Origin of the sequence: Lacrimispora algidixylanolytica (genome assembly GCF_003609635.1) — a bacterium.
Lineage (GTDB): Bacteria > Bacillota > Clostridia > Lachnospirales > Lachnospiraceae > Lacrimispora > Lacrimispora algidixylanolytica.
Map to the genome: position 1 here is coordinate 57672 of NZ_MCIA01000006.1, position 115343 is coordinate 173014.

Genomic DNA, 115343 nt, shown 5'->3' on the forward strand with positions numbered 1-115343 from the left:
ATGTTTCTCTTGTATTTGTGGTGTTTACAACCTTAATCATGCTTTCAGGGGGAGATATCTTATTAGCAATCTTTGCTCTGACTCTTGGTTCCGTGTTTTTTGTACTGGGCGGTTACGCCTCTAACTCTCCGTATAATACCATTGGTTCTGAGCGAGAGCTTTTGCAGATTATGTCCTATGAGCCTATGGTGCTTCTTACCTGCATCGGGTTATATTATGCGCAGAAAAGTTTCTTTATCAAGGACATCATTTCGGCGACGAAACCTTCTATTATTTATCTTCCGGGAGTGTTTCTAGGGCTTGTGTTTGTCCTTACCTTTAAACTAAGGAAATCACCTTTTGATCTAAGCATGTCTCATCACGGGCATCAAGAGATTGTAAAAGGAATTACCACGGAATATTCCGGTAAGGATCTAGCTGTGATTGAAGTGACTCATTGGTACGAAGTGATTATTTCTCTGACTTTGGTATATGTGTTTTTTGCAACCGTATCACCGATTAGTCATGTGTTTGCAGTGATTGCCTGTCTTTTGGTTTACCTTTTTGAGATTATAATAGATAACAGTTCTGCCAGAGTAAAGTGGCAGCACGCCTTAAGATCTGCTTGGGTAGTTACCGGCGTCATGGGGACTGTCAATCTTTTGATTCTTTCCTTCTTTTAATGAAACCTCATAAAAGAAGCCAAATTCTTACGGTATGGAGGATATTATGGATGGAATAAAGAAATCACCTTGGATTTTGCATTATGACGGCACCAGTTGCAATGGATGTGACATTGAAGTACTGGCTTGCCTGACTCCCTTATATGATGTGGAACGTTTTGGCATAATTAACACAGGTAATCCCAAACACGCCGATGTTTTTCTTATCACAGGAAGTGTGAATGAACAAAACATACCAGTTGTAAAACAGCTTTACGAGCAGATGCCAGAGCCTAAAGTGGTCGTAGCCGTAGGGATCTGTGCAACCTCAGGAGGAATCTTTGCAGAATGCTATAATGTGGCAGGCGGAGTGGATAAGGTAATTCCTGTGGATGTTTATGTACCGGGCTGTGCAGCTAGGCCGGAGGCCATCATAGACGGAGTGGTAAAAGGTCTTGAGATTCTTGGGGAAAAGAAAAAGAACGTCGGAAAGAGGAAGTAATAACTGGCGGAGGAGGGAAATATGGCAAGCGAAATATTAAGAGAGATTTCCGCAAGTGATCTTCTGGCGGAGACCTTGAAGCTGAAACATGCAGGTTACCGGATGGTTGCCATTAGTTGTACCTATAAAGAAGTAATGGAATTGACTTATTCTTTTGATTTGAATTACGATTTGGTGAACCTAAGAATCTTAACAGATACGAAAACGGAGCTTCCAAGCATTGGAATTATTTATGCGTATTCCTTTTTATATGAAAATGAGATTAAAGAATTGTTTGGAGTCAATATCACAGGCATTTCACCGGATTATAACGATTCTCTTTATAAGATACCGGTCAAGACACCATTTGGAATACAGGAGTAAAAAAGATGTCCTTAGGCATCGGATTGGAGGTTACTTATGGGAAATAGGACGATAGTTCCTTTTGGTCCCCAGCATCCCGTACTCCCGGAGCCCATCCATTTGGATTTGGTTTTGGAAGATGAGACGGTGGTAGAGGCGGTTCCTAGAATCGGATATGTTCATAGAGGATTAGAGAAGCTGGTAGAAAAAAGAGATTTTCAGCAGTATACATATGTCGCAGAACGAATTTGCGGGATATGTTCCTTCATGCACGGCATGGGATATTGTATGTCAATAGAGAGTATTATGGGGGCAGAAATCCCGGACCGGGCTAAATTCCTAAGGACAATCTGGGCGGAATTTTCCAGACTCCACAGCCATCTTATGTGGCTGGGACTGTTAGCGGATGCCTTTGGATTTGAAAGTCTTTTTATGCAATCATGGAAATTAAGAGAAGAGGTTCTAGATGTATTTGAAGAGACCACCGGAGGCAGAGTTATATTCTCTGTTTGTGATATCGGCGGCGTGAGAAAGGATATAAAGAAAGAAACCCTGGAAAAGATTCTTGGAGTGCTTGATCGCATGGAAAAGGAATTGACGGAAATTGCAGGAGTATTCTTAAATGATTCCACCGTTAAACTTCGGACACGAGGCGTTGGTAAATTGTCAAAGGAAGCGGCATTTGAACTGGGAGCATTAGGTCCTATGGCCAGAGCCAGCGGAATTGAGATGGATATGAGAACCCAAGGGTATGCTGCATACAGCCAGTTGGACTTTAAACCCATCATAGACCTGGAAGGGGATTCTTATGCAAGAACAAAGGTCCGTCTTGGGGAGATGTTCCAGGCGATGGATTTAATCCGCCAATGCATCGGGAAGATGCCAGAGGGCGATATTAAAGTAAAAATCACTGGTAGTCCAAAGGGAGAATATTTTACCAGACTGGAGCAACCAAGAGGAGAAGTTCTTTATTATGTAAAAGCCAACGGAACAAAATTTCTTGACCGTGTCAGAGTAAGAACGCCCACCTTTGCCAATGTTCCTGCTCTACTTGAGACCTTAAAGAATTGTTCCCTTGCCGATGTGCCAATACTGATACTTACCATTGATCCCTGCATCAGTTGTACCGAACGGTAATATGGGATCTGTTAAAAGCCAGAGCTGCCATAAACAGCGGAATTGAGGGAGCTATGTCAATATTAAGGATGTCAAAAACACTGATTAAAAACTTACTCCACGGTCCATTTACTATAGCTTATCCATTAAAGAAAAAGGAGACCTATGAACGGACCAGAGGAAGCATTGGTATTTCCATCGATGACTGCATTTTCTGCGGCATGTGTGAGAGGCGATGCCCTACCAATGCCATTCGCGTGGATAAGGCAAGGGTATCATGGAGTATTGAACGACTTCAATGCATTCAATGCGGCTATTGTACGGAAGTCTGTCCGAAAAAATGTCTGGATATGGAAAATCAATACACGGAACCGTCGTTTGGAACTGTAAGGGATGTACACATAAAATGCACGAATACCCAATCACCCAGCGAATCATAGAGATTGCCTGGGAATATGCAAAAGAGAATCAGGCAGAAGAAATTAAAGTCATCAATCTGGTGGTGGGAGATTACTGCGGTTATGTGTCAAGCTCCATCGAACTATATTTTGGCCTGATCGCAGAAGGAACACCATGTGAACACGCAGAGCTTCATATAGAAAGGGTCATCCCAAAACTTCGTTGTAAAAGCTGCGGGGAGTTATTTGTTAGAAAGCCTTTTCACTTTGAATGTCCCATTTGTAGCGGTGATGGGGAGCCAACTCAGATTGGACAGGAATTTTTCATTAAGTCCATAGAGATATGACAGAAAGACAAAAGGAAATACTTGGGACGGAGGTACATATGTCTGAGAATAAAGAGATTGAGATCATGCAGTCCGTATACGATAAAAATGATGAGACTGCATCAAAGATCAACGGGTTATTAACCGAAAAAGGAATTTTTGCAGTCAACGTCATGGGAGCACCTGGTGCTGGTAAGACCACATCACTCATTCAAATCATTAAACGGTTAGAAGGCGTTGAATCATATGTAATAGAAGGTGACATAGAGGCAGACTTCGATACGAAGAAGCTCTTATCACTGGGGGTAAAGGCAATTCAGATCAATACCGGAGGGGCCTGCCATTTGGATTCCCCTGTAATTGGCGAAGCCATAGAAAAACTGGAGCTTCAAAAAGGAGTCCTTTTCATAGAGAACATAGGTAACCTTGTTTGCCCAGCGGAGTTCATGATAGGCGAACACGTAAAGATGCTAATTTCCACCGTCACCGAAGGAAGCGATAAGCCGTATAAATATCCACTCGCCTTTGAAAAAGCGGATATCATACTTATTAATAAATGCGACCTTATCCCGTATCTCGATTTTGATGAGGACTTCTTTATGAAAGGTGTCCGTGCGCTAAATCAGACCGCCCCGGTCATTAAAGTATCTGGAAAGACAGAAGATGGATACGATCAGGTGGCAGCATGGATTAGGGAAAAGATAAATCTATGACTCTAAAAATAAATGTTTATGGAATTGTTCAAGGGGTTGGTTTCCGACCCCTTGTTTATCATATGGCAAAAAAAGAAGGGGTAAGGGGAACGGTCCGCAACGTAGGCGGATACGTGGAGATTATTGCTCAGGGAGAGAAGGGCGCCGTGGGACGGTTCCTTACGGTTCTTTCCGACTCAAAAGATTTGGGATACGAGATCATTAAGCTGGAGAAGGAGGAACTGTCTCTCTTAGAGCTTAATGATTTTCTTATCTTAAAAAGCGGAGATTTTGGAGAAGCATCTGTCATTCCTCCGGATCTTCCCGTTTGCACCACTTGCCAGAAGGAACTTTTAAATCTCAGTGACAGGCGGTATCATAATCCATTCATTAGCTGTATGTCCTGCGGTCCCAGATTCACCATTATGGAACGACTCCCTTACGACCGGGACCAGACCACCATGGTAGATTTCACAATGTGCAGTCAATGCAATGAGGAGTATACCTCTCCTGAGAGCAGACGTTTTCATGCCCAGACCATTTCCTGCAACGACTGCGGGCCTAGTCTTTTTTACCGTGACAAGCTGGATGGAGAAAAAGAGCTTTTCGAGGAAGAGGCATTTGATAAAGCGGTGTCCGTGCTTTTAGAAGGCAAAATCGTGGCGGTAAAGGGGATTGGTGGTTACCACCTTGTGTGTTCTCCTTTTAGGGAAGATACGGTAAATAAGCTTAGAAACTTAAAGGGCAGAGAAGAGAAACCGTTTGCCGTTATGTTTCCCTCCATATCGGAGATAAAAAAGTACTGTCGTGTCACAAAAGAAGAAATCTCTCTTTTGGAATCCAGACCAAGACCCATTGTCCTGTTGCAAAGGGAGGGAGATTATATGGCATACTCAACCAATCGGGGAAGCATGTACTGCGGTGCCTTTCTTCCTTACACTCCCCTTCAGATTATGCTTACCAGAAGGCTTGGACCCCTCATCATGACAAGTGCTAACCGTTCTAGCCAGCCCATTATCCGGGAGGAGGAACCCATGATGTCCCTGTTATCCAAGGAGTTACAGGGAGTGCTCTACAATAAGAGACGGATTCACCGTTCTGTGGATGATTCGGTAGCTAAAATCATGGATGGAAAACCACAGCTCATTCGAAGGAGCAGAGGATACGTGCCTTACCCAGTTTTCCTTTCCACAAAAGCAGAGGGGGAAAAGAGAGCAGAAGAACCGTGTATATTTGGGGCAGGAGGAGATTTAAAGGCTGCATTTTGCTTCTATGAAAAAGGAAGTGCGGTGGTGTCCCAGTATTTTGGTGATTTGGAGGAAAGTCAGGTGATGGAAGATTACGAAAACTCCTTTGTGGATATCAAAGAACTTTTTCGGTTTCAGCCAGAGCTGGCGGTTTGCGATCTTCATCCCAATTATCATTCCGCAAGGTATGCCAGGTCTCTTAACCTTCCTTTCTTAGAGGTGCAGCATCACCATGCCCACATTGCTTCTGTCATGGCGGAGCATCACTTAGAGGGTCCCGTGATAGGCGTTGCCATGGACGGCACCGGTTATGGAACGGATGGAACCATATGGGGAGGCGAATTTTTAATTTGCCAGGACAGCGAGTTTATAAGAGCTGGACATATCACTCCCTTTCCCATTCTAGGGGGAGATCAATCCATGCGGGAAGCATGGAAAACTGCAATTTGTTGTCTTGCTCATTGGGAGTTACAGGAGTATATTACAGACGATAGAAGCAACCTAATTTTGTCGGCTCTTAAGCATCATATAAACGTAATAAATTCCTCCAGTGCCGGGCGTCTCTTTGATGCGGCATCTTCAGTTCTTTCAATCGCCCAGGAAAACAGCTATGAGGGGGAATGTGCGTCTTTGTTTGAAAAAAGCGGACTGTCCGCGATACAAAAACAAATAAAACCAGTCTCAGTCCCGTTTTCAATATCAAAGGTAGGAAACGTGTGGGAGCTTAATCCAAAGACCGCTTTTGCTGTTCTTTGTGAGGGAAGAGGAAAGGTAGATGTCAGGGCCTTATCCCTTGGTTTTCACATTGGGTTTGCAAACGGGATCGTATCCGTATGTGAAAAACTAAGAGCCCAGCATGGGATTTCAACGGTCTGCTTAAGTGGAGGTGTGTTTCAAAACACGGTGCTTACGGAACATGCGGTAAGATTTTTAAGAGAAAAGGGATTTCAAGTTTATATGAATTTATCCGTGCCTCCCAATGACGGCGGTATTAGTCTTGGACAGGTATACCTTGGACGAAAATATCTAGAAACATTTCATCAGACGAGATAGAAAGGCGGGAGAACATGTGTGTTGCGGTACCAGGAAAGATTGTTAAAATAAACGGTGATTATGCAAAGGTAAATGTAATGGAAAATTTAACCGATGTAAATATCAAGCTGGTGAAAGCGGACATTGGAGATTATGTTTTAATCCATGCCGGATGCGCCATTGAAGTGTTAAAGGAAGAGGTAGCAAAGGAAATTATGGATTTATTCCTGGAACTCCAGGAGGTTCTTGAAGATGAAACTTGAACAGGTCATAAAGGCGCTGAAAGAATATGATGGAGAGCCGGTGAAGATTATGGAGGTATGCGGAACTCATACAAAAAGCATATTTCAAAGTGGAATCCGTACGATTATTTCTCCAAAGATTCAGCTTATATCAGGCCCAGGCTGTCCGGTCTGTGTCACTTCTCCAGCTTATATTGATCATCTGACAGACCTATCGCTAAAGGAGAAGTATTGCGTACTCACCTTTGGAGATATGATGAAGGTGAAAGGAACCAAATTATCCTTGACTGAGGCAAAGGCAATGGGAGCACAAGTTAAAGTGCTTTATTCCCCTCTTGCGGCAATTGCAGAGGCGGAACGTAACCTTGATACCCAGTATGTGTTTGCTGCAGTGGGATTTGAGACAACAACTCCTATTTACGCTCTTTTGCTGGATGAAATCCGTAAGCGGAAGATAAAGAACCTTAAGCTGGCGACCTCCATTAAAACCATTCTTCCAGCTCTTTCCTTTATTTGTGAGAATGAAACCAGCATTGACGCCTTCTTAAGTCCTGGGCATGTAAGCGTTATTACTGGAAGCAAAATTTACAAGGGGTTAGCAAGCACCTATCATAAGCCCTTTGTGGTAGCAGGGTTTGAAGGAGAACATATACTGGCTGCCATCTATGAAATTATGTCTCAGTTAAAGGGGAAACGGTATGAGGTAAGAAACCTTTATTCCAATGCGGTGACAGAAGAAGGGAATCAAAAAGCAGAACGGTTGATCAATCAGTATTTTGAAGAAGCGAACGGTATTTGGAGAGGGATTGGCATGATAGAGCAATCCGCTCTTAAGCTAAAAGAGGAATACAAAGAATACGATGCAGGAAGCAGGGAAGAAGAAATCATCGAAGAGCTTCCCAAAGGTTGCAGGTGTGCGGATGTGATTCTTGGCCGGATTCAGCCGGTGGAGTGCCCGCTGTTTCAGAAAGTGTGCACGCCTCTTCATGCGGTGGGGCCTTGTATGGTATCCGCCGAAGGAGCCTGTGGAATCTGGTATCAGAATTCCTAAGAGAAAGGGGTTATCATATAATATGAAGATTGATATGACATATGGAAGTGGAGGAAAACAGACGGGAGATCTTATTAACCAGGTGTTTTTGAAGCATTTTAACAATCCAATCCTAAATAAATTAGAGGATTCTGCAGTTCTATCTGTTTCTGGAACCATTGCTTATACAACGGATTCCTTTGTGGTTACCCCTTTATTCTTTAAAGGAGGTAACATAGGAAAACTGGCTGTGTGCGGAACGGTCAATGATTTGTCCATGATGGGTGCGATTCCAAAGTATCTTACTGCCGGTTTTATCATTGAGGAAGGTGCTGACCTTGAAATGGTGGAATCCATTGCAAAGACTATGGCACTTACTGCAAAAGAGGCAGGCGTTTTCATTGTGGCTGGTGATACAAAAGTTGTTGAAGGAAATGGGGGTATTTTCATCAACACTTCTGGCATTGGGGAAATCATAAAGGGCGACATCTCCATATCCGGTTGCAAGCAAGGAGATGTTATCATCTTGTCCGGCAATTTGGGAGATCATCATGCCGCAATCTTGTCTGAACGCATGGGAATTGAAAATGAGATTGCAAGTGACTGCGCTCCTCTTCACACCATAGCAAAAAATCTCTTAGATGATGGCATTGAGGTGCATTGCATGAGAGATGTGACAAGAGGCGGCCTTGCTACGGTTCTCAATGAAGCAGCGGATCAGTCTGGTGTCAGCGTGGAGATATGGGAGGACGCCATACCAGTTAGCAGGGAAGTAAAGGGCTTTTGTGACATTCTTGGTCTTGATCCACTTTATATGGCAAATGAAGGGAAGATGATTGCAATTGTAAAGGAAACCGACGCAAATGAGGCATTGGAGGCTGTGAAACGGAGTCCCTACGGAGCCAATGCAAGAATCATCGGAACCATTCAAGAAGGAAAGGGAGTCCGCATGAAAACAAAGCTGATGGGTAGCAGAACCATTGATGTTTTATATGGGGAGGGGCTTCCAAGAATTTGCTGAAAAAGAAGGATAAATCTAAATAATATGTAGCATCCGCCTAATTAATGAATATATTTATTATAGTTGAGTAGGAAAGGAAATGCTTACATGGCTATTAAAATATTTATTGATCAGGGGCATAATCCAAGTGGGTCCTTTAACAGCGGCGCAGAAGCCAATGGGCTTTACGAGTCAGAAATCAATTATCAGGTGGGAATCTATCTTCAAAATTTATTAAATAGTGACCCTAGATTTGACGCCCGCGTATCAAGACCGGAGCCTGACACGGCTTTAGGAACCAACAATACCACCAGTCTGGCCGCAAGGGTTGCTTTGGCCAACAACTGGCCGGCAGATTATTTTATCAGCATCCATTGTAATTCGAACCCTAACCCTGCCATTAATGGCACCGAGGTTTATATTTATCAGTATAATACCCAGGCACAATGGCTGGCGGAGCAGATTATGACAGGAATCACCCAGACCGTAGGAACCAGAAACAATGGAATCAGGGAAAACCCCTCCCTGTATGTTCTTAGGAATGCAAACATGCCGGCGAATCTGATAGAACTTGGATATCTAACCAATCCAACGGATGCGAATAAATTTAGAGAAGATTTGTACGGATTTGCTTATGGAATTTATCTTGGACTCTTAAGGTACTTTGGTTTTGTTTAAAACGGACTGACTGGACTTTTAAAATGCTTCCGTGATATACTAAGAGAGCATGAATCAATCATGCGAAACCATCGTACGACAATAGATAAAAGATTGAGGGATAAGAAGATGGCTTTGTTTTCCAATGAGGTACTAAGCCAGTTTAGTGAACTGGATTATGAAGTGTATAATTTTATAATAAAAAACAGCGATAAGATTCCTTATATGACCATAAGGGAGGTAGCAAAGGAGGCCCATGTCTCCACTACCACCATAACCCGTTTTTGCAGGAAAGCAGGATGCACCGGATATTCGGAATTTAAGGTGCGTTTTAAGATGGAAAAAGAGAAAAAAACAGCTGCCAATCTAAAGTATGACCATAGTTCTGTCTTTGATTTCTTTCAAAGGGTGGAAACAGAAAGCTTTCAAAAACAGTTAGAGGCCATTGCAGACGTGATTGCCGGTAAAAAACAGATCATATTTCTTGGAACCGGAAACTCCGGTATTATTGCAGAGTATGCAAGCCGTTATTTCTGTGACATTGGAATTTTTTCCACGGGAATCAATTCACCTATGTTTCCCATTAATCTGGAGTTTCCGGAAGAAAGTATCATTATTATACTCTCTGTAGAAGGGGAGACGAACATACTGATTGAAAATTCATCTAGTCTAAAGGAAGGCAGCAGCACGGTTGTCTCCATAACCAATAGCAAAAACAGCACGCTTGCAAAGATTTCAGATTATAACATATCGTATTATATTCAGCGGGAATTAAACGCCGTGGAAATGATGAAGGTAGATATCACCTCTCAGATTCCGGCTGTATACATTGTGGAATCTTTAGCCAGGCTCACCGTTCAAAAAAAACAGGGATAATACACCCTGTTTTTTTTGTGGTACAAATGCCTAGAATACATGGTTTGTCACCAAATAGGCCTCTGGTATATCTATAATCCTTATTTTTTAGTATGATCGTATCATAGATCAAAAGGAGGAAGGCTTATGAGAGGGAATATTAAAATTGTAACCATTGGGGGAGGTTCCAGTTACACACCAGAACTCATTGAAGGTTTCATCAAAAGAAAAGATCAGCTTCCAATTGGTGAAATCTGGCTTGTGGATATTGAGGAAGGGAAGGAAAAGCTGGAAATCGTAGGAAATCTGGCAAAGCGCATGATCAAAGCCGCTGGCCTGGACTGGAAGGTTCATTTAACCTTAGACCGGAGAGCCGCTTTAGTGGATGCGGATTTTGTTTCTACCCAGTTTCGGGTTGGCCTTTTAGATGCCAGAATAAAAGACGAGAGAATTCCCCTGTCTCATGGGGTGATTGGACAGGAGACAAACGGAGCAGGAGGGATGCTTAAGGCATTTAGAACCATTCCAGTCATTCTTGATATCGTAGAAGATATGAAAGAACTATGTCCGCAAGCCTGGCTTGTGAACTTCACCAATCCATCTGGCATGGTTACAGAAGCTGTAATCCGCTATGGGAAATGGGATAAGGTGGTAGGCTTATGTAATGTACCGATTATGTGTCGTAAGATTGCGGCAGGGTCACTGGGTACGGAGGAAGAGGATTTATTCTTTCGTTTTGGCGGGCTGAATCATTTTCACTGGCACAGGGTATGGAACAAAGACGGGGAAGAAAAGACAGCAGAGGTCATTGAGAAAGTTTATGCCACAGAAGGTGGCCTTAAAAAGGCCATGCAGGGACTTAAGAGCTCTGGTGTTCAAAACATTCCAAACATTTCCTTTTTGGCAGGCCAGATTAGAAATTTAGGAATCATCCCATGCATGTACCATCGATATTACTACATCACAGACGATATGTTAAAAGAGGAATTGGAGTCTTATGCAAAGGGAGAGACAAGAGCTGAGTTAGTAAAGCAGACGGAAGCGGAATTATTTGAGCTTTATAAGGATCCAGAGCTTAAGGTAAAACCGACTCAGCTTGAGAAGCGAGGAGGAGCGTTTTATTCTGACGCCGCCTGCGAACTTATTGCTTCCATATATAATGACAAAAAGACTCATATGGTAGTGAGCACGAGAAATAATGGTGCCATATCAGATTTGCCAAATGATGTTGTGGTAGAGGTTAGCAGCATTATTACAGCCCATGGTCCGGTTCCGATTTCATGGGGAAGCTTTGATCCTTCCAGCAGAGGTCTTCTCCAGTTGATGAAGGATATGGAGCTTACAACCATAAAGGCAGCAGTAGATGGAGATTACGATGCTGCACTTCAGGCATTTACTCTAAATCCATTGGTCCCAAGTGGCAAGATCGCACAGACCATACTTGATGAGCTTTTGGTGGCTCATAAAAAGCATCTGCCACAGTTTAAGAATAAGATAGAAGCACTGGAAGCTAAATAAACCTGGTTTTACAGACGATTATCTTTCATGGGAGAGAACAAAGGAGCGTTTTAACATAATAAGGCGCTCCAACTGTTTTAAGATGTAAAACAAGATGGCTCTTGCCTCGAATTCTTCTCGGCTGACAGGAAGCTCGTGGTGTTTTAAATCAGAAAGCAGGCGATTTAAGTCCTCTAAAAGACTTTCTCCTGTGTTGTATCTGTGGTAATTCTGTTCAATGTTATCAAGCAAGTTTGATACCTCTTCTGCCTGAGGGGGGAGAATTGAGATGTTTATAATGTTCTCATAGATTCCTTCTAAAACGTTACTTTGTTGCTGGCGCATCTCAACGTAATCAATCTCGTAGGTGTCTTTTTTCCATAAAGCATTATTGTAATTGGTAAAAGCGCAGACCCTAGCTAGATCGATTTTTTCTCTTAACTGGTTAATGCAGCTTAAGTCAAACCCGCTTTTATCTTCTTTTAAAAGCAGGTGAGCCATCTGGTTTAAGATCGCTTTTGCCTTTCTATCAACATCATCGGAAAGTTTGTGAAACTCATCTCCTCGTTTTCTTAGGTGCATGTTTACTAAAACACCCACGGTTGTGCCAATGATGAACAAAGCAGTTTCGTTTCCGATTAGACTAAGAGACATGGACTTTTCCGACAGAAAATGGGTGATAAGGACGGAATCCATGGCAATTGCCTCTCCCCAGCCAGCATATAAGCAAAGGAGAGAGAATAAGAGAAGGTATAGGGCAAAGCTAGGCAGAGTAAAACCAAGTAAGTGAAATGCAATCCCTGATAAAATTAATGCGCCAAGGAATGCAAAAGTCCTGTTTCCGGCACTTTTAAAGGTTTCTCGTTTGGTGTTTTGGATGCTTAACACAGTAATAATTCCTGCGGTTGCAGAAAATTTGAGACCAATCTCTGCGGCGATGGTAATGGCAAGAACAGCAGCCAAAGCGATTTTTATGCTCTTTATAATTTTTTCGTGTTTCATGGTACATGCCTCTTTTTATAATTTTTTCCTATCATATCATATTTATATTGTGTTTAACAGCCTGATTTAAGCCTTTTTAAAGAGAGAATATATTGACAAGCTGGCGAAAAATGTGTATGTTATCCGTGATAAGGTAAAGCAGAAGGCTCATGAAAAGGAGATAGTGATGGAGAGAATGATTACAGGGAAAACAGGATTAATGGGACTCATCGGCTCGCCGGTTGGACACTCTGGTTCACCCGCAATGTACAATTATAGTTTTGAGAAATTAGGTCTTGATTATGCCTATCTTGCTTTTGATATTAAGGTAGATGGAGTAGAAAAAGCAATCGAAGCAGTAAAAACCTTCCAAATGAGAGGTTGTAATGTGACGATGCCCTGTAAGAATGAAGCTCTTAAATACATGGATGAGTTGTCTCCGGCTGCCAGAATCATTGGGGCTGTAAACACCATTGTAAATGAAGACGGAAAGCTGTTTGGATATATAACCGATGGTCAGGGATTTGTGGACAGCCTTAAGGATGAAGGAATTGATATAGTAGGAAAGAAGATTACCGTCTGCGGAGGCGGTGGTGCTGCAACCGCAATTCAGGTACAGTGCGCATTGGAAGGTGCAAGAGAAATCTCTATTTTTAATATAAAGGATGAATTTTTTGAAAGAACTGTAATGACCGCAGAAAAAATCAAGGAAGAGAAACCAGGTTGTGTGGTCAATGTCTTTGATATTGCAGATCAAACAAGGATGAAAGAAGAAATGGATTCCAGTGATATTTTTACAAACGCCACGATAGTTGGTATGAAGCCAATGGATCAGGAAAGCGTGGTAAAGGATCCTGCCATGTTCCATCAGGGGCTTGTGGTAGTGGATGCAGTTTATAATCCAAAGGAGACCAAGATGCTAAGAGAAGCCAAAGAAGCCGGCTGTATCTGCATCAATGGCCAGGGAATGTTATTATGGCAGGGAGCAGCCGCTTTTAAGCTATATACCGGTCAGGAGATGCCTGTGCAAGAAGTAAAGACTTTGTTTTTTAGCTAACCAATTAGAACTTCTTATATGAAATTCTGAGAGGTAGCTCTCAATAAATATAGTGAAGGAAAGGATGGAACATGATGAGAGAAGATTTTTTATGGGGAGGAGCCACAGCTGCAAACCAATGCGAGGGAGGATTTGACCAGGGAGGCAGAGGCCTTGGAACTGTAGATGTAATTCCATGGGGAGAAAACCGTTTCCCAGTAATGCTTGGTGACATGGATTATAAAGATCTGAATGAGGATTCTTATTTCCCAGGCAGAGATGCCATTGATATGTTTCATACTTATAAGGAAGATATTGCTCTTTTTGCTGAAATGGGATTTAAGTGTTATCGTTTTTCCTTCTCCTGGTCCAGAATTTTTCCAACTGGAGAAGAAGAGAAGCCAAACGAAGAAGGGCTTAAGTTTTATGAAGATTTCATTGACGAGCTGTTAAAGTATAACATTGAGCCTGTGATAACAATCTGTCATTTTGATGTGCCTCTGGCTTTAGTGGAAAAATACGGCTCCTGGAAAAGCAGAAAGCTGATTGACTGCTACGTAGCATACTGTGATGCTATTTTCCGTCGCTTTAAAGATAAGGTTAAATACTGGATTACATTTAACGAGATTAACATTCTTCTCCATCTACCATTTATGGGAGCTGGAATTCAGTTTAAAGAAGGAGAGAATAAAACTCAGGTAAAATATCAGGCAGCCCACAATGAGTTAGTGGCATCTGCTAAGGCAACCAAACTTGCCCATGAAATCAACCCTGATTTTAAAGTCGGCTGTATGTTAGCTGCAGGAAATTTCTATCCTTATAGCTGCAATCCAGAGGATGTCTTTGAAGCTATGAACAGAGACCGTGATAATTATTTCTTTATTGATGTTCAGGCAAGAGGCGAGTACCCTGCTTATGCAAAAAAGATGTTTGAGCGAGAAGGAATCGTTTTAGAGACAGAGGAAGAGGATTTTATCGTATTAAAAGAGAATACCGTAGATTACATCACCTTTAGTTATTATGCTTCACGTTGCGCAAGCACAGACCAGGAGATTATTCAAAAATCCACAGCCGGAAACGTGATGGCAAGTATAAAGAATCCGTATCTTAAGGCATCGGAATGGGGCTGGCAGATTGATCCACTTGGCATCCGCATTACTCTAAATTCCCTTTTTGACCGATATCAAAAACCTCTGTTCATTGTTGAAAACGGCCTTGGAGCCATTGACAAAGAAGAGGCAGATGGAAGTGTGATCGATGATTATCGGATTGAATATTTAAAAGAGCACATAAAGGCAATGATAGACGCTGTGGATGAAGATGGCGTGGACTTATTAGGATATACCCCTTGGGGCTGTATCGACTTAGTCAGTGCGTCTACCGGTGAAATGAGCAAACGATACGGTTTTATCTATGTAGATAAAGACGATGCCGGAAAAGGAACCTTAAAGCGTAGCCGAAAAAAATCCTTCGACTGGTATAAGAATGTGATTGCCACCAATGGGAAAGCATTAAAGAATCAGGAATAAAAACTATTTTATAAAACTGCCACCCGGTTACGTCCATCGTTTTTTGCTTGATACAAGGCGATATCAGAACGATGCATTAAGGTTTCCAGGGTGTCTTCTCCAGGACGGTACACCGAAAGGCCGATGCTGATGCGAAGGGGGATGGTTTCTTCCGCCTCACAGCTTAAATTGATGTTTTCCACGCTATAGCGGATTGCATCAGCGGTCTTGCGGTATTCGTCCTGGTTTTTTGCAAATATAAGGGCTCCGAATTCTTCGCCGCCAATACGGCCGAAGAGATCCCTATTTTTAATCATATTTTGACATTGTCTTGCTACAGTCTGAATAGCTTTATCCCCCATAATATGGCCGAAGGAATCATTGATATCCTTAAATCGATCGATATCAATCATTAAAAAGGCAGCCATCTCATGAATAGAGTTCATCTCAGAAAGTCTTTTTTCTGCATTTTCTATAAAGTATCTCCGGTTCATCACCCCGGTAAGCATATCGGTTCTGGCCTGAATTTTTAGTTCATCCTCCAACAGTTTTCGGCTGGAGATATCCTCCTGGACCCCAAGATACCGAATGATCTTACCCTCCCTGTCCAAAATAGGAGTAAGGCTTATGTACCCCCACATGATTTCTCCGTTTTTCTTCCGATTGCGGATTTCACCCTTCCACTGTAATCCGGAGGTTATGGTTTTCCAAAGATTTCCATAAAATTTCTTGGATTGATAGCCTGATTTTAATATTCTTGGATTCTTTCCAATTACTTCTTCCTCAAGAAAGCCAGTAAGCTCCAAAAACTGCTTGTTTACATATTCAATGTCACCGTTTGTGTTAGTAAGCATAAAAGAGACTGGACTTTGCTCCATAATCGCTTTAAAGGTATCTTCACTCGTATTAAGTTTTTTCGCCAGTTCCTTGTTATGGGATATGTTGCGTATCACGCTGATGATAAACATCTTATGATCCATTTTCATTAAATTAGAAGAAATAAGGACAGATATTTTCTTTCTGTTTTTTGTAAATAGATGTATTTCTACATTTTTACAGAAACCTTGTTCTTTCATCTTCTCAATAAACGCATCTCGCTCATCGGTATTTTGCCAAAGATTTAGATTCATCGGTGTTTTACCAATGGCTTCTTCTCTGCTATAACCAGTCTCTTCGGTAAATGTCTCATTGGTCTCATGGATCTCACCAGTCTCCAGACTGGTAATCAAAACGGTATCTGGTATGGTCTCAAAAATCAATCGAAACTGTTCGTCGGCCTGCTTTTTTTCTGAATGATCTCTTTGTATTGCCATGATGATGAAGCAATAGGAACATATAATAATGGTTGCAATGGAGATGAAAAATGCCAGAAGCTGAAAGGGGGTAGGTGAAAAAATGTTTACAGTTCTATGAAAGAAGGTAAAAATACCCCTTACAATGAAAAATATTCCAAACATAATCTGGACAGTAGCAGCCAAACGTGTTGTTTGACGAACCGAGTCTAATTGATGGCGGAGTAGAATAAAAGCATTGGAAAAGGAAATCCCTGAGATAAGCAGGGAAAATAATATGATACGCCAGCTTACATCATCGATGACCAGAGTGAATGTAAAAAAAGTGATAAAAAACAGAACCAAGATGGTGAGCAACCATTTTTTTGCAATGTCTCGCTTAAGAAACTTTGAAAAACCAATGTTTAAAGCAAATACAGCAAGAAATGTAGATAAATTGGATATTAATATGGCTGGAATATCAGGGATCACGCCACTTCGGAGCGCAAAAACCAATCCGCTGAGCGCAGTGAAAAAGCAACTGACCAATAGATAATTCATGCCTGGATAATTATGTACGATACGGAATATGAACAGCATAACGATTGCCTGGATTGTACTAATGAAAAAAAGTACAATCGACAGTGTAGCCAGATCAAGAGCCATGAAATCCCTCCAACCATAGATTTATGGAATTATATTAATATGATTTGAAGTAAATTGCAACAACTACCCATTGATAAATGAGGTTTTATTCTCAATTGACTGGTTTTTGCTTCTTTCGTGCTTCAATCATAGGGAAAAAGAAATCTATAGTTGATAAATTAAGGGTTAACGTGTATGATTATTAAAAATTTGCAACTATCGTATACGGAAAGGATAAGCCTAATCCTAATTCAAAGAAAAGATAGGAGAAACCATATGATTCATGAAATGAGAAGAAAAGATAGAGAAATCGGTGGAGAAAGAATATTAGATATATTAAGGAAGTTACCCTACGGGATTTTATCCACAGTGGATTCTCATGGACAACCTTACGGCGTGCCAATCAGCTATGTTTATAAAAATGAAGCAATCTACATGCACTGTGGGAAAGAAGGACATAAGCTTGACAATCTTTCACAAAACCCCAATGTATCATTTTGCGTAGTAGGTGAAACCAATATAATTCCAGATAAGTTTACAACAGACTATGAAAGTGTAATTGTCTTTGGGAAGGCATCTGAATTGACGGGAGAAGAAAAGGAAGAGGCCCTCCTTAGTATCCTATATAAATATTCCCCGGAATTTCTGGAAAAAGGAAGACTTTATATTAAGAATGCGGCTGATAAAACAACCGTTATTAAGATTGATATTAGACACATGACTGGCAAAGCAAGAGGTTAGGGATCCATTCCTCTCAAATTTTATGTATCTTTAAAACAGGCCAATAGATAACTGTTTTTGAATTGTTAAATTATTGACATTTCCAAAATGAAAGTGTATATTTGTCTTAGTTATAAATTTCACATAAGAAAAGAGGAGTCTATTATGTTAAAGCTAATGAGGTCACCCTTAAAATATGTCCAGGGTCAGGGCGCACTTCTTCATGTTTATGAGGAAACTAAAAATCTGGGAAAATCATTCCTTTTTATCTGCAGCAACAGCGGTTTTAAGAGCTGCCATGAGAAAATTGAAAAAAGCTTTGAAGGAACCGATGCTACCATCCATTTTGAAATTTTTGGAGGCATCAGCTCCATCGGTGAAGTAGAACGAATGCGGGCCATTGTAAAAGAAAAAAACATTGAGTGTGTGGCAGCCATAGGCGGAGGTTCTGCCATTGATACCGCAAAGGCGACGGCACATTATGAGAATCTTCCGGTATTAGTAATTCCCACTGTAGTAGCTACGGATGCTCCTTGCACAGGATTGTCGGTAATTTATCATAATGACGGAAGCTTTTCCAATTATATCTTTTATCCAAAGAATCCAGATGCGGTCATTGTAGACTCAGATATTATTGCAAACGCACCAGCTAAATTCCTGGTAGCAGGTATGGGAGATGCTCTAGGCACTTATTTTGAGGCAAGAGCTTGTGAAAAGGCAAAGGCACCTAGTCTTGAGAATGGTGGTATTACAAAGTCTGCGATGGCACTTTGCAAGTTATGTTATGATACTCTTTTAGAAGACGGCTACAAAGCGCTTAAGGCTTGTGAGAACAAAGTGGTGACTCCAGCACTGGAAGCTATCATTGAGGCAAATACTTATTTAAGCGGAGTCGGCGCGGATAATGGAGGACTTGCAGTCTCTCATTCCGTGTATAATGGGTTCACAGCCTTAAAAGAGTGCGAAAGCACCATGCATGGTTCTGTGGTAGCTTTTGGTACCTTAGCTCAGCTTGTAATAGAAGATGCACCTGAGGAAGAATTTTATGAAGTTATGGAGTTTTGTACCAGTGTAGGTCTTCCAGTAACTTTAGAAGAGCTTGGTGTAACGGATAAGGATAGAGTTCGCATCGCAGCGGAAAATGCTTGTGCTGAGGGAGAAAGCATACATAACATGATTGGAGATGTGACTCCGGAGCAATTATACAATGCACTTATTGTTGCGGATGCTCTGGGACGGGAGTTCTTAAATCAGTAATAAAGGTAAGATGAGGGAAAAGATCCTATGTTTCCTGGATCATCAGGGCAGGAAACATAACAGCAGATATTTTACCATCGCCATGGGGAGAGTGGAGCTGTCGGAGTATCTTTGTGCAGACAGAAGTGCTCTTACTAGAGAACCCAATCTAATGTAATCAGAGGATATTATTGATTTCGATAAAAACACCTTCAAGATATTGAGATTATTTTAATAAAAAGCGGTCTTTTCGTTGTTGTTGCAACGTAATGAGGCCGTTTTTTGTTGTATAATGAAGATGGATTGAAGTTTATATTTTATTCTTGTATAATTTATAATATCAGGAATAATTTGTAAATTAATTACCAACAATAGTTAGGTATCTTGGTCCGGGCAGTTTGAGTCTGCTCCCTGGCCCCGAAAAGAGAAAGGAGTTTGTTATGAAGGCAGAGGTTGACAGAGAAGGATGTATTGAGTGCGGATTATGTGCTTCCACTTGTCCGGAAGTGTTCCGTATGGGAGACGATGGACCAGCAGAAGTAATTGTTGATGAAGTACCTGATTCCGTGGAGGAATCAGCCATAGAAGCTCAGGACGGTTGTCCAGTAGCAGTAATCAAAGTAGAATAAAACATAAACGCCTCTTTCTGAATGAACTTATAAAGTATAGTCAGATTGGGGCGTTTTCTAAAAAAGGAGGAAATCATGTGAGCGAATATATCAACAACCGTGAGATGAGGCAAAAAGCCATCAAGGATATTATTAAAAAGCTGCATGAAGGGAAAACCGTAGAAGAAGTAAAAGCTTTGTTTGATGAGGCGTTTCACGGTGTTTCAGCTTCTGAAATTTCTGTTGCAGAATCAGCCTTGATCGCAGAGGGGCTTCCCGTAGAAGAGGTACAAAAACTATGTGATGTCCATGCTGCTGTTTTTAAAGGCTCTATAGAGGAAATCCATCAAGAAACCGACCCGGCTCTTATTCCAGGACATCCAGTAAGCATTCTGGTGAGGGAAAATAAAAAAATATCTCATATTATAGAGCAAGAGATCCGGCCTTATTTGACCATAGAAAAACTTGATAATATGGAAGAATTTAAAAAACTGACTGAGGGAATGGAACAACTAAAAGTCTTGACTATTCACTATCAGAAAAAAGAAAATCTTCTTTTTCCCTATATGGAAAAGTACGGAATTACGGCTCCTCCAAAGGTTATGTGGGGGGTAGACGATGAGATCAAAGCCCAGGTAAAGGAAGTAACGGAAATGCTTCTTACAAGGGCGGGGAAGAATGACGTTCTGTTAGAGAAGACAGAGGAAGTTCTAACTAAGATCACAGAAATGATCTTTAAGGAAGAAAATATCATGGTTCCCATGCTTATGGAACAGCTTACCGAAGAAGAGTGGAAGCTGATTGCAGATGAAAGCAGGGAAATCGGGTATATCATCGACCATGTGCCAACCTTTGAGCCAGACCAGGTGGCTCAAAAGAAAGCAGAAGAAATAAAAGAGATTAAAACGGAGCCAGAGGTATCCGGGCTGATTAAACTTCCTTCTGGGGAATGGACTCCAGAAGAACTTACTGCAACCTTAAACACCCTTCCCTTTGACATTACCTTTGTCAATAAAGATGATGTGGTAAAATATTTCTCCGAAGCAAAGGACCGTGCTTTTCCAAGAACCAGAACCATTCTTGGAAGAAATGTTTCAAACTGTCATCCTCCAGCAAGTGTTCACATCGTGGAACAGATTGTAGAGGATTTTAAAAGCGGAAAAAAGGATCATGAGGACTTTTGGATTAAGATGGCTGGTAAGTACGTGTTGATCCGTTATTATGCAATAAGAAATGAACAAGGCGAATACCTTGGGGTATTGGAACTGACTCAGGACATAAAACCCATTCAAGAGATTGAAGGGGAAAAGCGTCTGATGGATGAATAAAGTAATTACAGGTAATAGGGTGACATTTGTCATAGGCTCATGACAAATGTCACCCTATTTTTTTGTAAACCCATGACAATAGACAGTTATCCGTACGCTTCACTGTTGGTACAATAGATTTGTCAAGTAAGGAATTAGGAGGAAATGGATATGAAGTATGTGATACTGGTCAGTCACGGCACCTTCGCTCCGGGGCTACACAGCGTTTTAAAGATGCTGGCCGGAGGGGACAGAAGTGATATCATAAGTGCCAGCATGGAAGACGGCATGGGAGCGGATGAGTTTGTTCGCAGGTTTGAAGAAGTCACAAAGTCCATAACAAAAAGCGATGAAATCATTTTATTGGCGGATATTATCGGAGGCTCGCCGCTGACCAATGCACTGGATTTTCTATCACAGAAAGGTCTTCTATCTAAGACCATAGCGTTTGGAGGAATGAATCTCCCCATGGCTCTCACGGCAGCTATGATGAAAGACGGGATGGACCAGGAGAACCTTAGAAGCAGTCTTCTAATAGAAGCAAAAAATGCCATGATGGAAATGGAACTGAGAATAAAAGAAGATGAAGATGAGATTTAATTTGTCTTTTGAAATTTAGTAAAAATGTGAGGAGGAAATCTTATGTCAATATCATTTGTACGTGTGGATGACAGAATGATACATGGGCAGACCTGCACCAGATGGGCTTTGGAATACCCTTGTGACGGTCTGATTGCAGTCAATGATCTGGCTGCAGCAAACCCAGTATTAAAAGCAGCGTATAAAAGCGCATCAGGAAAAAAGACCTTTGTATGGACAATGGAGGAATGGAAAGAGAAATGCCAGAAGGTAATAGAGAGCAAAGATCGTTATTTTCTCATAACCAAGAATCCTGTGGATATGAAGAAAATTCTGGTGGACCAGGGGTTTGAACCGGGAATTAAAACGGTAATCATTGGTCCTTGCAACGATAGACCCGGGGCAATAAAGCTTGGGAACAATCAATCTATTATAAAAGAAGAGGCTCAGGCATTGGAGGACATCATGAATGCCGGATACCGGGTGGAATTTGCTCTGCTAAAGGAGGAGGCCATTGGTAACTGGTCTAAGTTTCGGGGGCAATTTGGTTTTCAATAATTATATAAATTAAGGGGAAAGGTGGAAATTTAATATGCAAATCAGTTTGTTTCAGGCAGTTTTATTGGGGCTATGCGCTTGCCTCGCCAGTATGCCAGGCCTTGGCGGCACGACCTTTGGTAACTATACCTTAGGGCGGCCTTTGGTAGCAGGACTTATAGTGGGCTTAATTCTTGGGGATATGCGTTCCGGCATTATCGTAGGAGCAGCCATACAGATCATCTACATAGCACTGGTAACACCAGGCGGTACCGTATCTGCCGATGTACGGGCAATCAGCTATATCGGTATTCCGCTGGCTGTTGTGGCAATCAAAGGTATGGGACTGGATCCAGCAAGCAAGGCGGCTCAGGATATGGCAGCAACCTTGGGAGCGGCGGTAGGTACTTTGGGAACCGTATTGTTCTACGGAACAGCAACTATAAATCTCTTATGGCAGCATATCGGCTGGAAAGCAGTTGAAAAAGGAGATTTTAAGAAGCTGTACCTGGTAGATATGGGACTTCCCTGGATTTCTCATTTGATTTGTTCCTTCCTGCCAACCGTAATTATCACCATGGCAGGTGCTGGAATGGTGGACTTAATGAAACTCTACCTTCCCATGGACGGAATCGCTATGAAGACTTTATTTACGGTAGGAAGCCTTCTGCCAGCAGTTGGAGTTGCCATTCTTTTAAAGCAGGTTATCAATAAAGCGACGGATTTCCTGACTTTCTTCTTCGGATTTATCCTGGCGTCTACTATGGGTGTGAACTTGATCGGAGCAGCTCTTCTTGGAGGTTTCTTTGCGGTCATCAATTACAAGATCCAAATGCTTAAAGTGAGACCGGCATCTGGGGCAGCTTATGAAGAGGAGGAGGATATCTAAGATGAAAAAATTATCAAAGAAAACTCTAAATAAATCGTTCTTAACCTGGTTTTACGGCCATTTGACTTGCTTTTCTCAGGAACATATGCAGACCTTTGGTTATCTGTGTGCCATGTTGCCTGTTGTAGAAGAATTGTATGACACAAAAGAAGAGCAGAAGGAAGCCATGCAAACCTATACCGCTTTTTTCAACACAGAGCCACAGATTGGTACCCTGGTTGTTGGAATAACAGCAGGTTTGGAAGAGGCTAAGGCCAACGGAGAACCAGTAGATGGAGAGACCATCAACGGCATACGTGCAGGTCTAATGGGACCTTTGGCAGGAATCGGAGATTCTTTAATCGTTGGAACCTTAATTCCCATACTGCTGGGGATTGGACTAGGACTTTCCGGTAATGGTTCTCCTATGGGCGCGATTTTCTACATCATAGTATGGAACTTCCTCATGTTTTTTGGTATGAAATTTGCTTATTCCAAAGGCTATGAAATGGGCGGAAAAGCCGTAGAGCTTTTGGTAGGGGAACAGGCTCAGGCCATTCGTGATTCCATTATCCTGGTAGGTACTGTGGTAATTGGATCTGTGGCTGCAAGCTGGATTAACATTACAACAGCGTTACCCCTTCCTGGTGGACAGACGCTGCAGCAGGCATTAGATGGAGTTCATCCCAAGCTATTGTCCGCACTTACGGTGGTATTTTGCTGGTGGCTCATGACGAAAAAGAAAATGTCACCTTCCCTGGTAATGTTACTGTTAGTGGGAGTTGCATTTGTTGGTGTATTGGTTGGATTCTTTAACCCTGGATTGTCCTATTAAGGCTTCCTGAGAGGATTGGAATTATGAGTGAGAAATTGTTAAAAAAACAAATGATTTCGTCTGACAACAGGAGTGTTTTGATGGAAGAGGCCAGATTGCAGACTCAGGCACTGTTTTGGCTGGGAGTCTGGAAAAGAGCCGCCTTATCCCTAATGGTAGTCGGACTGGTGCTGGCATGGTGGGGAATTTTTCTTTCCACTGGAGTAATAAGGGGAGTATTAGGAATAGCAATTGCTCTCGCAGGAGGAGCTGCAGCCATCATCATAAGGCGGGGGTTGGTTCATGGGAAAAAGAATGTGGAGAAAATCCTTAAGGCTGCCGGTCTCCAACATGGGGAGATGAGGAGTCAGGCGGATAACAAATAACAGGATGTAGGGAGACACTTAACTGGTGTCTCCCTTAAGGGCATCAAAGACAAAAACAACTTTGCAAATCTTAAGACAGATGATAAGATTACAGATAAGAAGGGGGGCGAAAAAGGTGAAAAAGCAGACAATAACGATCTTCTTGCTGTTACTATTTGTAGTTTTTGCAGGAGTCTTATTCTTTTTAATGTCTAGAAATGGTTTTGTGACTGTTAAAAAAGAAGGTGGTCGCAGATTTGGAGCTACCTATATGACCATGAATAATCCCTTTTATGAGATCATAGATGATGAAATCCGCAGTGTCTTAGAGTCCAGAGGGGATATTTTAATAACCAGAGACCCGGCACTTAGCGTTGACAAACAGATTGACCAGATTCAGGAATTTATTGACGCTAAGGTGGAAGCAATATTTATCAATCCGGTTGATTGGAAAGCGGTAGGTCCGGTTTTGTCCCAGGCGGTGGAAAAAGGGATCCCCATTATAGCGGTAGATAGTGATATCTATGATAAAGATAAGGTGGCCTGTACCGTGGTATCTGATAATTATCAGGCAGGTGTTTTATGTGCACAAAATCTTATGTCTCAGATGGAGGGCGGTAATATTTTACTTCTAACCCACAAAGAAGCAAAGTCTGGTCTGGATCGGATTCGTGGATTTCGGGAGACAGTAGCTGCCACAGATACCTTTCAAATTCTGGCTGAAGGAGAATGCTTAGGACAGCTTGAGCGGGCGATGCCTGTGACGGAAGCACTCTTAAAGAAATATCCTCAAACAAATGTTGTGATGTGCTTAAACGATCCTGCGGCCATGGGGGCTATGGCAGCCCTGGAAGACGCAGGCATGACAGGAAAGGTGGCAGTCTACGGTGTGGATGGTTCTCCTGACGGCAAATCCATGATTGAAGAAGGGATTATGACCGCCACAGCGGCTCAGTTTCCAAGAAGGCTTGGAAGAGAGGCGGCAGAAGCGGTATACCGGATTTTAAATGGGGAAACGATTGAGCCGGTGATAAAGATCCCTACAGAACTCATTACTGTTTCGAACTTGAAAAATTATGGAAGCAATGGCTGGCAGTGATAATAAGAATGGGGGCGTGTACTTATTGAGTAGGGAAAATGTTATTACAAAACTTCAAATCGGAATATACCTTCTTAATTTTGTAGCCGTATGCCTTGTGGCAGGTATAATGACTTACAGCCTAAGAGAGATTGTAGAGGTTATGGATGCCAGAAACTTTTTAAAGGCAGTACAAGTAAGACCATGGAGACCGGGTACGATCTTATTCACGTCTGTGACCTGTTATCTTATGCTGATGGTATTAAGCGGAATCAGCCAGTTGTGGGAAGGCAGAGGCAAGTGGGTCCGGTCTATGATTATGGTGGGGGAAATCGGTTTTTGTATTGGAACTACCTTCGCCTTGAATATGAACTATGATGGTCTAGTACTGCTTGTAGTGGCTGATATGATTCGGGGGCAAAAAGGGGGCAAGCAAAAGCTGATCCTTCTTTTGGCAGTTACGGGCCTTTATACCATTACAGACTACAATCTTTTGGGCCGGTATTTTGGAATGGTGCCATGGGATTCCTTTATTTCTTATTTCAGTGTCAGCACTCAGGCGCTTTTAAGAGGCACCAGAAGCATTTTCGTATCCATGAATCTGGTTCTTTTTATTCTATATATGGTCCTTTTGATACAAGGGGAGCACAGGGAAAAGGAGCGGATCCGGTTTTTAAATGCCCAGCTTGAGTCAGCCAATTTAAAGCTGAAAGCCTATGCGGCAGAGGCAGAGAAAAATGCAGAGACCAGGGAGAGAAATCGCCTTGCCAGGGAAATTCATGATACCTTGGGACATGTTCTAACTGGAATCATAGCAGGGATTGACGCTTGCATTACCCTTATTGATATATCGCCAGAGGAAACCAGGAAACGTCTGGTCAAAATTGGAGATGTGACCAGACAGGGAATTACTGATGTGCGTCGCTCAGTCAGTAAGTTACGTCCTGATGTGCTTGAAAAGATGGAACTAGAAAAGGCGCTGACTCAGATGCTTGATGACCTAAGCCATAATGCAAAGGCGGAAATTGGATTTGACAATCAGGTTCATCCTCTTAAATTTCATGAGGATGAAGAAGATGTGGTATACCGGGTGATACAAGAGGCAACGACCAACTCCATTCGCCACGGTCATGCAGAGAAAATCCACATATCCATTCATAAAAAGGACCAATGGCTGACCATAACCGTAAAGGATTACGGCAAGGGCTGCGAAATCATTGAAAAGGGGTTTGGACTAAGGCATATGGAAGAAAGGCTAAAGATTCTAGGTGGAAGTTTAGAATACGAAGGACATGACGGTTTTCTCATTACAGCAAAGATACCAATCAGGTGGGGAGAGGAGTATGATTCTTAAATGAGTGGAAAAATTAAGATAGTCATAGCAGATGATCAGGAGCTGATTAGGGATAGCTTGAAAATCGTGCTTTCCGCCAATCCGGATATGGAAGTGATTGATACGGTAGCAGACGGCAGAGAAGTTATCTGTTCTGTCCGGAAGGAAAAGCCTGATGTTATTTTGATGGATGTCCGGATGCCTGGAATGGATGGGGTGTCCTGTTCTCAGATCATCAAAGAAAATTATCCTCAGATTAAACTCATTATCCTTACGACCTTTGATGATGATGAATACGTTTATAATGCTCTTAAGTATGGAGCCAGTGGATACCTGTTAAAAGGTGTTTCCATGGCGGAGTTATCCGCTGCCATCCGAACCGTTTATAGTGGAAAAGCCATGATTAATCCTGATATTGCAGCCAAGGTGGTACGCTTGTTTTCTCAGATGGCAAAAAGTAATTATGCCATCAATGTGTCCAAAGGTCATGTGGATGAAATCAGCCGCTCGGAATGGAAGATTATCCAGCAAGTTGGATACGGAAAGTCAAATAAAGAGATTGCGTTCAACCTAAGTCTGTCGGAGGGCACGGTGCGCAATGGCTTAAGTTCTATTTTGAGCAAGCTGGATTTAAGGGATAGGACTCAGTTAGCCATATGGGCGGTTCAGACCGGCGTGACCACGCGGAATCTGGAGGAAATGTAAGGAGGCAAAGATGAAGAAAGAGGGTAAAATTGGAAGAAAGCCTTTTGCTGCTCGCCTTGTACTAGGAGCCGCGGTGTCTGTTTTGCTTTTGCTAGGAGTGGCAATTAATTGTAGAACAAAGCAGGCTGGTGAAGATCAGGTGCTGCGCTTTGGAATGTTTGCTGGTAGTTATTGGGACGTACCAAATGGGAACTGCTATCAGATTATTGACGATGCCATTATGCGCTTTGAAGCGGCTCATCCAGGCGTTAAGGTAGAGTATGTCAGTGGGATCTTAAAAGAGGACTATTCCGAATGGCTGTCAGAACAAGTGCTTCTTGGGAAGGAACCAGATGTGTTTATGATTCCAGCAGGAGAACTTGATATGCTTGCCTCATCCCGTATTATTAAAAATTTGAACTCATTGATTGAGAGGGATAAAAATTTTTCAAAGGAGTCCTATTACCAGGCAGCTTACCACTATGGAAACATAAAGCAAAAACAATTTGCCCTACCTTATGAGAGTGTTACCACATTGATGTTTGTAAATAAGACCTTACTTCAAAAAGAGGGGATTGCCATGCCAGGGAGTGGCTGGAACTGGGATGATTTCCTCTCCATATGCCGCCAGGTGACAAAGGATATTGATCATAACGGAATCACAGACCAATTTGGCTACTATGGTTATAGCTGGCAGGATGCGGCATATTCTAATGGGCTCTCTCTTTTTAGTGAAGATGGGACCACTTCTTTTTTTGGTGATGAGCGAATGGAAGCGGCACTGAAATACGTAAAAGAGCTAGAAGAGATCAATCAGGGTTATACCGTGACCTCTAAAGATTTTGATAAAGGGAAAGTAGCATTTCGCCCTCTGGCATTTTCAGAATATAGAACTTATAAGCCATACCCATGGAGAATTAAAAAGTATTCGGACTTTGAGTGGGATTGCGTAAAGATGCCATCCGGCCCTGCGGGAGGAAGTCGAACCGAGTTAAATACTCTTCTTATGGGAATTAGCAGCCGAACAGGTCAAGGGGATCTGGCATGGGAATTTATGAAAACGTTGTGTTATGAAGAAGATACTCAGCGAGAATTACTGGAGCAGTCTCAAGGGATGCCAGTAATACGCAAGGTAACGGAGTCTCCTCAGCTTCAGGCGTTGTTAAATAACGATACTCCAGGAAGGAGCGGCACGGTTGATATGAACATCATCGGTCAGGTTATGGATGAGGCGGTGGAGACACCAAATTTCAGGCTTTATCCAGCCGCTATGGTCATGGCAGATGGGGAGATTAGCCGAATCTTAAAAGGAGAGGCGTCTATGGATAGCGGATTATTAAAACTACAGCGTGAAATAAATGGGTTATTAAAACAATAAAAAGAAGCAAAAAAGGATAGGGCGCTCATTCTATGAGCTGAGGTAAATCAGGAGGCTGTCATGAAAGAAAACAAGGATAATAAAAGGGAAAATGAGACACCAGACTTAAACTTTAAGGCTATATTTAGTGATATCGATGGCACCCTTTTAGATAGCAACCATCAGGTTCCTCCTAATACAGGAAGGGAAATCAGAAGACTGGAAACATTACATGTGCCTTTCGTACTGGTATCAGCACGAATGCCGGAGGCAATGACAACGATTAAAGCTGATATTGGCATCTGCAGTCCCATGGTATGCTATAGCGGAGCCTTGGTAGTAGGAGAAAACGGAGAACATCTTTATAGTTGTCAGGTTGGACTTTTGGAAGCATTGGAAATCAAAGCGATGCTTGATAAAGAGTATCCTTTCATTTGCTGCAATACATACGGTGGAAGTAAATGGGTGGTTGATAATGATGAGAATGCATGGGTGAAAAGAGAAGAAGAGATCACCTCATTAAAAGCCAAAGTGGGATCCATAGAACATGAGTTTAAAGTAGAACAGGGCATCCACAAATTTCTTCTTATGGGACAGAAAGAGGAGATTCTAAAAGTACAAAAAAGGATTGAAAAGGATTATCCTCACTTATCAGTGTCAAGATCCAACGAATACTATCTAGAAGTTATGAATGGAGCAGTAATGAAATCAAAGGGAGTGGAGTTTCTTTGCAATCATTATGGAATTTCCATGGATGATGCCATTGCATTTGGAGATGGACATAACGATATCGATATGTTAAAAGCTGTGAAGACCAGCTATGCCATGGGGAATGCCCCAAGAGTGGTTCGGGAAAGTGCTGCAAGGGTGACGCTTGACAATGACCATGAAGGACTTCTCGCCGCCTTAAAGGAGTGCTTTGGGTATTCTGAAAGTGAGATGAGATTAGAAGAGGGTTCTTTAAGCTAAGGGGTTCCTATAACAATGAAAGTCCAGGTAGCTGACCTGGACTTTTTGAATTACCAAAGTAATAATTAGAATTTAATTACTTTTGGCTCCCCAGAGAAAGAACAGATGGTTGCAGTAGCGTTTTTAAGATATAAAACCTCAAAGATGCCGTCATCTATGGAGTAGAGATTGCTAAGAGATGCTTGGTTGCTTTCCATCATGGCAACGCGGGCTTCTCTACGATCGTCGTGTATGGCCTCTGCTTCCAGTCTAATCCAGGTGCCTTTGTTCATGCCGGAGATTTCAATCTTAGGGTTCTTTTTCATCTGAGCAAAAACAGCTTTCTTGTTGTTCGTAGTAATGTAAAGATTGCCTTCAAATTCACAGACAGCTCCAAACGGACGGACTCTTGGCTGGTCGTCCTCATTTGTTGCTAAATAAAATGTACCACATGCTTTTAAGTAATCCATAACTTCTTTCATCGTTATTGCTCCTCTCGGTTTTTTATGATATAATGTGTTCACCAGTTTATTATATAGCATACTTCGTAATTGTAAACTACGATATTTTATGATACCTGGTATCAAGGAGGATACTACGATGGTAAAAAGAGATTTAACTGGATTATGCCCTTATGTCACCTCTCAAAAGGTTCTTTCCGGCAAATGGTCCATTTATTTATTGTACTTATTACAGGAAGGTCCTGTCAGATTTAATGAATTGCAAAGAAAGATGCCAGAGGACATTACCCACACAACCCTTTCAAGACAGCTTAAGGCGCTGGAATGGGAAGGTCTGATCGTAAGACAGGAATTCTCCCAGATACCGCCCAGAGTGGAATACTCATTAAGTGAGATCGGCATGAAGTTTGAGACTGTTTTAGAGGCTTTAGGCGATTGGGGAAGTGAATATATCGAGTTTGTGAAAAACAAAGATACTATAAAAAAATAAAGATACTATAAAAATAAGATGGAGAAGCCATATGAGAGAACTTAACGAGATAAATCAAGATCTGGATCTCTGCAATCAAAAGATTCTGGAACTTTTAAACCAGCATCTAAGCCTTAAGGCTGAGGCCATGAATACAAAGAAAGCAAGAAACCTCTCCCTTCTTTTACCAGAGCAGAAGATATCTGTACCAAAGGACATCCCTTATGACGAGGAAGTTCAGGATGTTTTAACAGCGCTTGAATCAGCCGGCAAACGGGTGGGGAGCAAATGTCTTTTTGATACAAACATTGCCTTAATCGGTTTTATGGGAACTGGGAAAAGCACCATATCTGGATACTTAAAAGATATGCTTGCGTTGAAAGAGGTAGATGTTGACGCAATGATCGTTAAGAATGAGAATATGGCAATCAAAGATATCTTTGCCAAACACGGAGAAGAGTATTTTCGAACATGTGAAAGTGAGGCCATCCTATCGTTAAAAGACTGCAAGCAGTCTGTGATTTCCTGCGGTGGTGGCGCAGTGATCCGTGAAGAGAATGTAACAAACTTAAAGAAAACAAGCCAAATCGTATTACTGACTGCTTCTCCAGAGACGATTTTAAGCCGGGTAAAAGAAAGTGAAGAACGCCCTATCTTAAATGGCAATATGAATGTGGATTTCATAAAAGAGTTGATGGCAAAAAGGGCGGATTATTACTACAAGGCGGCCGATGTGATTATTGAAACCGATCACAAAGACGTAAGTCAGATATGCGAGGAATTACTGGCTGCCCTTACGGGTCTGAAAGATGAAGTATAGATATTATGTTTTTTTACATAAAGGCATGTATTTGTCATGATTGTCATGATGGATATATGTCTTTTTATTTTGAAAACAAGTAATCTAGAGAAATGAATTCAATTAAATGAAAAAAAATCCCATCTACACAAGTTCTACAAATGGTCCTGTTATTCTTTTTATCAGAAACAATAAAGGAGGCTGTCCATGGGATCGATTATAAAGACCAGAGTGCTGCATATAGGCGGCATGACTTGTGTGAGCTGTCAAAATAAGATTGAAAAGAAACTGCAAAACACAGCCGGGATTTTAAATGCAGAAGTAAGCTACAACGCAGGAACTGCAAACGTAACTTATGATACTGATATCATTTCATACAAAAGCATTGTGGGGATCATAGAAAATCTTGATTATGAGGTTCTTATTGATTCCAATAAAAAGGGTATGGATGCCACCCGGATAACAGGAATTTTGCTTATCATTGCAGCACTTTACATGGTAATAGAACAAACTGGACTATTAAACCTTCTCTCACCTGGACAGCTTGCAGATCAGACCATGAGTTATGGAATGTTATTTGTCATTGGTCTTGTGACATCGGTTCATTGTGTGGCAATGTGTGGAGGGATAAACTTATCCCAGTGTATTCCAAAAACAGCCTTGGAGAGTACTGGTGATAGTCGCTTTTTGGCTCTGCGTCCCACATTTCTCTATAACCTTGGAAGAGTTGTATCTTACACCATAGTAGGCTTTGCCGTGGGTGCATTGGGATCTGCAGTCACATTTTCCACTACCTTACAAGGTGTACTTAAGTTGGCGGCTGGCTTTTTTATGGTAGTCATGGGAATTAACATGCTTGGCATGTTTCCTTGGCTTCGTAAGTTGAACCCCAGAATGCCTGCATTCTTGGCTAAAAGGGTACAAAAGGAAAAGGCGAAGAGCGGTAACCCCTTTATGGTAGGTATCTTAAATGGTTTTATGCCATGCGGCCCTTTGCAGGCAATGCAAATCTACGCATTATCCACTGGAAATCCATTTGCTGGTGCACTTTCCATGTTTATATTTAGCCTTGGAACGGTACCTCTCATGTTCGGATTGGGAGCACTCTCTACGGTACTGGGAAAAAAATACTCAGGTAAGATTATGACAGGCGGGGCGGTCCTAGTGGTAGTACTGGGATTGTCCATGGTTACCCAGGGACTCAGCCTTTCTGGGGTTTCTGTACCAGATCTGGCCTTTGCCCAGGAAAAAGAAGGTGGAGACAGCCAGGAAAACCAACCGGCACAAAAGATAGAAGATGGAGTACAGGTGGTAAATAGCACCCTTTCTTCTGGAAAATATCCCAATATTAAAGTCCAGGCTGGAATTCCAGTAAAATGGATTATAGATGCACCCAAAGGAAGCATCAATGGCTGTAATAACCGAATGATTATCAGAGATTTTGGTGTTGAACATACCTTTCAGACCGGAGAAAATGTAATAGAATTCACCCCTGAAAAGACAGGAAAGGTTTCCTATAGCTGCTGGATGGGGATGATCCGTGGGACCATCTCAATTACGGAAGAGGCAGCCAGTGCGGGAGATTTGGCGAGTAAAGATGAGAACGTTTCTGACAAGCCGGTACCAGCATCTTATACCATTCCAACGGATGATATCGCAATAGGAGAAGAATCAGTAGATGAGTCTGGAAATCCAGTTCAAAAGATTACCATGGAGTTGACCAATGATGGCTTTAAACCAGCGGCAGCCGTTGTAAAATCAGGTCTTGATGTGGAATGGAACATCATTAACAGCACCACTGACAATAATTATGGAACGAATTTGCTTGTGCCTAATTTTGCTTCCCAGGTTCCTCTTGAACAGGGAGAAAATAAGTTGTACTTTACACCGGCGGGAAGCTTTGATTTTTCAACTGGAGACAATGCCAATTATGGATATATCAAGGAAGTGGATGATATTAGCAAGATAGATTTAGATGGGATTAAAAAAGAGATTCAAAGCTTTAAGACTCAGATTTGGCCCGATGAAACATTCCAGGGGGCAGGCGGCTCCTGCTGCCAGTAGATGGCGAAATACCATAAATGAGTGAAAGGAGATTCCACCATGAATTTTATCTTAAGCCATTGGCATTGCATTCTTCCAGCAATCTTTATAGTTGCTGCTGCATTTTTAATGCAGAAAAAATCCCAAGACGATAAGTAAATGATATTCAGGAGGTTTTAAATGAATCAGAGATTAAAAAAGAAGACGAAAACATTAATTGGTTCTTTCATTATCATGCTCTTAGCATTCACGGCACTGACAGCCTGTGCTTCAAAAGAAAAAGAATCCGGATCAACCGCTAAGGCAGGTAAGTATCAAAATGATGCAGGAGACTTGGTGATCCCAGTCAATGAAATCAGCAATACCGCAAGCTTTTATCCGGTGATCGCAGATGGAACGAAGATGGAAGTTTTAGCGGTGAAAGCGCCAGATGGAACTCTTCGAACTGCATTTAATACCTGCCAGGTTTGTTACGGATCTGGAAAAGGATATTATAAGCAGGATGGGGATTTGCTGGTTTGTCAAAACTGCGGAAACCGTTTTTCTATGGACCTGGTGGAAGTGGAAGCTGGCGGTTGCAACCCATGGCCTATCTTTGATAAAGATAAGACTGTGACCGACGAATCCATTACCATACCATCGAATTTCTTAAAAGAATCCGAACAAATATTTGCCAACTGGAAGACTTCCTAATTAAGTTTTAATTATCCTGTGATGTATATTTTTGCTATTCTATGTGGAATAGAGCTTCATCTTGAAAGAAGAAAGGGTGCTATGATATACTGTCTAAATGCACTTGCTACATCACAGGAGAAGGAAGACACATAATATGGACAATGAATTAGTCGCAATCAGCGAAATGGCAAAGCTGCATCATCTCACCCGCCAGACACTTATCTACTATGATCATATAGGCTTATTAAAGCCTATATATATCAATGAACACGGATACCGCTATTACAGCGTATACCAGATTCCGGTGTTAAGGGAGATCTGTCTTTTAAAAAAGCTGGGGGTAAAGCTTGATGATATTAAAAAAAACATGGAATCCAGGAATCTGGAGTCTGTGACCAATTTGTTGGAATTTCAAAAGAATATCATCGACGAACAGATACAGGAGTTGAACAAGACAAGAATGTATCTGCAGCAAAGGATCAATTTTTATGAAGACTCCCATAAATCATATCCTGCCAATACTCCCGTTCTCAAGCAGATTCCTCCAAGACAAGTATTGTTTGTACCATTTGAGGAACGACCAGGGAAAGATGTTTTGCACCTAACGCTAATGAAGGCATGGAATATGCTCTTTGATTCTGATACCATTCCCTCCTGCGGTTTTGGTACCCTGATTCGCGGCGAGCAATTTCATAGTGAGGAACTTTATAAGAACTCTGGAATTTTTGTAGTATTGCCGTATCCGCAGCCGGATTTACCAGGAGTAGAAGAGATTCCTGGAGGATCGTATATGTGCATGTACAAATATTCTTACCCCTATGAAGAAAAAGATTTCCATTATCTAAAGGAATGGGTGGAAAATAAGAATTATAAGATCACCGGGGATGCCTTGGACTTGTGCTTATTAGATACTACCTTTTACAATTCAGAGCACAATGTGGATTACTGTTGTCTTCAGATTCCGGTTATAAAAAAATAAAACACGAAATTAAAAGAATCCTCTTGACTGTATAGTTACAATATAGCGCATAGTATCACTAACGGCCGATCATTGAAATGATACAAGGAGGATTTTTTTATGTCTAAAATTAAAGTGAATGATTTGCGTTCCGCCTTAGAACTTTTAGAAACAATTCCAGGGCAGCTCATTGATACTGATGTGGAGGTTCATCCTCATGCACAATTATCAGGTGTTTATCGTCATGTAGGAGCAGGCGGAACGGTTATGCGTCCCACCAAGGAAGGTCCTGCCATGATATTTAATCATGTTACAGGGCATGAAGATGCCAGAGTAGCCATCGGTGTTCTGGCAAGCCGCAAACGAGTGGGATATTTACTTGATGAAGCTCCGGACCGATTAGGCCATTTGCTTAACGATGCGGTTAAAAATCCGATTAAGCCAGTTGTTATTGATCAGAAGGAGGCAAAGTGCCAGGAAGTGGTTCATTATGCCACAGATCCGGACTTTGATATCCGTAAACTGGTTCCAGCACCAACCAATACAGAAGAGGATGCAGGTCCTTACATAACTCTTGGTATGTGTTATGCATCGGATCCAGAAACAAAGGTATCTGACGTGACAATCCACCGTCTCTGTCTTCAGAGCAAGGATGAAATTTCTATGTATTTTGTACCAGGTGCCAGACATCTTGGCGTATTCCGGGAAAAAGCAGAAGCAGCTGGGAAACCCCTTCCCATCTCAATCAGTATTGGTGTGGACCCTGCGATCGAGATTGCTTCCTGTTTTGAACCGCCTACAACTCCTCTTGGATTTAATGAACTGGAAATCGCTGGAGCCATCCGTAAAGAACCAGTTCAGCTTACTCAGTGTCTTACCATTGATGAAAGATGCATTGCAAATGCGGAATATGTAATTGAAGGCGAGCTGCTTCCAGGCGTACGTGTGAGAGAAGATCAAAACACCAATACCGGAAAAGCGATGCCAGAGTTCCCAGGATATACAGGTCCAGCGAATCCAGAGATCCCAATCATCAAGGTAAAATCAGTGACTCATAGAAAAAATCCAATTATGCAGACCTGCATCGGACCAAGCGAAGAGCATGTAAGTATGGCTGGTATCCCAACAGAAGCCAGCATTTTACTGATGGTTGAGAAGGCTATGCCAGGAAAGCTTTTAAATGTTTACTGCGCCTCCAGCGGCGGCGGTAAATATATGGCTGTGCTTCAGTTTTGCAAAAAGATTCCAAGTGATGAAGGAAGACAGCGTCAAGCAGCTCTTTTGGCATTCTCCGCATTCAGCGAGTTAAAGCTGGTGTATCTCGTAGATGAGGATGTAGACCCATTTGATATCAACGATGTAATTTGGGCTATGAATACACGTATGCAGGGAGATTCTGGCATTGTATGCATCCCAGGCGTGCGCTGTCACCCATTGGATCCATCCAATGATCCATCGATCTCTTCATCCATCCGTGACCACGGAATCGCCTGCAAGACAATATTTGATTGCACGGTACCATTTGATCAAAAGCACCGGTTCCAGCGGGCAAAATTTATGGATGTAGATCCGTCCCTTTGGGTTCCAGATATGTTCTAATCGTTTTATCTCAACAAAACATGAAAGGCGAAATGGGTAATATTATAACTCGTTTCGCCGCAAATAAAAAATACAACAAAAGAGGTATAAAAATATGCCCATCGGAGTAATCGTTAACAGTTTGGCAGTACTCACCGGGGGTGCCGCAGGTGCCTTATTAGGAAACAAAATACCAGAGAATTTACGCAATAATCTAACCCTGATCTTTGGTGTGGCTTCCATGTCTATGGGAATCACTTCCATTGTAAAATTATCTTATTTACCAGCAGTGGTATTTGCCGTTATTATAGGAACTGCTATCGGTGAGCTTGCTCATCTGGAATATGGAATTACGGTAGTGGCAAAAAAAGTCCAGTCCCCCATCTCCAGAATTTTTTCTAATAAAGAATCTGGCATGAGCCAGGAAGAATTCATGCAGAAGCTTGTCAGCATCGTGGTACTGTTTTGCGCAAGCGGAACTGGTATTTTCGGAGCGTTACAGGCAGGCATGACAGGAGATCATACCATCCTGTTTTCAAAGTCCATCCTTGACTTTTTTACCGCAGCCATTTTTGCAGCTAGCCTTGGATATATCACCTGTACGGTATGTATTCCTCAGTTCGTTGTTCTGATTCTCTTGTTTTTCAGTGCTTCCATTATCATGCCCCTTACCAATAAGGAAATGCTTAGTGATTTTACGGCTTGCGGAGGCATTTTAATGCTTGCGACCGGACTTCGTATTTCTGGAATAAAATCCTTCCCTATTGCCAACATGCTTCCTGCCATGGTACTTGTTATGCCATTTTCTTACTTTTGGTCTCATGTTATCATGAATCTTTTATAAGCGTATGGAGAGAAAAAGAATTGTAGTTGCAGTCAGCGGGGCAAGTGGTGCCCCTCTGGCAGTAGCCTGTATGAAGCAACTTCAAAAGCATACGGACTATGAGATCCACTTAGTAATCAGTAGAGGCGGTGAGGAAACCATCCGTCATGAAACCGATTTGACTCTGGAAGAATTTAAGAGCTTGGCTCATGTTTCTTATGACAACAAAAATATTGGTGCCAGCATAGCAAGCGGAACTTATGAGACAGAAGGAATGATTGTCGTCCCTTGCAGCATGAAAACCGTAGCCGGAATCTGTAGCGGATACTCCGATAACCTGCTTCTTCGAGCAGCAGATGTGACCGTAAAGGAAAGACGGAAGCTTATTTTGGTGGCAAGAGAAACGCCCTTAAGCCCCATTCACTTACGGAATATGGAGTATTTATCCAGATTGCAGAACGTGGTGATTCTGCCTCCCGTCATTTCTTATTACAGTAAACCAAAATCCCTTGAGGATATCAATCATCATATCGCCGGAAAAATACTTGATGCAGCAGGAATAAAAATCGAAGGCTTTAAGCGGTGGGAATAGGCGGTTTATTAGAAGGGATTACGATGAAAACATTTAAAACGGTAATTGGCAGCGTTCATATTAGTTGTGATGTAAATACCATGGGAGATGATTTCTGTGTCCTTTTATACGGAGGGGATCTTCCTCATATAGGCAGTACTGCGCTTTCCGTTCCCCGGCCAAGTCTGACGGGGCAGGGGATCAGTGCGACGACGTCAATATTAAACTGTATCGGGCATAAAGATGATGTGCTGGCTAAACTGTTTGCGGAACAAATAGCAGCAAAAACCAATCATGTCACTGTATGTGTCTGTGGCATTCATGTGGATGGATTGTCCTTTGAGGATATTCAGATTCTATATGAGGGGTGCTGCCAGTTACTGGAGGAGATTTTTCTCTCAATATAATTAATCATAGGCAATGACATGTTTCCTGGTGTCATTGCCTTATTTCTTTGATCTCTATCTAGAAATATATCCAAACTTATAATAGAATTAGATATATGATGTGAGAGAAGGAGACGTTTTAATGAAAACCTTAATATTCAATGGTTCCCCAAGAAAAAATGGTGACACAGTAAGCCTGATTCAAGAGGTTACGAAGAATCTAAAGGGCAGCTATCGACAGGTCAATGCTTACCATTGCAACATTAAGCCTTGTGTAGACTGCAGATATTGTGTCAAAAATACTGGCTGCTGCGTGGATGATGAGATGCAGGAAGTATATGATTACATACAGGAATGTGACAATATTTTGGTAGCATCACCAATTTACATGTCAGAGCTGACGGGTCCTTTACTTAGTGTAACAAGTCGATTGCAGCCTTATTTTTGTGCCAAGTTCTATCGAAAAGAAAAACCAATTATGAAGCCTAAAAAGGGAGCTGTGCTTTTAGTAGGGGGTGGTGATGGTGATTTAGAATTACCTCATCGGATGGCAAACCGTCTGCTTTATAAGATGAATGCCAAAGACGTCTTTCCTCTGATTTCCAGTTTTGATACTGAGAAGACACCAGCCATTCATGATAAGGCAGCAGTATCAGGAGCAAGAGGCATTGCCAGCTTCTTTAATGACATTAAGAGTGAGGCAGAAGGATAAGACCATAATGGAAAGAATTAAGGCGTCAATACATAACAGAAATAGCATAATGTAAAGAAATAAATAACTATATCTACATATTTAAGAATGCCTGTTATAATATCGGATACTTAAGGGAAGAACATAGGAGGGTATGAAACCATGGCAAATCAAAATCATTTCTGCACCTGTAATGAGACGAGTTGTAAGTTACATCCCGTAAACCACGACATGGGCTGCGATCCCTGTATCCGTAAGAATTTAAACAAGGGCGAGATGCCTGGTTGTTTTTTTCATCTAGTGAATGATGATACTTCCAAGGTAGATGATTTTACCATTGACGGTTTTGTTGAATTTTTTTTATGAACTATGAGAAGGAGATGCCTCTATTAAAACCTTAATATTCTATGATTCCTCCAAAAAGACCGTAACACGGTAAGTTCAGATAATCTTAATAATATTTACAAGCTCTTAAGTGATAAATCACTCTGATAATTATTGAAAAACAATAATTAATTATTGACATTTAATAATTATTGGGATATTATGTAATAAATAGGAGGTAAAATATGAGAGTAAAACCTAATTCAATATTAATCAGCAAATTAATTACAATACTATTGTTTTTTGTAATAGTAGTGTCAACACCGTTTTTACCAGAGCTTTTAGGTTCATATCATAATACATTCGGTAAAAGCAAATTTATTCTAGAGTCGCTTCTATTAACTTTTTATACAACAATTCCTTCTGCTTTAGTTTTACTATTTTGCCTTTATCGTTTATTAAATAACATTGCTCATAGAAACGTATTTACTGATAAAAATGTGCAGTTACTTAAAATATCTTCATATTGTTGCTTTTTCGCAGCGATGGTTTACATATTTTTTGCAAGACTTTATCTGTTTGCTCTTTTGATCTCTGTAATTGTTATCTTAGGGGGCCTAATATTACAAGTGATACAAAATGTATTGTTACAAGCAATTATATTAAAAACTGAAAATGATTTTACTATTTAAAAAGGAAGTGAGTACAATGCCTATCATAATTAATCTTGATGTTATGCTTTCAAAAAGGAAAGTATCAAGTTTGGAGTTCTCCCAAAAGATTGGCATTACTCCTGCTAATCTATCAATACTAAAGACAGGGAAAGCTAAAGCCATTCGAATATCTACATTAGAAGCAATATGTCGTGAATTAGAATGTCAGCCAGGGGATATTTTAGAATATATCAAGTGTGAATAAGGAGAACATAGTATGTCTGAATTAGAACCATTAATGTCTATAATAATTCTATTATATTTACCTTTCGGATCATTTTTATTAGCTACAGTTTCATTTATAATTGGACTTTTCCTAAAATTTAAAAAATTAAAAAGCTACAAAAAATTGTTTGTTATGGGAAGGGTGTTCTTTGCAATTTCAATCATTGTTCATTTTACATTTTATTTTGCTGTTATGTTTTACGGTATTGGTCTAGGAATGTCGGAATAATAGCAAATCACAAACCCAGTAAGTCAAAAAAGAAATCCCGAAAGATCAGAATTTCCTTTTTTATAAACAATTATAGAGTTGTTTTCTTTAATCTCAGAATCAGTGCACCTAGCATCATGACGATAAAATATACAATTAGAAATGCAACGACAGCCATTCCGTGGGCAAACCATGCAGCGATGATCATAAAGATGCATCCCAAAAGAGATAGACATGGCATCAGGAACCGATTGAAAAATGTTAGCTCTTTTTCCTTTTTCATAAACATAATAAAGATTGGGATATAAATAGCGTAAATCGTTACGATTGGTAGTTCTGAGGAATCAAAGCTAAAGAATCCAAACCAGCTTGTGGTTAAATTGGCTCCATAGAAATAAAGAAGCCAGATACTACAGAGAAACAATCCCAGTATAGCAGAGTTTACAGGCATATTTGTAGTAGAATCAACCTGACTGAAAACCTTTGGATTTGGTCCAAGACCTCTTGCCGCGATGGAATAAATTCCTCTGGTACAGCCTAACATCAGACCATTTAAAGTACCAAGGCATGAGATGATAACAAATACAAAAAGCAGTGTACCACCTGCAGAGGAAAAGATGGTCTGGAATGCAAGTTTAGCACCTGTTTCTCCACCTGCCATCATTACTTCATTTTTAATGGTTCCGGCCAAGCCGATATAATAAAGAATATAAACGGACATAGTAATAAAGGTTCCTGCGATGAGTGCCAAAGGAAGATTCTTCTTCGCATCTTTTAATTCCGCATTGATACAAGTAGCGATGATCCAGCCTTCATAAGCAAAGCTGGCTGCAACAATAGCAGTAAACAAACCGCCAGACGTTCCTTGAGAAACATAATGAGTGAAGTTATATGCGGTCATACCACTTCTCACGCCCATAAAGGTTCCTACCACTGCCATTAAAAAAAGAGGCACCAGTTTAATGACCGTTGTGCTTACCTGGAATTTACCGGCAAGGACAGGAGATAAGGCATTAAGCGTAAAGCTGGCTACCAAGTATAGGCATGCAATTGTCATACATTCTCCGCCAGTTATGGAAAAACCTAAGATGACGCAGGTATACCGTGCAGAGACCCATGCTAGCACTGAGGTAATGGTTGGGTAATATATGATTGCCATAAACCAGCCTACGTAAAAAGCATATTTTTTCCCCATTGTAGCTTCTGCGTAATCCACGACACCATTGACGTACTGGTATCTGGTAGCCATAACAGAGAATGTATAAGCACAGGAAATCATAATGATACCGCCGATCACCCAGGCAAAAATCCCCTTCTTTAGATCTCCTCCAGTCGCTGTAAGGATCTTTTCTGCCTTAAAAAAAACACCGCTTCCGATAACGATGCCAACAACCATGGCAATGGCTGTGATAAGACCGAATTTTTTTTCTAATTTTGGTTCCATCGTTTGACCATTCCTATTCTTCAATAGAATTCCTTTGTCTTTATTTTTTCACCATACATAAATAATTTACCCGAAATCTAAAATTATAAGATTTGGACCCCAATTATTGCTGACGAAACTGTAATTATTTTATCATAAGATCAGATAAAATTCACCAAAAATTTCACTTTAACGGAATAAAAATGCACAGTCAGCCGATAAGGCCATTCTGTGCATTTTTATATTTTTGATACTACGAACTAGTTTCCTCAATTTTCCATAAGTGTCGGTCAAATCGAAACGGAAGACAGGATAAGGCACCTGTTATACCAATGACAAAAAAGAAGAGGGCAGCACCAGAGCCTTTCCCTGATCCGAAGATACTTAAAAGAAAACTTCCAGCTACTTGTTTGGCCATAAGAGGTTCAAAGACCTTATCAATTAGTATGCCTCCGATCAAATAGCCTAATGGAATGGTAAAAAACTGTAGTGTATTCCGAGCGGAATAAACTCGCCCCTGCATGGTTACTGGTATTTTGGAGCGCAGTAAGACATCCATATTGGCTCCCATAACAGGAATCAAAATCCAGCCAAGAACAGAACCAAGGCACCAAACGGGAGTAGTCTTTCCAAAAGCAAGGATGAAATTCTCTGTGCTCATGGAAAAGAGCAGACAGTTTAAGATAACCCTGATCCGGCTTTTGGGTGCAGGGAGAAGGGTAACCAATATGCTTCCTGCCAAGGTAGCAAGGCCAGCCGCCATATTAACCATGCCAAGTTCTAGTTTTCCACCTCCAGCTCTTGAAAGTAACATTGGAGCAAGAGCGGCATTGTACATAGAGGCAGTAAAGTTTATGACTGCCAGAAACAAAATAAGGTCAAGAATTCCACGTTCCTTTTTTAGATACGTTAACCCGGCATTTACGGATTGCAGCATTGTCTCCCTGTGGTAATCACGATCTGATTTTACCTGTGGGATCTTTACAAAGAACAGTAAAACAGTAAACGCGCTAAAAAAAGTAATTAAGTCAAATACAATCACCCATTGTAAGCCTGCAAAAGAAAGCAGAGCCGTAGATAGAACCGGTGCCACAACTGTAACCAAGGAGTTGGATAAAGAGCGAAGACCGCTGACTCTCTGGTAATGCTTTTTCGGTGTCAAAAGACTGACGGCTACATCGGCGGCGGGCTGTTGCAAGGTGTTCATGAGCCCGTTTAAAGTGTTGATGATATACAAATGCCAGATTTCAAGCTTTCCTGTGGATAAAAGGATAAGCACAAAAATTGTACAAAGGGCAGCAAAGCTGTCACTTGCCAGCATTATGATCTTTTTGTTATGACGGTCAATAAAAGAACCTGCAAATATACTAAATAGTACATAGGGACCATAAGAACAGATGGTCAGTAATGCCGTAGTAAGGGCTGATCCCTTTTGTTCATATGCCCAGATCACCAAAGCAAGGCTTGTCATTGAGCTGCCCAGTGATGAGAAGGACTGTGTCCCCCATAAAATAAGAAACGTCTGAAGTTCCTTTATATTCTCTCTAAAATTTCTAAACATGACTTTGCTCCTTTTACTTTTATATTAGTTAAAAGAGTGCAAAGCCTGTAGGACGAATGATCTTACTCCGTGTAGTTTCGTCCTTTTCAGACCTTACACGGAGCAGTGCCAATGCATAATTTCATGATTTTCTTCCTTTGGTTTAAAATTTATTTTTATATCATTTAGTATAACTCCTAGCTTCTGAAAGAGTCAAGAAAATTGATTCATAGTTATTAGGAGTTTTGGTAAACATAAAAATACCAGCCTTCCAAGAGCGTGGAGTGCTGGTATTTTATATTATTATAGTCCATGCACATTCATTATGAAGAAAATGTCATGGAGCAGCTAGCTTCTAATCCGTTCTGGTTCAAGTAATCGGTGCCCCAAGTATAGATTGCCTCTAGAATCGGACGAATGCTGATTCCTAAATCAGAAAGGCAATAATCCACCCGTGGTGGTACCACTGGAAACACAGTGCGATTAATTAAATGATTCTCCTCCAGCTCCCTTAGCTGCTGAGTAAGCATCTTTGGAGTTGCTTGAGGAATGAGTTTTCTAAGTTCCCCAAAACGCAGAGTTTTATCTGTTAAATGCCATAAAATAAGAGCTTTATATTTTCCACCAATCATATTAAGCGTAGTATCTACCGGGCAATGGTAAGCGTTACAGTTGCAGTCCATAAGCGGAAACCTCCTTCTTAGTATCCTTTTGGGTACTATGTTACAATAAAGTACATACTTGCAAAAATCATAATAACTGTCATAATAATATCATAAGCTATAAAAAACTTCAAGGCAGTTCTTAAAATATAAAGGTGAGGTGAAAGAGAATGGCTAGTGAAATGTTAAATATACGAGGCATGACATGTGCTGCCTGCGCACAGAGAATTGAAAAGACTGTGCGAAAACTTTCCGGTGTGAATCTGGCCAATGTGAATCTGGCCAGTGAAAAGCTGTTTGTGGAATACGACAGCGATCAAGTGGAACTTTCTGCTGTGAAGGCAGCAGTTACTAAAATCGGATACGAAGTTGCAGAGAAATCCGAAAATGCCAAGGTTACAATTCCAATTGGTGGCATGACCTGTGCCGCTTGTGCAAGAAGAGTGGAAAAAGCCATTGGAAAGCTGGAAGGCATCGAAGAGACTTCTGTAAACTTTGCAACAGAAAAGGCAACCGTAACATACGATCCTCAGACCGTAAGATTATCTGTGATCCGTGGGGCCATTGAAAAGGCTGGTTATGAGGCCTTGGAAGTGGATAAAGCGGATGCGGTAGATGAAGATCGCGCCAGAAAGCAGAAAGAGATTAAGACACTCTGGACTAAGTTCATTGTATCTGCTATTTTCTCCATTCCCCTGTTCTACATTGCTATGGCTCCAATGATAACCTTTGTCCGTCTGCCATTTCCGGCAGGGATTGAGCCAATGCGGTATCCACTGATTTATGCGCTATTAGAACTATTTTTAGTCATTCCTGTATTAGCAGTCGGTTACCGATTCTATACCGTTGGATTTAAGGCTTTGATTCAAAGAAGCCCTAACATGGATTCTCTTATTGCAATTGGAACTTCAGCAGCCGTAATATACAGTGTTTATAACACGTTCCAGATTGCTTCCGGTCATTTTATGGCAGTGGATGCGCTCTATTATGAATCCGCTGGAGTTATTATCACCCTAATCCTACTGGGAAAATCCCTGGAAGCCGTTTCGAAGGGACGTACCAGTGAAGCCATTAAAAAGTTAATGGGTCTGACCCCTAAGACTGCTATCATCTTTGTGGATGGAGTGGAAAAAGAAATTCCCATTGACGAAGTGGAGCTGGGGGATGTTATTATAGTAAAGCCGGGAGAAAAAATTCCCGTAGATGGTACCGTCATCAGTGGTAATACTTCCATTGATGAATCCATGCTTACCGGAGAAAGTATGCCGGTAGATAAAAAAGAAGGGGATCCTGTTTATGCAGCTTCTATTAATACCACAGGTGCATTCCGCTTTAAAGCAGAAAAGATAGGCAGCGAAACAGCGCTGGCTCAGATCATAAAACTTGTTGAAGACGCCCAGGGCTCAAAGGCGCCCATCGCACAGATGGCGGATATTGTATCTGGATATTTTGTTCCAGTGGTTTGTGCCATTGCGCTTGTGTCTGGTGTTGCCTGGTATTTCGGTACGGGAGGCGATTTAAAATTCGCCCTTACCATCTTTATATCCGTCTTGGTTATCGCATGTCCTTGTGCACTTGGCCTTGCAACACCAACAGCTATTATGGTTGGAACTGGTAAAGGCGCTGAGAATGGGATTTTAATTAAGGGTGGAGAAGCTCTTGAGACCGCTCATAAGATAACCACCATTGTATTTGATAAAACAGGTACCATTACGGAAGGAAAACCAACTGTAACTGATGTTCTGACCATAGAAGGAATCTCAAAAGATATGTTGTTACAGCTTACTGCTTCTGCAGAAAAGAATTCAGAACACCCTCTTGGCCAGGCGATTGTGCTGGGAGCAAAGGCTGCAGGACTTGAGCTATTTGCTACAGAGCAGTTCGAGGCGTTAACAGGTCGTGGAATTCAGGCCAATATCAAAGGAGAAGATATTCTTGCAGGAAACCGGAAGCTGATGGATGAAAGTGGAATATCCTTGGCTGGAATGGAAGAAGTTTCTGACCGTCTGGCAGAGGAAGGAAAGACTCCTATGTATGTGGCAATCAATGGAACCTTAGCTGGAATCGTTGCAGTAGCCGATGTGGTGAAGGAATCCAGCCGTGCCGCTATAGAAAGCCTTCATAAGATGGGAATGGAAGTGGCAATGATCACAGGTGACAATGCAAAAACAGCCGCCGCCATTGCAAAGCAGGTAGGAATTGACCGAGTGCTTTCTGAAGTTCTTCCAAAAGATAAGTCAAATGAAGTGAAAAAGCTTCAAAGTGAGGGCAAAAAGGTTGCCATGGTAGGAGATGGAATTAACGATGCACCAGCTCTTGCTCAGGCTGATATAGGAATTGCCATTGGTTCTGGTACTGATGTGGCAATGGAATCCGCTGATATTGTACTCATGCGTTCAGATTTAATGGATGTACCAACTGCCATTCATTTAAGTAAGCAAACCATTCGTAACATCAAGCAGAATCTATTCTGGGCCTTTGGTTACAATGTAATCGGAATCCCAATTGCAGCAGGACTTCTTCATCTTCTCTTTAATGGCCCGCTGTTAAATCCAATTTTCGCAGCAGCAGCCATGAGCTTAAGCTCTGTTTCCGTATTGACAAACGCATTGAGGCTTAAGAGATTTAAGCCTGTTACAGGAAAGAGGTGAACCATCTATGAATAAGAATAAAAAACTGATTGCATCTGCAATAGCTGCATTGGTCATAGTTGCAGCCATCACAGTGGGTGTTGTAAAGACGGCGGAAGGGAATCTAGATGTAATCGGAAAAGGGTCCCAGAAAACGTTTGAAGCTGTTTTAAATGTTCTTCCGGATGCGGGTAAGGCCGATGAAGCAAATGCAGGCTGGTCCTTAGAGTCTCCAGATGGCGAAGTTCGCTTAATCTGGAGTGGAGATTACAACAAAAGCCCAGTGTATGATGTTATGCTGGAATTCGATGCAAAACCCTTTCTAGATGCAGGGCTTGATGAGAGTAGGCTTTCCGATCAATACAAAAGAAATGATGGATCAATTATCATAGGCAGCAAGCTTCGTAAGGAGGCACCGTCTGTAAAAGAAGGGCCAAATGCCTTATCTGCCTATCAGCAGATCGAAACATATAATCCTGACACAATCAATTATCATTCAGCGATGGACCATTACGGCTTAAAGCTTGGAGATGGAAATATGTTTGAATGGGCAAAGAATATGGAAACCAATACAGTAACAAAGAAAGATCAGGATAAGGACATTGTATTTGTCTTGAATCCAGAGCCGCTAATAGCAGCAGGCGTTGATCCCGAAAAGGTGGAAGGCTGGGTATATACAACCGTTCCAGTTATGGATCACGGTAAAAATGTTGAGGTTTACAAATTTTTAAAGCCCTTTAATATAAAATAATAGAAAAAAGATGGAGGTAATACAAATGGCTACAACAATTTTAAAAGTAGAAGGTATGTCTTGTCAGCACTGTGTGAAAGCAGTGACTGGTGCAGTAGGGGAATTAGAAGGTGTGTCTAGCGTATCCGTAGATTTGGAAGCAAAAACAGTAACCGTGGATCACGATCCAGAGAAAGCTCCAATTGAAAAAATTAAATTTGAAATAGATGATCAGGGCTACGATGTAGTGGAATAAAAAGGTCGGGAATCGCTTTAGGGCGATTCCCGCTTTTCCAGTTTATTTTGGATGTGGAAGAGGTGTTTGGATGAGCAAGAACATAAAAAACATACTGGTTGTGGATGATGAACCAAAGATACTAGAGGTTGTCTGCGTTCTCTTAAAGAGCAAAGGATTCTGTCCGATTCCTGCGGAAAACGGAAAGAAAGCGCTTGAGATATTTGATGCGGAAAATATCTCTTTGGTGCTTCTTGATCTCATGCTTCCAGATCTTTCCGGGGAAGAGGTATGCAGTGCCATACGCAAGAAGTCCCGGGTTCCTATTATTATGCTTACTGCAAAGGTGGAGGAAATTGACTTGGTAGAAGGGTTTTCCCTTGGGGCGGATGATTATATAACAAAGCCCTTTGGATTAAAGGAACTTTATGCTAGAGTCGAAGCTGTACTTCGCAGAACGGAGCATGATTTGATCCCTTTAACCAGACATAACTCCTGGCGAGATGGAGATCTGATCGTGGATTTTGAAAAAAATGAGGTCAAGAAAAATGGAACATCGGTAACACTTACTCCAAGTGAGCGCAATATCCTATCTGTTCTTATAAAATATCCTGGAAAGGTATTTACAAGAGAAGAGCTGATTGAGACAGCCATGGACAAGGGATTTACCGGATATGACAGAGCCATTGACAGCCATATTAAGAACATAAGAAAGAAAATTGAAGACGATCCCAGATGCCCTGTTTATGTCCTAACCATTCCAGGGCTAGGATATAAGTTTGGAGGGTGAAACCATTGAAGAGCTTAAGAAAACAGCTTTCCCTGTCCATATTTCTCATTTTATTTCTCACAGTCTTTCTTACTGGAATTCTATCAAACTGGCTCATAAACCGAGAATTTGAAAAGTATATTATCCAGCTTGGAGAAGAAAGACGAGAGAATATTGTAGAGGAACTAAGCAAACAATATGATGGATTAAAACGTGACTGGAAGAAAGATTATGTCCATGCCATTGGCATGAATGCACTCTATGACGGCTACATTATCAAACTGTATGATGCAGGAAATCATGTGGTGTGGGATGCAGAAAATCACGATATGAGTCTTTGTGGTCAGATTATGGATGAGATATCTCTGCGAATGGAGGAACGAGGTTCCAAAGGTGGTTTCGTTGATAATGTTTATGAGCTGAACCAGAATGGTAAAAGGACAGGAAGTCTTTCCATCAAATATTATGGTCCCTTTTTCATGAATGAAGCGGATTTTGATTTTATCAATGTCATGAATCAGGTGCTTATATTTATTGGAGTCTTATCTGGAATCTGCTCAGTGATTGCAGGTTGCCTTCTTGCCCGCCGTATCTCACGGCCAGTCACGAAAACAGCTTACATTGCAAAACAGATTTCAGAGGGGAATTATAACATTCGGTTTGAGCCTGGAACTAGAATTAAAGAGCTTGATGATCTGGCAGAAGCCATTAATCAGCTATCAGACGGCCTTGGAAAACAAGAGAACCTTAGAAAGAGATTGACTGCCGATGTGGCTCATGAATTACGGACTCCTCTTACGTCTCTAAGTTCTCATCTGGAGGCAATGATGGAAGGGTTATGGGAGCCGACTCAGGAACGCCTTGGTAGTTGCTTTGAAGAGGTGAAGCGGTTGGGGACGCTGGTTGCAGATCTAGAACAGCTTGCCAGAATGGAAAGTGAAAACCTGGTGTTAAGAAAATCAAAGGAAGATCTATTAAACCTGGTTAAGATTGTTTCTGAAACGATGAATGGGGAGTTGTTAAAAAGAAACTTATCCTTTTCTCTGGAAGGTACGCCAATATCGGTTGAAATCGATAAGGACCGGATCAGCCAGGTGATTGCAAACCTACTTTCTAATGCGATGAAATATACGCCGGAAGGTGGCAGCATAAAAGTGGTGGTTACGGAAACACCCAAAGACGGCGTCATAAAGGTAATTGATAATGGGATTGGAATCCCGGAACGAGAACTTCCCCTCATCTTTGAACGGTTTTATCGTTCCGATAAGTCAAGAGACAGAAAGACGGGAGGTGCAGGGATCGGACTTGCCATTGTAAAATCCATTGTCACAGCTCACGGTGGAAGGGTAGTGGCCGAAAGCACCGTAGAACAGGGAAGTTGCTTTACCGTAAGCATTCCCAAAGACTCTAAATAAGGCGAGATCAAAATAAAGAGACAGGAAAAACCCTGTCTCTTTTTCTGTGCAGCCAATGGACGTAATTTTACCTGATTCATCGTAAACGAAGTGAATCTACAATGGGCATAAAAGCTAGTTTTGTGGTCTGAGACAGTGTCCGAATCTCTAATTCACTAATGGCTATGGTCATTATGAAAAAATCATTACAGGCAATTATCAATATAAAAGATGGAAAAAATAGAGATTCTCTCAGAAAAAATAAAAAATATCACTTTTTTCTATCTTAAGAGTCAGATTTAAATGGTATGCTTTCAAAAATATGAAATGATACAATAAATATAACAGAGTAAGGCTGAGCAAAAATAAAGGAGATAAAGGGAATGAAAGAGTCCGTATCAGGGAAAGCATCAAAACGCACGTTGCAAAGCCGCAGGTTGTTTTACTGCATTTTACCCTTCATCATACTGAGCTTTCTATTTTCCTATTTTCCGCTGCATGGGTGGATTTACGCCTTTTATGATTATAAACCTCCACTTAAATTGTCCCAGTGTGATTTTGTAGGCTGGAAATGGTTTGAGACACTCTTTGCAAATAAAACTCAGGTTGCACAGATCTTTCAGGTAATGAAGAACACACTTGCTATGAGCTTACTGGGAATGCTTACTTCTGTATTTCCAATTGGGTTTGCTATATTTCTCAATGAGATAAAATGCAAATGGTTTAAGAGTCTGGTGCAGACATTGACCGCACTTCCCAATTTTATAAGTTGGGTATTGGTCTATTCTGTGGCATTTAGCTTATTTACAGATGGCGGACTGGTAAATACGTTGCTTCAAAATATGGGACTAATCACAACCCCAATTAAGTTTCTAGACAGTGATGCTCATATCTATTCTTGGATGACCTTATGGAATGTATGGAAAGGTCTTGGCTGGGGGGCAATTCTTTATCTGGCGGCGATTGCTGGAATTGATTCAGAACTTTATGAGGCAGCACGGGTCGACGGTGCGAATCGGTTCTGTTTGATGAAGGAAATCACCCTTCCATCCTTAATGCCTACCTTCTTCGTACTGCTGATGATGTCAGTTGCTAACTTTTTAAATAATGGAATGGATCAGTATTTTGTATTCCAGAACTCTTTTAATAAAGAGCACATACAAGTATTGGATTTATACGTGTATAATGTAGGAATGACAGGAAGCAGTTTGTCTCTTGCTACTGCGATCAGTATGTTAAAAAGCATCATCAGTTTAATATTACTGACCATAGTAAATATCTTATCTAAAAAAACACGTGGGGAATCGATTATCTAGGGGGTGGTAGGTTTCGTGAAAACTAGAAAAATGAGACATAAAAGATTAAAATGCAATGACGTGGCGTTTAACCTTATCAATCATTTTGTATTCATCATCATTACGCTCATCTGTTTTTATCCATTTTACTATATGATAATCAATACCGTTAGTGCCAATGATTTAAGTGCCAATGGATCCATCCGTTTTTTACCGAAGTCCATTCATTTTGATAATTATACCCAAGTATTAGCTATAAATGGCCTGATGAGGGCGGCATTGATATCGATTGGAAGAACTGTTATTGGTACCGCTTGCACGGTATTGGCTTCAGCATTTTTGGGATATGTATTTACACAGGAAAAAATGTGGCATAGGAGATTTTGGTATCGGTTTTTCATTATCACCATGTATTTTAATGCGGGATTAATTCCGATGTTCATTACTATGAAAACACTGCATTTGACCAATACTTTCTGGGTGTATATCATACCGGTTATTATACAGCCGTTTAATATCATTCTCGTTAAGACATACATTGAATCCATGCCAAGGTCCTTGCAGGAAGCAGCAGAGATAGATGGAGCAGGAATTTTTACTGTATTTGGAAAAATCATTCTTCCCACAGCAAAACCGATTCTTGCTACCGTGGCGATCTTTTCGGCAGTGGGGCAGTGGAATTCGTTCCAGGATACACTGATTTATGTTACGGAACAGAAGTTATATTCATTACAGTATTTATTATACACTTATATCAATCAAGCCAGTTCTCTGGCAGCAATGGTTCGTAACAATGGAGTATCTGCCGTGAGTGCGGTAGCACTCGCATCTCAGCAGACACCAACTTCTATCCGCATGACGGTGTCCGTAATCGTAGTGCTTCCAATTTTGTTTGTGTATCCAATGTTTCAACAGTTTTTTGTAAAAGGAATTATGATCGGATCAGTGAAAGGGTAAGGAGGAGAGAGATGAAAAAAAAAGCGTTAAGTTTACTACTCTGTATTGTTATGACAGCTTCAACCGTATTAATTGGTTGCAGCAATGAAAAGACCAGTGCGTCTGCTGGTGGCAATGGAAAAGATGATGAATTTATTACCGTAGATGTATTTGATACATTGGCAAATTATCAGGGAATTCAGTCTGGCTGGTTTGGAAAGATAGTAAAAGATAAATTTAATATGGAATTAAACATTATAGCTCCAAATGTCGCGGGAGGCGGTGATACTTTATTTCAGACCCGTTCCGCAGCAGGGAACCTGGGGGATCTTATCATATCAAAAACAGAGAGCGGACGATTTGAAAATATGGTGAAAGCTGGACTTTTAATGGATATGACGGATCTTTTAAAAGATAAAGCTGTCTTGAAAGATTATAAAGATGCAATAGAGAACATGAATACAAATTTGAAACCAGTAGGAATCTATGGAATCCCAAGTGAGATATCCAATCGCTCCCCCAATGTATCTACGGAAGGTGTGGATCCACTGGTGGCTCCCTATGTGAGATGGGATGCTTATAAGGCCGCAGGATATCCGGCAATGGAATCTTTGGAGGACTGGATCCCGGTTATGAAGCAAATGCAGGAGAATACACCAAAAAGCGATTCTGGTAAAAAGACTTATGCCATCTCATTGTTCAAAGATTGGGATGACAGTATGATGGTGGGAGCAAAAAATTACGCATCTTTATATGGTTATAATGAAATTGGATTTGTGTTAGCCAAGGCAGATGGAAGTGATAATCAGGAAATCACCTCAAGTGACGGTTATTATGTTGGTGCGCTGGAATTTTTGTTTCATGCAAATCAAGAGGGACTAATCGATCCAGAATCGACCACGCAAAATTATGATATATTATCGGATAAGTATCGTGATGGTCAGATTTTGACTTCTCTCTGGTCCTTCCAGGGACCATCTTATTATAATACAGTGGAACACAAGAATGCTTTAAAAGGGTTTATGCCAGCATATATCAAAGGAATTTCACCTTACTCTTTTGGATGTTATACGAAAGGCAATGGAAAGACCATTATTGCCATTGGCAGCCAGACAAAGTATGCGAAAAGACTGGCAGAATTTATTGATTGGATTTATTCACCGGAAGGAATGGAAATTGTAGGTCAGGCCAACGGGGCAGCAGGAATGGAAGGATTAACATGGGAGATAAAAGACGGGAAGGCAGTGTTTACGGAATTTGGTGAGAAAGCACTCCCTAATAATAATGTACCAGTTCCGGAAGAATGGGGCGGTGGTTCATGGAAGGATGGAGTACCTGCGCTTAACTTTAAAACGCTGTCAATTGTTGATATCGATCCGAGGATTAATGAGCCGTACCTAACTACTATGTGGTCTTCGGAATTAGCAAAGCGAACAACGCCCCTAGATCTTGACTGGCAGGAGAAAAATGGTGGTGCAAAGACAACCATTGAATTTCTAGAAAGCAAAAATGCACTGTCAGTTGCAGCAGGAACCTCTTATTTACAACCAGAAGAAAGTTCTGATATTACAACACTTCGGGGGCAATGTAAGTCAGTGATTGTGGATGATTCATGGAAGATGATATTTGCCAAGGATGAAACGGAATTTAAGAGTATTTTAAAACACATGCAGGATACGGTCAAAGGTCTTGGATATGAAAAGGTACTGGAAGTGGATATGAAAAATGCAAACGATCAGGCAGATTCCAGAATTAAAGCTGTGGAAGAGTACAACAATAAAGCAAAGTAGAGTTTCAATCATTGACAATGAAGAAGTGGTGATTGACAAGAAATAGTTGTTATAAAATGGACACCGAGAGGGCCGGCTTCTCGATGTCCATTGTTCACTCCTTTATTGATAAAACCTGCGGTATTCCGCAGGACTCATACCAACGTATTTCTTAAATTTCTTATGGAAGTAATTAACGTCTGTATAACCGACTAGCAGAGCAATTTCATATACCTTATTTTCATCGTTTAAAAGTGACTTCTTGGAGTTTTCAATCCGGACTTCATCAATGTAAGAATTAAAGCTCTTCCCAGTAGCTTTATGAAACACCTTTCCAAGATACGAACTGTTATATCCAAAAAGGTCTGCAATGGTTCCCAGCTTTAAATTCTCCTGATAGTTGTACTGAATATAATGGAGGATGCCATCCATGACGTTTTCGCGGGTAGGTGACCCAATGGCGTTCATGCACATCTCAAATTGAAGTGTAAAAAAATCCAGTATTTCATATAGGTAATATTTTTCTTCTATGGTACTGATGATAGCAGCATTGTTTGGAAATGGTATCTCTATGCCGCAATATGTATGAGTGAGGATGGATTTTACCTGGATCATGATATCTGCCAGGGTATGTTTTACGATGGGAACCTCAAGGTCCGCAAAGTAGAGGTCCTTTTTTAATTGGTCCAAGACTTCTTGGAGCATTTGATGGTTAGCGGATTGAATGTGGTTTCCAATCTGCTGAGGGTAGGTGTTTTCCATAAAAGCATTGGATTTGATTGTAGGGAAATCCTTTGGCAAATCCATATACCCCAGGACATGTTGATTAAAATGGCAGAAGAATCTGCGTTTCATCAGTAATTGTGCGTCCTCAAAGGAACTATGGATGTGCTCTGCTGAATAAACAGGTTTTCCATAGGTGAGAAACAGGGAATCCAAAGGAGAACCTTTTTGTGGTTGGCTGATATAATGTTCCACCAGCTCCTGAAACCGGTTCAGTGCAAAATCGCCTTTTAATATAATCACATTTAGATCGTTTTGTTTCAAAAATTCCAGTGAGTTGTGATTTTTGTTTGCAAGCCGCAGGATTTCCGCAAAATCCCATGTGGCCTGGAAAGAATCTTGATTGTAGTTTGCATATAAAACAACCTGATATACATAAGACTCCAGCATCATATCGTGATAGTCCAGAAACGAATCATTGGCTTTGTTGAAAAGAATATCATGTAAAATAGAATCTCTGGCTTTGTCGCGGTATTGCAACAGCTTTTTCTGCATATCCAGTTCATTTCGTATGGATTCTTTTGCTTCCAGAACGGCTTTTTCAAGTTCCTTTTCCTCAATCGGCTTTGTGAGATAGCAGGTTACTCCAAAACGGATGGCTTCCTGGGCGTAGGAAAAATCAGAGTATCCACTTAAAAGAATAAATCTTCCGCTAAACCCCTGTTCCCTTGCCCTTTTTATGACCTCTAAGCCAGATAACTTGGGCATGCGGATATCCAATAGGACAACGTCCGGCATAAGTCTGATGATCTGCTCCAATGTATCCTGCCCATTCTTGCCCTCACCACAAATATAAAATCCCAGTTCCGACCAGTTAAGCAAGTATCGGATCCCTTCCCTTACATCAATTTCATCATCGGATATAAACAGTTTCATTCTTCCATCCCCCTAATACATTCCTGTGCTGGCAAAACCATAGTTACCAGTGTCCCCCAATGCTTCTTGCTCTTTACCTGAAAACCAAAGTTCTTGCCATAATATAATTGAATTCGTTGATAAATATTATAAAGCCCGATCCTTTTTGAAGATTCCCGGTGCAGTTTATCAATGTTTTGGTACATCTTGGCAATCTCTTCCGGCGTCATACCACAGCCATTGTCAAAGATATCAATATATAATTTCTTTTCTTTTTTTATGATGTGAATAATGATCCTTCCGCCTTGTTCCATTTCTTTTAGTCCGTGAAGCACTCCATTTTCCACAATGGGCTGTAAGAGAAGAGGCATAATCTGATATTCGTTTAAATCTATCTGCGGTGATGTCTTTAAGGAATAGTTGATGCTGTCATGAAAACGCAGTTTTTGAATGGATAAATATGTATCAATATAATCCAGTTCTTTTGCCAGAGTGATAAAAGAGTTTGTGGTGTTTTCTAGCACATAGCGCATGGATTTTCCAAGTAGCTTTACTGCATTTGCCACATCTAAATTACCAGCTTTTAGTGACCGCATACGAATGGTCTCCAACGTGTTGTAGAGAAAATGGGGATTAATCTGACTGGAGAGCATCTTAAATTCCATTTGCTGCTGCTGGTTTGCCAGTTGTTGCGTCCGTATCTGGGCTTCATATACAGAGGTTTCTTTGCGCAGAATATCCTGTATCATGACATTTAAGTCTGCGAATGCCTCGGAAATTTCATCTTCTCCATGAAAGGTGTCAATGATGTTATAGTTGCCCTGGCTTGCATTGTGCATGGTCTCACGGAGTGTAATGATGCGGTGACTGAAATACCTAGAGTAGGTGTAGATGAATGCACTGGTGACGAAGAGAATCAGCATGAGAATCCCAAGATATAGACCGGTAATCTTGTTCATATAGGGGTATCCATTCTCATTTAGTGACGCTAGATAGAATAAATCATTGGAGTATGTAGTAGAAAGGGAAGAGACACAGCCGATCACTTTTTGCTCCGGCAGATTGATTTTGCCAAGATAGTATCCATCGGGACCAGAGGCATATGTTTTCAAGGATTGGTCCATGGTCTGTTTGTTACTGCAATAAAATATTTCACCCTCATTTAGCCATAGAACGGTGTTTAGAGAGCTGTTTTCAATTCGATTTTTGATATGATTGTTGCTTACGGTTAAATTTAGGATTGCGAAACTATTAATCTGAGGGAGAAATATTCTGGTGTGCAGACATAACATAAGGGAATGATTGTCAAAATTATCTGAGACATCTTCTATGGTCCAAAAAGGAGTAACGGTAGTATAAGCCTGTTCAAACCAGTCCTCTTTTTGTAGGTCAGATGTAATCTGATGAATATATTTGCTTTCCGGCATAGAATTGTTTTGAGTATAGATTGATATGCGTTGTATTGCCATGTCCTGTGATAAAAGTGTCACAAATCCCTTATAATTTTCTATTTCCCTGGTACCTTCAGTTGGGGAGGCATAAACCGTGCTTAATAGCTGAATTAATTCTTTATCGGAAGATAGTGACTCTGCTTTTATCTGTATATTTGAGGTTAAATCAAGGAGAAGAGACTTGACTCGGAGATTGTCGGAGTGGGACTGATCTTCATAATGGCGAAACAATAAGGATCGTGTATTGTATACAAGGTAATTACCAATAGACATAACAGGGATAAATATGGCAATAAAAAAAATAATGGAAAGTTGTTTCTGTACCTTGATTCTTGTTATTGCTGTAAATATTTTTTTGATCGACATGATTAATCCCCCCATTCCTCTACTTATTCTAATTATATCGACCTTACTCAAGAAATAAAAGTAATAGATGAAAAACTCACTAATTTTTCCGTGATTTATCTGGAATTATACCTGTATGCTTGGTGATGCCTCTCGCTTATAATCGTGTGTAAAGAGATGATTTAAGGAGGAAGCGTTATGAAATTTGGTAACGGGTGTTGGTTGCAGAAAGAGGGCTGTGGCTGTTTTGCGCCTCAGCAGGCTTATTTTGTAAAAACACAACCTGGTAAAGTGACTATTTGTGCCCCCACAACAAGCATTGAACACCGGGGAGACACTCTGGGTGGAATCAATCTGACACTGGAGATTACATCGCCTATGCCGGAGGTGCTGCGGGTTAAGACCAGCCATCATTTGGGAGTGAAAAATAAGGGACCGGAATTTGAATTAAATGTGGAAGAAAATATAAATTTAGATGTACGAGAGGATGAAGAACAAATCAGGGTATCTAGTGGAAGTTTGTCTCTGATAATTACAAAAGAGAACTGGAGCATGACCTATGAAAGAGATGGTCAGGTCATCTCCAGGAGCAGTGGGCAAGATCTGGCTTATATGAAAATGGATTGGAAAGGTTATGCCTATGATAAGGGTAGCCAGGATGCCTATATGCGTCAGCAGCTTGGTCTGTCGGTAGGTGAGCTGGTCTATGGCATGGGGGAGCGTTTCACCCCATTCATTAAAAATGGGCAGAGTGTAGATATCTGGAATGAGGATGGCGGTACGAGTACGGAGCAGTCCTACAAGAATATTCCGTTTTATCTTACCAACAAGGGATACGGCGTGTTTGTAAATCATCCGGAGAAGGTTTCTTTTGAGGTGGGAACGGAGCAGGTATCAAAAGTGGAATTTAGCGTCCCTGGAGAACGCTTGGATTACTTTTTTATCAATGGACCGACCATGAAAGAGGTGCTAAATCGTTATACCAGTTTAACCGGAAAACCTTCTTTGCCAGCACAATGGACCTTTGGTTTATGGTTGTCCACATCCTTTACAACCAATTACGACGAAAAGACGGTTATGAGTTTTATAGATGGAATGGAGGAGCGGGGGATCCCACTAGAGGTATTCCATTTTGATTGCTTCTGGATGAAGGATTTTCACTGGTGTGATTTTTTGTGGGACAGCAGAGTATTCCCGGAACCAGAAGATATGCTTCGTAGAATAAAAGAGAAAGGATTAAAGATTTGTGTATGGATTAACCCTTATATCGCTCAGGAATCCTATTTGTTTGAAGAAGGAATGGAGAAGGGATATTTTGTACAACGCAGGAATAAAGATGTGTGGCAGTGGGATATGTGGCAGCCGGGCATGGCACTGGTTGATTTTACAAATCCTAAGGCCAGTGAGTGGTTTCAGAAAAAGCTTGAAACCTTGTTAGATATGGGGGTCGACTGTTTTAAAACAGATTTTGGAGAGAGGATTCCAACGGAAGATATTAAATATTATGATGGCTCAGACCCAGTTAAAATGCACAATTACTATTCCTACTTATACAATAAAACGGTATATGAATTGCTGCAGCGCAAAAAAGGAGACAATAATGCGGTGTTGTTTGCAAGATCAGGCACAGTAGGCGGGCAGAAATTCCCGGTACATTGGGGCGGAGACTGTTGGTCGACCTATGAGGCAATGGCAGAAAGTTTAAGAGGCGGTTTATCCCTTACCATGTCTGGATTTGGATATTGGAGCCATGATATTGGAGGATTTGAAAGCACATCAACTCCAGATGTATATAAGCGCTGGGCTGCCTTTGGTCTGTTATCCTCTCACAGCCGTTTGCACGGAAGCACATCCTACCGGGTACCTTGGGTCTATGATGATGGGGCGGTTGATGTACTTCGCTTTTTCACCAAACTAAAGATGGAGTTACTTCCATATATCTATAGCAGCGCAGTAGAGACATCACGCACAGGATTGCCTGTGATGAGAAGCATGGTTTTGGAATTTGAAAAGGAACCCGGATGCCATTACCTGGACCGACAGTATATGTTAGGGGAGAAGTTGTTGGTTGCCCCAATCTTTAATGAAAACGGCGAGTCCTCTTACTATCTTCCAAAAGGAACATGGACCAATTATCTGACTGGAGAAACGGCTGAAGGTGGCGCATGGCACAACGAAAAGCATGGATACTTGTCCATTCCGCTGTGGGTAAGAGAAAACACAATATTGCCAGTAAGTGATGGAGAAAAAAGGGCCAAAGATTCTTATGCGAAAGATATACGGCTGAAGGTCTTCCATTTACAGGAAGGTGCAGAAACCATTGTGTATGAAGGTCATTCAGAGGTTTTGAACATCAACATGGAAGTAAAAGATCAAAAGATTTACTGCCATGGAGTAGCAAATCGCGGCTATCAGATCCAATTTATAAATCGCATAATAACAAAGGTTCAGGGTGCAGAACTTGTAAATAAGGGTTCTGACAGCCTTGTTATCGTCATAGATCCCTCTGCTTCCATCGTTTGCGAGTATTAAGAGGTCTTCATACACTAAATGACTTTCTAATTTAGAACTAACATGTGAGCAAAGCTTAAGGGGTAACAATAGCAGGAATAAACTGAAATATGGAATAAAACTGAAATATGGAATAAAGGAGTAGAACACAATGGAAACGCAGATCAAAAAAAGGGCGGAAGAACTAATGGAGAAACTGACTCTTGATGAAAAGATCGGTATGATTCATGGGGCACAGCTTTTTCAGACGGCAGGGGTTGAGCGGCTAGGAATCCCGCCACTTAAGATGTCAGACGGACCAATGGGAGTTCGGCAGGAGTTTGAGCCGGATCGTTGGAACACCATTGGTCATTCGGATGATTATGTGACTTATCTTCCGTGTAACAGTGCATTGGCTGCAACATGGAACAGAAAACTGGCCTATGAAATGGGTAGTGTACTTGGTGAGGAAGCCAGAGGGCGGGGAAAAGATGTAATTTTGGCTCCTGGGGTTAATATAAAAAGAAGTCCTTTATGCGGAAGAAATTTTGAATATTTCAGCGAGGATCCCTACCTTACCAAAGAAATGGCAGTGCCTTATATTCAGGGAGTCCAGATGTGGGACGTGGCGGCATGCGTAAAACATTATGCAGTGAACAATCAAGAAACAGGACGCCTATGGGTGGATGTAGAAATCGACGAGCAGGTGTTGAGAGACATTTACTTGCCAGCCTTTTATGATGCGGTAACAAAAGGTGGGGCTTATACAATTATGGGTGCTTATAACAAATTATATGGAGAGCATTGTTGCCAGAGTGATTTTTTGTTACATAAGATTCTGCGTGAAGAGTGGGGGTATGACGGCGTGGTAATTTCTGATTGGGGCGCAGTTCACGATACCCAAAAGGCTGCATTGTCCCAATTGGATATCGAAATGTCAGTCACCTACGATTTTGATGATTACTTTATGGCTGGTCCACTCAAAAAGATGATTCAGGCAGGAGAGATAAGTGAAACCATTATCAATGAAAAAGTGGTTCGTATTCTATTGTTGATGATGCGCCTACATATGCTGGACGGGGAACGGAAAGCAGGAGCCTACAATACGAAAGAACATCGACAGAAAGCCTTGGAAGTGGCAAGAGAGTCAGTTGTTCTATTAAAAAACGAAAAAAATCATCTTCCTCTTAAAAAAGAAGAATTAAAAAGTGTGCTGCTGGTAGGCGAGAACGCAGACTGTCTCCATTCTGGTGGAGGTGGAAGTGCGGAAATCAAGGCATTGTATGAAATCTCTCCGCTGATGGGACTCAAAACTCATCTGGGAGGAAATGTTAAAGTGGGTTATACCCAAGGATATTGTAGGGAAGAAAAGAGTGAAGACAGTCAAGGAAATTGGCAGGAGACTAGCTTGGAAAATGATAATGGTCCTACAAAGCCGTCTGATCACCAGACCGATGAAATGGAAATGAAAAGAAAACAGCTTCGCAATGAGGCGATTCAGCTAGCAAAAGAGTATGAGACGGTAATGTATATCGGAGGGCTAAATCATGATCTAGATTGTGAAGGAAACGATCGAGAGGATATGAAGCTGCCTTATGAACAGGATATATTAATTCAGGAGCTGTTAAAAGTAAAGCCCGATCTGATTGTAGTAATAATCGGTGGAAGCCCAGTAGAAATGGACACTTGGATTCATCAGGCAAATACTGTAGTATGGGGCTGGTATGCAGGAATGGAAGGAGGAAATGCACTGGCTGAAGTGTTGCTCGGAGAAGTGAATCCCTCTGGTAAACTGCCAGAGACATTTTATAAAACTCACAGGGACTGTTCGGCACATATTCTTGGTAAGGCGATTGGAGATAAAAAAGTTGTCTATCACGAAGGAAGATATGTAGGGTACCGTTATTATGATAAATATCATGTTGAGCCCCAATATTGCTTTGGTCACGGGCTTTCCTATACCAGCTTTGAATATCGCAGTCTGAGCGTTGACAGAATTGAGAAAAAAATACTTTGTTATGTGAAAAATACCGGAAATGTGGCAGGTGGGGAAATCATTCAAGTATACAAGCGTAGTAATGAAAATGAAGAATTTTATTTTCGGGAACTGATTGGATTTGAGAAAGTATTTTTAGAAGCTGGAGAAGAAAAACAGATCACGCTGAATCTTGAGACTGAAATTGAAAAAGGATGTGAGCTGTTAGTTGGAAGCTCCTCAAGAGATATTCGTCTGAAATTCAAATTTGATTTCAAATAAATAAATATATAAATAATAAATGGTTCTATACTGAATGTTGGGGTGTGCTTAAAAGGCACACTTCCAACATTCTTTTTGTTGTATTAAAATACATCTATAAGAAGCCTCCAAAAACCATTATCCCGACCAAAGTTTAATGCTACGGAGGTGACCACTTATAGATGTACCCTAATTATAGCAAGGCATTTCTCGACTTGGAAGATGTTTTTGTTAAAAAAGTAATTCCTGCGGATTCTTTCCTTAAAGTTTTTATTGAAACACGACCTACGGAGCAGTCCTGTCCTTGTTGCTCCTCTAGCACCAGGAGAATTCATGATTACCGTACTCAGGAGATTGATGATATTCCCTTTCAGGGAAAAGCGGTTACACTTGTCCTTAGAAAGCGCCGTTATCTTTGCACAGATTGTGGCAAACGCTTCTATGAACACTACTCTTTCCTACCACTTTATCATCGCAGAACCAGACGGCTGGCCTTTTATGTTATTTTATTACTCCGACAGACGTTCTCCTTAAAGCAGGTTTCCCTACTTACTGGCGTTTCTGTTCAGACCATTTGCAGGCTCTTGGATACCCTCAACTATGCACCGCCAGACAGGCTTCCAGAGGCTATTTCCATTGATGAATTCAAAGGTAATGCTTCTACTGGAAAATATCAGTGCATTCTCGTGGATCCCAAAAAGCACCGAATTCTGGACATCCTACCAGACCGCACACAGAGCCATCTGGCTGATTACTTTAGGAGTATTCCCCGATTAGAGAGGCTAAAGGTGAAGTTTTTTGTATCCGACATGTGGCTTCCATACGTGGAGCTAGCAAGAGTTTTCTTCCCTCATGCGAAGATTATTGTAGACAAGTACCATTTTATTCGTCAGGTTACCTGGGCCATCGAGAATGTACGCAAACGGCTCCAGCGATCTATGCCGGCAACTCTCCGAAAATACTACAAACGGAGCCGTAAGCTAATTCTGACTCGTTATAAAAAGCTTGTGGATGAGAATAAAAAAGCTTGTGATCTTATGCTTCAGTACAGTGACGATCTGCGACTCGCCCATATGATGAAAGAATGGTTTTACGATATCTGTCAGACTGAATCTTACCGAAAGCAGCAGCAAGAGTTCGATGACTGGATTGCCAATGCCAGGGATTGTGGTATCACCGAATTCGAAAAATGTGCCAAGACATTTCGCTCCTGGAGAAAAGAAATCTTAAATGCTTTCAAATATGGCATCACAAATGGTGTCACGGAAGGGTTTAACAATAAGATTAAGGTATTAAAACGAAGTTCCTATGGAATCCGAAATTTCAAACGATTCCGAACTCGGATACTTCATTGTACATCATAGGAAAAAATGGTCGGGATAAGGAGGCTTATTTCGCATGCTCAAAAACAACATACAATAGAACCAGCTATTAAAATGGCTCTAAATGCAAGAGTGGAGCGGGATTCCGACGAATCCCACCCCAACTATTGACAAAGAGCCTAATAAATAAAGCACATTTTCTGTTTAACCAGAAAATGTGCTTAATGTAAATTGATTTTTATTGTAAGTAATAATTCCTTCCGCCTGGAGTTTGCTCAACTCGTTTGACAGGGCACTTCGGTCAATGGAAAGATAGTCCGCAAGTTGCTGTCTGTTAAATGGAATATCGAAGGTAGAAGAACTGGCCTTTATGGATTCTGCGGACAAATAAGAGAGCAGTTTTTCCCGTATGGTCTTTTTGGACATGTGCTGCATTTTCTTTGTAAGCACCATATTCTTTTTCGCAATGGCAGAAATGAAGTTTTGGACAAGTCGTGTATGGAAATTGCAGGCAGAGCTACATATATTCATAATCCGGTTGAAATCCATAAAGATCACATCGCATTCTGTGTCGCAAAGCACACTCATCTCAATTGGGCTGGAAGGAATACAGGCATAAGTCTCTGCAAATAAGGTTCCTGGCATAACTTCAGAAATAATGGTTCGTTTTCCCCAGAAATCCTCCTGGATAATAAGTGCGGTCCCGGAAACTACCATTCCTATGGAACGAATGTAATCTCCACTGTGTATAATGAATTCATCTTTTTTATAATGTTTTAAGCGGGCAGACAAACAAGTGAGCATAGTCTGGATTTCTTCCGATGTAACACCCTGAAAAAGATTGGATTTTTTTAAAATAGGCAGATATTCCTGCATTTTTCTCTTCCTTTCAAAAAAGTTTTCAAAATGTTGTAATAACAACTGAATTGTTGAAAATATTATATTATAATTTCCATGTAAAGGCAAGAAGTTTCAAGGAACAATCCACACGCTGTATATGCAGAGGAACATTTTAAGACGTTATTAGTAGTTGCTTTTAAATGTAACAGATAAAAGGAATCAAGAAAGGTCATAGTAAGAAGATGGATAGCAAATCAGCAGATACCATTAAGCTGGTAGATGAGTTGACTGGTGCAATGATAGGTTTAGCCAAATCCTGTGGAAATCATCAAAAACTTCCCACAACCACAGCCATACTTGTGGAAGGGTTATTCACAACCGTTTTCAATACAACCGATGATGGTCTAAAGGAAATGATTCGAAGAGTCAGAGAAGAGAAGGTTAGGGTAGCACCTAACTGCAGTACTTGTCTTTCTATATGCGGCAATACCTCTGATTTTGATATGAAGGAAATGTTAAATGACGATAAGGAGATTCAGTCCCTAAAGTCTCTAATCTTACTGGGAGTTAAAGGTCTGGCAGCTTACGCTTACCAAGCTTTATTACTTTCCTATGAAGATGAGAAAGTCAATTATTTCTTTTACAAAGCATTGTGTATGATCAGCTATGATCTGACTATGGAACAGCTTCTTCCAGTGGCACTTGAGCTAGGAGAAATGAATTACCTATGTATGGAGCTTTTAAATAGGGCAAACACTGGTACCGATGGTTTATAAAAAGAATTGAAATTAAATAATGTGTAAAGAATATAGGAGGAATTTATTATGATAACGAAAGAAATGACAATTGGAGAAGTTTTAAGAATGAACTCTGCTTTTGCAGAAGTTTTAATGAGCTTTGGTATGCACTGCCTTGGATGCCCTTCTTCTCAGATGGAGTCTTTGGAAGAAGCTTGTATGGTACACGGTCTTGATTCAGAAGGCCTTATTGAGAAACTGAACAATATCTAATAGAGAAAAGAGGAATCCCATGAGTGCTTTTTTAGGACCAATTCATATCTGGTTATACAATAAAATTAAATTTCAGGATGCAATGGCAAATGCTGTTTTAGATTTAGCAAAAGACAAAGGCATTGCAGGTGACTTAAGAGAAAAGACAGAAAACCGTTACGGATCACTGCCAGAAGGCAATTTAGAAGATCTCGTAGATACCGGCAATATTCACGGCTGGTTGCAGGAGAGAGTAAGTTTAGTAGAGAACAGACTAGCTTATGCAGTAACCGAAGTACTTGAGGCTGACAAAGATGCACTTCCTTTCATGGAAGAAGCAATTATCAAGCTGGGAGAAACTAGTCCAGTAGAATCTGGAATCTCAGCAAGTGATGCATTTGGTGCCTTAGATGCAATCCTTTTAAACGGTATGCCTTGTGATCACGTCAATGCAATGGAAGAGAATTCTGAGGACCGTGTCGTATGGAGACAGACTCAGGACATTCATGGAGCATATTGGAACATGATTCACGGTGACGTGAAACATTACTACACCTTAAGAGGCGCGCTGATAAAGGGAATGTTAAAGAATTCCGGTATTGAGTTCAGCCAAATCGAAAACCAGGTGTACGAATTAAGGAGATGATGCTATGTACGGAATTGACTTATTAATGAAAGAACATGAAAATATTCTTGGTTTTACTGCCTTTTTAAGAAAGATTTGTACCGGTATTTTAAACGGAGAGCCAGTTGATGGAAAACTGTTAAGAGAATGCGTTGATTTTGGAAGAAATTATGCAGACAAGCATCATCATGGCAAGGAAGAAAAAATCTTGTTCCAGTTCATGCTTGATAACATGGGCCCAGTCGCAGAAAAGCTGATCCGTAATGGTATGTTAGTAGAACATGATTTTGGAAGACTGTATCTTTCTGAACTTGAAAAAGCAGTTGACGAATATGAGAAAAATCCACTAGATGATTACAAGCTTGATATTATCTCTAATGGTGTTGGATATGGTGCTTTGTTAAAGCGCCACATTGAAAAAGAGGATGAAGTTGTCTACACCTTTGCGGTACGCGCACTTTCAGACGAAAATAAAAAGGCAGTGGATGAGGAAACAGAATCCTTTGAAAAACAGGCAGACGGAGATGGAATAAGGGATCATTATTTAACCTGGCTCCATGAGAAGATGAAATAATTAAAATTAGGGACGGTCTGGGAACACAGGCCGTCCTGTCTATTTATATATCGTACAAAAGAAGGGAACTTTAAACATGGAATTAAAACACTATATGGATCAGCATGAGCGGATCTGGGAGGAACTAAATATAATAAAAGCACTCTGTAAAAAGAGGGATATTGAGCAGGATGCTGCCGAGGTAGCCTTACATATCAACAGTCTGGCAGGAAAGTTAAAAATACATCTTTCATCTGAGGATCAGTATCTTTATCCCTCCTTTCTACAGTCCAATGATTCAAAGCTGGTAACGATGGCTGTGGAATATCAGAAGGAAATGGGAAATCTTCTTGATGTGTTTACTGAGTTTAAAGAAGGATTTAACACAAAGTTTAAAATACTTGCAGATAAAGATCGCTTTTACTCAGAAGCGGATAAGATCGTAAGGACGATTGAAATGCGAATGCAAAAGGAAGAGAATGGGTTATATCGTCTTGTAAAATAGATAAAGTAAAGGAGTGGAGATAACCCCTCCAAAGCGTATGGGTATATACTAAAAACATGAGTAAGCGTCACAACTAAAAAATTTAGTTGTGGCGCTTTTTCTATATCCGTAAAAACCATTATAAAAACAAGTCAATCAATTTTTGATTATATTATTAAAACATTTTATTGAATTATATTGATTTCATGGTATCAAGATAGATAAACTAATAAGAAGCTGGTATTCATTGCCAAAAATATGCAAAACAACATAAAACAATTATAAAATACAGATGAAAACAAAATAAACACATAAAAATAAATAAAAATATTGCAAAAACAAAAATGATATGCTACAATTTCAACATAAAGGACATAACGGGGTGTGTCCGGAGCAATAAACTATATTCTATATTTTAAGGAGGTTTATTTTATGAGAAGGAAGTTAGCAATGATCCTTGCCGCATTGGTGGTATTATCCACAACTGCCTGTAGCAGTGGGACAACCTCAGCGACTACGGCAGCACCAACGGAGAAGAAAACAGAGGCTTCAAAGACAGAAGAAACAACAACCGCAGCCAAGAAGATCTCAGAAGCACAAGCATCTGGTTCCCTGAAAGGAAAGAAAGTTGCCGTTGTAAGAAACCTGGCGGCAGGTGATCATACCCAGCAGTTTCTTGATGGCTGTGTATCGGAAGGTAAAAAGTTTGGCTGGACCGTAGATACCTTTGTAACGGATGGGGATGATGCAAAGGCTCAGGAAACGGTGGCACAGGTAATTGCAAAGAATTATGACGGACTGATCGTATCTCATGGGCAGCTTTCTTATTCTTATGATATGTTAAAGCCTGCAAGAGAAAAGGGGATGGCAGTCGTAACCTTTGATACTATGCCATTTCAAGGTGGAGATGCCAACGGACTGCTTTTAGAAGGAGTAACCTCAACCGCGCAGAATGACCAGGCACTTGCAGAACTCTCTCTTGGACACATGATGAAAGAGTTCGAGGCCAAAGGTGGCACTTATCCAATGAAGGTCCTCAAAACATTCATGGGACCTGGTGTTCCGCCCCTTGACCGCCGCAATGAGATCTATACCAGACTGGAAGGAGAAGGAAAGATCAAGACTCTAGAGGTGATTGCACCTTCTGATTCTGCCAATGCAAGAGGTGATATGACCAATAAGACAGCTGCAATTCTTCCCAAATATCCGGAAGGCTCTGTGGATGCAATTTGGGGTTGCTACGATGAGCTGGCAAAAGGTGTATTACAGGCATTAAATGATGCAGGCCGCACCGATATTCCCATGTATACCATTGACGTTTCAAATGATGACATTCAGCTTATGGTAAAGAATCCTAAAGTTTGGAAATCCACTGCAGCCGTAGATCCAAAACTTATTGGAATCGTAGATACACGGCTTATTGCACTTAAACTTCTTGGATCAGAAACACCAGATTATTTTGATTTGGATGCCAATAATATTGAAACCACACAGCTAAGTGCAGATACCACCATGAATGATCTTGGAAAGATCATTAAGGGCTGGGGGAACGCAGAAGATCCTAAAGGTGCCTTATACACTGATGTCATCAAAGGACTTTATGCACAATAGCTGGATGGGGATCGTTGCCATTACATATTTTAAGGAAGAGATGCCATGAACGAAATTAAGCTTGAAATGAAGGATATATCCATTGAATTTCCTGGGGTAAAGGCTCTGAATGGAGTTGATTTTAGTTTGACAAGTGGTAAGATTCATGCGCTCGTGGGTGCCAATGGCGCCGGTAAGTCCACCCTTATGAAAGTACTTGCCGGAGTTAATACGCATTATACAGGACAAATTTACGTTGGAGGGGAACCGGTGGAAATCCGGTGCCCCAAAGACGCAAAGAATCTTGGAATAGAAATCGTATTTCAGGAAGTCGACACAGCGTTGATTCCTTATCTGACCGTAGCAGAGAATGTCATGTTCAATACTCTGGTCAATAAAATGGGGAAAAGGCAGATGGTGAACTGGAAAGAAATGAGGCAGTCAGCCAGAGAAGTCTTAAAAAAGCTAAATGTGGATGTGGATGTGAACAAACAGGTATCTGCATTGACTTTGGCACAAAAGCAGATGGTTCTCATCGCAAGATGTGTGGTGGGGAAATGCCGTTTTCTAATTTTGGATGAGCCTACAGCTCCTTTATCCAATTCTGAGACTCAGGAATTATTTCGAGTAGTCAGAGAGTTGGCAAAAGAAAATGTAGGTGTGGTATTTATTTCCCATCGACTGAGCGAGCTTTATGAAATCTGCGAAAGCATTACCGTCATGCGGGATGGTATGTTGGTAATTGACTTGCCTCTGACGAAAGAGTTGGAGGTCAATACTCTTGTGGAACATATGCTGGGCCGAAGTTATGAAGATAACTACATTAAGAAAAACTGCCAAATCGGAGGCCCTCTCCTTGAAATAGAAGATTTAACGGAGAAGGAGGAAAGGGTAAAACATATTACCATGACCATACACGAAGGCGAAATTGTAGGTGTGGCAGGTCTGGTAGGTGCCGGTAAAACAGAGCTTTGCAAGACCTTATTTTCTGCCTATCAACATGGAAGTGGCATTATGAAGCTAAAGGGGAAGGTAATGAAGGCAAAAGGTCCCATGCAGGCAGTAAAGTCTGGGCTAGCCCTGGTGCCGGAGGAACGGAGAAAAGAAGGTGTTTTGATTACGGACCCAGTAGTTTCCAATATTACTGTGGCAGCCATGGAGAAATACACCAACCGTCTATCTGTGGTAAATAAAAAACGAGAAAAAGAAGACGCCAGAAAGATGATTAAGGATCTTGGGATCAAGACTCCATCCGAACAACAGATGGTGGCGCTTTTATCTGGAGGAAATCAGCAAAAGGTGGTCGTTGGAAAGTGGCTTAATAAGGATTCAGAGGTTTATATTTTCGATGAACCAACAAAGGGAATTGATGTGGGTGCCAAACAAGATATGTATGAGCTGATTGAAGGATTGGCCGCCAGAGGGAAGGGAATTATCTATGCAACCTGCGAATTTCAGGAAGTATTAAGTATCTGCGACCGCATTTATGTGATGTATGATGGAGAAATCATAAAGGAATTAAAAGCAGCAGATACATGCGAAAAAGAACTGCTTTACTATTCGACAGGAGGTAAATGATATGTCTGGGGCAGAGAAGGTAATAAGGAAAGTCAATCTTTCAGATTTTGTCACAAAGTGGGGCACCATCGCAACTATGGTTATTATGTTTATCCTGTTCACATTTGGGAACTGGAGTAAGGAAGCGGGGGCCAGCATGTTCCTGACCCAGTCCAATATGATTACCATTCTGCGTGCGGTATCCATTACCACCATAATAGCAATCGGCCTTACGTTTGCACTTGCTGTTAACGGAATGGATCTTTCCATCGGAGCCACGGCCCAATTTGCCAATGTTTTTGTTATGACATGTTTTGTTTGGCACAATATAAATATTGGTGTTTCCATCATTCTCACCGTTTTAATCTGCTTAAGTGTCGCTGTCATTAACAGTATTCTCATTGTTAAGTTTAGGATACCGGACATGGTTGCAGCACTGTCTGTCATGTTTATGTATCAGGGTGTCTCCATGACTTATTCCAGAGGTGGGGCTATTACAGAACGAATGACACGGGCAGATGGAACACAGGCACCGGGTCTTGTGCCAGAGGCATTTCGAGGTTTGGGAAAAGAACCGTGGCTGATTATTATTATGATCTGCGTGGTGCTGTTTGCCTATTTCTTCTTAAATTATACCAAGCATGGCAGATACATGTATGCAGTAGGAGGAAATCCGGAGGCAGCTCAGCTTTCCGGTATTCCGGTAGCACGTTATAAAATTCTGGCCTATTTTCTATCTGCTATTTTTGCGTCTGTAGGTGGAATATGTCTAGCAGCTCGGGTGGGCACGGCTCAGATTTCGGCAGGCGATTCGTATCTCATGCCTTCTGTATGTGCAGCCTATATCGGTTTTTCCGTATTTGGGGCGGGGAAAGCCAATGCTTTTGGCACCTTTGCAGGAGCCGTGTTGGTTGGTATGCTGGAGAACGGTTTGATTATGATGTCGGTTCCTTATTATGCCATGAATATCATAAAAGGCGGGGTTCTTGCCGTTGCGCTTGCTATGACATATGCAAGTGGTAAGACAAAAAACGGGTAATCGAAGAAGAAAAACTGTAGAAAAAAACCATAGAACAATATTAGGGGAAGGTGACAGTAATGTCTAAATTTGATAGCTATTTTTTAATGAAAACAAAAGAAGTTCCAGATTATGTCAGGGAAAAACTCTCCTTTTTTGATCAGGATGCCAGTCTGGAATGCAGCGAAATCGGAGATGGGAACTTAAATTATGTATTCCGGGTTATTGACCCGGCCTCTGGAAAAACTATTATTGTAAAGCAGGCAGGAGAAGCCCTAAGAATCTCAGCAGATATGCATATATCTACGGACCGTGGAAGGATCGAAGCAAAGATTCTTGGAATTCAGGAGCTTTATTCCCCGGGTCTGGTTCCTAAGGTTTACTTGTACGATGGTACCATGTGCGCCATGCTCATGGAAGATATGACCGGACATACCATGATGCGTACTGGTCTTATCAATCATGAGATTTATCCCGAGTTTGCTGATCATGTGACCACCTTTTTAGTTAATTCTCTTCTACGTACTACAGATGTGGTGATGGGGCACAAGGAGAAAAAGGATCTGGTTAAAAGCTTTATTAACCCGGATTTGTGTGAAATCAGTGAAGATTTGGTATACAGCGAGCCTTTTATTGATTACAACCACAGAAATAACGTTTTTCCTCCTAATGAAGACTTTGTGAAAAAGGAACTTTATGAGGATGAGGCACTGCACTTAGAAGCGGCAAAGCTGAAATTTGATTTTATGAACAATGCCCAGTCTCTGATCCATGGAGATTTACATACTGGCTCAGTTTTCATCAACAAAGAGCATACCTTTATATTTGATCCGGAATTCGCCTTTTACGGTCCAATGGGCTATGATATCGGCAACGTAATTGCAAACATGTTTTTTGCCTGGTGTAACGGTGATGCCACCATAGATGATGAGGAAGAGAAAGAGGAATTCTGCAGCTGGTGTCTGTCCGTTATTGAAGAAGTTGTGGATCTTTTTGTTGAAAAATACAGTCAGGTATATGACGAATACGCTACGGAAATCATGGCGAAGGTACCAGGATTTAAAGAGTGGTATCTGGAAGGCATACTTTCTGATACGGCAGGAATGGCAGGACTTGAATCCATACGAAGGATCGTGGGTATGGCTAATGTAATTGACATTACCACCATTTCAGATGAAAAGAAGCGTTCCAGAGCAGAAAAAATTGTAATTACCCTGGCGAAAAATTATATTATGAACCGGAAAAGCTTTTGTTGTGGCGCAGATTATAGAAAGGCCATCAAAGAAGCGGTCGACAAATTTGAGTCTTAAAGAACGGATGGGAAAAAAATATGATTGAAGAAAAAAAGAAATCCATTCTGGATTATGATACCGTAGCTCTTGATGAAGAAAATCATGCACTCGTAATCATAGACCAGACGCAACTTCCCTACCAGACGGAGATTCTTTCTCTGACAAAGCAGGAAGATATCTGGAATGCTATTTACCTTCTCCAGGTAAGAGGGGCTCCGGCCATTGGAGTTGCAGCAGCAATTGGTATTTATCTGTCAGCAAGAGAGATAAAGACTGCCGATTTTACCGATTTTTACCAGGAATTTCAAAAGGCCAAGGATTACCTTGATTCCGCCCGTCCCACTGCAGTTAATTTATCCTGGGCATTAAATCGGATGGAAGAAGTGGTACTTAAAAATAAGGAAAAAACAATTCCAGAAATTGTAGAACGCTTGCATCAGGAAGCGGTAGAAATCAGAGAAGAGGATATATGGGTCTGTAAAACAATTGGAGAGTACGGGCTTACTCTGGTAAACCCAGGAGATGGTCTTTTGACCCACTGCAATGCGGGGCAGCTAGCAACCGTTAAGTATGGAACAGCAACGGCCCCAATGTACTTAGGTCAGGAAAAAGGCTATCACTTTCGCATTTTTTCTGATGAAACAAGACCTCTGCTTCAGGGAGCAAGGCTGACATCCTTTGAACTAAAGGAGTCGGGGCTAGATGTTACGGTCATCTGTGACAATATGTCTGCAAGCGTCATGAGAAAAGGCTGGGTTAATGCGGTGTTTGTAGGCTGTGACCGAGTAGCTGCCAATGGTGATACTGCCAATAAAATTGGTACTTCCATGGTTGCGCTGGCCGCAAAGCGTTACGGCATTCCTATGTATATCTGTGCCCCCACATCAACCATTGATCTGTCAACCATATCTGGAGAGGACATCCATATTGAGGAGCGTCCTGCCGAAGAAGTGGTGGAAATGTGGTATGAAAAACCAATGGCTCCCGATGGAGTAAAGGTGTTTAATCCTGCCTTCGATGTAACAGATCATGATTTGATCGCTGGTATAGTTACGGAATATGGAATCGCCCGGGCACCATACACAGAATCTTTAAAAGAAATATTCAAAAAAAAGGAAGAGGCCCTCAAAGCAGAAGAAAAAGATACTTGAAAAACAAAGAGGATGTCTCATTTTTGAGATATCCTCTTGCCAAATCCACATATCATTCCCCTGCTTGTAATAGCTCCACATTATTTTTTGAGAGGTAATCCATCCATTGATCATCTAATTGCTTGTCCGTGATCAGACCAGTGATGGTTTCAAAACCAGAGATCCGGATGAAAGAGGTTTTGTCAAACTTGGAATGATCCGCCACCAGATAGATATGATTGCTTCGTGTAATTAAGGTCTGGCGGATGGCGGCGATTGCCTCGTTGGAATCTGTGATGCCGTGTTCCATGGATATACTTCTGCATGACATAAAGGTTTTATCTACATAAAATGATTCCAGGTTATGGATAGCAGTACTTCCCACAAAAGCTTTGTCCCTATTTGTGTAAGATCCGCCGATGGAGATAAGCCGGATGTCTTCTTTGTCCTGTAGCTCATTGATAATCAATAGGGAATTAGTAACCACAGTCAGGCGCATTCCCTGAAGCTCTTTTGAGATTTGAAGAGCTGTGGTGGAGGCATCTAAAAAAATGGAATCTCCGTTGTGTATGACAGATAAGCATTTTTTAGCAATTGCTATTTTACTTTCCATGTATGCGGTTTCCCTTATGGTTAAATCGACGTTATTCTCTACCCCGTCTTGTATGAATGCGCCGCCGTATGTTCTTGTAAGGAAACCGTCATCCTCCAGTTGTTTTAAATCTCGGCGGATAGTTTCCTCAGTCACAGAAAATAATTTGGAAAGTTCTGTGACTGTAACACTTTTCTTTTCCAGAACAATATCTTTAATTTTGGATTTCCTTGTTACTGCTAACATTGACAGATTCCTTTCTTGATAAGGATATTAATATTTCAAATAAAATACAGTATGAAACAATAAAAAACAAGTTACATATAAGTATATTGTAATATTTTTTTGACCAAATGTAAAGGTAAGGTGGCGAAAATAAATACAAATCACTAAAAACAGAAATAAAACAACATAAAACATTGACAAACAAACATGACAATGGTAAAAATACAGTATAAAAAAGGAGAGTTCAGACAAGAAAAACATATAGTTGTTTGGATTTTGGAGGGATTTTTATGATAACAGTTCAAGGTGTCAGGTACATGTCTGATTTTGAGGCCAAGAAATCAATCCTTGATATCGGAAGGCGGATGTATGAAAGAGGCTTCGTAGCTTCCAATGATGGGAATATTAGCTGTAAGGTAGGACCGAACACCATCTGGACAACGCCCACCGGAGTTTCAAAAGGATTTATGAAACAGGAAATGTTAGTTAAGATGGATCTAAATGGCAGGGTACTAATGGGAAAATATAAGCCTTCCTCAGAGGTGAAGATGCATCTAAGGGTTTACCAGGAAAATCCGGAGTTACAAGCGGTTACACACGCCCATCCCCTTGTGGCCACCAGCTTTGCAATTGCGGGAATTAATCTGGACGCAGCAATTCTGACGGAAGCGGTTTTAGGACTCGGTTCTATACCCATTGCAAAATATGCCACACCAGGAACCGATGAGGTGCCGGAATCCATTGCTCCATTTGTAAACACTCACAATGGAGTGCTTCTTGCAAACCATGGGGCGTTGACCTGGGGAAAGGATATTTATCAGGCGTTTTACAGGCTGGAATCCATTGAATATTATGCCACCATTTTAATGTATACAGGAAATATCATTGGGAGACAGAATGTCTTATCCTGTGATCAGGTAGATAAGCTTTTGGATATCCGGCAAAAGCTTGGAATCACGGCAGGTGGGATTCCACCCTGCTCTGTACAGGAGATGAATATGAGAGATATTGTTTCATCATCGGATATACTTCCCCCGGAGCCAGTGACCCTGATCCATTCTGGAGGAGGCACTTCCGGCCAGGCATTAAAGGGAGTGACACCCATTGTAAAGCCAGGAGATAGCCAGGATATAAAAGGATGCAGTTGTAATACAGTTCCTTCTGGAAATACAGGGTCTTTTGCAGGAAGGGTAGAACCAGAGCATTTGAGCAAGGTAAAGGAGGAGATCATTGCTGAAGTAGTGAGACGGGTGACAGAGCAACTGAACTAGGAGGAAATAAATGGATATTGGGGCTAAAGAAATTGAGTTGATTGTAAGGGAAGTGCTTGCGGGAATTGAATGGAGCAATCTGCCTGCTGCTTCCATTCCTAACCGCGGCGATCATGGGGTATTTGAGCGGGTGGAAGATGCCATTGAGGCGGCTTACGTGGCTCAGAGTCAATGGGTGAATCATTATAAAGTAGAAGACAGAAGAAGAATCATTGAGGCCATCCGATCGGTGGCCAGAGTCAATGCAGAGTCTCTGGCAGGTATGGTTTGGGAAGAGACTGGTATGGGACGAAGGGAAGATAAGATTTTAAAGCATCTGGCAGTAATAGATAAAACACCAGGTGTGGAATGTTTGACAACTGAGGCCATTTCCGGTGATGATGGATTAATGATTGAGGAGTATGCTCCCTTTGGGGTGATCGGAGCAATTACACCATCGACCAATCCAACAGAAACAATCATTAACAATACCATCAGCATGATTGCCGGGGGGAATTCCGTTGTATTTAATGTACACCCAGGTGCGAGAAGGAGCTGCGCCCATTGCATTAAGCTGCTACATCAGACAATTGTAGAGAATGGTGGGCCTGCAAATCTTATAACTATGCAGAAAGAGCCTGATATGAAGGCGGTCAATCGTATGACTGAGGATTCTAGAATCCGCTTAATGGTAGGTACCGGTGGTATGGCTATGGTCAATGCTCTGTTACGGTCTGGGAAAAAGACGATTGGTGCAGGAGCTGGCAATCCGCCGGTCATCGTAGATGATACCGCAGACATTAAGCTGGCAGCAGGGGAAATCTTCCGGGGAGCTTCCTTTGATAACAATCTTTTGTGTCTGGCGGAAAAGGAAGTTTTTGTAATGGAATCGGTGGCGGATGAGTTCATAAGCCAGCTACAGATAGAAGGTGCCTATCTCCTTCAAAAGAGCCAGTTGGAAGAAATATTATCATTTGCCATGACAAAAAGAGGGGATAGTTATGAAGTGAATAAATGCTGGGTAGGAAAAGACGCAGAGCAGTTTCTTAATGCCATCGGGGTACAAAAGAAAGAAGTGAGACTTTTAATTTCTGAGACAGATAAAACTCATCCTTTTGTTATGGTAGAGCAGTTGATGCCTGTACTTCCCATTGTACGCTTAAAGACCTTTGAGGAATGTGTGGAAAGTGCTGTAGCTGCAGAATCAGGGAACCGCCACACCGCCTCCATGTTTTCCCGCAACGTGGAAAATATGACGAAATTTGCAAAAGAGGTTGAAACCACGATTTTCACCAAGAATGGAGCTACCTTAAAAGGAGTGGGAATTGGTGGGGAAGGACATACCACAATGACCATTGCGGGGCCTACCGGGGAAGGTCTTACCTGTGCCAGAAGTTTTACCAGAAAGCGCAGATGTATGTTGGCAGAAGGCGGCTTAAGGATCATCTAAGGAGGACGATACATATGGCAATTGGTTTTTTGGAGTGTGCAGGGTATGGAGCGGTTCTATATGCTATGGATAAAGCCTGTAAGGCGGCAGATGTAACAATCATAGGTATAGATACCATTAACCCAAAGGATGCCACAGCATTGATTCCTCTTACTGCTCAGGTGAAATTCGAAGGCGGAGTGGATGATGTATTAGAAGCCTGTAAAGTAGCCAGGCAGGCGGCTCTGACCCTTAATCGCTCGGAAGAGGTCCTGGTGGAAATCATAGAAAAGCCATATGAGGGTACCAAGGCATTGGCACGTATATCAAAGATATCATTCACAGACGAAACCACGAAAAAATTCAGGAGGTAACAAGGTATGGCATCTTCAATAGGTATGATTGAAACAAGAGGGTTAATTGCTTCTGTAGAAGCGGCAGATGCAATGTTAAAGGCAGCAGATGTAGAATTAGTTGGAACAGAGAAAATCGGCTCCGGTCTGGTGACGGTTATTGTGACCGGAGAGGTAGGTGCTGTAAAGGCGGCAACCGAAGCTGGTCAGGAGGCTGCTTCAAGGATCGGAGAACTAATAGCGGTTCATGTTATCCCCAGACCTCATCAAGATATTGAAAAGATCTTGCCAAAGACAAAATAAAAGTAGTGAAATGAAAGAGGTGGGGTGTGATGAAAGGAAGGGGAAATGCCATAGGAGTCCTTGAAACCAGCTACTATGCCAATACGGTTGTTGTGGTTGATCAGGCTTTAAAGGCGGCTGAAGTAGAAATTGTAAGCTGTCATAAGAAGCTGGGAGGCAAGATGTGCCATACCGTGTTGACAGGCGAGACTTCAGCAATACAAGCATCCATGGAAGCGGCCAGAGAATCCGGAAGGCTGGTGGGATATGATAACATAAAAGTAGCTGTTTCCATTAGTAATCCTCATCCAGAGATCTTAAAGCTGCTTAATATGATAGACAGGCATGAAAAAGAAAAGAATCATGAAACCATAACTGGGGTAACAGGAGAAAAAGGAGGAGAAGCAAATGGCGGAGATAGCAATTAAAAAAGGTATGCTTGCACTTGGAATGGTTGAGACAAGAGGTTTGACGGCTTCCATTGAGGCTGCAGATGCGATGTTAAAGGCAGCGGACGTAGAGATGGTAGGAACAGAAAAGATTGGTTCCGGTCTGGTCACAGTAATGGTTCAGGGTGATGTAGGAGCAGTGAAAGCAGCGGTAGAGGCAGGAGAAGAAGCGGCTTCTAGAGTAGGGGAATTAGTAGCAGTCCATGTAATTCCAAGACCCCATAACTCAGTGGGAGGAATCCTTCCATTCATTAAGTAAAGGAATTTGAACTTTTATGGAATGCAGGAAAGAACTGATTGATAAGATATCTGGAATGGTTATGGAACAATTGGAGCGATTGCAAAGAAATCCATATCAGGTTCCGGTGGGAATTTCGGCCAGGCACGTACATATAACAAAAGAGCATGTGGAACTTTTGTTTGGAGCTGGTTATCAGCTTACGCCCTTAAAGCCACTCAGTCAGCCTGGGCAGTTTGCCTGCGAGGAAAAGGTGATGATCTGCGGTCCTTCCGGCAGTCTGTCAGGCGTACGGATTCTGGGGCCGGAGAGAAAGGAAAGTCAGGTTGAAGTGGCTCTTAGTGACTGCAGGAAGCTTGGAATACGTCCCCCGGTCAGAACCTCCGGGGATTTAAAGGGAACGCCCGGTGTTATCCTAAAGGGGCCGAAGGGTGAAGTGGTTTTGCAGGAGGGGGTCATGATTGCAGACCGTCACATACATATGACCCCGGAAGATGCCGTTTGGTTTGGAGTCTCAGACAGGGAACGGGTGAGCGTGGTCGCTAAAGGCCCTAGGGGCGGTGTCCTTAGCCAGGTGCTCATCCGTATCACCAAGGAGAGCCGGCTGGATTTTCATGTGGATACTGACGATGCCAATGCTTTTGAGCTAGAACAGGGACAATGGTTAACCATTAGAAAGGAAGAGACCCGGTGATATTAGGAACAATTATGGGAACTGTGGTTTCCACAAGAAAGTGCAGGGATCTGGTTGGATTTAAACTTCTTTTAGTGGAACCTTACTATGGGGAGAAGCAAAATGTGTTTGTGGCAGCCGATACCTTAGGCGCAGGAATCGGAGAACTGGTTTTAGTAACCACTGACAATACGACTCAGTACGCAATGGACCGTTCGGCACCAGTTGACGCATATGTGGTTGGCATTGTGGATGCACCGCCTCAGATAGGAAAGTAAAAGGAGAGGAGAATCGGTATGGTTCAGGAGGAACTGCGGGTTCTGGCAGTGGAGGATCCGGCAGTCATATGGTATGAAGATAAGGAATTGGGGATTTTAAATGGCTGCCAACAAAACGTGGTTTTTGATATAGTGCCCTGGGCAGATTATTATTCCAAAATGATGGAGGTATTTGCCGGAAGGGCAGAATATGACATTGTTATGGTAGCTGGTCATTTATGGCTTCGGGATTTTGCAAAGCAAGGGTATCTTTCGGAAATAGAGTTTGAGGAAGAAGATATATTACCTGTGATAACAAGAGAGATGAAGTATCAAAACAAGCCATACCTGTCTCCCTCCTTTTGTGACGGTCATATGATCGTATACCGCAAAAGTCTTCTTTATCAGGTTCTGGGAAGAGAGCTAGGTCCAATAATCACTCCCCTTGAGTACCTTGAGGTAGCCAGAGCACTTAAAATAGCAAGCGGAAAGAGCAAAGTGGCAATGAAGGCTCATAAATCTGAAATATTTACAGATGCCCTTCCCTTCCTACGCATGTATGGAGGTGATGTGTATGGAGAAGATGGCAGGTCTATTTGCGACAGTGAGAATGTGATAGCGGGGCTTGAGTCTTATCTGGAATTAAAGAAACTTTCCCTGGCAGGTACAGAGGATTTTGGAAATAAAGAGATTGCATCAGTAATACGAGAAAAAAGGGCTGCCATGGCAGTTACATGGAGCGGACAGCTTGGGGAGGTCATGAAAAAGGGCTGTGTAGAGCCGGAAGATCTTGGATTTTCTACCTTTACCACCGCCTGGAATGTGACCTGGTCCTTTGCTGTGAGTTCTGGCTGTAAGCAAAAAAGGGCCGCCAATGCATTCTTAAGGTATCTCCGGTCCTCATCTGTGGATGGGCTGATCGGAAGGAAAAGCGGTGCTCCGTTAAGGGTATCAAGCTATCAAAAAGGAACTGCTGACTGCTCCTGGTATCCGGTGCAGATGCATATGATGAATGTGGCAAGGCCCCTTCCTTCTATTAATAAATGTGGTGATAAAAACCGAATTTTATACGAGAATATCAATGAGGCATTTGCTGGAATAATAACAGCAAGGCAAGCATTGGAGGCAGCCAGGCGGGAGATAGATTCCATATCGTAATCAAGGAGAGACAATGAAGGTTGTAATTATTGGAGGAGTAGCGGCGGGAATGAGTGCTGCATCTAAAATCCGTAGACTGGATGCGGGGATCCAGGTTACGGTTTATGAAAAAGGTGGATTCCTATCCTATGGGGCATGTGGACTGCCTTATTATGTGGGCGGTTTTAATGACGATTACCGAAAGATGATCGCCCGTAGCCGAGAGGCCTTTGAAACAATGGGGGTAAAAACCTTTTTACGACACGAAGTAAGATCTGTTGACCCAGAAAAGAAGCAGGTAGTGGTCAAGGATTTAGAGAGCGGCAGGGAATTCATTGATTCCTACGATAAGCTTATGATTGCCACAGGAGCAGAGGCAATTATTCCCCCATTTTCATTAAGAGACCTTTTGGGGATTCATGTACTGAAAACCATGGAGGATGGTATCTTTTTAAAAGAATTCAGTAAGATGCAGAAAGTCAAAAATGTGGTCATTGTAGGCGGCGGTTATATTGGGGTGGAATGTGCCGAAGCATTTTTACATAGTGGTAAAAACGTCCGTATCATTGAAACAGCGTCCAGGGTCCTTGCCCCTTTTGATGGGGAGATTGGGGCTTTAGCCCAGGAAGAGCTGATTCACCAGGGGGTCATGCTTCATACCGGAGAACGGGTGGAAGCCTTTTTGGGAGACGGTCTGTATGTCAGCCATGTGAAAACAGATAAAGCCGTCTATGAGGCGGATCTAGTGGTGGTAGCAGTAGGAATCCGTCCCTGCACCGGATTTCTAAAAAGTACTGGAATCAAAATGGGAAAGAATGGAGCCTTGGTGGTTGACCGTGAAATGAGAACCTCCATACAAGACATTTATGCGGCAGGAGACTGTATCCTTGTTTACCATGAAGTCTTAGAAGAAGACTGTTATCAGGCTCTTGGAACGGTGGCAAATAAATGTGGCAGGATAGCGGGCACCAATCTGGCAGGCGCTCATGAGGAATTTTCCGGAGCGATGGGATCAGCAGCCATAAAGGTATGTGATCTAGAGCTTGGACGTACCGGCATGGGAGAAGAAGACGCCAAACGCCTTAAGGTGGATTATAAGACTCTGGTTATAAAAGCCAATGACCATCCCGCATACTATCCAGGCCCCACCCCAATTACAATTAAGCTGATCTATGAAAAAGGCACCAAACGGCTGCTTGGGGCGCAGACCTGCGGGAAAAAAGGTGCAGTTCTTCGGGCAGATGTGTTTGCTGTGGCAATTCATGCCAGAATGACTACATCAGAGCTTGGTATGACAGACCTTGTATACGCCCCTCCCTTTGCCGGGGTATGGGATGCCATTCAGATTGCCTGCAATGCAGCAAAATAAAGGGAAAGGGAGGTCAGGCCATGAGCAAAGTGATATCGTTGCAGGAAGCTGCACAATTGATCCATGACGGAGACATCCTTGGTCTTGGAGGTAATGTGCTGCACCGGGCACCCATGGCATTGGTACGGGAACTGGTACGACAGAACAAAAAGGATTTAAAACTGGTTAAGACTGCCGGGGCAATGGATGTGGATATGCTTTGCTTTGGAGGCTGTGTATCTAGTGTAGATGCAGGATTTATCAGCTATGAAAGTGAGTTTTCCTTGGCCGTACATTATAGAAAAGCAGTAGAGTCTGGGGAAATAATGGGAAATGAACATGCCTGCTATACCGTTATCTCTGCTCTTCGGGCAGCCAGTTATGGTGTTGGGTTTATGCCAGTAAAAGGCCTTGTGGTCAGTGATCTTATAGGGGTAAATGACTACTTCTTGCGGATTCAGAATCCATTTACCAATGAGATGGTTACAGTCGTTAAAGCCATTTGCCCGGATGTGGCAGTCATTCATGTACAAGAAGCAGATGAAGAAGGAAACGCAAGAATCACAGGCCCATTGTTTGAGGATGTCTTATTTTCAAGAGCTGCCAGGAAAGTGATTCTTACGGCTGAGAAGATTGTTCCAGGATCCTTATTTTCAAGTGGAATGAAAAAGGCAGACATTCCCAATTTTCTGGTAGAGGCTGTTGTACGGGCGCCAAGAGGTGCAGCGCCCTGTTCCTGTTTTGGATGCTATGATATTGACAGAAAGGGAATAATTGGATTTAAGGCCCTTAAAGATAGGGAAGCGCTTGGGGGTCATCTGTTGTCTTTGGAATATGGAGATCACAAAGGATATGGAGGCAGTTTATGATGGAAAGCAAGAACAGGGTTTGTGATACCATGGTCTGTGCCATGGCACGCATGATTCGAGATGGTGATAACGTATTTCATGGAGTATCGTCTCACATGCCTATGGTCGCTGTGCTGCTTGCCAAGGCGATGCATGCCCCAAAAGCCGTACATTTAAATATCCCGGGAGGAGTGGATCCCGTCCTTAGAAAACTCCAGAAATACACCAGTGCAGGCCCTGAATTATTAGAAGGCTCAAAATCCTATTTTCCCCTCATGGAAGTTTTTGACTTATCCATGAGAGGCGGCCTTGATGTTGCATTCCTTAGCGGCGTCCAGTTTGACGTCTGGGGCAATGTGAATGCGTCTGTCATAGGAGATTACAAGAAACCAAAAGTCAGGCTACCGGGGGGAGCGGGAAGTGCAGTTTTGATCCCAACAGCAAAGCGGGCTATCATCTGGAGAACAAAGCATGATCAACGTACCTTTGTAAATCAGGTGGATTTTATTACGACCAGAGGGAATGTGGATAAAATTGTTACGCCTCTGTGCATCTTTAAGATGGAAAACGGAGAAATGGTGCTGGATACCATTCATGAGACCTCCAGCTTAGAAGAAGTAAGGGAAAACACCGGATTTCCAATTAAATATTCCAGGATTGCGTACACACCTCTTCCCACCAAGGAAGAACTTTCTGCACTGGGACGCATAGATCCTGGTAATTACAGAAATATAGAATTCTAGGGAGAACTAATAATGGGGCTTTTTAGGGTAAATGCAGTATCAACCAGTTTCTTTGGCAAGGGCTCCATTGAACTTTTGCCAAAAGAGCTTAGAAAAAGGGGATTTAAACGAGGTCTTATTGTTACAGATTCATTTCTGTTTGAAAATGGGGCAGGGGATAAGGTTGGTTCTTATCTTCTAGAAGCAGGAATGGAGTATGCAATCTATTATCTGGTTCAGCCAAATCCAGCAGTGGATGTAGTCAATGAATGCTTAGAGGCAGCAAAAGCTCTGGAAGTAGATCTTTTGGTGGCAGTAGGCGGTGGGTCGGCCATTGATACCGCAAAAGCGGTGAGCATAATGGTGACAAATGGCGGCAGAATTGAGGAATATGAGGGAGTGAATCGGTCCGAAAAGCCTGGACTTCCCATTGTGGCAGTTAATACAACAGCAGGAACCGGGTCAGAGGTGACCTCCTTTTACATCGTAACGAACCCGGATAAGCACTTAAAGATGTGTATGGTGGATCCCAATTGTATGGTGAGCATTGCAATCAATGATATTGACTTTATGATGAGTATGCCAAAAGGGCTGACAGCTTCCACTGGTATGGATGCCATGACTCATGCCATTGAGGCGGCAGTATCAAAAAGGGCGAATCCCATTACGGATAAAGATGCGCTATGGGCAATGGAGGTAATTGGAACATATCTTCCTGAGGCAGTAAGAGACGGCAGAAACGAAACGGCAAGAGAGATGATGGCTTACGCACAATACAGCGCGGGTATGGCATTTTCTAACGCCGGTCTTGGAATGGTTCATGCCATGGCTCATTCCCTGGGTGGACGTTTCAATCTGCCCCATGGAATTTGCAATGCAGTTTTACTGCCCTTTGTCATCGAATTCAATGGAAGTTGTGAAGCGGGCGCCAGGCAGTATCAAAAGGTGGCAAAGGGCCTTGGGATATCTGGAGCAGAAACCATGACAGGAGAAGATGCGGTCAGAGAATCCGTAGCCTTAATCAGACGGTTGTCAAAAGAAATTGGGCTGACAGAATGCTTGAGGAAGCTTTCGGTAGATCCGGATTCTTTTTATGACCTGGCAAAAGGGGCAATGCTTGATGCGTGTATGGAAGACAATCCTGTAAAACCTACGGTAAAAGAAGTAGCTGAGGTATATAAAAAAGCCTATTATGGCGTTTGATCATGAGATGGAGAGGACGTTACAATGAAAAAAATAATGAATGCACCGGAAAACTATGTCAATGAAATGCTGGAAGGAATCTATCTGGCTCACCCAGATTATGTTACCCATGCAGGAGAAAATTTGCGCTGCCTGGTCACCTCAAAGATTGTGGAGGGAAAAGTGGGAATTGCCACAGGCGGCGGATCTGGGCATCTGCCTTTGTTTTTAGGCTATGTGGGTAAAGGAATGCTGGATGGTTGTTCTGTGGGAGATGTGTTCCAGTCACCAAGTGCAGAACAGATGCTTGAAGTAACAAAGAGGATTGATACCGGGGCCGGAGTCCTTTACATATATGGAAATTACAATGGGGATATCTTTAATTTTGAGATGGCCGCAGAGATGGCTGATATGGAAGAGGGAATCAAGGTGGAGCAAGTGGTCGCTGGGGAGGATGTAGCATCTCCGCAGGCAGCACCAGGAGAGAAAAATACGAGAAGAGGAGTTGCCGGTATCTTTTTCGTGTATAAATGTGCCGGTGGGGCAGCAACAGCCGGAAAAGAACTTTCCGAAGTAAAGCGGATTGCAGAAAAGGCAGCTTCTAATGTAAGGACTATGGGAGTAGCCCTTACCCCCTGCACCGTACCAAGAGTAGGATATCCTGGATTCGAGATAGCAGAAGATGAAATGGAAATCGGTATGGGCATTCATGGTGAGCCTGGAATACGACGTGGAAAACTGGAATCAGCTGATGAAATAACCACAGAAATGCTGGAAAAAATTCTAAAGGATATTCCTTATGAGTCAGGAGAGGAAGCAGCCGTTTTAGTCAATGGACTAGGAGCTACACCGCTTGATGAACAGTATATTGTTGCTAGAAGAGTGCATCAGATTCTTAAGGAAAGGGGGATTGAGGTCTACCGTTATTATGTAGGCGAATATGTAACCTCCATTGAGATGGCTGGTTTATCTATCTCTCTTTTGAAACTGGATGAGGAACTGAAAGGTTACTTAGATGCACCTGCGGATACACCATTTTTCAAACAGGGGAATGTATAAAATAATATGCTGTGAACTTCAGCAGATTGGAGTATGATATGAACCAGCAGGAATTGATCGCCATGCTTTACAGAATCAGTAAGATTATGGAAGAAAATCGAAATTACTTAATTGAACTGGACCGAGTGGTGGGGGATAGTGATTTAGGACTTACCATGTCCGACGGTTTTTTAGCGGCTTACAATACGGTATCCGATGGAACTGAACTGGATCTTGGAAAGCTGCTTTACATGGCAGGTAAAACCATGGGAAACAAGGTTCCCTCCACTATGGGCACTTTAATGGCTGCAGGACTTATGCGTGCCGGGAAGACATTAAAAGGTAAAACAGAACTGACTGAGCATGAGGTCTGCCTCATGTTTGAAGCATATGAGGAAGGCGTAGCAGATCTTGGCAAGGCGAAACCAGGAGATAAAACCTTTTTAGATGGATTTCATCCAGGAGTTCAGGCACTAGGAGAGAAGTTGGAGTCAGGCCAAAGTCTTAGAGAAGCATTAAAAGAAGCGGCTTTGAAAGCCAATGAAGGATTTGAGTATACTACGACCATGATCGCAGTTCATGGCAGAGCAGCGACCAGAGGTGAGGCATCCCGTGCTTTAAAGGATCCAGGTGCTGCGGTAGCGGCTTTGATTATGAAAGCAGCAGCGGACTGTTAAAACGAAGTTAATCACCCAATGATAGACTGTTTTTTACTAAGAGTAGAGCACATAAAAAGGTGCTCTGCTCTTTTTGTAACAATAAACGTATAAAATAAATCTTTTACAATGATTTGATTTATTTAGACACAGCTCATAGTATATAGCCTTATTTTTTTGCAAGTTCTAAAAGTTTCCTTGTAGTATTTGCAGTCCTAATTGTAACGTTATTATTGACTGATGAACTAGCTATTTTTGACCATCTAGTTTTATTATAAGTCTTCAAAGAAGCAGACCAAAAAATCACATTGCCATGGCTACCAACCTTTTCATATTCAGGCTTCGCATCGCCAACTGCTGCAAATACTTCGTCTACGCTAGTGGGAGAAATTACGAAAATTGCATTGTCATATATTTCCTTATTATCTGTATTCCACCACCCTGGTGCATTTTTCAATACATTTGATAACTCTTTTGAGGATATAACTGTTACAGGTATACTTATTTTAAATTTATCCTCGATTATAGATTCGCTTTTTCTTATCATTTCACTTTTATCTTGCGTACTACTGGAGAAAATGACATTTCCGCTATTGATATAAGTAATAACATCTAAAAACCCGATTTCTTCAAAAGCCAGTTTCAATTCTGGCATTGATATTTTGTTTTTGCCTCCGATGTTTACACCTCTTAAAAGTGCAATGTACTTTTCCAAATGTGATACCTTCTTTCATATTTAATATTATTAATAGTATATCACATAGGTATAACAATCTGATTTGGTTTTTTGAACACTGCTTCGTTTCTTTACTTCTGAAGGATTATTCACCGTATCAAAGCCCATTCATGAGTAGTAAATTGGGTAGTTCCGTATTTGATAAAGTGTGATAAGTCTAGAATTTATGATGACAACTCGTTTTCATACTATTTTATATTTTAATAATAAATATCATTTAAATAAAAGGCTATGTTTTAAATCAATGTTGAAAATGGATATTTAATAGAAAAATAGGTTGTAATATAGATAGAATAGTGTTTAGGAGGTAGAATTATGCCAAATGTAAAGTCTATATTAAATGATATTGAAAAGTTACCATTACATCAGAAAGAACAGATACTATCAACTTTAGAAGAAATTCTTGTCTTAGGGTCACAAACAAGTCAAGTAGAACAAGAAGTTAAAGAATTTAGATTTTCTAAGGGAAAAGTATGCCCTCTTTGTGGCTCTGAAACTATATCGAGAAACGGAAAGTATAATGGTAAACAAAGATATATCTGCAAATCTTGTAAGAAAACTTTTACGGATTTTACTAATTCTGCGACCTATAAAAGTAACAAAACATTGGATAAGTGGCTTAAATACGCTAAGTGCATGATTAATGGCTACTCTATTAGGAAAAGTGCTAAAATTGTAGAAATTAACATAGCAACAAGTTTCTTTTGGAGACATAAAATTCTCGATTGCATAAGCACATTTTTAGGTAAAGGATACGTTGATGGTGTTGTTGAAGCGGTTGAAGTATTCTTTGCAGAAAGTTTTAAAGGTACAAAACCTTCTAACATGCCAAGACACTCTCGTAAAAGAGGTAAACAAGTTAAGAAAAGGGGTATCTCCAAGGAACAAGTTTACATTGCTACTGCTATTGATAGGCAAGGTAATTTAATTATGGAATTAGCATGTAAAGGTAGAATTACATCTAATGAATTAGAAACATTATATGATGGACATATGGCAAGTGGTTCTATACTTTGTACTGATAGTCATAAAAGTTATATTCAATTTGCAAATGATTTATCATTAGAACATAAACGTATAAAAAGAGGAAAACATAAAGAAGGATTATATCATATTCAACATATCAATGCTTTCCATAGCAATTTAAAGAAATGGATGAATAGGTTTAATGGTATTGCAACAAAATATATAAGTAATTATATTAAGTGGTTCAAATGGCTTCAAATATTTGATACAGATAAAGAGATAATAAAGGCTAAGAACTTTATGGTTCAAAGCAATGTAACCCATTCATATATCAAAATTAAAGATTTGAAAAATAGAGAGCCAATGTATGTATAGCATGTGTGATATTTTGTAAATTATGTTATAATAAATGTTATTAAAAACTATAATCTAATGAACAATGGTAAATTAAAGCGAACTGAAGATTATTTATATAATGTACGCTTTTTGGTATTTAGATTATTAGCAGGTAGTGCATTATTATACACTGGAGATGGAGAAATGAGTAAAATATACATTGTTGGTATTGTTGCAAGTGGTAAGACCACTCTCGCAAAAAAACTATCAAAAGAAATGAACATCCCTCATTATGAACTGGATTGTATTGTTCATGTAAAGACTGAAAATGGAAGTTACAAACGAACTCCAGAAGAACAGGTGCAAGAAATTAAACGCATTGACGAACTTGGTGATTGGATTATTGAGGGGACATTACGCTCATCATGCCATTGTTTACTTGAAATGGCAGATAAAATTATCTTTCTTGACACTCCATTGTGGTTACGGAAATGTAGAATACTAACCCGATTTATTAAACAACAATTACATATTGAACCTTGCCATTATAAGTCAGACTTTAATATGCTGAGACTAATGTACAAATGGACAGATGATTTTGAAAATAACAGAAAGCAATTTGAAGAAATATTGAGTACGTATAAATATAAATTAACAACCATAGCAAGTTCAAATGCAAAACTATAACTAATAAGCATAATGTGAAGTATAAGTTGGTTCACTATCTTCGTATATTGAGCAATAAAGGTGGACAATCCCACCTATAATTTTTATTAGGCTATATTTCAACACTATATTAAAACATAGCCAAATAAAAAAGAATGGATCGTGTAATTTATTTAGTAATATTACGCTTATTTAGGCGTCCCTACCATGGAAAATAACATTCCAGAAATAAAGGGAATGAGCCATATACACCAGACTACAATACTGAATTTATGAAAGTTTTTCTTCCTCTGTTCCTGGTTACTTGCCAGCACTATAGTAGCCCATACTGCATGAAGAAACATAAGCACAATGGCCAGAACGCCAGTGATTCCATGGAAATTAAGACGGAAATTACCTGGAGCTAGAGTTGTCATCAGAGTAGTTCCTATGGTATCAAAGGCAAACCCCAACCAGAATATAATAAGATGCCATTTTTTTAAAACACCCTGTTTCTTTTCAGCCCAGACTCCAATTGTGTAAAAAAGCAGAGCAAGGTTTATTGTAATGATAGCATATGGTAACATAGCCGATTCTCCTTTCAGATTTACCCTTTTTAGGAAGATAATGATAGCTCATTTCAATACAAACAAAAATCTATTTAGATTCAAAATAGGCAAATTTAAGAGTCTCATCGTTTCTATAAATCTTTGATAATCAACCAGTTCTAAGTAGTTTCTTTCATAATTAAAAAAACATACAATTCATTTATAACCATCTTTTAAACTATACGATCATTTAGCAACACCATATGAATATGGTCTTCCCAAACGCCGTTGATGTTCAAATACCGCGGTGACAGGCCTTCGTTTGAAAATCCCAATTTTTCCGTCACTTTGATTGACCTATTATTTCGGGGCATGATGTTTGCTTCAATCCGATGTAAGCCAAAGTCTTTCCATATAACCTGGATTCCCTGTCGCAATGCCTCTGTCATGTAACCCTTGTTTATTTCCTCCTCATCCAGCTTATATCCTAAATAGCAGGACTGAAAGGCACCCTTGATTATATTTGTAAAACCTATGCAACCAATGATTCTTTCCGGATTCTCTTTCTTAGATATCCAAAGCCTTAATGCATTCTTGTTGCATGAATCCCCCATCAATTCCTCTTCCTGGTAGGTTCTTGAATAAAATGCCTTACTTCTAATAGGCTCCCACTCTTTTAAAAATGCCTGATTTCTCACATGGTAATCAAGGACCATATCTGTTAAAGAAATATCAGAAGTACGAAGAATCAGCCGTTCTGTTTCATAAGTAATTTTCATTGAAATTACCTCCACTTCTTAATTTTATGAAATGAATTTAGCGAAAAAACAGTATAGCACAAAGGAAATATGGTCGCAAGAAGTTCCTGTTATCTGTTATTGAGAAAAATGGTAATTTTTAGTACAATAGAGGGAGAACAGGAGTGAGGTAAAATTATGGAAGAAGAGAAAACATATCATACCCATGTATCAGAGGATGGAACGGAGTTTACCCATAGTCACAATGGACATGCCCATACTCATAAGAATACAAAGGTAGTGGAAAATCGTCTTTCTCGTGCCATTGGTCATCTAGAATCAGTAAAGCGAATGGTAAGCGAAGGAAGGGACTGCAGCGAGGTTTTAATTCAGCTTTCCGCAGTCATATCTGCACTTAATAGTACGGGGAAGGTTATTATTAAGGACCATATTGAAAATTGTATCGTGGATGCGGTGGAATCTGGGGACAGAAAGGCTATTGACGATTTAAATCATGCTATTGATCGTTTTATGAAATAAATATCCCCTAGGGAGGCTTGTAGTAGAGGCTTCCTTTCTACTATACTAAATGGAAGAACGATGTATGGAGAGAGGGAGCACATGATGAAAAAAATATTGGCTGTATTATTGGGGACCGGTTTTATGACAGCCTCCTTATATGGCTGTCATAACAGCACTGCAGTGGGAACAGCTCCTAAGGGACAAGCGTCGGATAAGAAAATAATTCGGGTCTCTGAATCGTTTGCCCTTCAGACATTAGACCCCCATCTGGATTATCAGGGTTGGTACACGTCCATCTACGGAGTGACGGAAACTTTGTTTCATATGAATGACCAGTCAACAGTAACCCCTCTACTAGCAGAAAGCGCCAGTGCAAACGGAGCTGTGTGGTCCATACGTCTTAATGAAAAAGCTTTCTTTTCCAACGGGGATCCAGTGACGCCAGATATGGTGATCCGCAATTTAAAAGAAGCTGGGGAAATCAATTTTAGATTCTCTAATTTTACGAAATATACATATGCTGTCGTAGATAAATATACCTTTACCATTGATACTGGAACCATATACCCTATGCTGATAAATGACTTAGCAAGTCCTGAACTAGCCATTGCTGACCTTGACCACAGTGGGGATAAGAAGACTGGACTTGTGGCTACTGGTCCATTTGTGATATCTTCTTTTGAACCAGGTGGCACCATTGAGGTGGCAAGAAACGAACAGTACTGGAATGGAAAGGCTAAGCTTGATGGCGCTGTATTTTATTACATGCCTGAGGCAGGTACCTCTTTCCTGGCCATTCAAAATGGGGAGATTGACACTTATACCAGTGTGACCTCTGATGCAGCAGAGCAGTACCGCAAAGAGCCAGAGACATATACACTGACTACAATTCCAGCCACCAGGTTGCAGTTTTATATATTGAATGAAAATAGAATGAATGCGTCTCTTCGGAAAGCCACCAACTTAACGATAGATTCCAAAGCCATCGGTGCATATCTAAATGGAACGGTATCTGAAACCGTGGGACCTTTTGGCCCGTCGGCTTCTTATGGAAAGGTAACAAAGGCAAAACCAGATGTTAAGGCAGCCAAAGCCCTTTTAGAAGGGGATGGATATACCATAAATTCTGACGGATATTATGAAAAGGACGGCAAGGTATTGTCCATTCATCTTGCTTATTATGCCGCAAGGAGTCTGGACACTCTGGCGGCTCTCATGCAGGAACAATTAAAAGAGGTAGGCATCCATGTTGTCCTGACCTGTGAGGAGGATCCAGATGGCACTTATATCGCCACTGGAGACTTTGACATTGGTTTGTTTTGCATGATTTCAGATAAGGCAGGAGATCCGTATTATTTTATAAACTGCACCCTGGCAGACGGGGCCCCTTATAATTGTGGTGGATTTAAAAATGATCAGGTTCAATTAATGATTAAAGAGTTGGAGACTGAAACCGATACAAATAAACGGGCTCAACTTGCTAATCAGGTGATACAAACCGCTATAGATGAGGATGCCTTTGGCTATGTGGCATTGTTTAATAAGATTACAGTCACTAGAAATGGAGTAAAAGGTGTGGCAGAGAATAATCCTTTTGATTTCTATTTCTTAAGTGCAGATACGGATATGGACTAGGATATGAATATGAAACGATATGTATCAGGTAGACTTTTACAGCTTATTCCAGTCTTATTTGGAGTCACCTTTTTAACCTTTGCCCTTCTTTCCCTAGCACCTGGAGATCCAGTGCAAAAGAAGTTAAGTGCTCAGGGGATCGCAGTAACAAAAGATGTTTTATTAGAGACGAGAAAGGAAATGGGTCTTGACCGTCCATGGACACTTCGCTATGCAAGCTGGCTCTTTGACCTTCTCCATGGGGATCTGGGGGATTCCTATAAAGATGGTACGCCGGTTGCAGGAAGGCTTGTAAAAGCAATGAAGTATACAGGGATTCTGGCTATCAGTGCCTTTCTTTTAGCGCTGGTGATATCCTTACCTCTAGGAATTTATGGTGGAATTAAGAAGGCTGGTTTTTTAGACCGCATGATTCAATTGTTTTGCCTAGCAGGATATGCTGTTCCAGGTTTCCTTTTAGCCGTACTCCTCATATACCTTTTTTGCATCCGCTTAAAGGTCTTTCCAATAATCGCAAAGGGAACTGTTCAGGGGCTTTTTCTACCAACATTAACCCTGGCGCTGCCTCTAGCCAGCCGGCTGACTAGGCAAGTACGGGCCTCTGTGCTGAACCAAATGGAGATGGAATATGTAGATGGGGCAAAGGCCAGGGGAGTGCTAAAGCCATATATCCTGATTTTTCACATCCTTCGGAATGCTATGATTTCCATTCTCACCGTGTTTGGTTTGTCAATTGGAACACTTTTGGGTGGTAGTGTGGTAATTGAAAATATATTTATGTGGCCAGGAATGGGGAAAATGGTAATGGATTCCATAACAGCAAGAGACTATCCAGTGGTTCAGGGATTTGTATTGGTGATGGCAGTGATTTACGTGATCATCAACCTAATTGTAGATATCAGCTATCATCTTTTAGATCCCAGACTGGAGGAGATATAAATGATGAGATATAAGACCATGGAAAACCGGAGTCGAATGAAAAGACAGGTGATATTTTTCTTGTTCCTAGTGTCTCTTTTAGGGCTTGTTAGTCTTTTAGCACCTTATCTGATAACCAATGACCCTTATACCACCAATGCGTTATACCGGAAGGGTCCTCCTAATCTTACTTTCCCTTTTGGGACGGATAAGCTGGGCCGCTGCATCTTTTCCAGAGTTATTATGGGGACAAGGACTTCTGTTTTTTCTGCCCTTATGGTGGTAGCGGTATCGTTGACCACAGGCACTGCCTTTGGTATTATCTCAGGTTATTACGGTGGACTGTTAGACCGAGTGATTATGGGTATTTGTGATATTTTCCTTGCATTTCCTCAGATGGTACTGGCGATTGGAGTGGCTGGACTATTGGGAGGAAATATGACAAATGCCATTCTTGCACTTACACTTACGGGCTGGACCTCTTACGCAAGGCTTTCCAGAGGACTGGTCATGACAATGAAAAAAGAGACCTACATCAGTGCAGCCAGACTAAGCGGGAGTGGTAATATAGAAATAATGTTAGAACACATCTTTCCTGGGATCGCAGGAGAGCTGATTATAAATGCAACCTTACAGATTTCGGCAGTGATGATAGGTTTTGCTGGTTTATCCTATCTGGGCATTGGAGTTTCTGTTCCTGAAGCGGAATGGGGTTCCATGATAAGCGAAGCGATTGGTTATATGCAGCAGGCGCCTTGGGCTGTAATGGCACCGGGAGCCGCCCTTTTTATTACCGTCTTCGTTTTCCAGCTTTTGGGAGATTCTCTCAGGGATTATTTTGGTGTTGGGAGGGGTCGATATGAGTGAATCCGTTTTGTCTGTAAAAGACCTTTCCGTTCAGTACGGAAGCCATAAGGTATTATCAAACCTTTCCTTTGAAGTAAATAAAGGAGAGATTATAGGGATCGTTGGAGAAAGCGGGTGTGGGAAAACCACCCTATTAAAAGCTTTATTTCCCAAAAGAACCACCAATCTTATCATCTCCTCTGGCAGTATCTTATTTGAAGATCAGAATCTGGCAAATGCGGATAAGAAAAAGGCAGAGGAGCTATGCGGTAGAGGAATTGGTATGATTTTTCAAAATCCCAAAGCTTCATTTAATCCCATACGCACATACAAAAGCCAGTATATAGAGACGTTAAAAAGTCATGGCATGTATCATAAAGAAACTTTTGAGTCTCTTGTTCTTAAAACCTTTGAACGTATGAATCTTACAGGTGGAAGGGAACTTTTAGAAAGCTGCCCCTATGAAATGAGTGGCGGCATGAATCAAAGAATTGCAATTGCTCTTTCTATCTTGTTAAAACCTCGGCTTCTTCTTTTAGATGAACCTACCAGTGCACTTGACGTAGCTTCTGGGAAGCTTGTAATGGAAGAACTTCAACGAATCCGGGAACTTACCAATACCTCTATTATTCTGGTGACCCACAACATGGGCCTTCTCTCTGGAGTGGCAGATAAGGTGGGCGTCATAAATCAGGGAAGCTTAGTAGAGTGGGGGACGGTTCATAAGGTGTTTGGATCTCCGGAACACTCTTTTACCAAAACCTTATTAGACGCGGTACCTAAATTAGGCATTCCGGAACGGATAGAGGAAGAGAACATTTCGGATTGTATCCTGAAGCTAGAAGAGGTAAGTAAGGAATACAAAAGAAAGAATAGTCCCTTTTTGGCCCTTGCAAAGGTTGGTATGGAAGTAAAAACAGGAGAGATCCTTGGGGTTGTAGGGGAAAGCGGAAGTGGAAAAAGTACACTTTTAAACATGATTGCGGGGCTTTGTTCTCCAACTGATGGATCGGTGATTTTTAAAAATCGGATCATGGAAAAAAGAAGAAAAAGGGACGATTATTGTAACGTACAAATGGTTTTTCAACATGCAGCAGAATCCTTTAATCCAAGGCATCACATTCGCAAAGCCATGGATAAAACTTTAAAAAACCTTTGTGATTTAAAAAGCAGAGCAGAAAGAAATGAAAGAATCAATGAACTCATGAAGCGGGTTGACTTAAGCCCAGATCTTGCGGATCGGTATCCATGGGAGTTAAGCGGAGGCCAGTGTCAAAGAGCCGCCATTGCCAGAGCCATATCCATAAGCCCGAAACTGCTCTTGTGCGACGAAATCACAAGTGCCCTTGACGTATCGGTGCAAAAAGAAATCATAGATCTATTAAAAAAGCTAGTGAAAGAAACAGGAATGTCCGTTATTTTCGTTTCCCATGACCTTTTACTGGTAAGCAGCTTTTGCGATACCATCATGGTGCTTTGGAATGGGGAATGTGTGGAGGCTGCAGCGACAAGAGACATCATAAAGAATCCAAGTCAGGATTACACAAAAAAATTGCTGAAGACGGCAAGAATAGATGGGAGCTTATACATTGGAACAGATTGAAGAACGGGTAAAACGATATTGGACCTTGCGGTCTCATGATTTTTCTTCCGTGCGAAGGAGAGAATTAGAAGAAGAAGTCAGTAAACGCTGGCTGACTGAAATTAGGAAGTATTTGCCAGATAATAAGCCTTTAAAGATTCTTGATGTAGGAACTGGTGCAGGATTTTTTGCGGTGCTGTTATCCATGGAAGGTCATAAGGTATGGGGCGTTGATATTACACCAGCCATGATAGAAGAAGCCAAACGCTTATCTAAGGATCTAAGTCTGACCATAAGTTTTGAAGTGATGGATGCCCAAAATCTGGTATTTCCAGATGAGGCTTTTGATGTGGTAATATCTAGGAATCTGACATGGACCTTGCCAGAGCCTGAAAAAGCATATAAGGAATGGATAAGAGTTCTTAAAAAGGGCGGAATCCTTTTAAATTTTGATGCAGATTACGGTCAGGATGTTTTAAACAGTGAACCAGAACAAGAGGAAGACTGGGTTGGATCCGGTTGTCATATCGGGATGACAAAGGAGCTCCTTCTAGAGTCGAATCAGATTACAAAGTCCATGGAAATCAGTCAGAACAAAAGGCCTAATTGGGATCTTAATGTATTACAGTCTATGGTCAATTGCAAAATAAGCTGTGACCAGGAGGCTGGTGCTAGAATTTTAAGAGAGAATAATGGGGAGAAAACCCCTACCTTTCTCATCGCAGTAGAAAAAGCGGGGGGATGAGATTATGTTATTTGAGGAGAATAAAACATACTGGACAAACCGGACCAGTGGTTATTCCAAGGTAAATGAAAAGGAATTATCTTCTGAACAAAAAGAAAAATGGCTGGCCGCAATTATCCCACATTTCCCAGGGGAGCGAAAACATATTAAAATTCTCGATATGGGAACAGGACCAGGTTTTTTTGCCATCATTTTGGCAGAAGCCGGATTTCAAGTTACGGCAGTGGATTGTACGGAATCCATGATAGAACAAGCCAAGTTAAATGCAGGAGACTTAAAGGATGAGATCACCTGGGTGCTTTCGAATGCAGAGCAGACAGGACTTGAGTCAGAAACCTTCGATGCAGTTGTCAGCAGAAACTTAACCTGGAATTTAAGATCGCCTGAGAAGGCTTATGAGGAATGGCTTCGAATCTTAAAAAAAGGCGGAATTCTATTGAATTTCGATGCAAATTGGTATCAGTATTTATATGATGATGAAAAAAGAAAAGGGTATGAACTGGACCGAAAACGTGTAGAAGATAATTGTCTTGAGGATCATTACACGTGTACGGATATAGATGCTATGGAAGCGATTGCTAGAAAGCTGCCACTAAGCCGCAGATTTAGGCCCCAGTGGGATATGGACGTGTTGAAAAAACTTTCTCTAACTAAGGTGGAAGCAGACCTTAGTATATGGAAACGTGTGTGGTCAGAAGAAGAGAAGGTTAACTATGGTTCCACTCCCATGTTTTCTATATTAGCAGTAAAATAAGTTTCTCTTAATCTCCAATAAAAATCAATTGCCCAAAAGCACATTTCGAAGTATAATTACTTGAAGTGTGTTTTTTATTCCTAGTAAAAAGATATAATATATTAAGAAAGAGGTAAAATCAGTTGTTGAATCAGTTTTCAAGAACCCAGCTTCTCCTTGGCGAAGAGGCCATGGGTCAATTGATGGAAGCAAAAGTTGCTGTTTTTGGTATTGGAGGAGTTGGCGGATACGTGGTGGAAGCGCTGGTAAGAAGCGGAGTCCGTTCCTTTGTCCTGATAGATGATGATAAGGTGTGCCTTACAAATATTAACAGACAAATTATCGCAACAAGAAAAACAGTAGGTAAATATAAAGTTGAGGTTATGAGAGATCGAATTTTGGAGATCAATCCAGATGCTCAGGTGGAGTTGCGTCAATGTTTTTATCTTCCGGAGAATGCGGATGATTTTGATTTTACAGAATACGATTATGTTGTAGATGCAGTCGATACGGTTACCGCAAAGCTTGATTTGATCATGAGATCCAAAGAAGCAGGAGTACCAATTATCAGTTGCATGGGTGCAGGCAATAAGCTTGACCCAACCAAATTTGAGGTGGCAGACATATTCAAAACGACCATGTGTCCTCTGGCAAAGGTTATGAGAAGAGAATTGAAAAAAAGAGGGGTCAAAAAGTTAAAGGTGGTTTATTCCAAAGAAAAACCAACCAGACCCATCGAAGATATGTCCATTAGCTGTAGGACAAACTGTATCTGTCCTCCTGGCGCAAAACATAAGTGTACGGAACGTAGAGATATACCAGGAAGCGTTTCCTTTGTTCCTTCTGTAGCAGGACTTATTATTGCAGGGGAAGTCATTAAAGATTTGGCGAAAATGGGTAAAGATTCAGTTAGGAGGAATTCAAATGCCTGATAGAAGCCTGTCACTGGACCAAATGAGACAACTAAAGGAACAGGAATGCCTGCTTATTGATGTTAGGGATCAGACCGCATATAACCATGGCTATATTCCAAATGCAATCAATGTTGAGATTGATAAAATCTTGAACGGGGAGTATGTCCCACCCGCAGATAAAAAGGTGATTTTATATTGCTTAAAAGGAATTATCAGTGTGGAGGCCGCAGAATACTTAACTGAAAAAGGGTTTGAGGCGTACAACTTAGAGGGCGGTTACGGAAACTGGCTTATAAGCTCCATGGAAAAAGAAAAAGAGATGGACGGAGCGATTCGTCTGGAAGAAATAGAAAAAAGCCTTCGTAAAAAGTTTCATAAGGATATTTTCAGCCGTTTTGCGAAAGCAATCAATGAATATAAGCTGGTAAAAGAAAACGATAAGATTGCAGTGTGTATTTCCGGTGGTAAGGATTCCATGATCATGGCGAAGTTATTTCAGGAATTAAGACGTCATAACAAATTTCCTTTTGAGCTTGTTTTCCTTGTTATGGATCCTGGATATAATGGGATGAACCGGGATGTCATTGAGAATAATGCAAAACTTCTTAATATTCCTGTCACTGTATTTGAGACTCAGATCTTTGATGCTGTTTATGATGTGGAGAAATCACCTTGTTATCTTTGCGCCAGAATGAGAAGAGGATACTTATACAGCAAGGCAAAAGAGCTAGGCTGTAATAAGATAGCACTGGGCCATCATTACGATGACGTAATTGAGACTATACTCATGGGAATGATGTACGGCGGCCAGGTTCAGACGATGATGCCAAAGCTTCATAGCACCAATTTTGAAGGAATGGAACTGATTCGTCCTATGTACCTTATCCGTGAGGATGACATTAAGGCATGGAGAGATTATAACGGTCTTCATTTTATTCAGTGTGCCTGCCGGTTTACTGATACCTGTACCACATGTCGGACAGATGGCAATACTGGTTCTAAGAGAGTCGAGATCAAGGACTTAATTAAAGAACTTAAAAAAGTGAACCCTTACATTGAGGGCAATATTTTTAAAAGTGTAGAAAATGTAAATTTAAATACCATAGTTGCGTATAAAGAGAATGGAACCGTCCATCATTTCCTTGATGATTATGATTTGGATCGATAAATTTGACCTTATTTTAAAATCATACTTGAAATACATACTAACCTTGTGGTAAATTATGATTAAGGAGGTTATATCTTATGAAAATTTCAACGAAAGGCCGGTATGCGGTCAGACTTATGATAGACCTTGCAGAGCATAACAATGGAGAATTTGTAACATTAATGGATATTGCTGAACGGCAGGAGATCTCAGAGAAATATTTAGAATCTATCGTTTCCATACTCAGCAAGAACGGTCTTCTTATTTCCTTAAGAGGAAAAGGTGGCGGTTATAAACTTGCGAAAGATCCGGACTATTACACCGTAGGCAGCATTTTAAGGCTGACCGAAGGTTCCCTTGCTCCTGTTTCTTGTATGGAAGGGGATACGAATAGCTGCAACCGAGCTTCCCATTGTCAGACCCTTGAGATGTGGGAAGGTTTAAACAAGCTGATTAATGATTACTTTAATGGAATCACCATTGCGGACCTTGTTCGTAAAAGTGATTACAGCGACAATTACATCATATAGGCGTTGGGCAAAAAAGAGCAAAGAGTCAGATGACTAGATCTGATTCTTTGCTCTTTTTACGTGTTTATCCGGAGAAAACCATATGATTTCCCTTTGAAATTGCCAAAACTCTGTATTAATACGCCTTTTTACCATTAATTTAGAAGATTTTTACTTAACAGGAAAATCCCAATTCTTTCCACTGGTAAAATGGTAAATTCAGTGCTATCATTTAAAAGTAACAGAAACGTAACACAAATGTAATAATTCAAAGGAGGCAAATGAATTGAGAAAATTAACAGCACTTGGATTAATGGCACTGACTTTAACAAGCATGCTCCCATTAACAGCAAACGCAGCAGTGAGGTGTAATGTCCCCTCCTTCTCCGGAAGAAATGTGATTTCGATCAATGGATATGGCAATTCCGATGATTTAAAAGCAAAATTACAGCAGATGGGATATAATTGCGATAATATCAATTTCAACGATATTAACAAATATTTTAATAACTGCCAGAATTCAGGGAATGGTACAACAACACCAACAACACCAACAACACCAGCCCCAACCACACCAACAACCCCAGCACCAACAACACCAACAACCCCAGCTCCAACAACACCAACCACACCAACAACCAACAAGACTTTCACTCAGCAGGTTGTTGATCTGGTAAATGCAGAAAGAGCAAAAGAAGGTCTTTCCCCTCTTACCATAGATCCAAGTGTCGAGAAGGCAGCTAACGTAAGAGCCAATGAAATTCAGTCTAACTTTGATCACACCCGTCCAAACGGAAGTTCTTTCTCTAGCGCATTAAAAGAGCAGGGCGTAAATTACCGTGGCGCTGGCGAGAACATCGCTTGGGGACAGAGAACTCCTCAGGAAGTTATGACCGCTTGGATGAACAGTCCTGGACATCGTGCAAACATAATGAATAAGAGCTACACTCATATCGGTGTAGGCAATTTACAAAACGGAAGCGGTACACAGTACTGGGTACAGCTGTTTACATATTAATCGTTATATTTAAACAAATCTTTTCAAAGCTTTTAACAATCATAATCCTGGAATCTTCTGTGCAAAAGCAGATCTTCCGGGATTTTTTGTTGTATCTTGTCTCCTAGAAGTGCATATAAACCCATTGACAAAGTATGTTTTAAAAAGTACTATAATAGTAGTACTAGTAATCAATATTTAGTCATGTAAAGGAGATAAACATTATGAGCAAAATATATACTTCAGCGGATCAACTTATTGGAAGAACTCCGCTTCTTGAATTATCTAATATAGAGAAAGAATTGGGATTAAAGGCAAGGATATTAGGAAAGCTTGAATACTTTAATCCGGCAGGTTCCGTAAAGGACAGAATTGCAAAGGCAATGATTGATGATGCGGAAGCAGCCGGAATCTTAACAGCGGATTCTGTAATTATTGAGCCAACTTCTGGGAATACTGGTATAGGACTATCTTCAGTGGCAGCCGCCAGAGGTTATCGAGTTATGATTGTTATGCCGGAAACCATGTCTTTGGAGCGCCGTACCCTTATGAAAGCCTACGGGGCAGAACTAGTTTTAACAGAAGGAGCCAAAGGAATGAAGGGGGCAATAGCAAAAGCAGAAGAGTTGTCTAAAGAAATTCCCAACAGTTTTATTCCCAGTCAGTTTAACAACATGTCAAATCCCAAGGTCCATAGAGAGACCACAGGTCCTGAGATCTACGAAGATACGGATGGAAATGTGGATATCTTTGTGGCTGGTGTAGGTACAGGAGGCACAATCACAGGTGTGGGAGAGTATCTAAAATCGAAGAATCCGGCTGTTAAAATTATTGCGGTTGAGCCGGCGGCCTCCCCTGTGTTATCAACCGGAAATGCTGGACCACATAAGATTCAGGGAATTGGTGCTGGTTTCATACCAGATGTGTTAAATACAAAGATTTACGATGAGGTGATACCAGTTTATGATGCAGATGCGTTTGAAATCGGCAAAAAAATCGGGAAGATGGAAGGGGTTTTAGTAGGGATCTCTTCTGGTGCCGCAGTTTGGGCAGGGATTCAACTGGCACAGCGACCAGAGAATGAGGGGAAAACGATTGTAGTGCTTCTTCCAGATACGGGAGACCGTTATTTATCAACAAGTATGTTTACAGACTGATTTTTTCAACCATATTATGGGGGTACGATCAGGTATGATACTTGACAGCAAATCAAAGAATTAATTATAATAGGATTAACTCCTTTGGGAGAGGTAATAATTGCCAATTGAAGCTAAGTGGAAAGAACTTTTTCCACTGGGGCGATTGGCTAAAATATAATAAAATAAATTTTAGATAGGAGATGTTATTATGAGTACAAAAAAAATTGGTGTTATTGTAGGAAGCCTAAGAAGAGAATCTTTTTCCCTTGCAGTTGCGAAAGCAGCCGTTTCGGTAGCTCCAAAAGAACTTTCACTTGAATTCATTGAGATTGCTGATTTACCAATGTTTAACCAGGATTTTGATGATGATGGAAAAACCCCAGAGTCTTGGGTGAAATTCAGAAACAAAGTAAAAGAATTTGATGGATTTATTTTTGTAACTCCTGAATATAACCGCTCTATACCGGCAGTACTTAAGAATGCCATTGATATAGCCTCAAGACCTTACGGAAGCAATGCATGGGACGGAAAAGCAGGTGGAATCATCAGTGTTACTCCAGGTGGACTTGGAGCGTTTGGTGCCAACCATCATCTGCGTCAGCCAATGACCTTTTTAAACGTATTTATGTTACAACAGCCAGAAGCTTATATCAGCAATGTAGCAGATCAGCTTAATGAAAAAGGCGAATTTGCAGATGAAAATAGCCTGGGTTATTTAAAGAATTATATGGAAGCATTTTCAAACTGGGTAAATAAAGTATCTGCTTCCTAATTAAAATAAATAATAAAAGGAGGAAAGAAGTTGAGCAATCGAAGGATAGCAAAGCAGATTCGTGGCCAAAGAGCCGTTGACGGCGCGGGCGTTCATATGGTTCGTGTGCTTGGATATCACGATGTGAAGGAATTCGATCCATTTTTAATGATGGACTCCTTTGATTCTACGAACCCGGCTGATTATGTGGCAGGCTTCCCTATGCATCCTCATAGAGGAATCGAAACGGTTACTTATTTGATCTCCGGTCAGATTGATCATAAAGACAGTCTGGGTAACAAAGGGACCATAAATTCCGGGGAATGTCAGTGGATGACAGCCGGTAGTGGAATTCTTCACGAAGAGATGCCAAAGCCATCAGAAAGAATGCTAGGCCTGCAATTATGGCTGAATCTTCCCAGGGAAGAAAAGATGGCAGATCCTCAGTATCTTCCTATTACAAAGGATATGATCCCTAGAGTTCAAAGTGGGAATGCCAGAGTGGGAGTTTTATCAGGAAGTTATGAAGATGCCAAGGGAGTAACTCCAAAGCATATTCCTGTTACCATTTATGATGTTGAACTGCCAAAAGAACAGGAAATAACCATTCCTACAAAAGCAGAAGAAACGGTATACATCTTTTTAATAGAAGGAGATGGCGTAGTAGATCATCAGGACATACCTGAAAAAACAGCCATTCTTTTTGGAGAAGGTGATGAAATCACCGTTCGTGCAGCTGCGAATAAGGATCTTCGGTTCCTTTACTTTTCCGGAAAGCCATTGCATGAGCCTATCGCCTGGGGCGGCCCAATAGCCATGAACACTCAGGAGGAATTAGACCTGGCATTTGATGAACTTCGAAGAGGCACATTTATTAAACATAAATAACCAATTTGGTTTACTAAAACATTGATCCGCAGTTTCTCATGGAAGCTGCGGATCAAATCTTTTCTATATTATTCTTTTTATCTTATAAATAACCATCGTTTTCCCCGAAAATATTGATAATAAAATTCAGAATAGATGATTGACTTGTAATATCTCAAGTGCTATGCTTAAATCGATTACCCATAAGTGGAGTATAGCTGAAAGCCTCTGACTAAAATCTCAAAAGCCGGTTCCTTCCTGATTATGCTTCATTTAGAAAAAATGGAGGATACAAAAGTGGAAAAAGATTCAACAAAAGAATTATCCCAAAGCCTTAAAGGCAGAGGAAAGGCAGGCAGGAATCAAAAATCAATTAAAAAGAATCTACTAAGAGGCATTATAGGATTGGCAGTTGTCATTTCCGTTTTTTTTGGAATTGCAAATGCCATTGTTTTATATAGTGATTCGAACAACAACATGAAGACACGGTTGACTGAAAACCGCAACGCTTATTGTTTGGCGATACAAAACGCCATCGATGTTTATCGGGTTCAGGTTGAATCCTTTGCAGCAAACGAATTTATTACTGACACATCAAGACCTATAATAGGAAGAAAGCAAGTCATGGCTGAATTGGCGGAGAAAAATGGCTTTCTTGAAGTGGCAGTGACAGACGCTGACGGAAAGGCAACAAACGGCGCTGATGTCAGCGAACGCGAATATTTTAAGCAGGCAATGGCAGGGAATACTTATTTATCCTCTACTCTTGTGAGTACGGTTGACGGCAAGGTAATTATGATTATTTCTGCACCCATCGCTAGAGGAAGTCAAAAGGGCATTGTTTATGCGAAGCTAGATTGCAATACCTTTAGTAAGATGATTGATGATGTTTCCATAGGTAAATCTGGTTATGGTTTTGTCGTTGACAAAGAAGGAAAGTATTTGGCTCATCCCGATACCAGTATCGTGTCAAATCAAGTGAATTACATAGAAAAATCAAAGGAAGACCCAGCTTATACCAAATTAGCTGGTCTGATTAAGAAGATGACCTCAGGAAACCAGGGGCTGGATACAGTCGTGCACAATGGATCAAAACAGGTTGTAAGCTACATGAGCATTCCCGGGACAGACGGTTGGTCCATCGCAGTCACTGCAAAGACCTCTGAGATGTTATCTAGCTTTTATGTATCCATTGGAATCACAGTTTCTCTCTCTCTATTATTTGTCTTACTTTCCATATTCATGGCATTTCGGATCGCAGGTCCGATTGTCAATCCAGTCATCTCTCTTGTTAAGAGAATAGAAGCTCTTGCTTTAGGCGACCTGCATTCCGAGGTGCCACAGGTTGATTCTGAAGATGAGGTTGGTAAACTTTCAAGATCCTTTACGACCACCGTGAATAAACTAAACGATTATATACAGGAAATTTCATACATACTAAATAGCTTGGAGCAGGGGAACTGTAATGTAGAGACTGTTCAAGATTATTCTGGAGACTTCACCCAGATCAGGGAAGCGCTTAATAAGATTATATTTAATTTAAATACAACGTTTACCAATATAAAAGGTGCCTCCGATCAGGTAGCCAGCGGCGCGGATCAGGTGTCTAGTGCTTCTCAGGCACTGGCTTCCGGAGCCACAGAACAGGCATCTTCCGTAGAAGAACTGAATGCATCCATAATGGGTGTTTCTCAGCAGGCAGAAGAAAATGTAGTCCATGTACAAAAGGCTACAGAATACGTGGTACAGGCTGATACAGGAATTAAAGAGAGCAATGGCCACATGCAAGAGTTAAACGCTGCTATGGGAGAAATCAGCCAGTCTTCTGCAGAGATCTCATCCATTACAAAGGTCATTGAAGACATCGCGTTTCAGACCAATATTCTTGCACTGAACGCAGCCATTGAAGCGGCAAGAGCAGGAAGTGTTGGAAAAGGATTTGCCGTTGTTGCTGATGAAGTCCGTAATCTGGCTGCTAGATCATCAGAAGCTGCCAAAAAGACAGCAGAATTAATTGACCGATCCGTAATCACTGTATCAAAGGGAGAGAAGCTCGCAGGAGAGACGGCTCAGATCTTGGTAGAAGTAGCGGAGAAAGCCAGACTTGCCAACGAGTCCATACAGCGAATTGAAAAGGCTTCCTATGATCAGGCACAAGCCATAGACCAGATCAATCAAGGTCTTTTCCAGGTTTCCGCAGTGGTTCAGACCAATGCAGCAACCGCAGAGGAAAGTTCTGCTTCCAGTGAAGAGCTTGCGGCTCAAGCCCTTATTCTACAGCAGGAAGTGGAGAAATTCACCTTAAAGGACGTTTCAGCATCGTTTCAACAGGTAGAGCAGCAAAACGAAATCTATGTAGCTGATGTTCAAAACCATACATTTGATAACGGAAAGTATTAAACCATATAAAATAAAAGCAGAACAACTTAAGGCGGACAAATTTATGTCCGCCTTATTTGCTAAAAATGAATAGGGGGAGAAATAATGAAACTACAATTAGTTCCACTACATGAAAAATATAAGAAGAACCTAAATGAGATGATGGATGAGTGGTGTGCCAGTGGGGAAAGAATCGTACCCAGTGCACTAACTAGATGTAATTATCATGATTTTGACCAATATAGAAATAACATAGAAAATAAAGAGAATAATGGGCCCCTGGTACCGGATACTACTTTATTTTGCTTGGACGAAGATAGAGACATATTCGTAGGAGCCGTTAATATCCGGCACTATTTAAATGATTTCTTGTTGTTAAATGGCGGACATATTGGTGATGGGGTCAGACCTTCTGAACGAAGAAAGGGCATAGCGTCTAAAATGATCGGTCTTGCACTGAAAGAATGTAAGAAAATAGGATTAGATAAGGTTTTAATGGTATGTGATAAGGAAAATATCGGATCTGCAAAAAGCATTCAAAATAATGGTGGTATATTGGAGAACGAAATCGTTGTAGATGGAGTAGTTGAACAAAGATATTGGATCACGATTAATTAGAATACTTATATCATGGTAGATGATTAAATTTGCTATATTGCTTCGCTGGATAAAAAATATTATGCTTGTCTATGGTTTGATGCAGACTATTAAAGTCTGCGTCCATTCTTAATTCTTGTATATTCTTTGAACTTGAAATAGTGATTCTATCCAATCAAAACATTCATATCCCTTTCTTAATATATGTATGTAAAAAGGTCAGAAATCTAAAATTTATATGGTAATAAAATCAAAAAAGGAACGCAGTATACTTGATACTGTGCTCCTTAATAATTGCATATTTAATCCAATTTTATTATACATTATCTGTCATAATATGTCAATTTCAAAGATTAATTGACGAAACAAGAGTAAAATCATAAATCAAATGGTAATGAATTGGATTAAAGTAAACTATTACATGATTATTGACTTATTCGCCGTCAAAGGAAACGTCATAAAATTATAACATCAGCGAAAGGAGAATTGTAATGGCACGAAGAGGAGAAAATATTTATAAGCGTAAGGATGGACGTTGGGAGGGAAGAAGTCTAAACCAAAGTGGCAAATATCATTACTTCTATGCGAAGACATATAAGGCAGTAAAAGAGAAAATGAAAGATTTTAAAGAAGATAAAGAAAAAGTTAAATTGATTAAACATAATAATGCCTCGGAACAATTTCTTGCCTGGCTAACGGGAGATGTTTCTTCGCGCGTAAAACCATCAACATATGAGAGCTATTACAGTTGTGTCTACAAGCATATCATCCCTTTTTTTATGAAGAGAGAACATAACTGTATCGAGAAAGATTCCGTGTCCAGCTTTGTAATACATATAAGAGAAGACGAATTAATTGCAGAAACATCAAAAAAGAAGATATTTGCTATCTTTAAAATTGCATTAAAAGAGATTTTAAAAACATCTCCTCATCTCCACGAGTTTTTGGAACTCGTGAAACTTCCCAGTACAGATTACGGTGAGGTCCAGGTTTTTACGTCTAAAGAACAGCGAGCCATAGAACAAGGGGCATTAAAATCAAAGGATGCGTGTGCAATTGGAATCATCCTTTGCTTTTATACCGGAATTCGACTGGGTGAACTTTGTGCGCTTAAATGGAGTGACATTGATTTTGAATCAGGAACCATGTCCATTTTACGAACGGTGTCTAGAATTAGAGTCTTTGATAGTGAAGAAAATAAGACGACCTTACATGTAGGTCTTCCAAAGAGCAGGAAATCAATAAGAAAGATCCCACTTCCTGAATTTCTTCTAAATCTTCTAATCAATAGCAGTTTGTATAAGGGTGATAATAACAGTTTCATTTTTACAGGTAATGAAGATCCTTATAATCCCCGGAGGTTTCAAAACATGTTTAAAAGGATATTGAGGGATAACAATATTGTAGATAGAAAGTTTCATGCTATCAGGCATACCTTCGCAACACGAGCCTTGGAATTAGGGGTAGATATTAAGACTGTGAGTGAATTACTGGGGCATTCTGGTGTATCTATTACTCTTAATGTTTATGCCCATTCGCTTATGGAACATAAAAAGGCAGCTATCAATAAATTTAACGATTTATATTTAATGAATATCGAAAGTGCGAAATTAGCCGTCAATTATCCCGTCTTAACTACGGAAAGAGTATGTTTATAAGGGGATTTACCTATTTAACGCAGTATCAAGTATACTGCGTCTTTCTGAACAGGTAAACAATATTAACATTTCTAAAAAATGGAATCAAGAGGTATTTCAACAAGAGGAAGAGGGAAGATTAGTTTTACGTTTCTTGGATAGGCAAAAAACTAAGAGGAGAAAAAGTTATGTCTGAACGTATGAAAAAAGGAAAAAATAATGCTACAAATAGTTCTTCCAATCATAAGACAAAATCAACCGGTCTAAAAAGCTTACTGGCCAAAATTCTTATTTACATAGGTATTCCAGTAGTTTTATCTTATTGCATCGTAGGACTTATTCTGCTGAATCTGGTGCGTGGGAACATCGAACAGCTGACCGAAGGAAATCTGGAGGCGAAATCTCAGACTGCCTCTGTAGAAATGGAACAGTTCTTTGACCGTTTTAGAAACAGTGCAGATCAGTTATCTAAAAGTGTTCAATTACAAAAGTTCTTTGCAGACTTAAAGCCAGGTGCAAAAATCAGTGAAGGACAAGATTTTAAAGAGGTGGTTCAATCACTGAAAAACATAAGTGATACTGATAAGGATAATATCTTATCCATCTGGGTTTCTGATGTGGACAGCAGTCAGCTTGCACAGTCCAATGGCTTTGTATCAGATAGCTCCTATCAGATTTCGGAACGACCTTGGTATCAGATGTTACTTAAGGAACAGAAGACTGTAATGACAGAGCCTTATGAGGACTTTACCTCCAAAGCCCAAATTGTAAGTATTATCGCACCGGTATATTCAGAAAATGGTGGTCAGATGGTAGGTGCGGTGGGAATTGATTTTTCACTGGATGGATTGAAGAAGACCATTGGTGATTATCACCTTGGAACAACCGGTTTTTACATAGTTACTTCTGCGGATGGACAAATTATTTATCACCCCAAGGAAGAGATGATCAATAAAAATGTCAGTGAACAAGATATGTCTGACGGTATTAAGCAGGCATTTTTAAAATCAATAGAAGGAAAGATACAGTACACTTCTCATGGGGTTTCTGTACATGGATATGTGAGTCGAATTGGGGATACCGGCTGGATGGTAGGAACAGGACTGCCATTAAAAGAGTTTTACAATGAATATAACAAAATCACCACGGCAATGGCATTTATATTTATGGTGGCAGCGGCACTGGTAGTGGGAATGATATTTATCGTTTCAAAAGGAATCGTGGCACCGTTAAAGACACTTACCAATGCTGCAAACTTAATTGCAGATGGAAGACTTGATATTTCAGCAGATGTGAATTCCCGTGATGAGACGGGACAGCTTGCTCATGCGTTAAACCGAACGGTGGTACAATTAAATGGATATATTGGATATATTCGAGAAATTACCACTGTTCTTGAAACCATGGCAGGAGGAGATATCAGAATAAACTTAAATCAAGATTATGCAGGAGAGTTTAAGCCAATTAAGGAAGCACTTTTGCAGATATCCGATTCTCTAAATAAAACTCTGACCTCCATCCGAATTACTGCGGATCAGGTGAACACTGGGGCGGAACAGGTTTCTTCTGCAGCCCAGGCTCTTGCTTCTGGTTCTACAGAACAGGCGGCAACGGTGGAGGAATTGAGTGCCTCTATTATTAGCATTTCGACGCAAGCGGAGCAGAATGCAGAGAATGTGAGAAAAGCATCAGATTATGTTCGCCAGGCTGGAGAAGGTCTGGAAGAAAGCAATCATCATATGGAACGTCTTAATGCAGCGATGGATGAGATTAGTGATTCATCTGCAAAGATCTCTAGCATCACAAAGGTAATTGAAGATATTGCATTCCAGACGAATATTCTTGCATTGAATGCGGCAGTAGAAGCTGCCAGAGCAGGAGAGGCAGGAAAGGGATTTGCAGTGGTTGCAGATGAAGTTAGAAATCTTGCAGCAAAATCGGCAGAAGCAGCAAAGCAAACCTCAGAGCTTATTGGACTTTCTACGGTTACAGTAGCAGAAGGTGAGAAAATGGCTTCTGAAACTTCTAAAACACTTAAAGATGTGGCATTAAAGTCTCAGCTTGTGGTTGAAGTTATTCGTGACATAAATAAAGCGTCTGCGGAACAGGCTGTATCCATTGGGGAGATTAATCAGGGACTTTCCCAGGTCTCAGCGGTTGTTCAAACGAACGCTGCTACCGCAGAAGAAAGTTCTGCTTCCAGTGAGGAGCTGGCGGCACAGGCGCAGTTGCTTAAAAATGAAGTGAGCAAGTTTACGCTGTATTAATTGATATTGTGAGTCAATAATAAGGATTCTAATTGAATAAATATATCAATAAAATGCCTGATCTGAATCTATCAGATCAGGTATTTTTACTGTTGTTTAAAGGATTTTAAATGAAATTTATTTATAAAATGATTGAGAAAAATTGTGAGAAAAAAATAGGGATAGTTGCCGAATTTTACCATATATGGTATGATATCCAAGATAAAAGTCGAAAAACATAATACATATTTTTGATCGCCAAAATATGAATAGTTGGTCTTTAGCGGGCTGTGATAACAGCGTTTTGCTACTGTTAATTGAGCTTTGCCAACAATATGGAAGCATGAAAAACAGGGATGCTTTTCGAATTATTTGAGGAGGCAAAGGAACATGAAGTATTTAAAAAACAAACTTTTACTTTTTATTTCACTATTATTAGGATCTACCGTAATATTTTTAACAGCCGTTTCTTCTATTCTTTATTACAATAGTTCCATGACAGAAGCGAAGAAGAATTCCTCCTATCTTGCAATGGCTTATCAGCAGGGAATTGACTCCGTACTGAATAACTACCGCAAGGAATTGAGCATAACTGCTTCCAAAGGATTCCTGACCGATGGTAATACATCTGTTTCCCAACAGAAGATTCTTCTTAATGAAGAGGCAGCGGCGGCTGGTTTTGACTACATCACTATTGCAGATGCCAAGGGAACCAATGAAAATGGAGACCAGATTGCAGATCAGGAATTCTTTAAACAAGCTATAAATGGAGTTGCTTATATTTCTAATCCATTTTTAAATGCAGAGGATAAGCTTGTATTATACATTGGAGCACCCATTGGCAGTACTGGCAAGGTTTTATATGGGGTTTTGCCATATCAGACAATCAGCGATGATTTGACAAAGATAAAAATAGGTGAGAGTGGATATGCATTTGTTGTTGACCGAAATGGAGTCACTGTAGTACATCCTAGCGCAGATAATGTAAAAAAACCAACAAATTATATAGAACTGGCAAAACAGGATTCCTCCTATGTTCCAACCTCCAAGATTTTTCAACAGATGATGTTAGGGAAAACAGGAACAGGATTCAGCTTTTATAAAGGAGTCCGCCGTTTGGTAGGATATACCCCTTTAAGTGGTCCAGAAGGTTGGAATGTTGCTGTTACCATGCCTGTGGCTCAGATTGAAGGAGCAGTACGTGTCACCGCTGGTATGTGTGCATTAATTGGTATTTCTGTTATTTTATTGGCAATTTTAATTACCCGTTCTTTTGCCCGTAAGATTACAGGACCCATTGTTGATGCAACCCGCAGGATTGAACAGTTAGCAGAGGGAGATTTGCTTTTAGAGGTGCCTGTAGCTAATGGAAAGGATGAGAGCGCCCGACTCCTTTTGGCACTTCAAAATACCATTTGCGGACTACGTAATTATATATCAGATATATCTAGAGTTTTAAGCAGAGTTGCATCAAAGGATTTGACAGTCAAAAGTGAAGTGGAATATAAGGGGGATTTTTTACCAATAGAGAAAGCTCTGGAGCAGATATTAGATTCTCTTAATGGTACACTATTCCATATTGCCGAATCCACAGATCAGGTACGCTGTAGTTCTGAACAAGTGGCTTTGACTGGAAGGAATCTTGCCGAAAACTCTACAGAACAGGCAGCTACAACAGAAGTTCTTACCAACTCTTTGGAAATGGTATCCAATCATATCAAAGACAATGCACAGTATTCCCTGTCCATGAAAGACATGACGGAATCGGCTCTTTTAGAAACGCAGAGAGGCAATGAGGAAATGGAACGCCTGTTACAATCTATGGCAAACATAGACGAGTTCTCTAAAAAGATCCAAAGCATTGTAAAGATCATTGATGACATTGCATTTCAGACCAACATCCTCGCGTTAAATGCGGCTGTGGAAGCTGCTCGTGCCGGGGATGCGGGAAAAGGATTTTCCGTAGTGGCAGATGAAGTCCGTCAGCTTGCATCTAAGAGTGCAGATGCAGCAAAGCAGACCACCGACTTGATTCACAGCACCATAGAATCTGTGACACAGGGGAAGAAAAATACGGAGCAGACGGCAGGAGTGTTTAAAACCATAGTGGAGCAGACTGGTAATATCAACACATTAGTTGGAAAGATATCTGAATCCTTAGAGAGCCAGTCAAACAGCGTAATTGAACTGGAGGAAGGAATGCAGAGGATATCCATGGTGACTCAGGCAAACTCAGCCACGGCTGAGGAAAGTGCAGCCACCAGCGGAGATCTGCTCAATCAGATGCAGATGTTAAAGGAACTGGTGTCAGAGTTCAACATAAAAAACGTTTAATACTGATGATATAAGGAAATGGGATCTCTCTGTAAGTTATGTTTGCTTACAGAGAGATTTTTGTAGGGTCAAATCATGAGGATATGGTTCTAAAATTAGCAATCTAAAGTAATGATTTAATAAAGTAAATTTTCATTCCTCAATTCCTGTTAAAAACAATTTGATAAAAAAATATTGACAAATAGAAAAGGTCACAGTATAGTAAACATATATATATAGTATGAATAAGGAGATTAGGATATGAAGATGAGCCGCACACAGAATGAGAATCAACTTATGAAGTGTTGTTGTTGCTGTAGATGTTTCTCAAGAAAAGATACAGCTTATTTGTGCGCGTTTCTATATCTGAAATCCCCAATTTTATCTTGTTAAAGAGAGAATGAATGGAAGGAAGCAGGTATGTTCGTATACCTGCTTCCTTTTTATGAATCATGATCAGGGAGGATTGGTGTTATGAATCAGAGATTATGGAAAGGGGAAGAAAGACATGGATTTTGAATTTATTCGTGGGAATGTGCCGCTTTATGTGGAAGCGGCAGGGATTACACTTCGGATCTCCTTTCTTGGGATTTTGCTTTCAACGGTGATTGGACTTTTGTGCAGCCTTGTCAAGGTTTTTAAGATACCGGTTCTTGGATTTGTAGTAAATTGTTACATTGAAATTTCAAGAAATACACCACTGCTTATCCAGTTGTTCTTTTTATACTTTGGACTTCCAAAGCTTGGAATAGTTTTAAGTTCAGAAGGATGTGCCATCACTGGTCTGGCCTTTTTGGGTGGAAGCTATATGGCAGAGGCGTTCCGTACTGGAATTGAACAGGTACCTAAGATTCAGACGGAAACAGGTTTAAGTCTTGGTCTTACGAAGTGGCAGGTATTCTTACATATTATACTGCCTCAGGCGATTGCTACGTCTGTACCTGTGTTTTGTGCTAATATTATCTTTTTAATTAAGGAAACCTCCGTATTCAGTGCGGTAGCTCTGGCGGATTTGATGTTTGTGGCAAAGGATCTGATTGGAATTTATTATAAGACAGATGAGGCTTTATTTATGCTGGTAACTGCTTATCTCATGATTCTTCTGCCAATCTCATTACTCTGTTCTTGGGTAGAAAGGAGGGTCCGTTATGCAGAATTTGGGAATTCAAGTGCTGTTCCAGGGAAATAACTTTTTAAGACTCTGTGGAGGGCTTTGGCAATCTCTTCAGATTGCCGTTATCTCCATGGTACTTTCCATCGTTCTTGGAATGATTCTTGGTATTGTAATGACTAGTCCGAAAAAGCTGGTACGGTTCCTTTGTAGAATCTATCTAGAGATAGTGAGAATCATGCCACAGCTTGTGCTTTTGTTTCTGGTTTACTTTGGAGCGGCAAAGCACTTAAATATTAACCTTCCAGGCTCCTGGGCTGCTGTCATAGTATTTACCTTTTGGGGAGCGGCAGAGATGGGAGATCTGGTAAGAAGTGCCTTACAGTCAATTCCCGTGCATCAATATCAAAGCGGTTTTGGTTTAGGTATGACAAAGCTTCAGGTTTACCGTTATGTAATCATTCCTCAGACTGTACGAAGACTTCTTCCATCTGTGATGAACCTTTTAACGAGAATGATTAAAACCACTTCACTGGTTGTGCTCATTGGTGTCATTGAGGTAGTGAAGGTGGGAAAACAGATTATTGACTCATCCAGGTATACGGTTCCAGATGCAGCCCTTTGGGTTTACGGTGTTATTTTTATCATGTATTTTGCAATCTGTTATCCATTTTCCAGAGCGGCAGCAATGCTAGACAAAAAAATAAAGGATTGATCATATGAAGCAGGAAGTAATATTAACAACAAAAAATCTTAAAAAATCTTATGATAATGAGCAGTTGGTTTTAAAAGATATGTCTTTTTCCTTAGAAAAAGGAGAAGTGGTAGTTGTCGTAGGTCCTTCCGGTTGCGGAAAGAGTACCTTTTTACGATGTCTTAATATGCTAGAGCCAATTGATTCCGGAACTATATCATTTAAGGATCAAGTCATTGAGAGGGATAGAAAAGATGCCTACACCATCAGACAAAAGATAGGCATGGTTTTTCAAAGTTATGATCTATTCCCCCATCTGACCATCTTAGGCAATATTCTTTTGGCACCTTTAAAGGTTCAAAAGAGAGAAAAACAAGAATTGATTCAGGAAGCAGAACAGCTTTTAAAGAGAGTCGGACTTTTGGATAAAAAGGATGCTTACCCACGACAGTTATCTGGTGGGCAGAAGCAGAGGGTGGCCATTGTAAGAGCCCTTATGATGCATCCGGAGATTTTACTGCTTGATGAAATTACAGCAGCTCTCGATCCAGAGATGGTAAGAGAAGTGTTGCAGGTAGTATTAGAACTGGCAAAGGAAGGTATGACCATGGTTATCGTTACCCATGAGATGGAATTTGCCAAAGCAGTTTCAGACCGTGTCCTGTTTATGGATCAAGGTCTGGTGGTTGAAGAGGGAAAACCAGAAGATTTTTTCACCTCTCCACAGACAGAACGAGCAAAACAGTTTTTAAATACGTTTCATTACGAAGCGATATAAATAAATGAAGGAGGAAATCATTATGAAAAAGAAATTATTAGGTGCATTATTAGGCGTTACATTGGCAGCGGGGCTGATTGCAGGATGCAGCGCTCCAGCAAAGGAAAATTCTAATGGAGCTCAGAGCCCATCAGCAAAGGCTAGAACACTTTCTGAGATCAAAGATTCCGGTACCATAAAAATTGGTGTATTCAGCGATAAAAATCCTTTTGGTTACGTAGATGCTAATGGAAAAATCCAGGGATATGATGTTTATTATGGAAAACGCCTTGCAAAAGATTTACTTGGAAGCGAAGATAAGGTGGAATTCGTATACG

Annotated in this window: 119 protein-coding genes (2 of these 119 cut by a window edge); 106 read left to right on the forward strand and 13 right to left on the reverse strand. The window is 41.0% G+C overall.

Translation table 11 applies throughout. From position 1 onward, the window contains the following. The 14 genes from BET01_RS04800 to BET01_RS04865 all read left to right on the forward strand — a co-directional run. Positions 1-662 carry the 3' portion of a respiratory chain complex I subunit 1 family protein gene (locus BET01_RS04800; protein WP_120195631.1) on the forward strand. 196 nt of this gene lie to the left of the window's left edge, so the window shows 662 of its 858 coding nt (coding positions 197-858); its start codon lies beyond the left edge, outside the window; its stop codon occupies positions 660-662. A gap of 46 nt (positions 663-708) precedes the next feature. Continuing rightward, on the forward strand, positions 709-1143 hold the full coding sequence (locus BET01_RS04805; protein ID WP_120195632.1) for an NADH-quinone oxidoreductase subunit B family protein: 435 nt from the start codon (positions 709-711) through the stop codon (positions 1141-1143). A 21-nt stretch (positions 1144-1164) separates the two neighbouring features. Then, positions 1165-1506: an NADH-quinone oxidoreductase subunit C gene (locus BET01_RS04810; protein WP_120195633.1), complete on the forward strand. Its 342-nt coding sequence runs from the start codon at positions 1165-1167 to the stop codon at positions 1504-1506. A 36-nt stretch (positions 1507-1542) separates the two neighbouring features. Then, the gene (locus tag BET01_RS04815; protein WP_120195634.1) at positions 1543-2622 is read left to right on the forward strand and encodes a hydrogenase large subunit; all 1080 of its coding nucleotides are present in this window, start codon (positions 1543-1545) and stop codon (positions 2620-2622) included. Between the two features lie 53 nt (positions 2623-2675). Next, entirely contained in the window at positions 2676-3041 is a 366-nt protein-coding gene (locus BET01_RS04820; RefSeq protein WP_120195635.1) for a 4Fe-4S binding protein, read from the forward strand. Next, positions 3008-3346 (forward strand): hydrogenase maturation nickel metallochaperone HypA/HybF, encoded by a 339-nt coding sequence (locus BET01_RS04825; RefSeq protein WP_120195636.1) that lies wholly within the window; start codon positions 3008-3010, stop codon positions 3344-3346. The genes BET01_RS04820 and BET01_RS04825 overlap by 34 nt, the downstream gene beginning before the upstream one ends. Before the next feature lie 38 nt (positions 3347-3384). After that, positions 3385-4038: a hydrogenase nickel incorporation protein HypB gene (gene hypB, locus BET01_RS04830; protein ID WP_120195637.1), complete on the forward strand. Its 654-nt coding sequence runs from the start codon at positions 3385-3387 to the stop codon at positions 4036-4038. Further along, positions 4035-6317, forward strand: a complete 2283-nt coding sequence (gene hypF, locus BET01_RS04835; protein WP_120195638.1) for a carbamoyltransferase HypF — start codon at positions 4035-4037, stop codon at positions 6315-6317. The genes hypB and hypF overlap by 4 nt, the downstream gene beginning before the upstream one ends. Before the next feature lie 14 nt (positions 6318-6331). Beyond that, positions 6332-6559, forward strand: coding sequence for a HypC/HybG/HupF family hydrogenase formation chaperone (locus BET01_RS04840; RefSeq protein WP_120195639.1), 228 nt, complete (start codon positions 6332-6334; stop codon positions 6557-6559). Beyond that, a complete protein-coding gene (gene hypD, locus BET01_RS04845; RefSeq protein ID WP_120195640.1) occupies positions 6549-7589 on the forward strand; it encodes a hydrogenase formation protein HypD in 1041 nt (346 codons plus the stop codon). Before BET01_RS04840 ends, hypD begins: the two co-directional genes overlap by 11 nt. 22 nt (positions 7590-7611) lie before the next feature. Beyond that, positions 7612-8589 carry a hydrogenase expression/formation protein HypE gene (gene hypE / locus BET01_RS04850; protein ID WP_120195641.1) on the forward strand — a complete coding sequence of 326 codons (978 nt, stop codon included), beginning with the start codon at positions 7612-7614 and terminating at the stop codon, positions 8587-8589. Between the two features lie 87 nt (positions 8590-8676). Further along, positions 8677-9246, forward strand: coding sequence for an N-acetylmuramoyl-L-alanine amidase family protein (locus BET01_RS04855; protein ID WP_120195642.1), 570 nt, complete (start codon positions 8677-8679; stop codon positions 9244-9246). A 60-nt stretch (positions 9247-9306) separates the two neighbouring features. Next, on the forward strand, positions 9307-10101 hold the full coding sequence (locus BET01_RS04860) for a MurR/RpiR family transcriptional regulator (protein WP_120195643.1): 795 nt from the start codon (positions 9307-9309) through the stop codon (positions 10099-10101). Positions 10102-10227: 126 nt separating this feature from the next. Beyond that, positions 10228-11598 (forward strand): 6-phospho-beta-glucosidase, encoded by a 1371-nt coding sequence (locus BET01_RS04865; protein ID WP_120195644.1) that lies wholly within the window; start codon positions 10228-10230, stop codon positions 11596-11598. An 18-nt stretch (positions 11599-11616) separates the two neighbouring features. On the opposite strand, the gene BET01_RS04870 is transcribed toward BET01_RS04865, so the two are convergent. Continuing rightward, a complete protein-coding gene (locus BET01_RS04870; protein WP_120195645.1) occupies positions 11617-12579 on the reverse strand; it encodes an aromatic acid exporter family protein in 963 nt (320 codons plus the stop codon). 166 nt (positions 12580-12745) lie between these two features. Here BET01_RS04870 and aroE point away from each other — a divergent pair, with 166 nt between their 5' ends. Further along, complete coding sequence (aroE, locus tag BET01_RS04875) at positions 12746-13615, forward strand: shikimate dehydrogenase (protein WP_120195646.1); 870 nt, start codon at positions 12746-12748, stop codon at positions 13613-13615. 74 nt (positions 13616-13689) lie between these two features. Then, the gene (locus BET01_RS04880) at positions 13690-15123 is read left to right on the forward strand and encodes a 6-phospho-beta-glucosidase (protein ID WP_120195647.1); all 1434 of its coding nucleotides are present in this window, start codon (positions 13690-13692) and stop codon (positions 15121-15123) included. A gap of 8 nt (positions 15124-15131) precedes the next feature. Here the strand turns inward: BET01_RS04880 and BET01_RS04885 are convergent, their stop codons facing one another. Further along, positions 15132-17039, reverse strand: a complete 1908-nt coding sequence (locus BET01_RS04885; RefSeq protein ID WP_120195648.1) for a sensor domain-containing diguanylate cyclase — start codon at positions 17037-17039, stop codon at positions 15132-15134. A gap of 255 nt (positions 17040-17294) precedes the next feature. Here BET01_RS04885 and BET01_RS04890 point away from each other — a divergent pair, with 255 nt between their 5' ends. The 15 genes from BET01_RS04890 (at position 17295) to BET01_RS04955 (ending at position 29473) form a co-directional block, all read left to right on the forward strand. Continuing rightward, the gene (locus BET01_RS04890) at positions 17295-17759 is read left to right on the forward strand and encodes a pyridoxamine 5'-phosphate oxidase family protein (protein WP_120195649.1); all 465 of its coding nucleotides are present in this window, start codon (positions 17295-17297) and stop codon (positions 17757-17759) included. Positions 17760-17903: 144 nt separating this feature from the next. Further along, positions 17904-18995 (forward strand): glycerol dehydrogenase, encoded by a 1092-nt coding sequence (locus tag BET01_RS04895; protein ID WP_120195650.1) that lies wholly within the window; start codon positions 17904-17906, stop codon positions 18993-18995. Between the two features lie 10 nt (positions 18996-19005). Continuing rightward, positions 19006-19152 (forward strand): hypothetical protein, encoded by a 147-nt coding sequence (locus BET01_RS21515; protein ID WP_158584982.1) that lies wholly within the window; start codon positions 19006-19008, stop codon positions 19150-19152. A gap of 262 nt (positions 19153-19414) precedes the next feature. Beyond that, the gene (locus tag BET01_RS04900) at positions 19415-19603 is read left to right on the forward strand and encodes a ferredoxin (RefSeq protein WP_120195651.1); all 189 of its coding nucleotides are present in this window, start codon (positions 19415-19417) and stop codon (positions 19601-19603) included. A gap of 77 nt (positions 19604-19680) precedes the next feature. Further along, complete coding sequence (locus tag BET01_RS04905; RefSeq protein WP_120195652.1) at positions 19681-20910, forward strand: DUF438 domain-containing protein; 1230 nt, start codon at positions 19681-19683, stop codon at positions 20908-20910. 150 nt (positions 20911-21060) lie between these two features. Then, positions 21061-21489 carry a PTS sugar transporter subunit IIA gene (locus BET01_RS04910; RefSeq protein WP_120195653.1) on the forward strand — a complete coding sequence of 143 codons (429 nt, stop codon included), beginning with the start codon at positions 21061-21063 and terminating at the stop codon, positions 21487-21489. A 42-nt stretch (positions 21490-21531) separates the two neighbouring features. Further along, positions 21532-22026 carry a PTS system mannose/fructose/N-acetylgalactosamine-transporter subunit IIB gene (locus BET01_RS04915; RefSeq protein WP_120195654.1) on the forward strand — a complete coding sequence of 165 codons (495 nt, stop codon included), beginning with the start codon at positions 21532-21534 and terminating at the stop codon, positions 22024-22026. Positions 22027-22060: 34 nt separating this feature from the next. Continuing rightward, the gene (locus BET01_RS04920) at positions 22061-22894 is read left to right on the forward strand and encodes a PTS mannose/fructose/sorbose/N-acetylgalactosamine transporter subunit IIC (protein ID WP_120195655.1); all 834 of its coding nucleotides are present in this window, start codon (positions 22061-22063) and stop codon (positions 22892-22894) included. 1 nt (position 22895) lies between these two features. Continuing rightward, positions 22896-23708, forward strand: a complete 813-nt coding sequence (locus BET01_RS04925; protein WP_207667566.1) for a PTS system mannose/fructose/sorbose family transporter subunit IID — start codon at positions 22896-22898, stop codon at positions 23706-23708. Between the two features lie 23 nt (positions 23709-23731). Then, positions 23732-24073: a hypothetical protein gene (locus BET01_RS04930; RefSeq protein WP_147422796.1), complete on the forward strand. Its 342-nt coding sequence runs from the start codon at positions 23732-23734 to the stop codon at positions 24071-24073. A 115-nt stretch (positions 24074-24188) separates the two neighbouring features. Beyond that, positions 24189-25151: a sugar ABC transporter substrate-binding protein gene (locus BET01_RS04935; protein WP_243117123.1), complete on the forward strand. Its 963-nt coding sequence runs from the start codon at positions 24189-24191 to the stop codon at positions 25149-25151. 25 nt (positions 25152-25176) lie between these two features. Further along, positions 25177-26484, forward strand: a complete 1308-nt coding sequence (locus BET01_RS21990; protein ID WP_158584983.1) for a sensor histidine kinase — start codon at positions 25177-25179, stop codon at positions 26482-26484. Continuing rightward, complete coding sequence (locus BET01_RS04945) at positions 26485-27168, forward strand: response regulator transcription factor (RefSeq protein WP_120195659.1); 684 nt, start codon at positions 26485-26487, stop codon at positions 27166-27168. 10 nt (positions 27169-27178) lie between these two features. Continuing rightward, positions 27179-28525 (forward strand): ABC transporter substrate-binding protein, encoded by a 1347-nt coding sequence (locus BET01_RS04950; protein ID WP_120195660.1) that lies wholly within the window; start codon positions 27179-27181, stop codon positions 28523-28525. Between the two features lie 60 nt (positions 28526-28585). Continuing rightward, positions 28586-29473 carry a Cof-type HAD-IIB family hydrolase gene (locus BET01_RS04955; protein ID WP_120195661.1) on the forward strand — a complete coding sequence of 296 codons (888 nt, stop codon included), beginning with the start codon at positions 28586-28588 and terminating at the stop codon, positions 29471-29473. Between the two features lie 65 nt (positions 29474-29538). Here the strand turns inward: BET01_RS04955 and BET01_RS04960 are convergent, their stop codons facing one another. Further along, a complete protein-coding gene (locus tag BET01_RS04960) occupies positions 29539-29934 on the reverse strand; it encodes a pyridoxamine 5'-phosphate oxidase family protein (protein WP_120195662.1) in 396 nt (131 codons plus the stop codon). Positions 29935-30052: 118 nt separating this feature from the next. Between BET01_RS04960 and BET01_RS04965 the strand changes: the two genes are divergently transcribed. The 14 genes from BET01_RS04965 to BET01_RS05030 all read left to right on the forward strand — a co-directional run bounded on the left by BET01_RS04965 (position 30053) and on the right by BET01_RS05030 (position 40397). Continuing rightward, entirely contained in the window at positions 30053-30403 is a 351-nt protein-coding gene (locus tag BET01_RS04965; protein WP_120195663.1) for a winged helix-turn-helix transcriptional regulator, read from the forward strand. A gap of 31 nt (positions 30404-30434) precedes the next feature. Beyond that, complete coding sequence (locus BET01_RS04970) at positions 30435-31202, forward strand: shikimate kinase (protein ID WP_243117124.1); 768 nt, start codon at positions 30435-30437, stop codon at positions 31200-31202. Between the two features lie 186 nt (positions 31203-31388). After that, a complete protein-coding gene (locus BET01_RS04975; RefSeq protein WP_120195664.1) occupies positions 31389-33245 on the forward strand; it encodes an urease accessory protein UreH domain-containing protein in 1857 nt (618 codons plus the stop codon). Positions 33246-33404: 159 nt separating this feature from the next. Continuing rightward, entirely contained in the window at positions 33405-33917 is a 513-nt protein-coding gene (locus BET01_RS04980) for a DUF2318 domain-containing protein (RefSeq protein ID WP_120195665.1), read from the forward strand. Between the two features lie 136 nt (positions 33918-34053). Continuing rightward, entirely contained in the window at positions 34054-34878 is an 825-nt protein-coding gene (locus BET01_RS04985; protein WP_158584984.1) for a MerR family transcriptional regulator, read from the forward strand. Positions 34879-34977: 99 nt separating this feature from the next. Then, positions 34978-36456 carry a UbiD family decarboxylase gene (locus BET01_RS04990; RefSeq protein ID WP_120195667.1) on the forward strand — a complete coding sequence of 493 codons (1479 nt, stop codon included), beginning with the start codon at positions 34978-34980 and terminating at the stop codon, positions 36454-36456. A 94-nt stretch (positions 36457-36550) separates the two neighbouring features. Next, positions 36551-37279, forward strand: a complete 729-nt coding sequence (locus BET01_RS04995; RefSeq protein WP_120195668.1) for a DUF554 domain-containing protein — start codon at positions 36551-36553, stop codon at positions 37277-37279. A 4-nt stretch (positions 37280-37283) separates the two neighbouring features. Further along, positions 37284-37850, forward strand: a complete 567-nt coding sequence (locus BET01_RS05000; protein ID WP_120195669.1) for a UbiX family flavin prenyltransferase — start codon at positions 37284-37286, stop codon at positions 37848-37850. A gap of 23 nt (positions 37851-37873) precedes the next feature. Next, entirely contained in the window at positions 37874-38236 is a 363-nt protein-coding gene (lpdD, locus tag BET01_RS05005) for a prenylated flavin chaperone LpdD (RefSeq protein WP_120195670.1), read from the forward strand. Positions 38237-38357: 121 nt separating this feature from the next. Then, the gene (locus BET01_RS05010) at positions 38358-38927 is read left to right on the forward strand and encodes a flavodoxin family protein (RefSeq protein ID WP_120195671.1); all 570 of its coding nucleotides are present in this window, start codon (positions 38358-38360) and stop codon (positions 38925-38927) included. A 141-nt stretch (positions 38928-39068) separates the two neighbouring features. After that, positions 39069-39272 carry a DUF6485 family protein gene (locus tag BET01_RS05015; protein WP_120195672.1) on the forward strand — a complete coding sequence of 68 codons (204 nt, stop codon included), beginning with the start codon at positions 39069-39071 and terminating at the stop codon, positions 39270-39272. Between the two features lie 203 nt (positions 39273-39475). Continuing rightward, positions 39476-39922, forward strand: a complete 447-nt coding sequence (locus tag BET01_RS05020) for a DUF2975 domain-containing protein (RefSeq protein ID WP_120195673.1) — start codon at positions 39476-39478, stop codon at positions 39920-39922. Between the two features lie 16 nt (positions 39923-39938). Beyond that, positions 39939-40148 (forward strand): helix-turn-helix domain-containing protein, encoded by a 210-nt coding sequence (locus BET01_RS05025; RefSeq protein ID WP_120195674.1) that lies wholly within the window; start codon positions 39939-39941, stop codon positions 40146-40148. A 12-nt stretch (positions 40149-40160) separates the two neighbouring features. Continuing rightward, complete coding sequence (locus tag BET01_RS05030) at positions 40161-40397, forward strand: hypothetical protein (RefSeq protein WP_120195675.1); 237 nt, start codon at positions 40161-40163, stop codon at positions 40395-40397. Between the two features lie 70 nt (positions 40398-40467). Here the strand turns inward: BET01_RS05030 and BET01_RS05035 are convergent, their stop codons facing one another. The 3 genes from BET01_RS05035 to BET01_RS05045 all read right to left on the reverse strand — a co-directional run bounded on the left by BET01_RS05035 (position 40468) and on the right by BET01_RS05045 (position 44022). Continuing rightward, positions 40468-41820: an APC family permease gene (locus BET01_RS05035; protein ID WP_120195676.1), complete on the reverse strand. Its 1353-nt coding sequence runs from the start codon at positions 41818-41820 to the stop codon at positions 40468-40470. A gap of 232 nt (positions 41821-42052) precedes the next feature. Continuing rightward, complete coding sequence (locus tag BET01_RS05040) at positions 42053-43360, reverse strand: MFS transporter (RefSeq protein WP_120195677.1); 1308 nt, start codon at positions 43358-43360, stop codon at positions 42053-42055. A gap of 302 nt (positions 43361-43662) precedes the next feature. Further along, entirely contained in the window at positions 43663-44022 is a 360-nt protein-coding gene (locus BET01_RS05045) for a winged helix-turn-helix transcriptional regulator (RefSeq protein ID WP_120195678.1), read from the reverse strand. Positions 44023-44171: 149 nt separating this feature from the next. Here BET01_RS05045 and BET01_RS05050 point away from each other — a divergent pair, with 149 nt between their 5' ends. From BET01_RS05050 to BET01_RS05085, 8 genes are all read left to right on the forward strand, one after another. Further along, positions 44172-46652: a heavy metal translocating P-type ATPase gene (locus tag BET01_RS05050; RefSeq protein ID WP_120195679.1), complete on the forward strand. Its 2481-nt coding sequence runs from the start codon at positions 44172-44174 to the stop codon at positions 46650-46652. Positions 46653-46659: 7 nt separating this feature from the next. Beyond that, positions 46660-47382 carry a hypothetical protein gene (locus BET01_RS05055; protein ID WP_120195680.1) on the forward strand — a complete coding sequence of 241 codons (723 nt, stop codon included), beginning with the start codon at positions 46660-46662 and terminating at the stop codon, positions 47380-47382. Positions 47383-47407: 25 nt separating this feature from the next. After that, complete coding sequence (copZ, locus tag BET01_RS05060; RefSeq protein ID WP_120195681.1) at positions 47408-47617, forward strand: copper chaperone CopZ; 210 nt, start codon at positions 47408-47410, stop codon at positions 47615-47617. Positions 47618-47687: 70 nt separating this feature from the next. Further along, a complete protein-coding gene (locus BET01_RS05065) occupies positions 47688-48386 on the forward strand; it encodes a response regulator transcription factor (RefSeq protein WP_120195682.1) in 699 nt (232 codons plus the stop codon). A 5-nt stretch (positions 48387-48391) separates the two neighbouring features. Further along, on the forward strand, positions 48392-49780 hold the full coding sequence (locus tag BET01_RS05070) for a sensor histidine kinase (RefSeq protein ID WP_120195683.1): 1389 nt from the start codon (positions 48392-48394) through the stop codon (positions 49778-49780). A 362-nt stretch (positions 49781-50142) separates the two neighbouring features. Beyond that, positions 50143-51075, forward strand: coding sequence for an ABC transporter permease (locus BET01_RS05075; RefSeq protein WP_120195684.1), 933 nt, complete (start codon positions 50143-50145; stop codon positions 51073-51075). A gap of 30 nt (positions 51076-51105) precedes the next feature. After that, complete coding sequence (locus BET01_RS05080) at positions 51106-52011, forward strand: carbohydrate ABC transporter permease (RefSeq protein ID WP_120195685.1); 906 nt, start codon at positions 51106-51108, stop codon at positions 52009-52011. Positions 52012-52022: 11 nt separating this feature from the next. Continuing rightward, entirely contained in the window at positions 52023-53780 is a 1758-nt protein-coding gene (locus BET01_RS05085; protein WP_120195686.1) for an ABC transporter substrate-binding protein, read from the forward strand. Positions 53781-53882: 102 nt separating this feature from the next. On the opposite strand, the gene BET01_RS05090 is transcribed toward BET01_RS05085, so the two are convergent. Together BET01_RS05090 and BET01_RS05095 are read right to left on the reverse strand one after the other, a co-directional pair. Continuing rightward, positions 53883-55418 (reverse strand): response regulator, encoded by a 1536-nt coding sequence (locus BET01_RS05090; RefSeq protein ID WP_120195687.1) that lies wholly within the window; start codon positions 55416-55418, stop codon positions 53883-53885. After that, positions 55415-57214, reverse strand: a complete 1800-nt coding sequence (locus BET01_RS05095) for a sensor histidine kinase (RefSeq protein ID WP_158584985.1) — start codon at positions 57212-57214, stop codon at positions 55415-55417. Before BET01_RS05095 ends, BET01_RS05090 begins: the two co-directional genes overlap by 4 nt. 177 nt (positions 57215-57391) lie before the next feature. Between BET01_RS05095 and yicI the strand changes: the two genes are divergently transcribed. The 3 genes from yicI to BET01_RS05110 all read left to right on the forward strand — a co-directional run bounded on the left by yicI (position 57392) and on the right by BET01_RS05110 (position 63283). Next, positions 57392-59725: an alpha-xylosidase gene (gene yicI, locus BET01_RS05100; RefSeq protein WP_120195689.1), complete on the forward strand. Its 2334-nt coding sequence runs from the start codon at positions 57392-57394 to the stop codon at positions 59723-59725. Between the two features lie 130 nt (positions 59726-59855). After that, positions 59856-61940 (forward strand): beta-glucosidase family protein, encoded by a 2085-nt coding sequence (locus BET01_RS05105; protein ID WP_120195690.1) that lies wholly within the window; start codon positions 59856-59858, stop codon positions 61938-61940. Positions 61941-62101: 161 nt separating this feature from the next. Then, positions 62102-63283, forward strand: coding sequence for an ISL3 family transposase (locus BET01_RS05110; protein ID WP_120195691.1), 1182 nt, complete (start codon positions 62102-62104; stop codon positions 63281-63283). 162 nt (positions 63284-63445) lie between these two features. Here BET01_RS05110 and BET01_RS05115 read toward each other — a convergent pair whose 3' ends face one another. Next, positions 63446-64117 (reverse strand): Crp/Fnr family transcriptional regulator, encoded by a 672-nt coding sequence (locus BET01_RS05115; protein WP_120195692.1) that lies wholly within the window; start codon positions 64115-64117, stop codon positions 63446-63448. 206 nt (positions 64118-64323) lie between these two features. Here BET01_RS05115 and BET01_RS05120 point away from each other — a divergent pair, with 206 nt between their 5' ends. From BET01_RS05120 to mtnA, 10 genes are all read left to right on the forward strand, one after another. Next, a complete protein-coding gene (locus BET01_RS05120; RefSeq protein ID WP_120195693.1) occupies positions 64324-64857 on the forward strand; it encodes an anaerobic carbon-monoxide dehydrogenase catalytic subunit in 534 nt (177 codons plus the stop codon). Between the two features lie 48 nt (positions 64858-64905). Beyond that, complete coding sequence (locus tag BET01_RS05125; protein ID WP_120195694.1) at positions 64906-65091, forward strand: DUF1858 domain-containing protein; 186 nt, start codon at positions 64906-64908, stop codon at positions 65089-65091. 19 nt (positions 65092-65110) lie between these two features. Next, a complete protein-coding gene (locus BET01_RS05130; RefSeq protein ID WP_120195695.1) occupies positions 65111-65716 on the forward strand; it encodes a hypothetical protein in 606 nt (201 codons plus the stop codon). A gap of 4 nt (positions 65717-65720) precedes the next feature. Continuing rightward, positions 65721-66269, forward strand: coding sequence for a hemerythrin domain-containing protein (locus BET01_RS05135; RefSeq protein ID WP_120195696.1), 549 nt, complete (start codon positions 65721-65723; stop codon positions 66267-66269). A gap of 76 nt (positions 66270-66345) precedes the next feature. Further along, positions 66346-66753, forward strand: a complete 408-nt coding sequence (locus BET01_RS05140) for a hemerythrin domain-containing protein (RefSeq protein ID WP_120195697.1) — start codon at positions 66346-66348, stop codon at positions 66751-66753. Between the two features lie 411 nt (positions 66754-67164). Further along, positions 67165-68343, forward strand: a complete 1179-nt coding sequence (locus BET01_RS05145; protein ID WP_120195698.1) for a sugar ABC transporter substrate-binding protein — start codon at positions 67165-67167, stop codon at positions 68341-68343. A 45-nt stretch (positions 68344-68388) separates the two neighbouring features. Next, complete coding sequence (locus tag BET01_RS05150) at positions 68389-69900, forward strand: sugar ABC transporter ATP-binding protein (RefSeq protein WP_120195699.1); 1512 nt, start codon at positions 68389-68391, stop codon at positions 69898-69900. A gap of 1 nt (position 69901) precedes the next feature. After that, complete coding sequence (locus BET01_RS05155) at positions 69902-70918, forward strand: ABC transporter permease (protein WP_120195700.1); 1017 nt, start codon at positions 69902-69904, stop codon at positions 70916-70918. A 59-nt stretch (positions 70919-70977) separates the two neighbouring features. Further along, complete coding sequence (gene mtnK / locus BET01_RS05160; RefSeq protein WP_120195701.1) at positions 70978-72207, forward strand: S-methyl-5-thioribose kinase; 1230 nt, start codon at positions 70978-70980, stop codon at positions 72205-72207. 20 nt (positions 72208-72227) lie between these two features. Further along, positions 72228-73340, forward strand: a complete 1113-nt coding sequence (gene mtnA / locus BET01_RS05165) for an S-methyl-5-thioribose-1-phosphate isomerase (protein WP_207667567.1) — start codon at positions 72228-72230, stop codon at positions 73338-73340. A gap of 52 nt (positions 73341-73392) precedes the next feature. Here mtnA and BET01_RS05170 read toward each other — a convergent pair whose 3' ends face one another. After that, positions 73393-74157 carry a DeoR/GlpR family DNA-binding transcription regulator gene (locus BET01_RS05170; RefSeq protein ID WP_120195702.1) on the reverse strand — a complete coding sequence of 255 codons (765 nt, stop codon included), beginning with the start codon at positions 74155-74157 and terminating at the stop codon, positions 73393-73395. 269 nt (positions 74158-74426) lie between these two features. On the opposite strand from BET01_RS05170, the gene BET01_RS05175 reads away from it, so the two are divergent. The 15 genes from BET01_RS05175 to BET01_RS05245 are packed head-to-tail and all read left to right on the forward strand — an operon-like array spanning position 74427 to position 86019. Continuing rightward, on the forward strand, positions 74427-75407 hold the full coding sequence (locus BET01_RS05175) for a class II aldolase/adducin family protein (protein ID WP_120195703.1): 981 nt from the start codon (positions 74427-74429) through the stop codon (positions 75405-75407). A 10-nt stretch (positions 75408-75417) separates the two neighbouring features. Continuing rightward, positions 75418-76836, forward strand: coding sequence for an aldehyde dehydrogenase family protein (locus BET01_RS05180; protein ID WP_120195704.1), 1419 nt, complete (start codon positions 75418-75420; stop codon positions 76834-76836). Positions 76837-76850: 14 nt separating this feature from the next. Continuing rightward, positions 76851-77189, forward strand: a complete 339-nt coding sequence (locus BET01_RS05185) for a BMC domain-containing protein (RefSeq protein ID WP_120195705.1) — start codon at positions 76851-76853, stop codon at positions 77187-77189. A 6-nt stretch (positions 77190-77195) separates the two neighbouring features. Beyond that, positions 77196-77471, forward strand: a complete 276-nt coding sequence (locus BET01_RS05190) for a BMC domain-containing protein (RefSeq protein WP_120195706.1) — start codon at positions 77196-77198, stop codon at positions 77469-77471. A gap of 29 nt (positions 77472-77500) precedes the next feature. Continuing rightward, on the forward strand, positions 77501-77878 hold the full coding sequence (locus BET01_RS05195) for a BMC domain-containing protein (protein ID WP_120195707.1): 378 nt from the start codon (positions 77501-77503) through the stop codon (positions 77876-77878). Beyond that, positions 77859-78158 carry a BMC domain-containing protein gene (locus tag BET01_RS05200; protein ID WP_120195708.1) on the forward strand — a complete coding sequence of 100 codons (300 nt, stop codon included), beginning with the start codon at positions 77859-77861 and terminating at the stop codon, positions 78156-78158. The genes BET01_RS05195 and BET01_RS05200 overlap by 20 nt, the downstream gene beginning before the upstream one ends. 16 nt (positions 78159-78174) lie before the next feature. Then, a complete protein-coding gene (locus BET01_RS05205; protein ID WP_120195709.1) occupies positions 78175-78831 on the forward strand; it encodes a phosphate propanoyltransferase in 657 nt (218 codons plus the stop codon). Beyond that, positions 78828-79088 carry a EutN/CcmL family microcompartment protein gene (locus BET01_RS05210; RefSeq protein WP_120195710.1) on the forward strand — a complete coding sequence of 87 codons (261 nt, stop codon included), beginning with the start codon at positions 78828-78830 and terminating at the stop codon, positions 79086-79088. The genes BET01_RS05205 and BET01_RS05210 overlap by 4 nt, the downstream gene beginning before the upstream one ends. A gap of 18 nt (positions 79089-79106) precedes the next feature. Further along, positions 79107-80225, forward strand: a complete 1119-nt coding sequence (locus tag BET01_RS05215) for an ABC transporter substrate-binding protein (RefSeq protein ID WP_120195711.1) — start codon at positions 79107-79109, stop codon at positions 80223-80225. A 13-nt stretch (positions 80226-80238) separates the two neighbouring features. Then, complete coding sequence (locus BET01_RS05220; protein ID WP_120195712.1) at positions 80239-81573, forward strand: CoA-disulfide reductase; 1335 nt, start codon at positions 80239-80241, stop codon at positions 81571-81573. 20 nt (positions 81574-81593) lie between these two features. Then, positions 81594-82421, forward strand: coding sequence for a CoA transferase subunit A (locus tag BET01_RS05225; RefSeq protein ID WP_120195713.1), 828 nt, complete (start codon positions 81594-81596; stop codon positions 82419-82421). Beyond that, positions 82418-83143, forward strand: coding sequence for a CoA-transferase subunit beta (locus BET01_RS05230; RefSeq protein ID WP_120195714.1), 726 nt, complete (start codon positions 82418-82420; stop codon positions 83141-83143). The genes BET01_RS05225 and BET01_RS05230 overlap by 4 nt, the downstream gene beginning before the upstream one ends. Positions 83144-83155: 12 nt before the next feature. After that, complete coding sequence (locus tag BET01_RS05235; protein ID WP_120195715.1) at positions 83156-84325, forward strand: iron-containing alcohol dehydrogenase; 1170 nt, start codon at positions 83156-83158, stop codon at positions 84323-84325. A gap of 24 nt (positions 84326-84349) precedes the next feature. Then, the gene (locus tag BET01_RS05240; RefSeq protein ID WP_120195716.1) at positions 84350-85363 is read left to right on the forward strand and encodes a dihydroxyacetone kinase subunit DhaK; all 1014 of its coding nucleotides are present in this window, start codon (positions 84350-84352) and stop codon (positions 85361-85363) included. 38 nt (positions 85364-85401) lie between these two features. Continuing rightward, positions 85402-86019, forward strand: a complete 618-nt coding sequence (locus BET01_RS05245) for a dihydroxyacetone kinase family protein (protein WP_120195717.1) — start codon at positions 85402-85404, stop codon at positions 86017-86019. A gap of 148 nt (positions 86020-86167) precedes the next feature. On the opposite strand, the gene BET01_RS05250 is transcribed toward BET01_RS05245, so the two are convergent. Then, on the reverse strand, positions 86168-86713 hold the full coding sequence (locus BET01_RS05250; protein WP_120195718.1) for a DUF1697 domain-containing protein: 546 nt from the start codon (positions 86711-86713) through the stop codon (positions 86168-86170). A gap of 336 nt (positions 86714-87049) precedes the next feature. On the opposite strand from BET01_RS05250, the gene BET01_RS05255 reads away from it, so the two are divergent. Further along, on the forward strand, positions 87050-88075 hold the full coding sequence (locus BET01_RS05255; protein WP_120195719.1) for an IS1595 family transposase: 1026 nt from the start codon (positions 87050-87052) through the stop codon (positions 88073-88075). Positions 88076-88240: 165 nt separating this feature from the next. Beyond that, complete coding sequence (locus tag BET01_RS05260; protein ID WP_120195720.1) at positions 88241-88723, forward strand: P-loop NTPase family protein; 483 nt, start codon at positions 88241-88243, stop codon at positions 88721-88723. A 167-nt stretch (positions 88724-88890) separates the two neighbouring features. Here BET01_RS05260 and BET01_RS05265 read toward each other — a convergent pair whose 3' ends face one another. Continuing rightward, positions 88891-89268, reverse strand: coding sequence for an HsmA family protein (locus BET01_RS05265; protein ID WP_120195721.1), 378 nt, complete (start codon positions 89266-89268; stop codon positions 88891-88893). A 194-nt stretch (positions 89269-89462) separates the two neighbouring features. Further along, positions 89463-90008 carry a GNAT family N-acetyltransferase gene (locus BET01_RS05270; protein ID WP_120195722.1) on the reverse strand — a complete coding sequence of 182 codons (546 nt, stop codon included), beginning with the start codon at positions 90006-90008 and terminating at the stop codon, positions 89463-89465. Between the two features lie 156 nt (positions 90009-90164). Between BET01_RS05270 and BET01_RS05275 the strand changes: the two genes are divergently transcribed. From BET01_RS05275 to BET01_RS05385, 23 genes are all read left to right on the forward strand, one after another. Beyond that, on the forward strand, positions 90165-90506 hold the full coding sequence (locus tag BET01_RS05275) for a metal-sensing transcriptional repressor (protein ID WP_120195723.1): 342 nt from the start codon (positions 90165-90167) through the stop codon (positions 90504-90506). Between the two features lie 81 nt (positions 90507-90587). Continuing rightward, entirely contained in the window at positions 90588-92123 is a 1536-nt protein-coding gene (locus tag BET01_RS05280; protein ID WP_158584986.1) for an ABC transporter substrate-binding protein, read from the forward strand. Between the two features lie 9 nt (positions 92124-92132). Next, the gene (gene nikB / locus BET01_RS05285) at positions 92133-93062 is read left to right on the forward strand and encodes a nickel ABC transporter permease (protein WP_120195725.1); all 930 of its coding nucleotides are present in this window, start codon (positions 92133-92135) and stop codon (positions 93060-93062) included. Beyond that, positions 93063-93908 carry an ABC transporter permease gene (locus tag BET01_RS05290; RefSeq protein ID WP_243117125.1) on the forward strand — a complete coding sequence of 282 codons (846 nt, stop codon included), beginning with the start codon at positions 93063-93065 and terminating at the stop codon, positions 93906-93908. Further along, on the forward strand, positions 93901-95490 hold the full coding sequence (locus tag BET01_RS05295; RefSeq protein WP_120195726.1) for an ABC transporter ATP-binding protein: 1590 nt from the start codon (positions 93901-93903) through the stop codon (positions 95488-95490). The genes BET01_RS05290 and BET01_RS05295 overlap by 8 nt, the downstream gene beginning before the upstream one ends. Beyond that, a complete protein-coding gene (locus tag BET01_RS05300; RefSeq protein WP_158584987.1) occupies positions 95477-96214 on the forward strand; it encodes a class I SAM-dependent methyltransferase in 738 nt (245 codons plus the stop codon). Before BET01_RS05295 ends, BET01_RS05300 begins: the two co-directional genes overlap by 14 nt. 4 nt (positions 96215-96218) lie before the next feature. Next, the gene (locus BET01_RS05305) at positions 96219-96968 is read left to right on the forward strand and encodes a class I SAM-dependent methyltransferase (protein WP_120195728.1); all 750 of its coding nucleotides are present in this window, start codon (positions 96219-96221) and stop codon (positions 96966-96968) included. 122 nt (positions 96969-97090) lie between these two features. Continuing rightward, the gene (locus BET01_RS05310; protein ID WP_120195729.1) at positions 97091-97879 is read left to right on the forward strand and encodes a tRNA threonylcarbamoyladenosine dehydratase; all 789 of its coding nucleotides are present in this window, start codon (positions 97091-97093) and stop codon (positions 97877-97879) included. Continuing rightward, the gene (locus tag BET01_RS05315) at positions 97872-99029 is read left to right on the forward strand and encodes a rhodanese-like domain-containing protein (RefSeq protein WP_120195730.1); all 1158 of its coding nucleotides are present in this window, start codon (positions 97872-97874) and stop codon (positions 99027-99029) included. The genes BET01_RS05310 and BET01_RS05315 overlap by 8 nt, the downstream gene beginning before the upstream one ends. A gap of 77 nt (positions 99030-99106) precedes the next feature. Further along, on the forward strand, positions 99107-99538 hold the full coding sequence (locus BET01_RS05320; protein ID WP_120195731.1) for an RrF2 family transcriptional regulator: 432 nt from the start codon (positions 99107-99109) through the stop codon (positions 99536-99538). A 265-nt stretch (positions 99539-99803) separates the two neighbouring features. Further along, the gene (locus BET01_RS05325; protein ID WP_243117126.1) at positions 99804-100535 is read left to right on the forward strand and encodes a CAP domain-containing protein; all 732 of its coding nucleotides are present in this window, start codon (positions 99804-99806) and stop codon (positions 100533-100535) included. A 203-nt stretch (positions 100536-100738) separates the two neighbouring features. After that, positions 100739-101671: a cysteine synthase A gene (gene cysK, locus BET01_RS05330; protein ID WP_120195732.1), complete on the forward strand. Its 933-nt coding sequence runs from the start codon at positions 100739-100741 to the stop codon at positions 101669-101671. Between the two features lie 190 nt (positions 101672-101861). Further along, positions 101862-102425 carry an NADPH-dependent FMN reductase gene (locus tag BET01_RS05335; protein WP_120195733.1) on the forward strand — a complete coding sequence of 188 codons (564 nt, stop codon included), beginning with the start codon at positions 101862-101864 and terminating at the stop codon, positions 102423-102425. A gap of 30 nt (positions 102426-102455) precedes the next feature. Next, positions 102456-103292 (forward strand): pirin family protein, encoded by an 837-nt coding sequence (locus tag BET01_RS05340; RefSeq protein WP_120195734.1) that lies wholly within the window; start codon positions 102456-102458, stop codon positions 103290-103292. Positions 103293-103568: 276 nt separating this feature from the next. Beyond that, on the forward strand, positions 103569-105671 hold the full coding sequence (locus tag BET01_RS05345; RefSeq protein WP_158584988.1) for a methyl-accepting chemotaxis protein: 2103 nt from the start codon (positions 103569-103571) through the stop codon (positions 105669-105671). 84 nt (positions 105672-105755) lie between these two features. After that, positions 105756-106268 carry a GNAT family N-acetyltransferase gene (locus tag BET01_RS05350; RefSeq protein WP_120195736.1) on the forward strand — a complete coding sequence of 171 codons (513 nt, stop codon included), beginning with the start codon at positions 105756-105758 and terminating at the stop codon, positions 106266-106268. Between the two features lie 470 nt (positions 106269-106738). Next, positions 106739-107905 carry a tyrosine-type recombinase/integrase gene (locus tag BET01_RS05355; RefSeq protein ID WP_120195737.1) on the forward strand — a complete coding sequence of 389 codons (1167 nt, stop codon included), beginning with the start codon at positions 106739-106741 and terminating at the stop codon, positions 107903-107905. A gap of 167 nt (positions 107906-108072) precedes the next feature. Beyond that, complete coding sequence (locus BET01_RS05360) at positions 108073-110151, forward strand: methyl-accepting chemotaxis protein (RefSeq protein ID WP_120195738.1); 2079 nt, start codon at positions 108073-108075, stop codon at positions 110149-110151. Between the two features lie 369 nt (positions 110152-110520). Beyond that, positions 110521-112464: a methyl-accepting chemotaxis protein gene (locus tag BET01_RS05365; protein ID WP_120195739.1), complete on the forward strand. Its 1944-nt coding sequence runs from the start codon at positions 110521-110523 to the stop codon at positions 112462-112464. Positions 112465-112951: 487 nt separating this feature from the next. Further along, positions 112952-113632: an amino acid ABC transporter permease gene (locus tag BET01_RS05370; protein WP_120195740.1), complete on the forward strand. Its 681-nt coding sequence runs from the start codon at positions 112952-112954 to the stop codon at positions 113630-113632. Beyond that, positions 113592-114269: an amino acid ABC transporter permease gene (locus BET01_RS05375; protein WP_120195741.1), complete on the forward strand. Its 678-nt coding sequence runs from the start codon at positions 113592-113594 to the stop codon at positions 114267-114269. The genes BET01_RS05370 and BET01_RS05375 overlap by 41 nt, the downstream gene beginning before the upstream one ends. A 4-nt stretch (positions 114270-114273) precedes the next feature. Continuing rightward, on the forward strand, positions 114274-115026 hold the full coding sequence (locus tag BET01_RS05380; RefSeq protein WP_120195742.1) for an amino acid ABC transporter ATP-binding protein: 753 nt from the start codon (positions 114274-114276) through the stop codon (positions 115024-115026). A gap of 22 nt (positions 115027-115048) precedes the next feature. Beyond that, a protein-coding gene (locus BET01_RS05385; RefSeq protein ID WP_120195743.1) for a cysteine ABC transporter substrate-binding protein crosses the window boundary here: on the forward strand, positions 115049-115343 show its 5' portion. 578 nt of this gene lie beyond the right edge of the window; the window shows 295 of its 873 coding nt (coding positions 1-295); its start codon is at positions 115049-115051; its stop codon lies beyond the right edge, outside the window.

Excerpts from the sequence above, each read along its gene's own strand:
- BET01_RS04805 (WP_120195632.1), top strand. The coding sequence starts at position 709 with ATGGATGGAATAAAGAAATCACCTTGGATTTTGCATTATGACGGCACC.
- BET01_RS04810 (WP_120195633.1), top strand. The coding sequence starts at position 1,165 with ATGGCAAGCGAAATATTAAGAGAGATTTCCGCAAGTGATCTTCTGGCG.
- BET01_RS04815 (WP_120195634.1), top strand. The coding sequence starts at position 1,543 with ATGGGAAATAGGACGATAGTTCCTTTTGGTCCCCAGCATCCCGTACTC.
- BET01_RS04820 (WP_120195635.1), top strand. The coding sequence starts at position 2,676 with ATGTCAATATTAAGGATGTCAAAAACACTGATTAAAAACTTACTCCAC.
- BET01_RS04825 (WP_120195636.1), top strand. The coding sequence starts at position 3,008 with ATGCACGAATACCCAATCACCCAGCGAATCATAGAGATTGCCTGGGAA.
- hypB (WP_120195637.1), top strand. The coding sequence starts at position 3,385 with ATGTCTGAGAATAAAGAGATTGAGATCATGCAGTCCGTATACGATAAA.
- hypF (WP_120195638.1), top strand. The coding sequence starts at position 4,035 with ATGACTCTAAAAATAAATGTTTATGGAATTGTTCAAGGGGTTGGTTTC.
- BET01_RS04840 (WP_120195639.1), top strand. The coding sequence starts at position 6,332 with ATGTGTGTTGCGGTACCAGGAAAGATTGTTAAAATAAACGGTGATTAT.
- hypD (WP_120195640.1), top strand. The coding sequence starts at position 6,549 with ATGAAACTTGAACAGGTCATAAAGGCGCTGAAAGAATATGATGGAGAG.
- hypE (WP_120195641.1), top strand. The coding sequence starts at position 7,612 with ATGAAGATTGATATGACATATGGAAGTGGAGGAAAACAGACGGGAGAT.
- BET01_RS04855 (WP_120195642.1), top strand. The coding sequence starts at position 8,677 with ATGGCTATTAAAATATTTATTGATCAGGGGCATAATCCAAGTGGGTCC.
- BET01_RS04860 (WP_120195643.1), top strand. The coding sequence starts at position 9,307 with ATGCGAAACCATCGTACGACAATAGATAAAAGATTGAGGGATAAGAAG.
- BET01_RS04865 (WP_120195644.1), top strand. The coding sequence starts at position 10,228 with ATGAGAGGGAATATTAAAATTGTAACCATTGGGGGAGGTTCCAGTTAC.
- BET01_RS04870 (WP_120195645.1), bottom strand. The coding sequence starts at position 12,579 with ATGAAACACGAAAAAATTATAAAGAGCATAAAAATCGCTTTGGCTGCT.
- aroE (WP_120195646.1), top strand. The coding sequence starts at position 12,746 with ATGGAGAGAATGATTACAGGGAAAACAGGATTAATGGGACTCATCGGC.
- BET01_RS04880 (WP_120195647.1), top strand. The coding sequence starts at position 13,690 with ATGAGAGAAGATTTTTTATGGGGAGGAGCCACAGCTGCAAACCAATGC.
- BET01_RS04885 (WP_120195648.1), bottom strand. The coding sequence starts at position 17,039 with ATGGCTCTTGATCTGGCTACACTGTCGATTGTACTTTTTTTCATTAGT.
- BET01_RS04890 (WP_120195649.1), top strand. The coding sequence starts at position 17,295 with ATGATTCATGAAATGAGAAGAAAAGATAGAGAAATCGGTGGAGAAAGA.
- BET01_RS04895 (WP_120195650.1), top strand. The coding sequence starts at position 17,904 with ATGTTAAAGCTAATGAGGTCACCCTTAAAATATGTCCAGGGTCAGGGC.
- BET01_RS21515 (WP_158584982.1), top strand. The coding sequence starts at position 19,006 with ATGAGGGAAAAGATCCTATGTTTCCTGGATCATCAGGGCAGGAAACAT.
- BET01_RS04900 (WP_120195651.1), top strand. The coding sequence starts at position 19,415 with ATGAAGGCAGAGGTTGACAGAGAAGGATGTATTGAGTGCGGATTATGT.
- BET01_RS04910 (WP_120195653.1), top strand. The coding sequence starts at position 21,061 with ATGAAGTATGTGATACTGGTCAGTCACGGCACCTTCGCTCCGGGGCTA.
- BET01_RS04915 (WP_120195654.1), top strand. The coding sequence starts at position 21,532 with ATGTCAATATCATTTGTACGTGTGGATGACAGAATGATACATGGGCAG.
- BET01_RS04920 (WP_120195655.1), top strand. The coding sequence starts at position 22,061 with ATGCAAATCAGTTTGTTTCAGGCAGTTTTATTGGGGCTATGCGCTTGC.
- BET01_RS04925 (WP_207667566.1), top strand. The coding sequence starts at position 22,896 with ATGAAAAAATTATCAAAGAAAACTCTAAATAAATCGTTCTTAACCTGG.
- BET01_RS04930 (WP_147422796.1), top strand. The coding sequence starts at position 23,732 with ATGAGTGAGAAATTGTTAAAAAAACAAATGATTTCGTCTGACAACAGG.
- BET01_RS04945 (WP_120195659.1), top strand. The coding sequence starts at position 26,485 with ATGAGTGGAAAAATTAAGATAGTCATAGCAGATGATCAGGAGCTGATT.
- BET01_RS04950 (WP_120195660.1), top strand. The coding sequence starts at position 27,179 with ATGAAGAAAGAGGGTAAAATTGGAAGAAAGCCTTTTGCTGCTCGCCTT.
- BET01_RS04955 (WP_120195661.1), top strand. The coding sequence starts at position 28,586 with ATGAAAGAAAACAAGGATAATAAAAGGGAAAATGAGACACCAGACTTA.
- BET01_RS04960 (WP_120195662.1), bottom strand. The coding sequence starts at position 29,934 with ATGAAAGAAGTTATGGATTACTTAAAAGCATGTGGTACATTTTATTTA.
- BET01_RS04965 (WP_120195663.1), top strand. The coding sequence starts at position 30,053 with ATGGTAAAAAGAGATTTAACTGGATTATGCCCTTATGTCACCTCTCAA.
- BET01_RS04970 (WP_243117124.1), top strand. The coding sequence starts at position 30,435 with ATGAGAGAACTTAACGAGATAAATCAAGATCTGGATCTCTGCAATCAA.
- BET01_RS04975 (WP_120195664.1), top strand. The coding sequence starts at position 31,389 with ATGGGATCGATTATAAAGACCAGAGTGCTGCATATAGGCGGCATGACT.
- BET01_RS04980 (WP_120195665.1), top strand. The coding sequence starts at position 33,405 with ATGAATCAGAGATTAAAAAAGAAGACGAAAACATTAATTGGTTCTTTC.
- BET01_RS04985 (WP_158584984.1), top strand. The coding sequence starts at position 34,054 with ATGGACAATGAATTAGTCGCAATCAGCGAAATGGCAAAGCTGCATCAT.
- BET01_RS04990 (WP_120195667.1), top strand. The coding sequence starts at position 34,978 with ATGTCTAAAATTAAAGTGAATGATTTGCGTTCCGCCTTAGAACTTTTA.
- BET01_RS04995 (WP_120195668.1), top strand. The coding sequence starts at position 36,551 with ATGCCCATCGGAGTAATCGTTAACAGTTTGGCAGTACTCACCGGGGGT.
- BET01_RS05000 (WP_120195669.1), top strand. The coding sequence starts at position 37,284 with ATGGAGAGAAAAAGAATTGTAGTTGCAGTCAGCGGGGCAAGTGGTGCC.
- lpdD (WP_120195670.1), top strand. The coding sequence starts at position 37,874 with ATGAAAACATTTAAAACGGTAATTGGCAGCGTTCATATTAGTTGTGAT.
- BET01_RS05010 (WP_120195671.1), top strand. The coding sequence starts at position 38,358 with ATGAAAACCTTAATATTCAATGGTTCCCCAAGAAAAAATGGTGACACA.
- BET01_RS05015 (WP_120195672.1), top strand. The coding sequence starts at position 39,069 with ATGGCAAATCAAAATCATTTCTGCACCTGTAATGAGACGAGTTGTAAG.
- BET01_RS05020 (WP_120195673.1), top strand. The coding sequence starts at position 39,476 with ATGAGAGTAAAACCTAATTCAATATTAATCAGCAAATTAATTACAATA.
- BET01_RS05025 (WP_120195674.1), top strand. The coding sequence starts at position 39,939 with ATGCCTATCATAATTAATCTTGATGTTATGCTTTCAAAAAGGAAAGTA.
- BET01_RS05030 (WP_120195675.1), top strand. The coding sequence starts at position 40,161 with ATGTCTGAATTAGAACCATTAATGTCTATAATAATTCTATTATATTTA.
- BET01_RS05035 (WP_120195676.1), bottom strand. The coding sequence starts at position 41,820 with ATGGAACCAAAATTAGAAAAAAAATTCGGTCTTATCACAGCCATTGCC.
- BET01_RS05040 (WP_120195677.1), bottom strand. The coding sequence starts at position 43,360 with ATGTTTAGAAATTTTAGAGAGAATATAAAGGAACTTCAGACGTTTCTT.
- BET01_RS05045 (WP_120195678.1), bottom strand. The coding sequence starts at position 44,022 with ATGGACTGCAACTGTAACGCTTACCATTGCCCGGTAGATACTACGCTT.
- BET01_RS05050 (WP_120195679.1), top strand. The coding sequence starts at position 44,172 with ATGGCTAGTGAAATGTTAAATATACGAGGCATGACATGTGCTGCCTGC.
- BET01_RS05055 (WP_120195680.1), top strand. The coding sequence starts at position 46,660 with ATGAATAAGAATAAAAAACTGATTGCATCTGCAATAGCTGCATTGGTC.
- copZ (WP_120195681.1), top strand. The coding sequence starts at position 47,408 with ATGGCTACAACAATTTTAAAAGTAGAAGGTATGTCTTGTCAGCACTGT.
- BET01_RS05065 (WP_120195682.1), top strand. The coding sequence starts at position 47,688 with ATGAGCAAGAACATAAAAAACATACTGGTTGTGGATGATGAACCAAAG.
- BET01_RS05075 (WP_120195684.1), top strand. The coding sequence starts at position 50,143 with ATGAAAGAGTCCGTATCAGGGAAAGCATCAAAACGCACGTTGCAAAGC.
- BET01_RS05080 (WP_120195685.1), top strand. The coding sequence starts at position 51,106 with ATGAGACATAAAAGATTAAAATGCAATGACGTGGCGTTTAACCTTATC.
- BET01_RS05085 (WP_120195686.1), top strand. The coding sequence starts at position 52,023 with ATGAAAAAAAAAGCGTTAAGTTTACTACTCTGTATTGTTATGACAGCT.
- BET01_RS05090 (WP_120195687.1), bottom strand. The coding sequence starts at position 55,418 with ATGAAACTGTTTATATCCGATGATGAAATTGATGTAAGGGAAGGGATC.
- BET01_RS05095 (WP_158584985.1), bottom strand. The coding sequence starts at position 57,214 with ATGTCGATCAAAAAAATATTTACAGCAATAACAAGAATCAAGGTACAG.
- yicI (WP_120195689.1), top strand. The coding sequence starts at position 57,392 with ATGAAATTTGGTAACGGGTGTTGGTTGCAGAAAGAGGGCTGTGGCTGT.
- BET01_RS05105 (WP_120195690.1), top strand. The coding sequence starts at position 59,856 with ATGGAAACGCAGATCAAAAAAAGGGCGGAAGAACTAATGGAGAAACTG.
- BET01_RS05110 (WP_120195691.1), top strand. The coding sequence starts at position 62,102 with ATGTACCCTAATTATAGCAAGGCATTTCTCGACTTGGAAGATGTTTTT.
- BET01_RS05115 (WP_120195692.1), bottom strand. The coding sequence starts at position 64,117 with ATGCAGGAATATCTGCCTATTTTAAAAAAATCCAATCTTTTTCAGGGT.
- BET01_RS05120 (WP_120195693.1), top strand. The coding sequence starts at position 64,324 with ATGGATAGCAAATCAGCAGATACCATTAAGCTGGTAGATGAGTTGACT.
- BET01_RS05125 (WP_120195694.1), top strand. The coding sequence starts at position 64,906 with ATGATAACGAAAGAAATGACAATTGGAGAAGTTTTAAGAATGAACTCT.
- BET01_RS05130 (WP_120195695.1), top strand. The coding sequence starts at position 65,111 with ATGAGTGCTTTTTTAGGACCAATTCATATCTGGTTATACAATAAAATT.
- BET01_RS05135 (WP_120195696.1), top strand. The coding sequence starts at position 65,721 with ATGTACGGAATTGACTTATTAATGAAAGAACATGAAAATATTCTTGGT.
- BET01_RS05140 (WP_120195697.1), top strand. The coding sequence starts at position 66,346 with ATGGAATTAAAACACTATATGGATCAGCATGAGCGGATCTGGGAGGAA.
- BET01_RS05145 (WP_120195698.1), top strand. The coding sequence starts at position 67,165 with ATGAGAAGGAAGTTAGCAATGATCCTTGCCGCATTGGTGGTATTATCC.
- BET01_RS05150 (WP_120195699.1), top strand. The coding sequence starts at position 68,389 with ATGAACGAAATTAAGCTTGAAATGAAGGATATATCCATTGAATTTCCT.
- BET01_RS05155 (WP_120195700.1), top strand. The coding sequence starts at position 69,902 with ATGTCTGGGGCAGAGAAGGTAATAAGGAAAGTCAATCTTTCAGATTTT.
- mtnK (WP_120195701.1), top strand. The coding sequence starts at position 70,978 with ATGTCTAAATTTGATAGCTATTTTTTAATGAAAACAAAAGAAGTTCCA.
- mtnA (WP_207667567.1), top strand. The coding sequence starts at position 72,228 with ATGATTGAAGAAAAAAAGAAATCCATTCTGGATTATGATACCGTAGCT.
- BET01_RS05170 (WP_120195702.1), bottom strand. The coding sequence starts at position 74,157 with ATGTTAGCAGTAACAAGGAAATCCAAAATTAAAGATATTGTTCTGGAA.
- BET01_RS05175 (WP_120195703.1), top strand. The coding sequence starts at position 74,427 with ATGATAACAGTTCAAGGTGTCAGGTACATGTCTGATTTTGAGGCCAAG.
- BET01_RS05180 (WP_120195704.1), top strand. The coding sequence starts at position 75,418 with ATGGATATTGGGGCTAAAGAAATTGAGTTGATTGTAAGGGAAGTGCTT.
- BET01_RS05185 (WP_120195705.1), top strand. The coding sequence starts at position 76,851 with ATGGCAATTGGTTTTTTGGAGTGTGCAGGGTATGGAGCGGTTCTATAT.
- BET01_RS05190 (WP_120195706.1), top strand. The coding sequence starts at position 77,196 with ATGGCATCTTCAATAGGTATGATTGAAACAAGAGGGTTAATTGCTTCT.
- BET01_RS05195 (WP_120195707.1), top strand. The coding sequence starts at position 77,501 with ATGAAAGGAAGGGGAAATGCCATAGGAGTCCTTGAAACCAGCTACTAT.
- BET01_RS05200 (WP_120195708.1), top strand. The coding sequence starts at position 77,859 with ATGGCGGAGATAGCAATTAAAAAAGGTATGCTTGCACTTGGAATGGTT.
- BET01_RS05205 (WP_120195709.1), top strand. The coding sequence starts at position 78,175 with ATGGAATGCAGGAAAGAACTGATTGATAAGATATCTGGAATGGTTATG.
- BET01_RS05215 (WP_120195711.1), top strand. The coding sequence starts at position 79,107 with ATGGTTCAGGAGGAACTGCGGGTTCTGGCAGTGGAGGATCCGGCAGTC.
- BET01_RS05220 (WP_120195712.1), top strand. The coding sequence starts at position 80,239 with ATGAAGGTTGTAATTATTGGAGGAGTAGCGGCGGGAATGAGTGCTGCA.
- BET01_RS05225 (WP_120195713.1), top strand. The coding sequence starts at position 81,594 with ATGAGCAAAGTGATATCGTTGCAGGAAGCTGCACAATTGATCCATGAC.
- BET01_RS05230 (WP_120195714.1), top strand. The coding sequence starts at position 82,418 with ATGATGGAAAGCAAGAACAGGGTTTGTGATACCATGGTCTGTGCCATG.
- BET01_RS05235 (WP_120195715.1), top strand. The coding sequence starts at position 83,156 with ATGGGGCTTTTTAGGGTAAATGCAGTATCAACCAGTTTCTTTGGCAAG.
- BET01_RS05240 (WP_120195716.1), top strand. The coding sequence starts at position 84,350 with ATGAAAAAAATAATGAATGCACCGGAAAACTATGTCAATGAAATGCTG.
- BET01_RS05245 (WP_120195717.1), top strand. The coding sequence starts at position 85,402 with ATGAACCAGCAGGAATTGATCGCCATGCTTTACAGAATCAGTAAGATT.
- BET01_RS05255 (WP_120195719.1), top strand. The coding sequence starts at position 87,050 with ATGCCAAATGTAAAGTCTATATTAAATGATATTGAAAAGTTACCATTA.
- BET01_RS05260 (WP_120195720.1), top strand. The coding sequence starts at position 88,241 with ATGAGTAAAATATACATTGTTGGTATTGTTGCAAGTGGTAAGACCACT.
- BET01_RS05265 (WP_120195721.1), bottom strand. The coding sequence starts at position 89,268 with ATGTTACCATATGCTATCATTACAATAAACCTTGCTCTGCTTTTTTAC.
- BET01_RS05270 (WP_120195722.1), bottom strand. The coding sequence starts at position 90,008 with ATGAAAATTACTTATGAAACAGAACGGCTGATTCTTCGTACTTCTGAT.
- BET01_RS05275 (WP_120195723.1), top strand. The coding sequence starts at position 90,165 with ATGGAAGAAGAGAAAACATATCATACCCATGTATCAGAGGATGGAACG.
- BET01_RS05280 (WP_158584986.1), top strand. The coding sequence starts at position 90,588 with ATGATGAAAAAAATATTGGCTGTATTATTGGGGACCGGTTTTATGACA.
- nikB (WP_120195725.1), top strand. The coding sequence starts at position 92,133 with ATGAAACGATATGTATCAGGTAGACTTTTACAGCTTATTCCAGTCTTA.
- BET01_RS05290 (WP_243117125.1), top strand. The coding sequence starts at position 93,063 with ATGATGAGATATAAGACCATGGAAAACCGGAGTCGAATGAAAAGACAG.
- BET01_RS05295 (WP_120195726.1), top strand. The coding sequence starts at position 93,901 with ATGAGTGAATCCGTTTTGTCTGTAAAAGACCTTTCCGTTCAGTACGGA.
- BET01_RS05305 (WP_120195728.1), top strand. The coding sequence starts at position 96,219 with ATGTTATTTGAGGAGAATAAAACATACTGGACAAACCGGACCAGTGGT.
- BET01_RS05315 (WP_120195730.1), top strand. The coding sequence starts at position 97,872 with ATGCCTGATAGAAGCCTGTCACTGGACCAAATGAGACAACTAAAGGAA.
- BET01_RS05320 (WP_120195731.1), top strand. The coding sequence starts at position 99,107 with ATGAAAATTTCAACGAAAGGCCGGTATGCGGTCAGACTTATGATAGAC.
- cysK (WP_120195732.1), top strand. The coding sequence starts at position 100,739 with ATGAGCAAAATATATACTTCAGCGGATCAACTTATTGGAAGAACTCCG.
- BET01_RS05335 (WP_120195733.1), top strand. The coding sequence starts at position 101,862 with ATGAGTACAAAAAAAATTGGTGTTATTGTAGGAAGCCTAAGAAGAGAA.
- BET01_RS05350 (WP_120195736.1), top strand. The coding sequence starts at position 105,756 with ATGAAACTACAATTAGTTCCACTACATGAAAAATATAAGAAGAACCTA.
- BET01_RS05355 (WP_120195737.1), top strand. The coding sequence starts at position 106,739 with ATGGCACGAAGAGGAGAAAATATTTATAAGCGTAAGGATGGACGTTGG.
- BET01_RS05360 (WP_120195738.1), top strand. The coding sequence starts at position 108,073 with ATGTCTGAACGTATGAAAAAAGGAAAAAATAATGCTACAAATAGTTCT.
- BET01_RS05365 (WP_120195739.1), top strand. The coding sequence starts at position 110,521 with ATGAAGTATTTAAAAAACAAACTTTTACTTTTTATTTCACTATTATTA.
- BET01_RS05370 (WP_120195740.1), top strand. The coding sequence starts at position 112,952 with ATGGATTTTGAATTTATTCGTGGGAATGTGCCGCTTTATGTGGAAGCG.
- BET01_RS05375 (WP_120195741.1), top strand. The coding sequence starts at position 113,592 with ATGCAGAATTTGGGAATTCAAGTGCTGTTCCAGGGAAATAACTTTTTA.
- BET01_RS05380 (WP_120195742.1), top strand. The coding sequence starts at position 114,274 with ATGAAGCAGGAAGTAATATTAACAACAAAAAATCTTAAAAAATCTTAT.